We start from the raw sequence: 111631 nt of genomic DNA on the forward strand, positions 1-111631 counted from the left end.
TCACAAGCCAAAAAACTAAAAATCGTCCGCTGCCAGATAACTGTATTTTATATTACAGGACCTGAGCAGATCCTTTACTGTACATTGGGTCTTTTATCCCGTGCAGAGGGTGATACCCATTGACCGATTCCAGCAGCAGTGAACGAATTGCCTCATAGTCGAAGCTGTCTAAAGCAAGCTGCATCTGAGCTATAACCGGCACTAAATCACCCCATTCAATCATCAGCTCTTCCGCCTGCATAATCATAGGATGAGCAGTCTGTTTGACATTATCCCCAATCAGAAGCTCCTCATAAAGCTTCTCACCATCACGTAAACCTGTGTAAATTATCTCAATATCACCATCAGGATGATTTTCATCTTTAACGGACAATCCTGTCAGATTTATCATCTGCTTAGCCAGGCTTTTTATCTTTACCGCTTTTCCCATATCGAGCACAAAAACATCACCAGAGGCCCCCATTGATCCTGCCTGAATGACCAGTGAGGACGCCTCAGGTATGGTCATAAAATACCGTGTTATATCAGGATGCGTAACCGTAACCGGCCCTCCATGACTTATCTGTTGCCTGAACAACGGAATAACAGACCCCGATGAACCGAGCACGTTTCCAAAGCGAACCATAGCAAAGCGAACTCCACTCCCTTGCTCTCGCTTACTCAACGCCTGCAGTACCAGCTCAGCAAAACGCTTACTGGCCCCCATAACATTAGTCGGACGCACCGCCTTATCCGTGGAAATCAGTACAAAGTTTTTGACACCATTATCAATGGCGACCTCAGCTGTATTCAGGGTGCCAAAAAGATTATTTCGCACACCTGCAACAACGTTAGACTCGACCAGTGGCACATGTTTATACGCTGCAGCATGATAGATAGTATCAACATGATATTGACGGATGACTCTTTGCAGAAGAACTCTGTCAAGGACAGAACCCAGAACCGGAACCACATCGACCAGACCATCAGTAAGCTTGCTCAACTCTTGCTCGATCGTATAAAGCGCGTACTCTGACTGCTCGTACAATATAACGGAGGAAGGCCGCTGATTGACTATCTGACGACATAGCTCAGAGCCTATAGAGCCCCCGGCACCGGTAACCATTACACTCTGATTAAGAATACAAGCGGCAAGCAAATCCTGATTGGGTAAAACCTCCTCACGACCAAGCAGATCAGCGATATCGACTTCACGCACATCGTTTATTGTAACTTTGCCACCGGCTATATCGGAAAGCGCAGGCAGGGTGAGAACTCTTAACTGAAAATCACTGAGAGAATCGACAATAGTTTTACGCCGATACCTAGAGACTGAGGGAATAGCCAGCAATACAGCATTGATATCATAACGCTCTACAAGACCTCCAATATCCGATGGGCTATAAACCCTGATACCATTGATATCCATACCCCTTAACGAGCTGTCATCATCTATATAGGCAACTGCAACGAACTCACTTGAATGATGCAAGGCAGTCGCCAGTTGCCGCCCTGCCGTTCCTGCCCCATAAATAAGAACTCTTTCTGAATCTTTTTGTGCACTATGATCACCGCCGGGAAACTGGTACAGAATAACCCATCGGGCCATCATCCGGCTGCCACCAATCACCAGCACTGCCACCAACCAGAATATGAAAATAACAGAACGGGGGGTATTCAGTTCAAGCGCCATCAGATAAACCGCGACCCACCAGACAAGCACGGCAAGCGATACCGCTTTGATCACTGTCCACTGAGCGCGGTAGCCAATATAACGGATGATTGCCCTGTACAGCCCGAGCTTGATGAATATAGGTATGGCGATGACTGGCGCGATCAGATAGGCGGGCCAGTGAACAAAACCCATTGCTGTCCAGTCCCCATATCGGAGAGCATAACTCAGCCAACAACATAGCGGCAGGACTAACAGATCAAAAACAACAAAGATTACTTTCTTCGACTGCCGGGATGAATTAAGAATGAAGTGAAGCAAGCAGTAGTCCTTCTAAAATTGCATTGGCTCTTCAGTGAATCCGGTCACCGGCGCCCTTTCCCAAGGCTGTAGCTACTATATAGTGAAAATAGGATTTTAACGACATTGTCTTGATCATTTTCTCATCCGTCTCTGCAAGCAGTTCCGGAGTCGACATATCTATCTCACTGATCTGGGCAAGCCCGGTAATACCTGGACGCACATTAAAAACATTTCGTTTAGAACGCGCATCTGTTAACTCAGTCTGATTGAAAAGACCTGGTCGTGGCCCTACCAGACTCATCTCACCCTTTAGTACATTCCATAACTGCGGAAGCTCATCAAGTTTTGTTTTGCGAAGAAAATGCCCGAACCGTGTGATCGAACTGGCACTTGCCAGATGAGTAGCAACAGAAGCGGTATCTAAGGACATTGTTCTGAATTTAAGAAGAGTAAAAGGCTTTTGATACCGCCCAACCCTCGTCTGACAAAAAATAGGGGAACCTGTGTCAAAAAGGCCTATTATAGTTAGCAAAAGCAGCACAGGGAAACCCAGTACCAAACCCGCGAACGCAAAACATAAATCTAAAAAACGAATCAACGGTTATTCTCCGCTTCAAAACAACGCTTCAATCCCTCTTCAACCGAAAGAGGAGGCTCCCACCCAAGAAGATCGCGGGCTTTAGAGATATCAACCTGAAGAGAATCCAACAAGCGATCAGCCAACGCCTTTTTTCCTATGAGCGTAGCACTCAGACGTAAAAAGCTTTCAGGAAAAGGGATTAGTCGGCTGGGTTTCCCCATCGCCCTGGCAATCCCTCTCAATAAATCAGAAGTGGACAGATCCTCTCCATCCCCTGCAAGAAAAACCTGATTGGCAGCAGCGGGATGATCTATGCATGTTACGACCAAATCAATCAGATTATCTATACTTATAAGGGTGCGTTTATTAAAAACAGCCCCCAAGGGCAATGGCACACCTTTTTTAACCAAATTAATCATGCTGGCAAAGTTACCTTTAACACCAGGTCCATAAACAAGTGGAGGCCGTATAATTATAACCTCCATGCCCGATGATACAGCTAAGTCCTGCAGCCCAAGCTCAGATTCCAATTTAGAGATCGCATAAGAATCTTCAGGTCGAGGAATATCATCAGCAGTAAAAGGGTGCCCTAAGAAGGTCTGCTCACCATTGACTTTTATCGTACTAATAAAGATGAAACGCTTTACTCCAGAATCTGCTGCTTGGCGAGCAAGATTAAGCGTTCCACTAACATTGACTGCACGAAACTCATTCAAAGACTCTGAAGGCTTATGAACCATACTATGAACTAGGGCAGCTGTATGAATTAACACATCACACTTTTCAAATACATTGCCATAATCAACGGTATCTTCCAGTTGAAAATTATAATGTTTATTGCCACTTTTTATTTTTGATCTCCCTATAGATATAACTTCATAGCCTGTAAACCCTTTCATCAAAGCAGCACCAATAAAACCTGTACCACCTGTTACCGCTATCTTCAAAGGAAACGCCCCATTGATACATCTTCTAATATTTTACCTACGGCAGTAGAAACGGCAAAAACATCAATCATCAACTGTCTAGACTTAATACCCATTTCCTCTCGCTTCTCCGAATCAGAAAGAATGGCTATAGCGTTTGAATAAAAACAATCATCATCTCCGTTAATACTAACTAATCCAGCACCAGAATCATTTATTAAATCAATAACGTCATTTCCCGGGTTTACGCTACCAATAATAGGTAACCCTTCAACCATATAACCTAGTAGCTTTCCTGGAAAGTTATGAGCCCGATGATTACAAGAAAGTGAAAACAAGCCCACATCTACTTGCGTTAAGATCGATATATATTGTTCTTGGGAAACCGAAGGGAGTAAAGTAACATTATCCAGCGTCCACGCTTGACAGCGATCTTGAACCAACTGATACTCATCACCCTGACCTACCAATAAAAAATGCGCTCTAGGAAAACTCCGCATTCTACGAGCTAAACGCATAATATTCTCCATATCCTGAGCATGACCTATATTTCCCCCGTAGAAAAAAATTATTTTCCCATCTAGGAGGAAGCTTTCTATCACCTGTTTTCCATATCCAAAATCTGTGACTCTCTCTGGATCAGTCCAATTATAAAGAACTGTCAGCTTTCTAGTTTCAATATTACAAATAGAAGAAAAAACCACCTCATTTGCTGGAGACTGAAGAGCAATTCGATCGGACACTAAATAATTTTTTCTCTCAAAAAACCGGAAGAACATAGCTGCCAATGACTTCTCTTTAATAATTCCCTCATCAATTATCCACTGAGGAAAAAAATCTCTTAATACTAAATATACAAAAGCTCCCTTAGACTTAAAATAACGAGCAAGTCCACAAAAAAATATTGTCGGGGAATAATTAATGCACAAATCAAAGCCCGTGTCTTTCCCGCCATTTCTAATTGCTCTTATCGCCCGAAACGATATTAACGTTTCATTAATTGCTCTTTTTAAGTAACCACAACCTCTTATTTTTCCAGCTCTAAAAAACCAAACTTCCACTCCTTCAATATGCTCAACGCATAGTAAGCAGGATTGATCAGGCATTCCCGGGGTCACAACGACAACCTGATGCCCCAGCTTATAGAATTCAACACCAAGTTCATGCAACATTTTTGCATGAACTCTTGTACTTTCAGGCAAATAATCGTCAGAAAGGATTACAATCCTCATATTTAAACTTTCTTCCAAACCAGACGATTCACATAATCAGTATAGCTTTGAATAACCCGGAGAACTTTATCGGAGACATTAGGTGAAGAATAATCAGAGACTAAACTTATAGATCGGCTATCTCCCCGTGTTTGATCTTCAAGAATTCTTATTGCCTGCAATATTCTATCCGTATTCATTCCAGTGAACATTACGGCTCCTTCTTCCATACCCTCCGGACGTTCATGGGCATCACGAAGATTTATTGCTGGGAAATTCATGATAGATGACTCTTCTGTAATTGTACCGCTATCGCTGAGCACAATTTTCGCACTCATTTGTAACTGAATATAATCACTAAACCCAAGAGGCTTTTGTAACTGTATAAGAGGATGAAAAATCAAATGCTCCTGTTCAATTTTTTTACGCATTCGAGGATGCGTAGATACTATAATTGGGAGCGCATAAGTCTCCGCCAACGTATCAAGCGTTTTTACGAATTTATTAATATTGCATTCTGAATCAATATTTTCTTCACGATGAACACTCACAACAAAATATTTCTCAGCCTCGAGATCCATTCTAAGCAACACATCAGAACTCATTATTTTATCGATATAATAATTGAGGACCTCCTCCATAGGACTTCCTGTTTTCACTATCATATCTGGAGGAACACCTTCTTTAAGAAGATATTCCCGTGCGATATTACTGTAAGGCATATTAATATCAGAAATGTGATCGACTATCTTTCTATTAATCTCTTCAGGTACACGAAGATCAAAGCAACGGTTACCTGCTTCCATATGAAAGATCGGAATTTTTCTTCGCTTAGCCGGGATTGCAGCCATGGAGCTATTTGTATCCCCCAAAATCAATACGGCTTCAGGTTTATAATAATCGTATACTGAATCAACCTTAGAAATCACTTCCGCAATTGTATTTGCAGCATTCTTTCCAGCACATTCCAGAAACATATCAGGTGCACGAATCCCCAAGTCTTCAAAAAATATCTGATTTAGTTCATAGTCATAATTTTGACCCGTATGAACCAAAATATGCTCACAATAACGGTCTAACTTCGAGACAACTCTCGATAGTCGAATTATTTCTGGCCGAGTTCCAACAATTGTCATTACCCGCAGCCGAGTCTCATCACTCAAAGTTTTCGATGTATTCATCATGCATCTTCTTAATTAAATATTCCCAGGAAGGAGAAATAAATCCTGTTTTAGATTTCAAGTTATCAGAATTGAGGCTTCGATCAATTTTAAAGTCCGCATATTCTTCGATTTTATTTATAACTGAATAACGATCTTTTATTAGAGATAAAAGAGTAAACTTATCTATCGGATCTGAACTGAGATGATATAGACCATATAATTGTTTATCAATGACGTGCTTTTCAATGAACTCTGCGATACAGACTGTAGGTAACCCAGAAAATATCGCATTTGCGTAACCTCTGACTGGTTTTTTTTGACTCAAAAACCAATCAACAAGACTTATATTACTCGCTATTTCATGTCCAATTATAGACGTTCTGAGAGTCAAATGTCCTCCATAATCGACTTCCCCCAATAACTTCGAGCGCCCATACAGATCGCACGCATCGGGCAAATCACCTTCCTTATAGTTACCCTTTTTACCGGAGAATACACAGTCAGTTGAAAAGTGTATAAGATGTCCCCTCACTTCATCACATATAGCTGCTAGTTTATGAGGAAGCAAACTATTAATTTCAATTGATGGGACTGGCGCTTTTGACTGGTCAAGTTGTTTAATCACCCCAATACAATTCAGCAAGTAGTTTGGTCTATAATCCAAAATTACTTCTCTAATCTTATTGAAGTTTGAAACATCTAACCCAGTAAGAACATTGGTGAACCCTTGCTCTTCTAGTTGATCTGAAGCTCTTTTGTCTCTGACACTACCTAAAACGTCGTAGTCTTTACATTTACTAAAATACCGCAACATGCTACCGCCCAGCATCCCATTAGCACCGAGCACTAAGATTTTATTAGTCATCAAGAGCTACCTTGTCCCCTGTCACAATACATCGGATATAATCAAGTTTTAGAAGTAACTCCTTCATTTCCTCAACATTTAACCGATATGTGTTATGAGAATTGTAATCGGCCACTGATGATAACTCTCTGGACCCCTCATCAAAGTACTTCTCATAATTCAGATCACGATTATCCGCGGGGATCCTGTAATAAGCCTCATGATCATCAGCTATGAGCATCTCCTCTTGACTACAAAGCGCCTCATATAATTTTTCACCATGCCGGGTGCCTATTATATTTATTGGATGACTCGACCTACCTATTAACTCTAGAAGAGCTAGGGTTAGAGTCTCAATAGTCGCCGCAGGTGCCTTCTGAACAAAAATATCGCCATTCTGGCCATTTTCAAATGCATAAAGAACCAAATCAACAGCATCATCCAAGGTCATCATAAACCGGGTCATATTGGGATCTGTTATGGATATCGCTTTACCATTGAGCACCTGGTCAATAAACAGAGGTATGACAGAACCTCGAGAGGCCATGACATTACCATATCTGGTGGCACAAATAGTTGTCCCTTTAGGTACATTTCGGGACTTAGCAACAATAACTTTCTCCATCATTGCCTTAGATATTCCCATAGCATTAATTGGATAAACTGCTTTATCAGTACTTAGACAAACAACTCTTTCAATACTACAATTAATAGCCGATTCTAAAACGTTTTCTGTACCAAGCACATTGGTTTTTACCGCTTCAAGGGGATAAAATTCACAGGATGGCACCTGTTTCAGAGCCGCTGCATGGAAAACATAATCAACGCCTCGCATTGCTGAAAGAATACTTTGATAGTCCCGAACATCACCGATATAAAATTTTAATTTGCTTGAATGGTAGCGTTTGCGCATATCATCTTGTTTTTTCTCGTCCCGAGAAAAAATTCTGATCTCACCAATATCAGTTTCAAGGAACCTGCGTAGGACTGCATTCCCGAATGACCCTGTACCGCCGGTTATCAACAACACCTTATTTTTAAACATTGCAGATCCCAATCCTCTCTAAATCTACATTTATCTCATTTAATGCAATGCCATCAAACCGTCTCTCCATAAATAAAGACAATACACTACATGAATTTTCTAAAGTCATTACCTAATTCCTTTTTTAGAATAGCCCGATATTCTAATTCTACATTTTTTTTCATAGCATAAAAATATTCTTTAGATGCACTAGGATCTGCACGCAAGACAGGCGTTTTACCATCGAAAGTTTCAAGACTTCCATATTCTAAATGCACACAAATATCAGCACTACACATCTCATCAACAAGTTCATTTTTAAACCATACAATCGGTTTAAATTCCAAGCCACTTAACTCGACAAGCGCATAACTGAAAGACTCAAACTGAGATGTAATAAAAGGCAAACGGTTAGGTAATGTTTTCAGGATCTTCGAAATCTGAGAATGATCTAAAGATTCATATAAATACACTTTTGGCCCACTAACCTGTTGCAAAAGATTGGCTAACTGTTTCACACGTTCCAGTTCTTTATGACATTCAGGAACAAAAAACAAATGAATAGACTTCACATTATCAAACCAAGATCGTCCATTTTTTTTTTGGAGCTGCTCAAATAAAGCATCAAGAAAATCACCCACTCCTTTATTTGGAACCATCCTCGCCACATTAATTATGTTCACACCCTCCCCAGGCACGTAAGCCGAATTATCTGCCAGCATCATATTAGGCCCAATAATATCATCAACTCTATAACCAACAATTTCTCCTAGAACTTTCTTTGCAAAAAAAAGTTCTTCTTCATTACTAGCCAACACAGATATTCTTTTCAACTTCGAATTTAAAAAACTGCATTTACTAATAATTTTTATAATTACTTTCTTCTTCCTTTCAGATATCTTTAACGCACCTTCTTTCAATTCACCATGAGGTAATAATACTAGATTAATACGGACAGGCAATAACATCAGCATTACCACATATGGAGAAAAAAATGAATGCACGATAAAGCATCGATATCGATAAAATATCACATCACGAATAGCGAAAACAAACTGTTTATTCCTCCCAATAGAGGACAAATCTAAAAAGTCACTATCACAGGAATTAATTATTCCAGAAGCCTTAAAAAGGCTAACCCCCCGAGCAACCCCTCCTCCTTGAACGGCATTATCACCAACGGCAGAAACCCATCGAACACGATCACAACTCATGCAAGTCTGCTCCTTGAGCTACTAAGCGCAAAATAAACTCATCATCATGAGAAATAACAACCACTACTTTTTCTTTAGCCAACTCTACGATCCGGTTCAGCATTCGTTGTTTTAGAAATGGATCCAATCCTACACTCGGCTCATCAAAAACAAAGTAACTTGATTTTTTATCACACACAGCAGTAAATTGTAAAAATTTAACCTGCCCTCCTGAAAGTTCTGACAAATTATTAGCAGGAATTCCTGCATCGATAACACTATCAATTACACTCTCTATTTCTGTAACACCCACGAGATTAAGATAATCATGTAAAGATGCACTCTCAACAAATCCTGACTGATCCAAATACGCTACTGACGAATTCTCTGAAATTTCCGGCAACCACTTTTTAACAGCACTTGTTTTTCCCACTCCTGAAGGGCCTTTAACTATATAAATCCCGGGAAGTTCGATGGCTTCCAAAATATTTAAAACCACTTCACTCTCAAATGATTTTCTCCTTGACACTTTCATTTCAAAAAGCTTTTCTGAAACATCACGCACACCCACACTATTTATACGAATTGTTTCTAAATATGCAGAAATACGTGAAATAGAGGGAATCACACGAAGCACCATTCCAGCAAGCACAGCAATTTCACTATCCTTTATATCAAAATCGATACTTATTACACTGATTGCAGCTACTAGTAATAAAATTCCATCCACAAGCGCTTTAGTATAAAAAGGCAGTACTACCTGCGTACCTAACGCAGATGAAAAACCTTTAGAAACCTCAGAGAAACGATTACAAAACCAAGCCCCCCCACTATTAATCGTTACTGAAAACCCACTATTTATAAGTAGTTCTACATATTCGAGACGTTTTTTCTCATTACAACTTCGCTCGCCCCCTACTGCCAACCCCTTTTTCCTTAAAGCCAACATTACAATAAACAACGAAACCAGCAAGAAGAAAGCTATAACAAGAGTAAAAAATCCAAATAAGTAGAATGCATAACAAAATACAATAAAAACCAACACACCCTCAGCTAGAGAAAATGATAGCGGAATCACAAGCCCAAAGAATAAATTATTCATCTCTGAATTTAATACTTTCCTAATCCTTGTCAAGTCAATAGCTCTATTCTCATGCTGTGATTTAAGCACCACCCTCACGAAATCATCACCTAGGCTAGTATATATTTCCGACAAAGAACGCGAGAATAAACACTGTGAAAAGCTAACTACCAGCATACGAAACACAACAATTAACGCCAATAAAAAAACAACAATAACTTTTTTATCCAACCCGATATCATATTGAAGAAAACTTAAACCTGGCATTTCTTTTTCTTCACCAAAAAAATATAAAAATATAAAAGAAACCGAAACATAGAAAAAAAGATCCACGAGCACAAGAAAAAAAGGAACAATAAAATACACCCCCTTAGATATTTTAACTATTTGCTTATACATCCACCCCTCCAAAAAGCATCATCCAATCACATTCACAAAACAGATAAAAAAACAAACAACTAAAAAAAACTCACTACATTCAAATAAAATAGATTGTAAATCATATTCAACACATACGATAAACAATAAATTCAGGAGAACATAACCATAAGAATCTTACCAGCTTACAAATAATATTATTCTTACTATTAAAACAACAAAGACTTTAAAATTCTAATCAAATCAAGAGTATTCCGTGGATCAAAAAAATCAGAAATACTAAGGTAATTTTTCAACAGCACTTTATACTCTCTTTTAGAAATAGCTGGTTGAGTTCTAGTATCTTGATTTCCATGTTGGCGCGATAGAACTGTCGGTACTGGAATAGCAACAAAGTCCTGTCTTTGAAGCAAACGAAGCCACAGATCATAGTCCTGGGTGTGCAGAAGCTCTTTCTCGAAGCCTCCATAATATTTTAATGAAGCGATTGGGGCCGATAGGCAATTACCATTCAGGAAACGACGACTGAGTAAACGAAATCTCTGTCGACTTGTAAGGTTCACTATTGAGTTGATGTAAGATAGAAAGCCGGTATCGTTATTCAACAGATAAAAATCTGACACAGTGACCACATCCGGAGAGTGTGCTCGCAAGGCTCTATCCGCTTCAAGACGATTTGGGAGGTATATATCATCATGACTTAGCCAGGTAAAAATTTCACGGGTTGCATTCTCTATTCCAAGATTAAGTGCAGTAGCGACCCCACCATTCTCTTTCGAAAGATACTTGATATCTATCTCACTCTTATGACGCTTAACAATATCCTCTACACCTCCATCAGTTGACCCATCTTCTACTACTATTATTTCATCGTACTGACCAGCAGCCCCGATAGCCGATAGCAAAGCTTCTTCAAAGTAATCTCTGCCGTTATAAACCGGCATAATAATGGAATAATGCATAAAACCTCTCTGCCTCATATAATACTCACAAAATTTATTAGGCTAATGTTACATTATCTAACAGGCAAAAAAAAATTAAAATCAAGCAAAGAAAAATAATAACTAATGTTTATTGCACATGCGACTACAATTTTACTATCTTAACATAATATTTTCCTTACTCTTATTCCCAGCAGTCTAACTACAGCCTCGGAAAATAGCTGTCTAATAAAGTGAAAAATCTGCGGTAAATAAATTTTTTTATATTTATTCTCTTACTTGATTATGCATAATGCTCAGCCAGCGTCAGGTGTTGGTATGGCAACTGTACGACCAAGCTGGGGCAGTATCACAGGAAGGTCAGAGTGATGATTAAAACGAAAACGGTACTCAGCCAGATGCCTCAGCAAGTGTCTTGTTCCTATTGAATGGTAACCAACTCGAAGTTAATTTTTAACGTTACCAGTCTTCGTGTTATCCCAGTTGAACGCTTTGTAATCCCGTAACTCCACAAAAAAGCCCAGATGTTCACCTTCAGCTTCTTTTACCGGCTTGAAACAAGCCGGTCCATCTGACAGGATTATGCGGTCATTTTTCAGATGTTGTTTCGCCCAGTCACCGAATGAGCGTGTTTTAAATACATCCAAAACACCCATCCTCATCCGAATGGGTAGCCCTTATTCGTTTAGAGCTAGGGCGGCAACGAAAAGAATCTTTCCGGCGTCCCCTCCCTCGCTTACCGCCATAACGGCGACCATCCTAATACACATCATCAAGTTGGATGAATCGGGTGCCGGTCATCGTCCCCTTTCATCGCTTGCAGTAACTTATGCTTCATCATCCAGGCTGTGACATAGTTAACATCCAGCTGACGTTTCAATGCCATTGCCGTGAGGCACGCTTTAGTCTGATTTTCAACATACAGGTTTTCAAGCCTATTCAGTCATCATCAGCCGTAATAAATAACATTCGCAAACATTAATATCAGTAAACTTTCTAGAGTTTAACCGATAAAACCAGCGCCCCCTGTAACCAATATCTTCATTCACTCATTCCTTTCATATTCATACAAAAGTCTCTGATTGAGCAGACTATTCATAAACTTAAGCGAGGGTTAGACAGATTCTATACAATTGTCCGCTTAGCGCGGTACTACTGTCTAATGTTATGACTTAAATACTTATGAAAAAACCATACACAACTGCCAATCTGGACTGGTCTTCTGAAGCACCTTTATCCACAAGGTTTGATGACATCTACTTCTCCACTGAAAACGGTCTCGCTGAAACCAACCACGTTTTCCTCGAGAACAACCAACTTCCCGAACGCTTCAGAGAGGCAGACTCATTCACCATCGCCGAAACGGGCTTTGGTACCGGGCTCAACTTTCTGGCGGCATGGCGGCTGTTCAATAAGACTGCTCCGCCATCCGCACGCTTGCATTTTGTCACTGTGGAAAAGTATCCACTGACGCTGGATGATCTGACCCAGGCCCTCGCGTTATGGCCTGAGCTTAACACACTCTCAGATAAACTCATTGCACAATACCCATCACTAGTCCCCGGTTTTCATCGTCTCTGTTTTGACAACGGCCGGGTCACTCTGACGCTGATGCTGGGCGAAGCCATCGAATGTTACCGCCAGTTAGAGGCAAACGTTGATGCCTGGTTCCTGGATGGTTTCGCGCCTGCCAAGAATCCCGATATGTGGTGTCCGGCGCTGTTTCAACAGGTCGCCCGACTCAGCTCTGCGGGTTCAACATTTTCGACGTTTACCTGTGCAGGTATTGTAAAGCGAGGTCTGAGAGATGTTGGGTTCCAGATCAGGAAAGTACCCGGTTTTGGCAGGAAAAGAGAGATGCTCACCGGGACTTTTACAGATGCAGATCAGCAAACACCGCCTTCTTTGAACCATTCTGGTGTCTCTCCCACCTGGTTCGGGTTACCAGATAAACACAGTGGCGATAAAACAGCACTCATTATCGGCGCCGGTGTAGCAGGCTGTTCGACTGCCTGGTCTCTGGCGCAGCGCGGCTGGAAAGTGACACTGGTGGACAGAAACAGTGCGATCGCGACGGAAGGCTCGGGTAATCGTCAGGGGGCGCTCTATGCCAAGTTACCGGTTGATCCGATACCCGCCAGCCGTTTTCACCTTTCCGGCTTTCTCTACAGCGGTCATCTGCTCCGACAACATCTCACTGATCGCTCAGATATCTGGTCACCCTGCGGTCTGTTGCAACTGGCAGCCAATGATAAAGAACTGACTAAACAGCATAAGCTGGCGGAGTCCGGTAACTATCCCGATGATGTGGTTCGCTTTGTCGGTCAGGCTGAGGCGTCAGCGATTGCTGGCACGACGGTGAATAATAGCGGCTTGTTTTTCCCTGCGGCTGGATGGGTTACGCCCCCACGACTCTGTCAGTGGTTAACTGAACACCCCGCTATCACAGTCATCACTGATACAAAGATTACCCGGCTGGAACGTGAAGCCAGCCAGTGGCGCGCCCATACAGACGATAATCAGACACTTACCGCTGATGTGGTGGTCGTCGCCTCCGCAGCCGATAGCATGCAGTTTGAACAGCTGAACCACCTGCCACTGCAGAAGATCAGGGGGCAGGTCTCGCTTACCGACGCAAACATTAATGCGCCGCAACTGAAAACCGTTCTCTGTAGCGAGGGCTATATCTCCCCAGCCAAGCAGGGTGCTTTCTGCTTTGGTGCCACCTTTGATCTTAAGGATGATGCCACCGAGATCCGTGAGTCTGGCCACCAGCATAACCTTGATAAGGTGTGCGACATGGCACCTGAACTTGGCAAGCGCCTGTCTCAGTACCATACTGAAAACGGACTACAAGGCCGTGTTGGATTCCGTTGTGCATCGCCCGATAAGCTGCCTGTCATTGGTCCGGTGGCGGTGTATCAGTCTTTTCTCAATGATTATGCCCGACTGCGTCATGATGCCACTACGGTCATTGATACTCAGCCGCAGCACTATCCCGGCTTATTCGCAAACCTGGCGCATGGATCTAAAGGGCTGATCAGTGGTCCAATAAGTGGAGAGATTATCGCGTCTATGCTTGAAAACGAGCCCCTACCACTGGAAAAGGAGTTAATAGATAAGCTGAGCCCTGCTCGATTTATCATCAAGAATCTGATCAGGCGGGCGATATAATCTCTATCGTTCATTCAGAGTAGCGCGCAACAGTTATGGCATTGGTAATTTACGATCAGGGTTATCGTATCCAGACACCGGTTAAATCAATATTTACCCCCCGCGGGGTAGAGCAACTGGCCGCGTCTCCCCATACCGCAGAGGCGGGGGTCGAAAAAGATCATGAGAAGGATCATGTGGACCAGATTCAGCACCATGAATATGGGCCACCAGCCAAAGGCAACGCTCGTAAAGCCGCCACGCTTTATACTCAGACCGGCGGCAGCGCTCAGGAACAGCCCCGTTCCTATATTCCCGCATCGCTGATTATGTCGCACCCGGTTCAGGCAGTGTTACAGGGCAGCAAGATTCAGTCAGCCCTGTATAAGATGAAACAGTTTGATATCAGCCATCTGTTGGTTCTCTCAGGGGCCGGCAGACTCATGGGAACCGTGACAGAAAAGCTACTGCTGCAGTACCTGAGTTATCAGGGAGCCCAGTCACATACCATTGAAGACACCATTGAGCAGTGCTACACCCGACAGGTTATTACAGCAACGCCCGATACCAATATCCGCCAACTGGCGGTCAGCTGCGTGGAACACCAGCTAAGTTGCATACCCATCGTTCAGGAGAATGGTAATCTGGTGGGAATCATCACTCGCACGGATCTGCTGCAATCACTGATTAATAATGAATGGCTGGACAGCCGCTAAGCCAGCCTTAGTTTTTATATCTGCCATTCTGATGGGGCAGAGCGTTGCTGTTATCCTCCGGGAAGCGGATATCATCCTCCCGGGAACCAAACAGCCCGGCCAGAAAGGCAAATAGCTTTTTAACACCCCGCCAGATTTTTGGCAGCAACCAGACCACCAGTGCGATAAACAGCACCAGACCGATCAGAAATGCCACCGGATAGTTGAGTGCTGTCCACAACCCGCCAAATACTGCCAGATCTTCAGTGATCGATGCGGTCCAGTTCGTCACCGGTTCCGGTGATGTATTAATCATCACCCGCCCCCCAGCTTTCAGGGCGTGACTGGTGGCCGAGAGTGAACCACCGACAAGTGCGGCAGCCAGTATAACCGCTTCATTCATATCACCCACGGCGCCAGCCGCCAGTGCCGCACCCGCGGGGATTCGGATAAAGGTATGCAGAGTATCCCAACCGGTATCGACGCCGGGGACTTTATCGGCAAAAAACTCTACGCAATACATAAACCCGGCAGCCATCAACACCATGGGATCAGCAACAATCTCCAGCCCTGCAGGCAGTTGCAGATTGCCGGTATTGGCCATCAGCCCCAGCATCAGAATGGTCGCATAGAGATTAATACCGCTGGCCCAGCCAACCCCCATGGTCAGCGCAATCAGCGCTGTAATCTGTTCCAACTGATCCATAATGACACCCCGGCCTACTACAAACTATTACGGGCAACTATATTGCACTGTCCTGTACTCTGGCTGAACAGTACAACCGCTTCCCCCTGTCTCAGTTTAGCTCTAACCTGCTCTATGCGCGTCTCGGTGGTTGTTTCCTTAAAGCCATAGTCCGTACCGTCACGGGTGACAAACTCCTTTATAAGGTTTGTCAGTGTGTCTGGCTGAAGCTGTTCCCAGGGGATAATCATCGGTCACCAGGGCCAGCGAAAGAAGCTGTCTGCTCTTTCCCGGATGCGGGGACAACTTTTCAGGTCTTGCCGGTATTGTTCCGACCGCCGATCAACCGCTTCTGCCTGAGCCTGCAACACCGGATCGGGATGATATTCGATCCGGTATAACCCGCCATGGCCTATTCTCGACGCGATGTACAGTTTGCCGGCCTGATTCATATTCAGATCGTTACGCCGGCTGGCCATCTGAGCGTGCCAGCCAAGGAAATCCAGCGCAGTGGTGATATCAGCAACCGTACCAGACCAGTTTTCACTGGCCAGACGATACTCTTCCCAATCGGAAGAGACCGGCGCAATATACTCACTGGCCTCCGTGCCAACCGGCATATTCAGCTCCGCCAATGCGATATGCAGCGGTAAACCCCAGCGACTTTCAGTCGATACCGCTGCATCAAGCCAGTCATTATTCTCATACAACCCGAGACAAAATGGATTTTCCGGTTTTACAAAGCGTTCCGGTACCACCTGAGCCATCTGACTACAGCCCTGCAGCACAAAAGCGCTCAGCAAGTACAGCGGTATTGATCTGTAAAACGTCGAACTGTGCATCTGTCAGATATCCTTAGCCGTTATATTTCGCCAGCAAAGCCAATAGCTCTGATTCATCCATTACGGGAATATTCAACTCTTCCGCTTTCTGTAGTTTAGACCCTGCCCCCGGCCCTGCCACCACACAATCGGTATTCTTAGATACGCTGCCTGCCACTTTCGCGCCCAGTGCCAGCAACTGTTTTTTCGCCTCTGAACGGGGCATCTGTTCCAGCGTTCCGGTCAACACCCAGGTCTGCCCCGCTAAAGGCTGAGCTTTCTGGTCCACCTCGACATCCAGCCAGTGAACACCGGCATCACGAAGAGCCTGAATCACTTCACGGTTATGCACCTGATGGAAAAAGCTGACGATATATTGTGCCACCACAGGGCCAATATCCGGAGTGGCCTGCAACATCTCTTCGGTGGCCGCCATCACCGCCTCCAGAGAACCAAAGTGAATCGCCAGTGTTCTTGCCGTGGCTTCACCCACCTCGCGGATCCCCAGGGCGTAGATAAAGTTAGCCAGCTCGGTTGCCTTGCTTTTCTCAATACTTTGCAACAGCTTGGTGGCTGACTTATCGCCCATCCGCTCCATACTGGCCAGCTGCAGATGGTGGAGCCGATACAGATCCGCCGGACTATGCACCAGCTCTTTCTCTACCAGAGCGTCGATCAGCTTCTCACCCAGGCCATCGATATCCATCGCTTTACGGGATACATAGTGCTTCAGCGCCTCTTTACGCTGGGCAGCACAGCTCAGGCCACCGGAACAGCGTGCAACCGCTTCCGTTTCAACCCGGACAATCTCTGCATTGCACACCGGACAGCACTCTGGCAAGCTGACAGGCTGAGTCTGTTCTGGACGACGCTCCGTGACGACGGATACCACCTGGGGAATAACATCACCGGCACGGCGGATAATCACACTGTCCCCTGCCCGGACATCGAGCCGCTTCACCTCATCCATATTGTGCAGCGTGGCATTACTTACCGTTACGCCACCGACAAACACTGGCTCAAGTCGCGCTACCGGTGTTATCGCTCCGGTTCGCCCCACCTGAAACTCCACTGCTTTGACCCGGGTAATCTCTTCCTGCGCCGGAAACTTATGTGCAATGGCCCAGCGCGGCGCCCGGGACACAAAACCCAACTGTTGTTGCAACGCTATATCATTGACCTTAAAGACAATGCCGTCGATCTCATAGGCCAGTTGATTACGTTTCGCTGACAGCTTGTCAAAATACTCAAGGCACCCCTCTGCCCCTTCAACAACGGCCATCTCTGCATTAATTTTCAGTCCCCAGGTAGCCAGTTTGCGCAAAATTGCTGCATGGCTATCAGGCAGCTCTCCCCCGCTGACAACCCCCACAGAGTAGCAGCACATCTCCAGAGACCGCTGGGCGGTAATTTTAGGATCGAGCTGTCGCAGACTACCAGCCGCCGCATTACGGGGATTAACAAAAGGTTTATCACCCCGTTTAAGGGCCTGCTCGTTAACCTTTTCGAAGCCTTTACGGGGCATATAGATCTCACCGCGGACTTCCAGCCGCTGCGGATAATCATCCCTCATCAGCCGTAGCGGGATCGAATTGATGGTGCGCACATTCAGGGTGATATCCTCTCCGGTAGTGCCATCGCCCCGGGTGGCGCCTCTGACCAGAACGCCATTCTCATATAGCAGGCTAACCGCGATACCATCCAGTTTAGGCTCACAGGCAAACTCGATTTCAACCGCCTCACCCAGCCTGAGCCGGTCTCGCACCCGCTTTTCAAAACTGCGCATATCATCAGCAGAAAATGCATTATCCAGCGATAGCATCGGCATCTCATGGCGTACCTGGGTAAAGGCGGCCAGGGGTTCAGCACCGACGCGCTGGGTCGGAGATTCCGGGGTTACCAGCTCGGGATATTCCTGTTCCAGTTTTTTCAGCTGCTGAAACAAACGATCATATTCAGCATCCGGTACCTGAGGATCATCAAGCACATAGTACTGGTAGTTATAGTGACGCAGTTGATCGCGCAACTGCTCAAGCAGTTGCGTAATGGAGATATCAGGTTTCATTGGCAAGTATCTGGAAGGTTCAGGCGGATGTTGTTTTTTTCAATTTACGCATTTCAAACTTACGGATGCGCTCACGATAGTGCTCTTTGGTCTGATCCCGCATGGTGGAGCGATTCTCATCCAGCAAGACCCCATGCAGGTTTTTTGCCACGGCAATCGCGGTTGCCAGCATACACTCGTAAGCATTCATGACATCACGGGGTTCTTCCATCGACATAAAGAAGGTTACTCCCCGGGTTTCCATGCTATCCATGGTATCGATATCAAAATAGCCCGGTTCAAGCGCGTTGGTCATACTGAACTGGATGGCGCCCTTATCAAGGCCATCTTCATAACGGTGAAAGATCTTCATATCGCCATAGCGCATACCGCACGCAAGCAGAATTTGCAGTAGACTCCGACCGGAAAAACCATCCTGCCCCTCAGCAGCAACCACCGAGATCACCAACACTTTATCGGCTTCCGGAATCTTCTGCAGAGACTGACCCTTAATACCAATACTGCTGTCCGGATTATCTGCTGTATTTGCCGGTTTTGCTGCCGTTTTATCTGCTGCCATGGCTGATGGCTGATCGTCGGAGAAACCATCAGCGATCTCCTCAGGTTCATCATCAATAGCGGAGAAACGTTCAGGCTGGGGAGCTGGTTTTGGTTTCAGCGCAGCCTTGACCCTTGCCAGTCCAGACTTTTCAAACGGTGGCTCAGATTCAACCGCCGGCTCATCAATCAGAGAAAATATTGATTCCTGACGCTCCGGCAGATCCATTGCAGTCTGTTGCAGCTGACTATTTTCTTCACGCACCGGACGCATCAGCTCACTCACCGGGCGGGTATAATCAAACTCGTTTTCATCGTCATCATCATCGTTCTCAGCCACAGGGCCTGTTCGAAAGCCTTCAGGCAGGGAGTCGATCAGATCATCATCCTCAGCCGAATATGAGGCGCGGCGCTGAGAGGTCGCAGGGACGGCTTCCCTGTCTGACTCATCAGCGGGAAACAGTTCGACGTTTTCAGGTTGGGCAATTTCAGGTTCTGAGCTCTCTAATTCTGAACTTTCAAACTCCGGGCTTTCAAACTCTGAGCTTTCTATTTCAGCACGTTCTGACTCCCGATTTTCTGAGTCAATGCTGCCTTTTTCAAAGCGGGTTGCGTCAGGACTATCATCTTCAAAGTATTCGGATTCCTGATATGCAAGTTCCTCGGTCTCAGATTCATGGTTATCAGGTACTAAGTGTTCAGGTCTGAACGACTCTGGCTCTGCAGGGGAATAGGCTGTGGCCTCCCCGGACGCTGATCCTGTTTTCGCGTCAGCGTCTCGTTCTTGCTGAGTTACAATATGTTTAACAACCGGTATATCCTCATCCACAGCATCATCTTGTGGCGAAGTATAAGGGGGTTTATCTGCAGGGTGTTCGTTATCCTTCTCAGAAGGCTTCGGAGTGCGAACTACACGTACGGCGGAGATCCCTTCATCCATATCATCAAAGGAGGGACCATCGTGGTGTGGCGGAAAACTGTCGGAAGACGCGAACAAAGGATCATGCTCGTCCTCAGAGAAGGTTGGGCTGATATGCTCTGACCGCTCTTGCGCAGATTTTTTCATCCAGCCGGGTTTGGCGAAGCGCCCCGGAGTAGCCGACGGCTCGGTAGCAGGACTGGAACTAACCGGATTCTGTACAGGTTTATTATGAGAAAGCGGCTTGCGAGCCTCTGTTTTTTCTTGTTCCGCAGCCGAGCGGGCAGCTCTGGGAATCGACAACTCCAGCTCTTCATTTCCCAGCCCTTCATTTCCCAACTCTGCATTACCAAAGACGGGCTCACGGCGTGTATCGGCAGCGCTGTCGGACGCCCGACCAACCACCCTTGCACCACCGCCAGGCAGTTCAGGATTAAATGTCTCTTCAGGCACATCAGGGATATCATTGAACGACTTGTCGATCTTCATCTTCAGCCGGTTACCGCCGCCCCGCATGCGGCGCCAGCCATCCAACACAATCAGGAGAACAACTATCGCGCCACCGATAATCAGCCATTCGCGTAATCCTAATTCCATTGCCAGATATTACCCTTGTTTTAATTTAAATGCGGTCTGCCGATTCTCTATTGTCCTGAATTTGGTCAATCATTCAACTATATGATCAATAGACAGCTCTAATATATCAACTTGGTCATGAACAGCAACAGGAGAAATGGTTCCACTCAAGTCTCCAGGCTGCGGAGTCGGCTGTCCTGAAGCGGATACCCGCGCAGTCACTTCAACCGTTTCAGCGCCAGAAAGCTTAGCCTGTGGGCTCATCGCCATACTGTCATCCAGGACAATGTTGAGTGGCAGGTCAGCAACGGTCACCCGTTTTGCCGCCAGCGGCATTCTGCCTCCCACCGGACGGGCAAAGATAAACACTGTCATATCCGGCGTTACCCGGCTTTTCAGCTCAGGACTCAGACTAACCGCCAGCTGGATTTTCACCTCGGCGAGCTCCGGCAGATCGGGCACAGTCTCTCCTGCAGCAATCAGTTTATCCCGGGCAGAGATAATTCCTGATTTCAGCGAATCTGCCTGTTCAGTGCTGGCGTTAGTCAATGCTTTACGCCAGAACTCCATCGCAGCACGATAGTCTTCAGATTCGTAAGATTCGATTCCCAGCAACCCCAGCGCGGTCACATCAAACGGGTCCAGCGACAGGGTTTTATCAACCTCACTACGGATCTGCTGATTCATTTTGCCACTGTTTGCGAAGAACAGCGCCTGTGCATACTGGCCATTCACTCCAGCATACTGTGGGGCATCTTCCGGCAGGTATTTAAGCGCCTTGCCATAGCCATCAGCGGCGGCAGAAAAGTTCTGCATACTCATAAAAGTATTCGCCAACAGGTACCAGCCCTCTGGGTTTTCAGGTTCCTCTTTAAGGCGCTCCTGCAACGCAGTGATCGCTTCTTCAACGGTTGGCTTGCGGCCATTAAATGGATCTGCAGGCCGGTTCATTGCCACAGCGAGATCGCCGGAACGGCCATACTGGCTGTAAATCGCCAGCCCCATTGCTGGTATCAGTGCAGCCAGCAGAAAGGCGGTAATGATCGACTGACGGGTAATGCGTACTGGCTTACTGGAAGAGGCAACCGTATCGTCAACATCCTGTAGCAGGTTACGCTCCAGCTCCAGCTTCAGAAAATCATAGTTTTCCTGATCGAGACTACCTGCAGACCGTTCAGCATCCAGCTCTGCAAGACGTTCCTGATAAATATTGATATTCAGCTCACGACGATCAACATCGGGCTGGACAGCATCCTCAACCTGACGTCCCCGATAAACCGGCACTAAAACAAATGCCACTGCCAGAAGTGATAGCAGTGCGATTCCTAACCATAACGCCGTCATTTATTCTGTTCCTGTTTGAGTATCTGATCGAGTCGCTGTTTCTCGGCATCGCTTAAATTGCCGTCTGGTTTGCCCGGTTCAGTTTTCTTACGCTTGCCACTGATCAGTAAAACCACGATAACACCGATCAACAATAATGCTGCGGGTCCATACCAAAGCAGATAGGTTTGCTCTGACATCCGGGGACGGTAGAGCACAAACTCACCGTAACGGGTCACCATAAAATCGATTACCTGTTCATCATCCGCGCCGTTTTCCAGCATCCGGTAGAGTTCATCCCGCAGATCCTTGGCGATAGGTGAATTAGAATCGGCAATATTCTGGTTCTGGCATTTAGGACAACGTAGTTCAGTGGATAATGACTGAAACCGTTCCCGGGTCGCATCATCTTTAAACTGGTAGGTATCAATCGCGGCACTCGCCAAACTGCTGAAGCTGAGTAAAACCACTAACAAAACCTGACGAACCATCAGTTCACCTCCAGCTGCTTCATTTTCTGCCGCAGCTCACCCCAAACACGCTGATCAATCGCCCCAACATGTTTGTAACGAATGATCCCCTGGGCATCCAGCAGGAAGGTTTCCGGCGCGCCATAAACCCCCAGATTGAGTCCCAGATGACCGTCAGGGTCATAGATATTCAGGGCATAGGGGTTCATATACTTATCCAGCCAGATCTTAGCCTTAGCCCGGTCGTCCTTGTAATTAACCCCATAGATGGTGACTCCCTCATCCCGTGCCATGCGGTTTAGCTGGGCATGTTCCTGCTTACAGGTCGGGCACCAGGTGGCCCATACATTGAGTAACGCCGGACGCCCCTTCAGGTCAGCTGCCGTGATAGTTTTCTGCTCGTCCAGCAGTGCCGACAGACTGAACTCTGGCACCGGCTTACCGATCAGCGGTGAAGGGAGGGTTTTGGTGTCTTTTCCGATGCCATTCCAGAGAAACAACCCCAGAGCGACAAACAAAACCAGCGGCAAAATAACAATTAATCGACGCATCATTATACCTATCGAAACACTTAATCAGGCGGCTGCCCGGGCGGCATCCCGCCGGGCCTGTTTACGGTAACGGGGGTCTGTGGCAGCCAGCAGGCCACCGGCAGTCATCAGCAGACCACCCAGCCAGAGCCACCGGACAAAGGGTTTATGCTGTACCCGCACGGCCCATGCGCCGTTTTCCAGCGGCTCCCCCAGTGCAACATAAAGATCGCGGAACAGTCCGGGATCAATATCGGCCTCCGTCATCACATTACCCCGGGCCGGGTAGAAACGTTTTTCCGGTCGCAGCTCACCATACAGTTTGCCGTTAAAACTCACCCGGATAACGCCCATATCTGAGCTGTAGTTTGGCCCCTGCTTCTTCTGAGCACCTAAAAACTCAAACTGATAGTTACTGAAGCTCAGCACATCACCGGGCGCCATCCGCAGATCACGCTCCTCATTGTAGATGCTCACCATCAGCGCCCCTACGACCGCAACCGCAATACCGGTGTGCGCCAGAATCATACCAAAGTAACTTCGGGACATACCGGAAACCGCAGCTTTAACGCTGCTTCGACCGGCCACTTTTTTCCAGAAGTCCCTGATGCTGCTGAAGACTACCCAGAACACCAGCGCCATCACACCCGCAACGGTCAGGTTAAATTCCTTAGCGTAAAGATACTGCACCAGCAAACCGGCAATGACACTGATAACCGCAGGCAGCCACAGCTGTTTCAACAGAAACGCCACTGACGTTTCCCGCCAGCGCGCAGCGACACCCAGGCCCAGAGCCCCCAGAATCAGCAGCATCAGCGGAATAAACAGGGAGTTAAAGTAGGGAGGACCAACCGAGATCTTACCCCAGCCCATCGCATCTACGATAAGAGGGTATATTGTTCCCAGCAGTACCATCATCGCTGAAACCACCAGCAGAATATTGTTCAGCAGCAGCAATGATTCCCGCGATAGCAGCGCAAAACTGGATTCGCTTTTCACGTTCCCTGCTTTGACCGCATAGAGGATCAGAGAGCCGCCAATGGTGATCGCCAGCAGTGCCAGAATAAAGTAGCCGCGATCCGGATCAGAGGCGAACGCATGTACCGATGTCAGCACCCCGGAACGAACCAGGAAGGTCCCCAGCAGACTCAGGGAGAAGGCAAAAATCGCCAGTAACACGGTCCAGCTTTTAAACACGCCACGTTTTTCGGTGACAGCCAGTGAGTGAACCAGTGCAGTCCCCACCAGCCAGGGCATAAAGGAAGCGTTTTCAACCGGATCCCAGAACCACCAGCCACCCCAGCCAAGTTCATAGTATGCCCACCAACTACCTAACGAGATACCCAGCGTCAGAAACGCCCAGGCAATATTGGTCCATGGCCGCGACCAGCGCGCCCAGGCGGAATCCAGACGTCCGGTCAGCAGCGCAGCGATCGCAAAGGCAAAAGCAACCGAAAACCCTACGTAGCCCATATACAGCATTGGTGGGTGAATAATCAGGCCGATATCCTGCAGTAGTGGGTTAAGGTCGCCACCTTCGGAGGGAAACTGCGGCAGGTGACGATCAAACGGACTGGAGGTCAGCAGAGTAAACAGGATAAATCCCACAGCCACAATCCCCATCACCGCTAACACCCGGGAGACAATCTCCACTGGCAGGTTCTGGCTTTTAAAGGCAACCGCCACGGTCCAGCCACTGAGGATAACAACCCAGAGCAACAAGGACCCCTCATGACCACCCCAGATCGCACTTATCTTATAATACCAGGGCAATAGGGTGTTTGAGTTGGTGGCAACATAAGCCACCGAAAAGTCATCCACAACGAAGGAGTACCCCAGACAGGTAATACTGATCGCCAGAAAGAAAAACATCCCTATCGACAACGGCCGGGCATAGTTCATCAACAGGGTATTGCCGACAGATGCCCCTACCATCGGTACAACTGCCAGCAGTAAAGAGATACACAACGCCATAATCAGCGCATATTGACCCAACTCTGGAATCATAATTATTCAGCTCCTGCAGCGCGCATCTGTTCAGGCATTTTACCGGCCTTTTTAAGCGCCTCGGCAACTTCCGGAGGCATGTAGTTCTCGTCGTGCTTGGCCAGCACTTCAACCGCTTCAAACACCCCTTGGTTGTTCATCGCGCCCTGCGCAACAATTCCTTGCCCTTCGCGGAAAAGGTCAGGCAGGATACCGGTGAAGGTGACGGTTACCTTATTAGCAAAGTCGGTCATATCAAAGGTGACCTGCAGGCTCTCGGGGTCTCGTTTCACACTCCCCTCAACCACCATTCCTCCGGCCCGGATACGGGTGCCTTCCGGCGCTTTATGCTCAACAATATCGGTTGGCGAGTAAAACAGGTTAATATTCTGCTTCAGGGCATACATCACCAGTCCCACCGCAATCGCGGCACCAAAGACGATGAAAAGTACGATAATAAGTCGCTGTTTACGTTTCGGATTCATTAGCTCTGTTTCTCCCTGCGCAGGCGACGGGCCTGTTCTGTAAAGATGTGACGCTTGTACATCAGCGGGTTGACAATATTTATCACAATCACAACCAGAGCGATCGCATAACTGAGCCAGACATAGAGGCCGTGCCCCCCCATATCGATAAATTCGGCAAATGATTCAAAACTCAAAATAATACCCTCAACCAGCTATCAGGTCGCGCACCCAACTGCTGCGACGCTCACGCTGAATAATTTCGTTACGCAGCCGCAGCATCATCGCTACAGCAAAGAAACAGTAAAAACCGATCACCATCACCAGCAACGGCACCCACATCTCTGCAGGCATCGCCGGGCGTTCGGTCAGTTTAAAGGTGGCAGGCTGGTGGAGCGTATTCCACCAGTCCACGGAGTATTTGATAATCGGGATATTCACCAGTCCTACCAGCGCCAGTACCGCAGTTGACTGAGCCGCCGTGCGCTCACTCTCGATGGCGGAATTCAGGGCAATAATACCCAGATAGAGGAAGAACAGAATCAACATTGAGGTCAGCCGGGCATCCCAGACCCACCAGGAGCCCCAGGTAGGCTTACCCCAGATGGCACCAGTTGCCAGAGATAACACCGCAATCGATGCGCCAATCGGGGCACAACACTTAGCGACCATGTCTGCAACTTTCATTTTCCATATCAGACCGATCGCACCAGCAACCGCCATCAGCATATAGCATGACTGCGCCAGAATAGAGGACGGTACATGAATATAGATTATCCGGAAGCTATTGCCCTGCTGGTAGTCGGCTGGCGCAAACGCCAGTGCCCAGACAGTCCCCGTCACTAACAGCAGTATTGCTGCAATGACAAACAACGGTAGCAGTTTGCCGGTAATTTCGTAACACCAGCGGGGAGAAGCCAGTTGATAAAACCAACGTGGCATCCACTTCTTATCAGCCATATTTCAACCTTATCGGGGTATTACCCACTTACACTAATTCTTAATGCGGCACCAATTGCCAGCGGCGCCATCACCAACCCAAGCGAGAGCATCGCTCCCAGAATGGCCAAATACCCCCCCAAGGGTAACCCCGTCACTGCGCCCTGCACCGCAGCACTGCCGAAAATCAGCACCGGAATATAGAGCGGTAACACCAGCAGGGAGATTAATACACCTCCCTTGCGCAACCCAACGGTCAGAGCAGCACCGATGGCGCCAACCAGACTCAGGGTTGGTGTACCCAGCAGCAGACTCAGAACCAGCCCCCACATACCGTCTCCAGGTAAAAAAAGCATAACTCCCAATACCGGCGCCAGTAATGTTAACGGTAAACCAGTGAGCATCCAGTGCGCCAGTACTTTCGCCAGCACCACCAGATAGAGTGGCTGTGGACTGAGTAAAATCTGTTCCAGCGTTCCATCCTCAAAATCAGAACGGAACATACTGTCCATCGACAAAAGCGTCGCCAGTAATGCAGCAACCCACACCACACCAGGTGCCACATCAGCAAGGAAGGTTGGATCCGGGCTTACCCCCAGTGGAAACAGCGTTGCGACCATCAGGAAGAAAATCAGCGGATTGACCAGATCACTTTTACGTCGATAAGAAAGTAACAGATCTCTCTTCAACGCCCCCCAGAAAGGGCCATCAACCTTGTATACATGGACCATCGACTCTTCTGTCGATTGGTTAGGCACACTATCGTTCATAAAGTTCCCGCTAATTGATCAAGATTAAGCCTGCGGATCTTATCCCCCATTGCCAGCTCATGATGGGTCGTCAGAATAACGGTCCCTCCCTCCTGAGCATGGGTAGTAATCAGCGCTTCTTTCTCCGCAACCCCGCGTTTGTCAATCGCAGTAAAGGGCTCATCCAAAATCCATAACCGCGCCCGGCTAAGATAGAGCCGTGCCAGGCTGACACGGCGATTCTGACCGGCTGAAAGCGTATGACAAGGTACATCTTCATAACCCTTCAAGCCTACTTTAACGAGTGCATAATCCAGTTTAGTCAGATCCATCTCCGGGTGCAGAGACGCATACCACTGCAGATTTTCTCGCGGCGTGAGCACCGCTTTGACACCCGGCTGATGTCCAAAATAGAGCAACGACTCGCGATACGCCTGAGCGCAGTTATCCAGATGTTCGCCCTGCCAGTAGATGTCGCCTTCAAAATGACGCGACAAACCGCTGAGAATGCGTAACAGCGTGGTTTTACCACTGCCGTTCTGCCCCTCAATCTGGATCACCTCACCAGCGTTGACCTCGAAGCAGAGACCTTCAAACAGCACACGCTCATCCCGTTCGCAGAACAGATTGTCGATTTTCAGTCTTGGTGTAGACAACTGGACACCCTCAATAAAGCAAAACAGGCAAAGTCGCCTTTATAATTAGCAATACCCGCCGAAAGCAAGGCATTATATACAAAATAAACAGCCGAAGTGCATTACTCGGCCAAAAGAACTATATCCACTCTGAAACTGTGCAGGAAAACCGACAGTGCTGAATCCACTGAGCATACAAAATCTGCAGAACAGCGCCGGAAAACCGCTTTCGGCAGCAGAGCTTGTGCGCACCCTGCCCCTGAATACGCCAACTCCAATAACGATCCGTCAGGTCAGTGCGGATCCGACCCAGCCAAACCAGTTCAAATTACAGGTGCAACTTGGCACTCAGCTATACCAGCTAAGGGGAAATCAACCACTGCCCCCAGGCAGTTCGGCGACATTAACCCGCACCGCAGCGGGACAACTACTGCTGAGCAGTATTGCCAGCCAGCCCACGACTCAGACTCAGACACTTAATCAACCAGCCACCACTCAGTCCCAGCCGATACAACAGAGTGGTGCCACAACCCCGCCTGGTAACAACCAGACCATCGCCCCTGATCAGCCCCCGGTGGTGCAGATTAAAGGCCGCACGCAGCAGGGTCCACAGGAACCGCGTAGCCAACAACCGCAGCCTCCGGGGACGTCAACAGCTCAGTCACCACAACCGCCGACAGCGACTGTCCCTGCCCGTTCAATACCGGGACTGAACCGATTACTGCCACTAAATCAGCCGGTGCTGGCCAATATTTCTGTAGCGATCAGAACCGGAAGCGGCGAGGGGAATCTGATTGCCAGTATGAATGGCCGGACACTGCCCCTCACCCTGCAACAACCGCCCCCTTTTGATGGCAAGGTACTCCTGATCAGAACCGCCACTGATCAGGTGCAGATACATCCGTTAACATCGCCGCTACAAAATCAGAATCTGAACCGCAGTATCACCGATGCATTACGCTATGTCTTACCGGCGCAACAGCCTGTGGCTGATAGTCTGATAAAGCTGCAGCAGCTAAACAATAGCGCCGGCGGTGAGAAAAGCCCGATAAACAGTATTATCAGTTCATTGATCAACCTGTTTGGGGTCAAGACGGAATCTGCCGCTGCGGGGCAGTCCGGCATCCAGCAAAACCTGCTAAATGGAGGTCTGTTCACTGAGCGTAACCTCGCCGATCCCCGCAGTCAGATCCCTGCCGGAGAGATGAAGCATCAACTGAATCAGCTTTTACGCCAGGCAGACAGGTTACCGGAACAGGCGCGGCAGCAGTTGCATGAACTGGTGAAAGGACTGTTGAACCGGGTGACCGGTAACCAACTGGAAAGTATTCAGAATACCCGCATCAACAGCGATGGTGGTCTGGAACGTTATTTTGCCCTTGATCTGCCAGTCAGAAATGGGGAGCGACTGGATAATGTTGAACTGAAAATATCGGAACACCGCAAACAACTTTCTGAAGATGAATGGCAACGACTCTGGCGGGTCAGGCTCCACTTCGATCTTGAGGAGCAGGGCAGCGTTGATGCGGAACTGGTACTGGAACAGGAACATCAGATTACGGCGCATTTCTGGTGCAGCCTCGCAGCAACCGCCGAACAACTGAACGATAAATTACCGGACTTCAATCGCCAGTTACACCTGCAGGGGTATAGTATCAACTCAATCCATTGCAGCGAGGGCACCGCCCCCAAACCGGTCAATCAGGTGGAACAGCTCATCGATGTGGTCACTTGAAACGGAGTAGATGTGAACAAAAAAACAGATGAGTATCAGAAGGCGATCGCCCTGAATTATGATCATCAGGGTGCACCAAAGGTAACCGCCAAAGGACAGGGGGTTATCGCTGAACAGATTATCCGGCTGGCCCGGGAACATGACGTGCATATCCACGAAAGCCCGGAACTGGTGGAGGTTTTATTGCGTCTGGAGCTGGGTGATGAGATACCGGAAAGTCTCTATCGCGCCATTGCAGAGATCATCGCCTTCACATACAAGCTTAAAAACAGCTAGCCTTAAGAGAGATACCGCTGATCAGTTGCGACGATCCGGTGCAGCAATCTCTTTATGCAACAGAGCCATCAGCTCTGCTTCAGGGCGCCCGATACCACAATTCTTAACCAGGTCATCGACATCGGCCCCCATCTCCATTAACCGGGCGGCCTGATTGTAAGCCAGCACGCCCGGATCACGGTTAGCCAGTTCCTCTTGTTTTTCAGCGGTGATATTGAGCTTATTTTCCACATCCATCAGGCGGTGACCCATACCGATAGAGCTACTGGTGAGCGCCTGAATCTCATTGCGCAGCACATTGATCAGCGCTTCATACTGTCGCTGATGCTGTTGTAACTGACGACGGGCGTGGACTGAGTAGCCAATCGATACACATGAAACGATGGCAACCACCGCCAGAGCTAACCAGATCATCATATCTCCTTACGAGTCCAGGGCTGTATTCAGTCCATGCAGCAACGCCGGAATATTGACGACAGCACACTGATACTTCATACAGGTACCCAGCAGCCAGGGTCGGCTTTGAGGATTTTTATTCCAGGTGATGAGATCCGGGGCGATCTCCTGAGCACCAATCATGGTATCAATTGTCACCGCCCAGCAAACATCCCTGAACTTAACCAGCTCGGTATAGGCCGCTTTATCCGGTTCATACCGTTCGGGGATAATCCACATGCCGGTATCCACAACCCGAACCAACTTACCCGATTCTTCATAGTTACCCAGAATCCAGTCAGCGTCAGCACTCAACTCAAGATTCATAGCACTGAGATCATGCGCCCTCTGCAGATATTTAACCGGCAGAGCCAGTTTCACACCGTACATCTTAACCAATAAGCACTGCAGAGGCTCAGAATCCACTTCAACCACGGGTTCTGGCGCAGGCTCTGGTTCTGACGCAGGTTCTGGTTCTGACGCAAGTTCTGGTTCTGGCGCAGGTTCTGGTTCTGACGCAAGTTCTGGTTCTGGCGCAGGTTCTGGTTCTGACGCAAGTTCTGGTTCTGACGCAAGTTCTGGTTCTGACGCAGGTTCTGGTTCTGGCGCAGGTTCTGGTTCTGACGCAAGTTCTGGTTCTGACGCAAGTTCTGGTTCTGACGCAGGCTCCGGTTCTGGCGCAGATTCTGGTTCTGGCGCAGGCTCCGGTTCTGGAGCAAGTTCTGGTTCTGGCGCAGGTTCTGGTTCTGGCGCAGGCTCCGGTTCTGACGCAGGTTCTGGTTCTGACGCAGGTTCTGGTTCTGGTGCAGGCTCCGGTTCTGGCGCAGGTTCTGGCGCAGAAGGCTCTTCAATCGCTGCATATTCAGGCAGCACAGACTGATCCGACTCAACAACATCCTGAACAGTCTCTATCAGACTGTCTGCCACAGGATTAATTGCTGCCTCAGACAGGAGATCATCTGAATGCTCTGGGGCCTGTTTTACATTGGAGGTAGGATAGACAAGCTCGGGGGCCAGTTCCGCTGCAGTCTCTGTAGCAGGTTCAGTCTGTTGTTCAGTTGTCATTCCGGTATCAGTATCAGGTACCGAGGGATAAACAGCTCCGGGGGCCAATTCAATCGCAGTTTGCGATGCTGACTCTGAGTCAGGCTCCGACTTTTCAGCGGCGATATGATCCGACTGAATATCCAGCGATATTTCCAGATCATCCAGATCAACCTCTTCCAGCTCCGGGCCCGCTTTTGGCAGCTCTGATGCAACCAACGGCGTTTCAATCAGGTCGTCGGATTGTTCTTCCGACAGCGCCAGCTCGGCTTCAATACTGAATGGAGACTGGTCATCCTTCAATAACGCATCAAGGTACTCTTTTACCAACTGCTGTTGCCGGTTCAATTGCTCTTCACTCATCCTCTGCTCCGCTCCGCCAGACCGCGTAAAATGCGGATATATGCCTGCACACCCGGCATCGTCAGATCCATCTCTGATGGGGTTATGCCTTTAGCACTGGCAGTAATAAACTTACTGTCCACAGGCACCACCGATGCTGCAATATTTTCAGCAAAGCGCTGATGCAACTCCCGCAAACAGCTGACTGAGGCTGGAACTGTGCGATCATAGAACGTTGGAATCAGGGTATAGGTCAACTGACGTTTTCTTGCCCGGTTGATCATCGTAATGGTGCGCAACATTCGTTCCAGCCCTTTCAACGCCAGAAACTCTGTCTGTACCGGCACCAAAAGATGACCGCAAGCGGCCAGTGCGTTGATCATCAGCACCCCCAGCACCGGCGGACTATCGATCACCACATAGTCATAGCGATCTTTTACCAGCCGTAAAGCCTTTGCAACCTGCAGCCCCATCCCTTCCTGTCCTACCGACTTACGCTCCAGCGTGGCCAGTGCAGTGGTGGCCGGAATCAGATCGATACCTCTGTTTGAAGTCGGCATCAGTAACGGTTCCAGCAGTTTCATGTCCACTTCACTGCCGGGCTGAAACAGATCATAGACGCTGTTTTCCAGCTCATCCGGATCATACTTAAAATAGCTGGTCATCGAACCGTGGGGATCGAGATCCACCAGTAACACGCGCTGCCCCGCATCAGCCAACAAACCGGCCAGTGAGACTGCGGTTGTGGTTTTGCCCACTCCACCTTTCTGATTGGCTACCGCCCATACCTGCATTACTGCGGTGACTCCTGTGTCTGCGGAGAGAAGCTCTCCGGTGACGTTAATGTTTCTGTATCCAGAGGCTGAGTCGCCTCTTTACGGCGAAAGGTTACCCGCCCCTGTTCATCTTTAACCGGCTCAATCGCCGACTCGGGCAAACCACTTTCCGTCAGAATACCTCTGATGGCATCTTCACTGACCTGTTCACTACCAAACGCTGACACGACCCTTTGTGTCTTACGATCCCGGGTAACCACAATCACAATTCGGCGGTTAACCCGCCGACCACTCTCCGTGTCGTTATCGGCAAGCGGCTGATACTCGCCAAAACCAACGGCCGCCATACGCTGGGGTTTCACGCCATTCATCTCCAGAATACGTACAACACCCGCAGCCCGCGCCGCAGATAGTTCCCAGTTTGAGGGATACTGATCTGAAGAGATAAACTGATTATCGGTATATCCCTCTACATGGATCGGATTGTCGTACTGTTTGAGTATTTTAGCCACCCGCTCAAAGACCGGATCTGTTGTGATTGCCGGTAGTGCGCCGCCTTCAGGGTATACAAGGTTAGCCCCCAGTTCCAGTGCGACCCAGAGGTTATTACTCTGCACGGCGACATTGCCACTACTGATCAGTTTTTTAAACTGCATCTGCATCTGCTCGCCAATCGCTTTCAATGCCGCACTGTTTTCCGGTTTTGGCGGGATAATTTTTACTGTCGGGTTTTCCTTGCTGGACTCCCCACCCTGAAAAATACCGATTCCTGCAGGATCGCTGTCAGACTTACCACCAATCGGAGGATGTAAAGCCCCATCCTGACCGGAGAATATCCCGGCAAATGATTCGGTGACCTGCCGGTATTTCTCCTCATTGACCGAAGAGATCGCATACAGGACAACAAAAAAAGCGAATAACAGGGTAATGAAGTCGGCATAGGAGATGACCCAGCGCTGCGAATGCAGATCCTGTTCTTCTACTCTGCGTCTTGACACTCTACGCCCCCTGTTCCAGATATCCCTGCAACCGAAGCTGGATAATCCGGGGGTTCTGGCCTTCAGCGATTGACAGCAACCCCTCCAGCATCATCTCCTGAAAATAAAACCGCCTCAGTACCATCGAGCGAATCTTATTTGCCAGCGGCAGGAACAGCAGGTTGGCGATTGCCACGCCATAGATGGTCGCTACAAACGCCGTAGCGATGCCCGCCCCCAGGTTTGCCGGATCCGCCAGGTTTGACATCACATGAATCAGCCCTAGTACGGCGCCGATAATCCCCATTGTGGGCGCGTAGCCCCCCATACTCTCAAGCACCTTTGCCGCCTGAAGATCCCGGTTTTCACGGCTAACCAGTTCTGTTTCCAGAGTAGAACGGATGACATCCGGGGTGCGTCCATCAACCAGCATCTGTAAGCCGTTACGTACAAAGCTGTCTTGCTGCTTGCTTATCTCATCCTCGAGTGCCAGCAGACCTTTGCGACGGGCAATGACACACCAGCTTACAATACGGTTTATACCCTCACGATAATTCTGATCATGATGGCCAAACACCAACCCCGACAGGGTGATCGCGCGCGACAGCTCGGTTGGCGAGGACTGAACAAAGACAGCCGCAAACGTGCCCCCCACAACAATCAGCAGAGCGGGAATATTGAGCAGCTCATCGAAGGCGCCTCCGGCGAGATAATTCCCCCCAACGATTGCTATGATTGCCAGTAGTATCCCACTAATACTTACCAGATTCATCAATGTCCCCAATGCTTAAACAGCTGCCGGATACTTTCAAGATTCAATACTGCATCTGCCAGTTCCGCCTCAATCACGGCTTTTGGCATACCAAAGATAGTACAACTGTCTTTGTCCTGCGCCCAGACAGTTGCCCCTGCTTTTTTCAATAACCGGGCACCATCACAGCCATCCGCGCCCATTCCGGTGAGCACCAGAGCCACCGCTCTGCGACCATAACCTTTTGCTACCGATGCAAACGTCAGATCGACACTCGGTTTGTAGGTCATCCGCTCGTCACTTTCGCGAATAATAAGCTTGCCTGAATTGGACGGGTCAAGAATCATCTGCTGCCCACCCGGCGCAAGATAGACATGCCCGGCAAATAACTTGTCACCATTCTCAGCTTCCTTCACACTGACCGCGCACAGATCATCAAGTCGTTTAGCAAAAACTGAGGTGAATGCCTTAGGCATATGCTGAGTGATCAGTATCGGCACCGGAAAATCAGCAGGAATCTGAGTCAGGATAAATTGTAGCGCAGCGGGTCCGCCTGTCGATGAGCCAATAGTCACAATTCCACAGTCCGGGATTCTGACATTCACATCTGATCTGCCCGACCGCCCCCCTGCAGTATCAGTTGCAGGTGCAGCGGGTTTTGGTCGCGCAGCGGCAGAAGCCGGTGAGCGCAGGGCAGAACCCGATTGCGCAACCGCTTCAGAGCGGCTGTTCAGGCCTGGACGGGGTTTACGCCCACCCAGCGCCAGAATTTTTTCTGCCAGCACCTTTTCCACATCATCGCCACCGCTGCCCGCGAGCCATTGCCGGGCATCTTTTTCCATATAGTCAGCAGCCCCTAACGCTAAGGCTTCAAGGGTGACCGCAGCACTGCGGCGGGTTAATGAAGACAGCATGACCACCTGACAGGGAGATTCAGCCATAATCTGTTTCAGCGCAGTGATACCGTCCATCTCCGGCATCTCCACATCCATCGTCACCACATCGGGGTGCAGTCGTTTTACCTTAGCGACCGCTTCTGTACCATTTTTGGCGGTATCAACAACCTCAATATCAGGGTGATGGGTCAGTATCTGCTTAATCCGATTGCGAAAAAAAACCGAATCATCAACGACTAAAACTCGAACTGCCATACAGTTATCCAGTATAGGCCTGCTGTACAAACATTATGCTCAATTAGCATATGCCTTCAACAGACTAGGAATATCGACAATCAGAGCAATCCGACCATCCCCCGTAATAGTCGCTCCGGACAGTCCCGGCGTACCGTGCAAAATAGAACCCAGCGGTTTAATAACAACCTCCTCCTGTCCAACCAGTTGATCGACGACAAATGCAACCTGCATCGTACCAACATTGGTGATCACCACATGACCATTCTGTGGCAGAGGATCTTTCTCAAAGCCTTTCATCAGCCAGCGTTTCAGATGAAACAGCGGCATCGCTTTATCACGAACAATAATAACCTGCTGACCATCAACCATATTAATCTGCGTCAGATCGAGATTGAAAATCTCATTTACATTCACCAGCGGCAGCGCGAATGCCTGACCTTCCAGAAGCACCATCAGAGTCGGCATAATCGCCAGTGTCAGCGGTACCTGGATTTCGATTCGGGACCCCATACCCAGGGTTGAATCAACATCGAGCTTACCATTGAGCTGGGAAATTTTGGTTTTTACCACATCCATTCCCACGCCACGACCCGAGACATCAGAGATCTGTTCTTTGGTGGAGAACCCGGCAGCAAAAATCAGGTTATAACACTCATGATCACTCAGACGGGCGGCGGCCTCCTGATCAAGCATCCCTCTTTTAACAGCGAGGGCCCTGAGTTTATCCGGGTCCATACCGGCGCCGTCATCTTCAATAATCAGAAGGATGTGATCGCCTTCCTGTTCGGCAGAGAGCAGCACGTGCCCCTCCCGGGGTTTGTCATTTCGCTCACGAACCTCGGGCTCTTCTATACCATGATCAATCGCATTTCTGACCAGGTGAATCAGCGGATCAGCCAGCGCCTCAACGAGGTTCTTATCCAGATCGGTATCTTCCCCCCGCAGCTCAAGATTAACCTCTTTATGCAACTGACGGGAGAGATCCCGGACAAGACGCGGGAAACGGCCAAAAACCTTCTTAACCGGCTGCATGCGGGTTTTCATCACTGACATCTGCAGGTCGGCTGTCACCATATCGAGCGAACCCAGAGCTTTTGCCATATCCCCATCATCCAGTTCTGCTCCCAGACGAACCAGACGGTTACGCACCAGCACCAGCTCACCCACCATATTCATGATCTGATCCAGCAGACGGGTATCAACCCGGACATTACTTTCGGCAACGGGCTTATTTGCCTGAGGCTTAGCCGCCCCGGAAAGGTCGGGCTGGGGAGTCTCGGGGGGGTGAATAGCCGCGGGAGGCTGGGGAACCCCGGGGGGTGGAGTCGCCGCAAACGCGCCTTCACCTTTGGACTGCAGATCATCCAGAAGATTCTCAAACTCATCATCAGTGATCAGGTCAGCGGCAGGCGCGGCAGTGGGTGCCGAGTTTGTTGTCTCAGTAATGGCAGGGGAGCCCCCCCCCAGCAACTGATCAAACTCTTCATCGGCGCTGTTATCTGCAGAACCTGGCGAACTGAGGCCCGGTGCACCATTGGGGCCATGCAGCGAATCCAGCAAACTATCAAACTCATCCTCTGTAATCAGATCAGACACTGGTGCTGCTGGAGCGACACCCGGAGCACCGTGGGGGCCATGCAGCTGATCCAGCAGGTCGTCGAACTCATCCTCAGTAATCAGATCAGAGTCACCCGCTGTTTTCGCTCCAGCGGTCTCATCGAGGCCGGAAATCAGTGATTCAAATTCAGCGCTGACCTCTGCATCAGTGTGGAGCGGAGCATCTGCCTTCGGAACCACAGGAGGAGGTGTCGGCGCTGCGGTGGTCTGACCCGCCGCCATCGCATTCAAACCTGCCAACAGTTGCGGATCCGCTGGCTGAGGAAACTCTCCCTGCTGAACACACTGAAACATTGAGTTAATTGAATCCAATGCCTGCAGCACCAGGTCCATCAATTCTGAAGAAACTTTAAGCGCATCATTACGCAACTGATCAAACAGATTTTCAGCGCTATGACAGCAATCAACCATCGGGTCGAGCTGAAGAAAGCCAGCACCACCCTTAACTGTATGAAAGCCCCGGAAGATTGCATTCAACAGCTCCCGGTCTTCGGGGTGCTGTTCAAGGTCAACCAGCTGTTCGGACAGCAGTTCCAGAATTTCCCCGGCCTCAACTAAAAAATCTTCCAGTATTTCCTGATCAACATTCAAAGACATCTGTTATACCCTTCAAAAGCCGAGGCTGGACAGGAGATCATCAACATCATCCTGACTGGATGCGACCTCCCCTTGATTGCGGCCCTTCATTTGCGGCCCTTCCGCTGTAACCTCTGACGCACCCTTCGTCTGCTCAGTTTCAGTCTCCGAAGGGTCATGCTGTGCGGCCGGGAGCGCGCCAAGGTTATTCACCCGCGCAGCCACTTCCATCAATCCAACCAGTTTATCTTCGATATCGGCAACCAATTGGATAACACGTTTGATCAGTTGCCCGGTAATATCCTGATATTCCTGCGCCAGCAAAATACCTGTCAGGCGCTCTTTCAGCGAGGCCAGTGATGCAGAGTGATCATCAGCATAGCGGCAGGCTTTGTCATACAGTGCCTCTAGCGCTGGATGATCATCTTTTAACGCCGCCAGTTCTTCGATCAGCTCCTGACGACGCAGGAACCCTTTTTCGATAAGACTGACCTGCTGCAACGCTTCATCAACCTCATCAATAGTCTTATGTGCGTTACTCTCGGTCAGCTCAATAACATAGGATAAGCGGTCACTGGCATCCGTGATAGAGGCGATATGTTGTTTAGAATCCTGCAACAGCTCAGTGGAGCTAACATCTTCAGTAAAACCGACAATCGCATTATGAACCGCCCGGGTAAGCGTGCCCACCTCATGGTATAAAGCCTGATGGCGCATCTCATTCAGCTGCTGAACCAGTTCCATCGCCTGAGGCAGTTCCCCCCGACTCAGCAGCTCAACCAACTGTTCGGCGCGGGCCTGCAATTCGGCTTCAAAACAGTGCTGATCCCGGTATATATCAAAGTCAGACATAAACGCCTCCTAGCCCTGAAGGCGTTCAAATATCTTATCGATTTTCTCTTTCAGAACGGCTGCTGTGAAAGGTTTGATAATGTAACCGTTCACCCCCGCTTGCGCCGCAGCAATAATCTGCTCCCGCTTAGCTTCAGCAGTCACCATCAGAATGGGGATATGGCGCAGTTCAGGGTCGGCACGAACCGTTTTCAAAAGATCGATACCCGACATCTTTGGCATATTCCAGTCAGTCACCAGAAAATCAATACCGCCCGCTTTAAGCACAGGCAGCGCTGTCGCACCATCATCAGCCTCAACAATATTGCTAAACCCCAGATCCCGCAGCAGATTCTTAATAATCCGGCGCATTGTTGAGAAATCATCTACTACCAGAATTTTCATGTCTTTATTCAAGACAATCCCTCCTAACACTCACTTTAACGGCGACAATGGCTTCAGCTATTCTCTGCTGCATTCACCGCCACTCTTTTAAACGACTACGCAACCGTAATGCCGCCTGACTATGTATCTGACTCACCCGAGACTCACTGACACCAAGCACTTTACCAATCTCTTTGAGATTCAGCTCTTCATCGTAATACAGTGACAACACAAGCTTTTCACGTTCGGGAAGCCCCTGTATCTCACGGGCGATCGCCTTTATAAAATCTTTTTGCTCGTACTCTTCCGAGGGATCTGGTTCATTGCTGGCGATCCCCTCTCCCGGCCCTTCATCCTGAGGGCCGGTAAGCTTATCAAAGCTGAACAGGCGACTCTCAGCCGAGTCTTTCAATAATGCATGATATTCGGTCACACTGATATTAAGTTCCGCAGCAACCTCCCCATCTTGGGCATCTCTGCCGGTACGCGCCTCAATCGCCTGTATCGCTTCGGATACCCGACGGCCATTACGGTGCACCGAGCGGGGCGTCCAGTCCCCCCGCCGAACCTCATCAATAATCGAACCACGAATGCGGATACCCGCATAGGTTTCGAAACTGGCGCCCTTGCTGGCATCATACTTTTTTGCTGCCTCAAGCAAGCCCACCATTCCAGCCTGAATCAGATCCTCCAGCACGACATTACTTGGCAACCGCGCCAACAGGTGATGAGCGATACGCTTAACCAGCGTACTGTGCTGCTCAATAATCTCCTGACTCGACTGAAACTGACGCTGGTTATACATAGAGACTCTTCACTTCTCTGCTAATTCATTCATGCACCGGTAACCAGGCGCTCAACAAAAAACTCAAGATGTCCCCGGGGGCTGGAGGACACCGGCCAGCTATCAACTTTAGTCGCCAGCTGCTTATACGCCAGGGCAGCCTTACTCTGCGGAAACGCTTTTAAAACAGCACGTTGCTGCTTCACCCCTTTTCGAACTGCTTCATCATAAGGGATTGACCCCAGGTATTGAAGGGTTACATCAAGAAAGCGGTCGGTCACTGTCAGCAACTTGTTATACATATTGCGCCCCTCCTGCTCAGACCTGACCATATTTGCCAGTACCCGAAAGCGGGTCATTTTGTAATCCCGGTTCAATAACTTCATTAAAGCATAAGCATCCGTAATTGAGGTGGGCTCATCGCATACCACCACCACAACATCCTGAGCCGCTTTAACAAAACTGACCACCGCCTCAGAGATGCCTGCAGCAGTATCGATAACCAGAACATCAAGGTCATCAGCAATCTCACTGAATGCATGAATCAGCTCTGAGTGTTCGTGGACACTGAGCGAGGTCATCGCCTGCGTACCTGAAGCCGCCGGGACTATACGCACATTGGTATCCACTTCGATCAGCAGATCTTTCAGACCACACTCACCGGACAGCACATCAGTGATATTGCGCTTCGCCTTTACGCCCAGCAAGACATCAACATTCGCCAGCCCCAGATCCGCATCCATCAACACCACCCGATGCCCCATCTCCCCCAGAGCCAGACTCATATTGACCGAGACATTGGTTTTGCCTACGCCACCCTTGCCTCCGGTAACAGCGATCACTTTAACCGGCCGAGTGCTACCCATTGTGGCTTCCTGTATCTGCTAACAACTCAGCTCTCCCAATGTTCATCTTTGGCCAGCCGCTCCTGCTGGTGTTGGTGGAATACCCGACGACTACGGGTCGCCTTTTGCGCAGTGATCACCGCACGACTGACAAGATCCTTCTTATGGGCCACATCAATATCATCCGGCACCCTCTGTCCATCTGTTACATAACTGACTGACAACCCATTCTCCATCACCAGATCGAGCGCTTCCCCCAGATTGCCAGATTCATCCAGCTTACTCAGGACACAGCCACTCAGTCCCAGCGGTGCATAAGTCTCATAAGCACTTTCAATAACATGCCGCTGACTAGAACAGGAGAGCACCAACAGCTTTTTTAACCGCACAGAAACATCTTCCAGCATATTCAGCTGCGCCTGAGTGTGCGGCTCATGGGCATTCATACCTGCAGTGTCGATCAGCACCAGGCGTTTACTGCGAAGTGACAGCAGCACCTCGTCCAGACTATTATTCTCATCAACCACCCGCACCGGTACATCCAATATACGACCAAATGTCAGCAACTGCTCATGGGCCGCAATCCGGTATGAATCGGTGGTCACCAGAGCAACACTGGAGCTGCCATGTTTCAGCACATAACGCGCGGCCAGTTTGCCAATTGTCGTGGTTTTACCCACCCCGGTCGGGCCGACAAAAGCGATCATCCCGCCTCGTTCAACAAAATCTTCATCCATTACCGGGATATTATTGCTAAAACGGGTCAGCGCTGAGCGCCAGGCATCATCCAGTTCATCATCGTCGGCCACCGTAGCTGATAACTGGCGGCAAATCTGCGGCCCCAAACCGATCCGTTCCAGACGGCGCTCTACCTTGATCACCGCCGAGTCGGCATACTCATGCCGGGGGCGCTGTGCGCGCGGGGCAGCAGGTTCAGACAGATCAGACTCCGGCGGCACAGAGAAGGCCTGTAAATCATCCTCCTGCGGTTCGCGCTCACGGGGTTGGCTGAGGATACTTTTTAACGACTCGATCTCCTGTCGCAGAGAATCGATGGTCTCACGGGTCTCCCCCTCCCGCTGTGACGAATCCGCTGGTGATTGAAACGTCCGCTCCTGACGAGTAGGGTCCAGCCGGGGTTGAGCCATTTTTTCCGGAATACTGTGTGTTACCGGGGATCTATGTGTTTCCGGGGCACTGTTGACCCTGGGGGGCGGTTGAACCCGCCCACGCTGACGACGCTTGAGAGTATCCAGAATCTCACTCAACTCGTCATCATCACCATCCAGCTGACGATTTTTCTGTCGTGGTTCCGGCGCACCTTCCTGAGCGGTAGCGATCCGCGCCTGCACCTTGCGTAGCTCTTCTGCCAGATTGCTCTGCACACGCTGCTGCATCTGCGGGTTTTCACTGCGGGAGTTTTCCACCGCCCGTTTGCGCTTAAACGCTTGCTGTGCGGCTTCATACTCATGTTCGTGGGCGGCAACAACTTCAACGCCGCCTGCCACACGGTGATTCGAGACAATAACAGCATCAGGGCCGATCTCGTCCCTGACTCTCTGCATAGCCTGCCTCATATCCGGAGCAAAAAAGCGTTTAACTTTCATAACCGTCTCTATTCATTACCTGATCAGGCACCGGACTGGTTCTGACCGCCCACCGTTGCAATAATCGTAACCCGTTTATTTTCAGGAATCTCCTGATAGGAAAGCACACTGATCTGATGCTCACCATAACGCACAAATTTCGCCAGCAATGGCCTGATAGGCGCCGCCACCAGCAGTATTGACGCCCTGCCTGCAATCTCCTGCTGCTGGGCCACTTCAGCCAGTGAGCTCTGCAACCGCTCCGCCATCATCGGCTCAATCACCAGCCCATCGCCACCCTCGCCCCGCTGTACCGACCCCAGCAGCAACTGTTCCAGCTGCGGATCCAGCGTAATCACCGGCAGTTCAGCTTCATTACCAACAATATTCTGTACGATCATCCGTGACAACGAAATTCGTACAGCGGCAGTCAAACCCTGCGGGTCCTGTGTTCGGGCAACCGCCTCGGCCAGCGCCTCGGTTATGGTTCTGAAATCTTTGACCGGAACCTGCTCCATCAGCAAGTTTTGCAATACTTTCAACAGTGTACTCACAGAAAGCTTGCCAGGTACCAACTCTTCTACCAGTTTTGGGGACGTTTTTGCCAGAAGATCCAGCAACTTCTGTACCTCATCATGCCCCATCAATTCATGAGAGTGCGCCTGAAGAATCTGATTCAGGTGGGTTGCCACCACGGTGCCGGCATCCACCACGGTATATCCCAGAGTTTGCGCCTGCTCTTTCTGACTCGACTCAATCCATACCGCATCCAGGCCGAATGCGGGATCTTTTACATCGATCCCCTTCAGTGTACCAAACACCTGACCCGGATTGATCGCCAGCTCCCGGTCAGGGTAGACCTCTGACTCTCCCACCGAAACCCCCATCAGAGTGATTCTGTATGCGCCAGGCATCAGATCCAGGTTATCCCGGATATGGACCGAAGGCACCAGAAATCCGAGATCCTGCGAGAGCTTCTTGCGTACCCCTTTAATGCGGCTGAGAAGCTGACCGCCCTGCAGCTTATCCACCATCGGGATCAGACGATAACCCACCTCCAGACCGATCATATCCACCGGCATAACATCATCCCAATCCAGATCTTTAATATCCTGATCCGGCTCCGGTTGTTTCTCCTGTGTGGCACTCTCTTGCGCTATACTCGCCTCAGCGGCCAGGTTTCGCTGCTGAATAAAATACGCTCCCACACCCGCAGCAATCGCCAGAGACAGAAATGCCACATGCGGCATCCCCGGAATAGCCCCCATAATAAACAGGATTGCTGCCGCGACGGCCAGCGCTTTGGGCGAGCCAAACAGCTGACCAATAACCTGCTTACCCATATCCTGAGCGGAGTTAACCCGGGTCACCATAATTGCCGCCGCTGTCGACAGCAACAGCGATGGGATCTGCGCTACCAGACCATCACCTATCGTCAGCAACGAGTAGTAGCGGGCCGCCAGTTCGAATGACAACCCATGTTGCAGCATACCGATCCCAAGTCCACCGAGAATATTGATCACCAGAATCAGAATACCGGCAACGGCATCACCGCGAACAAACTTACTGGCACCATCCATCGAACCATAAAAGTCAGCTTCCTGCGTGACTTCCTGACGACGTTTTTTGGCATCCTCCTGACTGATCAGCCCGGCGTTCAGATCGGCATCGATCGCCATCTGTTTACCCGGCATCGCATCCAGCGTGAAGCGGGCACTCACTTCGGATATCCGCCCTGCCCCTTTCGTCACCACAACAAAGTTGATGATCACCAGAATCAGAAACACCACCAGACCAACAACATAGTTGCCGCCGATCACCACCTCACCAAAAGCTTCAATAACCTTACCCGCAGCATCCCCGCCTTCGTGACCGTAGAGCAGAACCACCCGGGTCGAGGCAACATTGAGCGCCAGACGCATCAGTGTGGTGATAAGCAGAATCGTGGGGAAAACAGCAAAATCCAGAGGCCGCATCGAATAGACACAGACCAGCAACACAACGATAGAGAGGGCAATATTAAAGGTAAAAAGCGTATCCAGCAGAAAAGGCGGCATCGGCAGGGTAACCATGCCAAGCACCAGCAACAGCAGAAATGGGATACCCAGGTTACCCTTTCCCACTCCACGAACATTATTGTAGATCGCTGCTCTGTCCACTTACGCCCCAAATGAGATCTCGCCGCCCGACAAAGCGTCAAAAAAACATCACATTAAAAATAATTATTTTCAGATTGAAAAATAACATTAAACAGAGGCTAAAAACACCAATTTTTTGACGCTTTACTCACCATAGAGTAAGAAGTGCAAGAATCCCGCCAGATTAAGAAGTCCTCTCTCGCACCCTCTCACTCATCGCGGCGAAGCTCCTCCGGTATATCCAGATCTTTGGAAACATCCTTAGGTGCAGGACCCTGCTGTTTTTTGTAGCGCTGTAACTGGAACACATAGGCCAGCACTTCTGCGACAGCCTTAAACAGGCCTGAGGGAATCTCTTCATCAATCTCAGTGGAGTGGTAGATCGCTCGCGCCAGCGGTGGCGCAGAGAGTATGGGGATATCGTGTTTTTCGGCGATTTCGCGAATTTTCAGCGCAACAAAATCGCCTCCCTTGGCTACCAGGTAGGGGGCCCCACCGCCTGACTGATCATATTTCAGCGCCACGGCATAGTGGGTCGGGTTGGTTATAACCACATCCGCTTCAGGTACCGCCGACATCATTTTCCGCTGCGAGATCTCCCGCTGCAACTGTCTGATCCGCCCTTTGACTTCAGGCTTACCCTCCGTGTTTTTCATCTCATCCTTGACCTCTTGCAGGGTCATTTTGAGCTTCTCAGTGTAATCATATATCTGAAATGGCACATCGATCAGCGAGATAATGATCATCGTTGAACTCATCACCAGAAACGCCCAAATGACCAGTTCAGTGGCATGGGACATCGCCGGAAACACATCCTGAGTTCCCAGGGAAAACAGCGCTTGCCGGGAGGAGTACAACACCAGAAAGGAGAGCGAACCGACCACCAGAAATTTTGCCAGTGCCTTAAACAGTTCAAGCAACGCTTTCAGCGAGAACATCCGCTTAATGCCCGCCAGAGGATCGATGCGGCTAAGCTTGGGAGCCATCGCCTTCATACTCAGGTTCCACCCACCCAGAGCGATAGGCCCGACAACGGCTGCAACGAGCAGAACCAGAAAGAACCCAATAAGTGCCTGCAGCGCTTCGGACAATGAGTAACCAAGATGGATAAACATCAAAGCGGGATCCATCACCGCTTCCCGATCGAGGGCGAAGTTAAACTTCATCATCCCGGCCATTTTATCGGCCACCAGTCCGCCAAACATCATCGCGGCAGCCGCAGCAGTGAGCAAAAGAATAGTGGTCGCCAGCTCTTTCGAGCGGGCAATATCACCTTTCTCTTTGGCATCCCGCAGCCGTTTTGATGTGGGCTGTTCGGTTTTTTCCTGACCGCTGTCCTCAGCCATCGCTACAGCACCCCCACACCGATAACCTGATCAAGATAGTTAAATGCAACAGAGACAAATCGCTGATATTGCCCCAAAAACCCTTCCAGACTGACCCAGGTGATCACCAGCCCAACCATCATCGTAAATGGAAAGCCAATGGCGAATATATTCAGCTGCGGAGCCGCTTTCGCCATGACCCCAAACGCAAAGTTGATCACCAGCAGCGCAGTCACCGCCGGCAAAGCCATCAACAGCGCACTCGCCAGCATCCAGCTGCCCGATTTCACCAGCGCCATATACCCGGATACGGGCATCGCCCCTTGCGATACCGGCAAAACAAAAAAGCTGCGCGCCAGCGCCTCAAACAGCACCAGATGACCATTAAAAGCCAGAAACAGCAACATCACCATCATCAGATACAACTGTGATAATACCACCACTGACACACCATTAGCCGGATCACTGACCGACGCAAAACCAAGACCCATCTGCGAGGAGATCAACTGCCCACCCAGGGCAAACACCTGAAATAATATCTGAATAACAAAGGCCATGGCGGTACCGATGATGATCTGCTCTGCAATCAGAATATAGGTTTGCAAAGTCATCCCGCTTAACAGCGGCATCTCAGGCAGGGTAGGCAGCAACACCACCGTCATCGCCAGCGCCAGACCAAGACGGATGCGCGCCGGAACCAGCTGAGTACCGATCATCGGCACCACCATAAAAAACGATGCAATACGAAAAAAGGGGAGCAAAAACTGAGCGACCCACTGTTCCAGCTGAAGCGAGGTTAGCTGCAGCACACCCTACCCCAGAAACAGCGGAATATTGGCAAAGATGTTATTGAAGTGGTCCATCAGTTGCCCAAGTATCCAGGGACCGGCCCACATAATCGTCAACAGGGTAACCAGCAGACGCGGTAAGAAGCTCAGCGTTTGCTCGTTAATCTGGGTGGCCGCCTGAAAGGTAGACACGAGCAACCCTACCATTAGTGAAGGCACGACAATAACAGCCACCAGCAAAACCACCAGATACAGCGCTTCACCAAACAGGTCCAGAACCATTTCCGGCGTCATAACAACTCCTCCAGACTCATCAAGTCAGCCTTAAGATTATCTGTCATACGACAAAACTGCCAGCCAGTGTACCAATCACCATAGCCCAGCCATCCACCAGCACAAACAACATGATCTTAAACGGCAGCGAAATAATGACCGGCGACAACATCATCATACCCATAGCCATCAACACGCTGGCGACTACCAGATCGATCACCAGAAATGGGATAAACAACATAAAACCGATCTGAAATGCGGTCTTCAGCTCGCTGGTCACAAATGAGGGTACCAGCACGGTAAAAGGGATATCTTCCGGCTTATCAACGGCAGGGGTTCTGGAGATCTCCATAAAAAGATTGAGATCGGTTTCCCGGGTCTGCGCCAGCATAAAGCCACGAAAAGGAACACTGGCGGCCTGCAACGCTTGAATTGAGGTAATCTCTTCATTCAGATAGGGCTGCACCGCCTGCTCATTCACCTTATCCAGCACAGGAGACATAATAAACAGAGTCAGAAACAGCGACAGCCCCACCAGTATTTGGTTGGACGGAGTCTGCTGTAATCCCAGCGCCTGCCGCAAAATGGCAAAAACGATAATAATCCTGGCGAATGAGGTCATCATCATCAGGATCGCTGGCAGGAAAGTCAGCAGCGTCATCAACCCCAGAATCTGGAGCGTCACACTGTAATCTGCACTACCGTCGGGATTAGGAGTCATGGTAACGGCGGGAATGCCGGAATCTGCCGCCAGGACCATCCCTGGCAGCAGCAGAAGGGGCAGCAATAGCACTAAGCCTCGTTTCACTCCGCCCCCTTACGACTCATTGCCTGCTGCAGGCGGGAGGCAAAATCAACCATTGCCGCACCCGGTTCAATCAGCGGCTGATCGTAACTCTTCAGCAGGCTCACCTGACCCGGCGTAACTCCCAGCAGTAACTGCTGCTCTCCAGCCTGAACCAGAACCAGTCGTTCGCGGGTTGATAATGGCAGTGTAGCCACCACACGCAGAGCCCGGTTTTGACCCGGAAGCCCCGAATACCGCTTCACCAGCCACCCCAGCAGCAGGATCAGAGCCACCACAAGAATCAGCCCCGCCAGCAACTGCATCACAGAGCCTGCATTAATCGGATCTGCGACTACCGGTCGGGACGGCATCACTGCAGCTCCGGTCGACACTGCAGCAGACGCCAGACCACTGAAACCCGTCGTCAGCAATATGACAGAGGCACGGTAATAATAAGAGGGAACGCGCAATCGGGTTACCTCAGTTTATCTATGCGTTCCTGCGGACTGATAACATCAGTCAGCCGGATACCGTAGCGATCATTCACCACCACTACTTCACCATGAGCCACCAGGGTACCGTTGACCAGGACATCGAGAGGCTCGCCCGCCACCCGGTCCAGTTCTACCACCGAGCCCTGATTAAGCTGCAACAGATTGCGGATCGAAATATCAGACCGGCCTACCTCCATCGATAACTTAACCGGAATATCGAGAATCACATCCAGACTGGGGTTACTCAGCGCAGCCCCTTCATCTTTCAGCTCATCAAGATCGATTGACTGCCCCTGGGAAGCCTCCGCCTGAGCCTGTTCAGCCATCGCAGCGCCCCAGTCATCCAGACCTTCATCCTGATCCTGGTTTTCAATATCATCATTACTCATGGGTAATATGCTCTGTTTAACGGTTTAATCATTTTTAATCCGGCTGACAATCTTGACCGCCAGATTCCCACGGGATGTCCCCAGTTTACAATTAAAAACCGGCACTCTGGCAGCCTTCAACTGAAGCGTATCAGAAATATCAATCGGGATAATATCCCCGGCCTCCAGTTGCATCACATCCCTCAGCTTCATCTTCCGCTCGGCAACTATCAGGTCCATATTTATCGGCGCTCCCAGCATGTCATGCTTGAGCGCAGTCAGCCACTGCTCATCCAGCTCCTCCTCAACCGGCTTGTAACCTGAGACAAGAATATCCCGGATCGGCTCAAGCATTGAGTAGGGCATGGTCACGTGGAACTCCCCGGTCCCCCCTTCCATATCAACCTGAAAGCTGCTGACAACGACCACTTCTGACGGATTAATGACATTCGCCATCGCCGGATTCACTTCATGGCCAAGCACTTCAAACTTGAGCCGCATAACCGGTTCCCAGGAGCCCTCCAGATCGATAAAAAACTGACTAATCACTTTATTGATCAGACGGATCTCTGTGGGTGTGAATTCACGACCTTCGATTTTGGCATGCCGGCCATCACCGCCAAAAAAACCATCTACCAGCCTGAACACCAGTTTAGCGTCCATCACCAGCAGCGCAGTCCCCCGCAAAGGAGTAACACGCAGTAGATTGATACTGGTGGGCACATACAGGGTATGAATATAATCGGAATACTTCATAATCTGTACGCCACCAACGGAGACATCCGCGTTATTGCGTAACAGATTAAACAGGGAGATCCGGGTATGACGGGCAAAGCGCTCGTTAATCATCTCAAGCGTTGGCATCCGGCCACGAACAATCCGTTCATGGCTGGCCAGATCATAGGCCTTTACAGCGCCATCTTCCTCGACAACGCCCTCTTCAGTCTCAATATCGCCATCATCCACGCCATGCAGCAGCGCGTCGATTTCATCCTGAGAGAGCAGGTCTTTGACTGTCATATATGCGTTTCCATCACTGCATTATAAATCCGGTAAACAGTATTTTTTCGACCCCGGGCTTGCCGATTTTCTCCTGCATAACCCCCTGAATTCCAGCCAGGGCCGCTTGCTGAAGCATCACTTTACCCTCAGGAGTTCGCAGTTTGTCAAAAGACTGCTGAGAAAATAGCTGATTAAGTACAGATACGATCTTCGGCATATGTTTGGTCAGCGCCGTGGCGACCTCATCATCGCGACTCTTCGCTTCAACATAGAGTTGCATATAGTGAGTGCGCCCATCGGCACTGGGAACAACAACGGTAAAGTAAGGGCTTCCCTCAAGCGTTCGAATCTTGGTATAGATCGCCTGCGCTGGTTTTGCAGGCTTAGCCTCCTCTGCAACAGGCTCAGTATCAGAGCCGCTCATCAAAAACATCGTGGCTCCGCCACCGATCAGAGCTGCCAGAATCACTCCGGCAACAATAATGAGAATCAGCTTAAGCTTCCCAGGCTTCTTCGTTACGCCTTCTTCATCAACCGCTTCAGTCGTTTCTTCAGCCATTACCTGCCCCACTATCAACCAGCCGGAATACCGGCCGGTGCATTAAATCACAACCCAGAGCGTAATATAACATACTGATTCAGCGGCGGAAGCAGACGCCCGCACATTCCTGCCAAGATTACCAGTCAGGCGTAATAATCGACCAGAGAAAGACTCTCACTGACAACCGATTCAACCCGGCCATCATCGACAAAATCATTCTGATAACCCGTGAAAGATGAGCCTGAACCGGAGCCAGAATCATCCCGCTGACCGCCATTGCTATGATCTTCCACTGAAGATTCTGACAGATTTAATCCCTGATCGGCGAACATCTCTCTCAGCCTTGGCATATTTTGTTCCAGAGCCTCCCGAACACTACCGTGGGGCGTATTAAACACCACAGTAACCTGTTCATTTTTAACATGCAGCCGCACATGCAACGACCCAAGCTCCGGCGGATCAAGCTGAATATCCGCAAACTGACCATTTTTTGACGCCATAACCATCACCCGATCATTCACCGCCTGGCTCCATGCAGCTTCACCGGGGCGCACTCCATGAGGCATCACCAGCTGAACGGATTCCTGAGAAGGACGAACACCTCTGGATGCTGCTGCCAGAGAGTCGGCAAAACTGGTAAGCTGACTCTCCTGACGCCCCTCCACACGGCTGGCAGACTCAATACCGCCTGACGATCTATCGGCATCAGCTGCGATCGCTTTTAATTGTTCCCTGACACTATCTGCACTCAACTGCCCACCAGACAGAGAGGCCGCAGTCGCCTGCATTTGAGACTGAGCCTGAGAAGGAGATGAATCATGACGCGCAGCGGTCTGATTGCTTTGATCCTGACTCTGAGCCAGATTCTGCGACTGCAAAACCAAACCTTCCGCTGTACGACTCCCCCCCTTATCGGTTTGATTTCGCGTAACGGCTTCACGGTTCCGGTCTACGCTACTGACTGGCGCCTGAGCGATTGCAGCAGACTCCACTGCAGGCTGACCGGCCATTGCTACCGCCCCCTGCGGACTCTTCTGTTCTGTGCTACCTGTTAATAGTGAACCGGCAGAGTCACCTGCCTGCTTATCTGCTGGTGACATTCCAACTGCCTCACGCTCTGGCAAGACCTGCGATGAAATGGAGGCCGGTGTTATTGGTCGAGCCTGCCTATCTTCTGGTGGCGTTCCAACTGCCTCACGCTCTGGCAAGACCTGCGATGAAATGGAGGCCAGTGTCGCTGGTCGAGCCGGCGTATCTACCGGCTCAGACGCCATACCCTGCTCAGTTGACTGCCTGGCAACCGGAGTATTAGCTGTTTGCTCAACAATCGGAGCCACCGATGCAGGAGCGGTAACCGACTGCTCGATAGCTGGCGCTATCCCCGCAGCAGGACGCTGTTCGGTCTGTATGTCAGCCGCCACTGCCTGACCGGCCACAACAGTCTCTCCGGACCTTACAACTTCGGGCGTCACTGTTAATAACGTCGCATCATTTCTGCCAGCCTCACCAGATTGTTTGTCGCCCGTTTCTGCAGCAGCTCCCGCTGCCCGGCCGGCTATAACTTCACTAATGACGGTCGCTACAGGACTATCCTGGTAAGCACTCTGATACTGATTGGCTGACACATAGTCAGCCCGCGACATGACAGGGGACACCGGGTCAGACGCAGAACTATCAGCTTTAGCAACCGGATTCTGCGCTGTCATGTCGACCTGAAGTTGCTGATTTGGCAACGAGCCCTGACCATTGGTAACTGGCGCTACCTGAACACTTTCAGCCACCGAATTCTCTTCAGCCAAAGGCCGTGTCTGCGAGATGCCTGATACACCACCAGCCGCCTGAGCAGGAATTGCATCCATCTGCTGAGACATCCCAGGTTGCTCGACTACACCTCGCTCAGTACGACTATCCGCTGTAGCCAGCTGCTTCAATGCAGAGTCCACCGCCACAGCCAGATCCGCACGCCGATACTGATCAATCTGCTGCAGCGCATACTCACCTGCTTGCGGAACTACCTGAAGAGCGTCGCTGCTGTCTGCCGACTCAGAACGCTTCTGTGAAACTTGCTTAAAGCGCTGATCTAACTGCTGCTCTAACTGTTTTTCCAGCTGCTGGCGCTGCTCCCGCTGCCCAACTGCCCCAGTAGTTTCTACAGCCGCCTCAGTGACGGTACTACTATCATCCTGCCCCAAACTCGCGACCACATCAGCTGTAGCGGCGCTCCCTGCAGGCAACAACTGGCCACTCTCCGGCAACTTTTGTCCGCCGCTACCTTGTTGACCACCCAATTGCCCATCACCACCTGGGATCCGTTGCGCCTGTCGCAACGATTCTCCAAAGGACGGTAAATTGCTTGTCGCTGCGCCATCACCCGGCGCAATACCGGTTAATACGCCACTGCCTGGTACTGAACCGACATTCAATAGTGATCCGACCCCATTAGGAGCGGAAAGTGTTTGATCCATACTGCGTTCTCCGGCAGAGTTCTATCCACTGAGTTATTAGCATAATCAGTGCCAGATACTCCGGGAGAAGCAGAAACATCAGATAAAAGGCGGGCGGATTAACTGCGAACGTTCATCCAGTTCTTTTTGAAGTTGCTTTTCAGCTTGTAGAGATTCTTCGCGCCTGAGCTTATCAACCAGCATCTCAACCGCTTTAAAATGCTGATAAGCACTCTGCCAATACTCCTTTACCTTCTCTAGCTGAGCACGATCCGTCTGCAGGGCTTTTTCCTGCTGCTGTACAGCACCACTTAACTTTTGCATGAAGGCCTGATGAGTCTCAATCTGCCCGGGTGAAATACCCGAAGCCCCCACCTGATAGAAACTATTGGCATAGTCAGCGTGATAGCTTCGAAGCTGCTCCAGCGTCGCCTCCCCCTGTTGAACTCGGGACTGGGACTGACTTAACCACTGATCCGCCTGTTTACGCTTACGCTCGGCAAGATCGAGCACTACCTGCAACCGCTTTGACCGTTTTTTCACTGCGTCTGATTACCCATAGCAATATTCTGCCGCCCCTGCTGATCAGTGGTATTCGTATTGCCGGGATTAGGCGTCAACACCATCGCCAGGTCGGTAAGACTCTTTTGAAACGCATAGGCTTCATCCAGCCCCTGCTGCAGAAAAGCATTCATCAGCGGCATCCGCTCAACTGCAAAATCAGTCTCGGCATCGCTGCCCCTGACATAAGCACCGATAGAGATCAGATCGCTGTTTTGCTGAAATTTAGAGTAGAGCTGCTTAAACCCCATGGCTGCTTTAAGGTGGTCTGAACTGACGATCTGCGGCATCGCACGACTGATTGATTGTTCAATATCAATAGCGGGATAGTGCCCCCGTTCCGCCAGTGTCCGGGACAACACTATATGACCATCCAGAATAGCCCGGGCGGAGTCAGCGATGGGATCCTGCTGATCATCCCCCTCGGTCAGTACGGTATAGAATGCGGTGATTGAGCCACCACCCTTATCACCATTACCCGCGCGTTCCACCAGCTTAGGCAGTTTGGCAAACACCGAAGGCGGATACCCTTTGGTTGCCGGAGGCTCGCCGACAGCCAGGGCGATCTCCCGCTGCGCCTGAGCATAACGGGTCAGCGAATCCATCAGCAGAAGAACATTTTTCCCATGTTCCCGGTAATATTCTGCCAACCGGGTGGCCAACTGAGCAGCCCTGAGACGCATCAGCGGCGACTCGTCCGCAGGAGACGCCACCACGACAGCACGACGCATCCCCTCCTCACCAAGGCTGTGATCGATAAACTCCTTTACCTCCCGACCACGCTCCCCGATCAGCCCCACAACGACAATATCCGCCTCAGTAAAACGGGTCATCATCCCCAGCAGCACACTTTTACCCACACCACTGCCCGCAAACAGCCCCAGCCGCTGCCCCCGGCCAACACTCAACAACGAGTTAATTGCGCGAATACCCACATCCAGCGTCTGTCTGATAGGCTGTCGACTAAGAGGATTAATATTGCGCCCCTGAAGCGGCACTGTGGTCTTACACCCCAACGGACCGAGACTATCCAGCGGTTTGCCAACCCCATTTATGACCCGACCAAGCAGTTCAAAGCCGACCTCAACATCGCCCCCGCCCTGCATTGGACTGACCCGCGCTCCCGGCGCCAACCCCTCCAGCAGATCAACAGGCATCAGATAGATCCGGTCACCGGAAAAACCGACAACCTCTGCCTCTACCGGTTCTCCATGCGGAGGATAGATAAGGCAGTACTCCCCCATAGAAGCCTTGATTCCCACCGCTTCAAGAGTTAAACCGATCAAACGTGTTATCTGCCCGTGAGCCACAGGCGCAGGTATCTGATAGTCCAGTCCCCGCAAGCGGGACAGACGTTTCAGCAGTTGATCATTCATGAGATTCCGGTGACTGAACGGAAGGGTCGGCCGCTTCATCCAACTGACTCAGCGCGCTACGTAAACGGGATGCTGCAGCACCAAAGCGTCGCTCAACTGTATTATCGAGCAAGCCATAACCATTGACGACTTTGCAGCCTCCCCGGGTGACCGAGGGTTCTTCTACCAGCGTCCAGTTTTCATTCAGCGCGAGCAAAGGCTCCAGCACCGGCACATCACCCGGGTTAAGAATGATTTTGATCTCAGCTCCGGTCTGGGGTAACTGCGCGATCGCATCCTCAACCGCCTTAATCACCGCTTCACCGTCCTGCTCTATCTGCGCCCCGATCACCGCTTCGCTTAACTCAGTAATCAGCTCGACCACCAGTTGCTCCATCTGAGCATTCACCTGCTGTAACGGCTTATCCAACTGCTGCTGCAATGCTCTTAGCAGTTGTAGCTGAGTGTCGATCTCAGCCTGCGATGCTGCCAGCCCTTCCTGGTGACCTGCTGCACGCCCCTCTTCAAGCCCCTGCTGTACGCCCTCTTCACGCCCCTGTTGCAGGCCTTCCTGATAAGCATCCTCACGAATCTTTTCAAGCTCAGAGAGCTTCAGGCGGCCATCGACCACCTCTTCAACCGCTTCCTCTTCAACCGGCTCAGGTTTGCGTTGCAGCCCCACCACGTGATGGCTCTGCACCACCGGCAGCGTCCACAATGCCGCCGCCCGGGCATCCTCTGCACGAATTCTGATAACCGATTTATCGATCGCCTTCATTCGCATTACATCATCTCTTCGCCGCCACTACCCAGCACGATTTCACCCTCATCAGCCAGTCGGCGAGCAACATTAAGAATCTCTTTCTGAGCATCTTCCACTTCACTGACACGCACCGGACCTTTTGCTTCAAGATCATCTCGCAGCAGCTCGGCAGCACGTTTCGACATATTTTTGAAAATTTTGTCCTGCAACCCGGTTTCCGCACCTTTCAGTGCAACCACCAGAGTATCGGTGTTGATCTCGCGCAGGATCACCTGAATACCGCGATCCTCAACATCGATCAGATTATCGAAGACAAACATCATCTCAGAGATCTGATCACCCAGCGCTTCATCCACTTCACGGATTTTCTCCATCAGTTCCTGCTCAATATTACTATCGAAGTAGTTCATAATATTGGCAGTGGTTTTCAGACCACCCAGACTGGCACTCTGACTGCTGGCGCCGGAGAACTGCGATTCGAGTATGTCATTCAGCTCCTGCAATGCCGATGGCTGAATCTGATCAAGCGAGGTAATCCTCATCATAATTTCCAGACGCACATTCTCATCAAACCGCTGCAATACATGCGCTGCCTGGTCGGGGTCCAGATAGGCGATAACCACCGCCTGAATCTGCGGATGTTCATAACGGATAATCTCGGCAACCTGCCGCGAGTCCATCCACTTCAGACTTTCAAGACCTGAAGTATTGGTGGTCATCAGAATACGATCAACCAGCGTCTGAGCCCGATCACTCCCCAGCGCCTGGCTCAGCATCTCTTTGATATAGTGGTCATTATTAATACCGATACTGGTCTGATCGCTGATCGCTTCCATAAAGTCAGCCATCACCGCTTCGACCGTGGACTGAGGGATATTATCCAGATTACTCATGGTGAGCCCCAGCTGCTGCACCTCTTTCTGCCCCAGATAGCGCAGCACCTCTGCCGCATCAGCCTCCCCCAGCGAAATAAGCAACACCGCCGCTTTCTGAACGTTCGTCAGCTCAACACCGGATTCAGTTACCTGATCATTCATTCTCAATCACCCACTGACGTATTGCCTGTGCCACTTTGGCTGGATCTTCTGCAATCATACTGCGTATTGCATTCATCTGATATTCATAGGTTTCATTCGGAGTCGGTGCTAGCGCGTTATCAATACCACTGAACGTCACCTGATCAGCCGATATGCCACTCATATCCAGAGATTCAAGCTCTGACGCCATATCAGCTTCAGTCTTAACCGCTGCTCCCTCCGCTGCCGCTTTATGGGCCGCACTGACCGCCAGATTTTTCATTATCGGGCGCAACACACCAAACACCAACAGCAGGACAAACAGACCACCCAGTATCTGCTTAGCAAGATCGAGCACCCACTCCTGCTTCCAGATAGGGATCTCCTCTTCCTGATACACCTCAGGCACGGCGAAAGGCGAGTTGATTACGCTCACACTGTCCCCCCGGACAGCGGAATAACCAACGGCATCCTTAACCAGTATAGTCAATCGATCCAGTTCATTCTGATCCCAGGCACTTCGGGTTGTCTCACCGCCATCAGGACTGGTCGTAGGAATATCATCAACCACCACCGCCACGGACAGCCGGTTAATCTGACCCATCTGGTGCTTGGTGTAGCTGATGGACCGATCAAGCTCATAGTTGCGGGTCGCCTGTGAGCGGGCATTTTTCGGTCCACTCGGCCGCGCAACAACGCCTTCATTCTGAATAGGCAGACCGTTAGCCCCTACCTCCGGCACTGAACTCGCTCCGGGAGGCTGATTTGACAATGCCCCGGGTACGCCACCTGCAGCGGCCTGTCCGGTTGTGCTTTCATCCAGCACCTGCTCACTGCGCAGCGCAGGAAGATCCGGGTTATAGATCTCATCGGTCTGCTCAACGGCGGTAAAGTCAATATCAGCAGAGACCTCGGCCCGGTAACGCCCCAACCCCACTACCGGCTGTAAAATACTGTTCACCCGATTAACCAGGGTTTCCTCTATTCTACGGGTATATTCCAGCTGTTTAGCCGCCAGAACCACATCGGTATCCATATCCCGGGTATTCAGCAGGCGCCCTTTCTGATCAACAACGGTTACATCTTCACTGGAAAGCTCTGGAATACTGGAGGCAACCAGATTGGTAATCGCTTCCACCTGGATTGGCTCCAGCCGCTTACCAGCGACCAGGTCGAGAAACACCGATGCCGTAGGCTTACGCTGATCGCGCACAAACACTGACTGCTTCGGCAGCGCCAAATGTACCCGGGCGCTTCGCACCGCCAGCATACTGGTCACCGTACGAGCCAGCTCACCCTCGAGTCCACGCCGGTAACGGGCATTTTCCATAAACTGACTGGTGCCCAACCCCTGCTCTTTATCCAGCAGCTCAAAGCCCACCGTGTTATCGTTGGTAAACCCTTCAGCAGCGAGGCGTAATCGCGCTTTGTGCAGATACTCATCCGCTACCAGAATGTTGTGTCCGGTTGAATCAAACTTATAGGGAATACCATTCAACTGCAGCTGTTCAACGATCTGATTGGCATCTGCATAGGAGACATTATTGTAGAGCACCCGATAATCCGGCTCCTGAGACCAGAGCACAACTGCAAAGCCGATCGCAATAGTGGCCGCAAGCCCCACCATCAGACCTAACTGACGCACCAGTCCCAAGCGGTTAAAGCCAAAGGCTACCGACCCACCTGTTCCTGCCTGCACTGTTGCGCTCTCCATCTAACCCGACACCCTGATGCTACTGCTGCATATTGTTGTGTTTATCAAACTAATCAGATCGGCATTTTCATAACGTCTTCATAGGCGCTGACCATCTTATTACGCACCTGAGTCAGTGCCTGAAAAGAGACCGATGCTTTTTCCATACTGATCATCACCTGATGCAGGTCGACACCCGCAACACCCTGTTCATAAGCGGTCGCCAGTTTTTTGGCGTGTGCCTGAGAGTTGTTTACCCCGTCTATCGCTCCCTTGAACAGATCAGCAAAACTCTCTCCGCTCTGCTCTCCGGCAACAGGACGAATGGAATTTGGCTGCGGAATATTAGACGAAACACCCTGCTGAACCTGCATCTTCACTTCTCGCATCTGCTGCAAAACGGCGTTGATGTCTGCACGCTCAACCATAGACCCCTCCAGAATGGCAATATATTGACATTATAAGATTGAATAGCTACTTAGCAAGCAACAAAACAACCTATTCGCCAAAAATATGACACAAATCTGTGTCAATTTTTAATCTCATCTGAGTATAAAGCAAAAAACGAGCCATAGGCCCGTTTGTTTTTTGACGTATTCCTGTTTTTTTATCCTGCCGCTGGCGGCTCACCATATTTTAACCGCACATACATCAACGCCACAGTAATCGCATCCCCCAGCGCCGTATGCCGCTCCAGCATCGGAATATCGAGACGCTTGGAAATGGTATCAAAGCGCAGATCGATATCGCCGCCAACATAGCGCCACTTGATAATATCGTGGTAGACATGGGATAACTCAATCGCTTTTCCCGGCAGTCCAAAGCCATAACGGGGACGCAGGTATTTCTCCAGCATACGCACATCATAGTTAACGTAATACCCCAGAATCGGACGATTGCCGACAAACTCCAGCAGCCGCTCCAGTGCTTCATCCATATAGACACCGTCGGCCAGATCGGCAGCACGGATTTTATGAATCTTAATGGAGTCTCCGGTAAGACTCTTTGGCGGTTTAAGTTTTATATCCAGCCGGTCGCTGGTGATCACTTTCCGGCCCTTGATCTTTACCGCGCCAATCGACAGTATCTCACCCTCTTTCACATTCAGACTGGTGGTTTCACAATCCAGTGAAACCACCTCATCCCCGTCATAGGGCTGAAACAGGTGCGCATATGGACCATTTTTATGATCCATCCGGTCTTTCATTTTTCTTATAGTTCTGGGAATAATCATATTCCGTTTAGCCTCCCAGGTGATACCTGAGTGTCAGATGCTTTTTGAAACCCTTAACGATATGCATACCGTCCCGTAGCAGATCTCGTTCCATTTTATCCAATGAAGACAACTCAAGGATATTAGGCGTTTGGTCTACACCATCCTCAGATATATCGATACGCTTTACCTGCTGCTTCAGACGTGTCTGAATAAACAGTGCCAGCGCCTCAGCCAACTCGCGACCATGCTCCTCCTTCATCTGCCCCATCTCCACCAATGCTTCTATACGCTTAAAGGTATTGGTTTCCAGTATGCGAAACTGCAGCGCCATGGTACGAATACCATGCACGATCGGGAAAATGCCTGCCTTCTTAACATCCAGCTCCCCTTTATCTTTGAGATTACCAAAGAAGGTCAGCGGCGTATCAAACTCAATCGCTGCCCTGGCGAAATGTGAAAAAAACAGATCGTTGTTTTTCAGATGACGCAGGAACCAGTTACGGGAGGTTTTAAACAGCGCCGAATTACCCGCAACCGGATGGGCATCAACAGCTATCGCCAGATTCATCTGCGCCTCACCTTCACACAGATAGGACCAGTCACTCAACTGCTGTGTCCACTCACCAATCGACTTAACCCAGGCAGGATTCGATACCATAATATTACCTGGGCATTTGGGAAAACCGAATGAGATAAGGGTTTCACTAAAGCGCTGCATGGTCTCCTGCATCTCAGGCCAGATAAGCCCATCGCGATAGATCAGGGCATTATCCTGATCCGTCTTCATGATCTGCTCACCCCGTCCCTCGCTGCCCATCACTACCAGACAAACATGGGGCTGCATATCCCGGGGAATCATCAGACCAAACAACTTGGCAATAACCCTTTCATTCATTGCCGCAATCAGTTCCATCGCAAAACGCGCTTTAACCCCCTGTGAAACCAGCGCCTTTATCAGATCATTCAGACCATGGGCTGCTTCATAGAGATCCTCGACTGTCTGGGCGCGCTCAATACGCAGACCGATAACATGGGAGTGACTGGAGAAATAACTCAGCACATCGGTCAGCTCGACAACCCCGGTCAGACTGCCATCATCCACCACCACTACCCGCTCGATGCGCTGCTGCGTCATGGTGATCAGTGCATTAAAGAGATAATCGTCGGAAGTGGTGGAGATCAGTCTATAACTGGCTATATCAGCAACATCTGAATCAAGACCGAGCTTATTAATCACCACCGCATCAAGAATATCGGTTCCAGTGACCATACCGTAGCGATTGCCACGCTTTACCAGTACACAGTCAGCATGCTTCTCACGCATCATCACCGTAGCTTCAGTGATGGTTGTCCCCTCAAGGACCACCAGAGGCTCACGTATCAGGCCATCTTTAATCTGAGCCAGCATAAACTCCGCCATATCCTGATCACCACCCTCCTGGGCCTGAATCTCAGTTTTGGCAGACAGACTTTGCTGAAAATAGTCGGCAAACCGACTATTACCAGCACACAGATCAAGCAGCACCCGGGTGGGCAAAATATGGCAGATAGTTTCCTCAACCGCGATAAAGTTGTGAATCGCTTTACCCCTGATCGCCGACCAGCCGCCAAAATAGTCCTCATTGGTATAGTGAACATAGAGATGCTGCTGAGCACCACTCTCCTCGGGCACATCGCTTTCAGCCACGCGCCCCTTGAGAATGACATACACCCCCTCAGGCACACTGCCAGCGGCGATAATCGTCTCACCCGCCTGGTAATAGCCAATATCCAGACTGGAACACAGAACATCCTGCTCTTTTTCGCTGAGCAGACTGAACGGCATATTCTCGATTTTAAATGATGACGGCATAGACTAATCTCCCAACCCAAAACAACCTCAAAGTGCCTGATTAAAGAGTCACATAACCCTTTAGGCCGAAACTTTGACAGCACTTAAACAGAACCGATAAAAAAAGGCGCGCCAACCCTCGCTGGCGCGCCTTGCGTTTAGTTAGATCTGTTCAGATCTTAGTGCGCGTGAGCAACACCAGCACCACGAGGTACACGGATGTTCTCAACAATCTCCTGAATTTCAGCAGGAGGCGGCGGAGTCATCATAGATACAACGTAGGCGACGATAAAGTTCAGAATCATACCAACGAAGCCGAAGCCACCGGTGGAGATACCCAGGAACAGATCGTCTTTTGAACCACCCATGAAGGTGAAGTAGATCATGTAAGCCATGGTTGAACCCAGACCAACGATCATACCCGCAATCGCACCCTCTTTGTTCATACGGCTGTTGAAGATACCCATCACGATAACCGGGAATACAGAGGAGGAAGCCAGACCAAAGGCCAGTGCCACCACCTGCGCCACAAATCCCGGCGGATTGATACCAAAGTAACCTGCAATACAGATCGCCACAATAGCCGCAATACGTGCGTACATCAGCTCCTGCTTCTCTGTTATATCAGGATTAATACAGGTTTTCATCAGGTCGTGGGCAATCGCAGTAGAGATTACCAGCAGCAGACCCGCTGCAGTAGACAGCGCTGCGGCTACCGCACCTGCGGCTACCAGGGCAATTACCCAGTTAGGCAGCTGAGCGATCTCAGGGTTAGCCAACACCATGATGTCACGGTCAACATACACTTCGTTCGCGAATGGCGCACCAGGAGCCGGAGCAGGATTCACCTTAGCATTGGTTACAGCACGCTCACCGTACGCACCACGGGCATCGCCATCAAACGCAGGCTTACCACCTTCAAACGCCGCACCAGCAGAGTACTGAACCTTGCCGTCGCCGTTATAATCATGCCAACCCAGGAGACCAGCATTCTCCCAGTTCTTGAACCAGCCAGGCATCTTCGCATATTCAGTACCGACATTAGCCTCATCAGTACCGTTAATGGTCTGAATCAGGTTTACCCGACCGAAACCAGCAACACCCGGAACCGTAGTATAGAGAATAGCGATGAAGATCAGCGCCCAGCCAGCAGAAGTACGGGCATCTTTTACACGTGGTACGGTGAAGAAACGTACGATTACGTGAGGCAGACCCGCAGTACCCGCCATCAGCGCAGCGGTCAGACAGAAGATATCAATAGTTGATTTCTTACCGGCCGTGTATTCAGCGAAGCCGAGATCTACCGACAGTTTATCCAGCGTCGCCAGTACAGACATACCAGAATCCAGCGTCGCACCCAGACCCAGTTGAGGCAGGAAGTGACCGGTAATCTGCATAGACATAAAGATTGCAGGTACCATGAATGCCAGGATCAGTACGCAGTACTGAGCAACCTGAGTATAGGTTATACCCTTCATACCACCCAGAACGGCGTAGAAGAATACGATCGCCATACCGACGATAACACCAGTATTGATGTCAACGTGCAGGTAACGGGAGAATACGATACCTACACCACGCATCTGACCTGCCACATAGGTGAAGGAGATAACGATAGTACAGACAACCGCAACAACACGGGCGAAAGTAGAGTAGTAACGGTCACCGACGAAATCAGGCACGGTGAACTTACCAAACTTACGCAGATATGGAGCCAGCAGCATAGCCAGCAATACATAGCCGCCGGTCCAGCCCATCAGGTAAGCCGCACCATCACGACCGATGAAAGATACCAGACCTGCCAGAGAGATAAACGATGCTGCAGACATCCAGTCAGCCGCAGTCGCCATACCGTTTGCAATCGGAGGTACACCACCGCCTGCAACGTAGAATTCCTTTGTAGACCCGGCACGGGCCCAGATAGCGATACCGATATAGAGTGCGAAAGAGCCCCCTATAAAGAGATAAGTAAGTAGATCAAGACTCATAGTAGTCATCCTCAGCGCAACTGTTATTGTTCTTATTCGTGAACGTCGTATTTTTCATCCAGCTTATTCATGCTGTATGCGTACATCCAGATGAGAGCTACATATACGAAGATTGAACCCTGCTGATCGATCCAGAATCCCAACGGGAAGCCAAAGAAGGGAATAGCGTTCAACTGATCAACAAACAGAATCCCACCTACGAATGACACTACAAACCAGATTGACAGGTAAGTCATGATAATGCGCAGGTTTTCGGCCCAGTAGGCCGAAGCATTGTCTTGTGAAGAAGTAGACATTTGCACCATCCTTATTTTTGTTATTAAAGGTTAAGTAAAAGTTGTGGACTGATAGAATTTAACAAAGTGTTCTGGCAAACAAATCCCCTACTTTGGTCTGATCAAACGGATCAAAACCCTGGCAAACAGGCCGCAACCCAAGCACGGCGCGACCTGGAGGGGGTTTAAAAAAACCTTTATAACTCAACACATTAGACAAAGGTATAAGAGCAATAGGGTTATTCGCCAGAGTTCGGTTACACTACCCACTCCAACACAGTAACTACGGACAGACCTGACTATGCTATCCGGCGGCTCAATTATTCTGATCTCACTGGCCTATGTAGGTCTGCTCTTCGCTATCGCTTACTTTGGCGACCGCAGTGCTCAGGGACGCTCCTACGCCAGCAATCCGGTTATCTATTCCCTGTCTCTGGCGATCTACTGTTCCTCATGGACCTTTTACGGCGCAGTCGGGCGCGCTTCTGTCAGTGGCTGGCAGTTTCTTGCCACCTACCTGGGGCCGGCGATCGTATTTATTTTTGGCTGGCGAATTATTGAGAAGATCATCCTGGTCAGCAAGCAGCAGAACACCACATCCATCGCCGACTTCCTCTCGTCCCGCTACGGTAAAAGCCAGGCACTGGCAGTACTGGTTACCATTATCGCAGTGTGCGGCACCATCCCCTATATTGCGATGCAGCTTAAAGCGGTGGCCATCAGCTATGATGCAATCGCCCCCGGCGTGACCGAAGCCCTGAGTAAAGGCAACGATACCGCGCTGTTTGTGGCTCTGGTGATGGCGGTCTTCACCATTCTGTTTGGTACCCGGCATATCGACGCCACCGAGCATCATGAAGGGATGGTGCTGGCCGTGGCATTCGAATCAATCGTCAAACTGACCGCTTTTATCGCCGTCGGCCTGATGGTGACCTTTCAGATCTTTGATGGCGTGCCTGATCTGATTGCCAACATCCGTGACCAGCTGTATCACAACGATAATTTCAGCAGCCCGCTGGAGGGTAGTTTTCTCGGTAATAGCTTCCTCACCGAGATCCTGCTCGCCTGTGCCGCAATCCTCTGCCTGCCACGCCAGTTCCACGTCACCATTGTAGAAAACACCCGCCTCGACAACCTTAAAACCGCCCGCTGGCTGTTCCCGCTCTATATGGTGCTACTGGCGTTGTTTGTGCTGCCAATCGCCACCGCCGGAATGACTCTGTTTGAAGGGCTGGATATCAACGCAGATACCTTCGTGCTGATGCTCCCCCTGCATGAAGGCTATAAGGATCTGGCCACATTCGCCTTTATCGGTGGTCTGTCTGCATCTACCAGTATGGTTATCGTCGCGTCAATCACCCTGTCTACCATGGTGTGTAACGATATCGTCATGCCGTTACTGCTGAGGGTCTCATGGCTAAAGCTGTCAAAAAATAAAGACCTTGGCGCAATGCTCCTCAGAGTCAGGCGGATCACCATTATCTGCCTGATGATCATGGCTTATTTTTATTATCGCATCCTCGGCGATCAGGGCACACTGGCCTCGTTCGGCCTGCTGGCATTTGTCGCCGCCGCTCAGTTTCTGCCGGGACTGATTGGTGGCGTCTATTGGAAAACCGGTTCCCGACACGGCATTCTGACCGGCCTTTGCGCCGGCTTTCTGATCTGGCTCTACACACTGGTATTTCCCACCATGGCTAACGCCGGACTGATGCCAACTTCTTTTCTGCAGGAGGGCCTGTTTGGTTCTGACCTGCTCAGGCCCACCCAACTGTTTGGCCTGAGTGGCATGGACCCCCTTACCCATGGGGCTTTCTGGAGTATCTCAATCAATGCGTTGCTCTACGCAGTGATCTCCCATTACAGTCCGCAACGACTGGTTGACCGGATCCAGGCAAGCGCCTTTGTCGACGTTTACAGCAAAGACCTGTCTGAACCTTCCCGGGTGTTCAGTCACGCCACCGTCGGCGACCTGCAGATTCTGACCGAGCGTTTTCTCGGCATCAGCCGCACCCAGCATGCATTTACCGGTTTTGCCCTTAAAGCGGGTATCGAACCCCCCTTATCCGGGGACAAAGCCAGTCCGGAACTGATTCAGTTTACCGAACGACTGCTGGCGGGTGTTATTGGTGCCTCCTCAGCCCGCATCGTGCTGGCTTCAACACTGCGCGGCAAAGATATGCAGATTGGCGATGTGGTCACCATTGTCGATGAAGCCTCCCAGGCCTTACGCTTTAACCGTTCACTGCTACAGTCCACTATCGAAAATATCACCATGGGCATCAGCGTGGTTGATCAACAGATGCGCCTGGTCGCCTGGAATCGTCGCTATATTGAGATGTTTGACTACCCGGATGGGCTGATCTGCGTTGGCCGCCCGATTGAAGAGATATTCCGCTATAACGCTTCTAAAGGTGAATACGGAGCAGGAGAGATAGAGGAGCAGGTAAAAAGCCGCCTGAACATATTAAAAGAGGGCAAGGCACACTCCTATGAACGTCATAGGATGGATGGTTCAGTACTGGAAGTGCGCGGTAACCGGATGCCTAATGGCGGCTTTGTTAATACCTATATGGATATCACCGAACACAAACGGGTACAGGAGGCCCTGCGCGAAAGTGAGCAGAATGTCCGCACCTATACCGATAATGTGCCGGTACTGATCGCCTTTCTGGATACCGACCGCAACTTTCGCTTTGTCAATAAAGCCTATGCCCGCACTTTTGGCCTCGACCGGCATAATATTGCGGGAGTTAACAGCTCCTCAACACTCTCAAAGGAGGAACTTGAAGTACGTCTTCCTTATGTGAATAAAGTCCTGCAGGGGGAGCGGCAGCGTTTTGAGACAGAGCTGCCATCGACTGACGGCAAGTTCCGCTTCGCTGAGGTCACCTATATCCCACACACCAACGAAGCCGGTGATCTGCTCGGCTATTTCACCCTCTATCAGGATATCACTGAGCGCCGTAAGGCCGAACAGTTACTGCAGGAAACCAACGAGAATCTGGAACAGCGTGTCCGGGAAAGAACCCATACCCTGTCAGTGGTCAATAAAGAGCTGCGTAAAGAGAATACTGTGCGCGCCCTGATCGAGGATGAGCTTCGGCAGGCAAAGTTTGATGCCGATGCCGCCAATCTGGGCAAAACCCGTTTCCTTGCCGCTGCCAGCCATGACCTGCTTCAGCCGCTGAACGCTGCCCGGCTGTTTATCTCTGCCCTGGCACAGCAAAAACATACCGAGGAGACGCATCAACTGGTTGAGAATCTGGATGGTTCACTGAAAGCCGCTGAGAGCTTGATAACCACCATTCTGGATATATCAAAGCTGGATGCCGGCGCACTGGAACCCAACTTCAGCCACTTTTCCATCAACGGGATGTTTGACCATCTGAGTGCCGAATTTACCGTACTGGCCGAAGAGAAACAGCTGCAGTTTGATTTTGTTAAATGCTGTCAGGTGGTCCACTCCGACCAGCAACTGCTGCGCCGGATTCTGCAAAACTTCCTCTCCAATGCGATCCGCTACACCCAGCAGGGAAAAATTATGCTGGGTTGTCGCCGTCAGGGGAAAACTCTGCGTATCGAGGTCTGGGATACCGGAGTCGGCATCCCTGAAGATAAACTGAGCGAGGTATTTGAGGAGTTCCGCAGAATAGACAATCCAAAACACTCGCAGGTCAATGGTCTGGGACTGGGGCTGGCCATCACAGAACGTATCGCCCGTATGCTCAATCATCCTATACAGGTACGCTCATGGCCGGGGAAAGGTACAGTATTCAGTGTCAGGGTACCATTGGGAGACAAGGACAAGGCAGTGAAACCCCGACCAGAAAAACGGGGCTGGATTCGCAGCAAAGGGCTTGAGGGGATTAAAGTGCTGGTGATTGATAATGAGCCAAAAATCCTTGAAGGGATGAGCGCCCTGCTGCAGGGATGGTCCTGCTCAGTATTGACCGCCATCTCAGCGGCGGAGGCTAAATCGAAGGTTGTTGAGCAACAGTTTGTGCCTGACATTATCCTGGCAGATTACCATCTTGATGAAACCCGTACGGGTGTTATGGCGCTTCAGGAACTGGGGGAGCTCTGGCACCACCAGGTGCCAGCTGTTGTGATTACCGCCGACCGAACCGATGCTGTCAAAGAAGAGATCGATGAGACCCAGGCAGAGATACTTCATAAACCGATCAAACCTGCAGCACTCAGAGCGATCATCAGCAAGCTGATCACCTCCGCCAGGTCATAACAACCAGTTGACTGCGGCCTGAGTGCCGCAGGACATTACAATGATCAGACAAAAAAACGCGCCCGGAGTGAGCACGTTTTTTCCTCTGCTGTCGGCGGCTGACTCGCCACCGGACAGCTCAATTCATCTCAGTTTTAGGCGGATCAACACAGAGTCGCTGTGCCGCGATGACGGCCTGAGTACGGCTGTGCACACCCAGCTTGCGCAGAATCGCGGTCACATGGGCTTTAATCGTCGCCTCTGATACATTCAGATCATAAGCGATCTGCTTGTTCAGCAAACCTTCGGTCAGCATCGTCAACACACGGAACTGCTGAGGCGTGAGAGACGCAAGGTTATTGGCGAACTTCTGATCCTCTTCAGTCACATCGACAACCCCTTCAGCCACCTCTTCAGGCAACCACTCCTCGCCTTCAAGAACCGTAGTAATCGCCTCTGCGATCACCTCAAGAGGCGATGACTTGGGGATAAAACCGGAAGCGCCATAGTCCAGCGCCCGTTTCATCACTGAGGATTCTTCACTACCGGAAACAACCACAACAGGTATACCGGGATTTTTCCCTCGCAGAAAAACCAGTCCGGTAAAACCATTGGTACCCGGCATATGCAGGTCAAGCAGCACCAGATCCGCATCTGCATGCTCTTCTACGGCGGCCTGAACGGCCTCCAGGGAATCGGCTTCGACGATTTCAACGCCAGGAACAGCCTGAGTCACGGCTTGTTTCAGTGCCGCCCGGAACAGCGGATGGTCATCCGCAATGATTATCTTCTGCGCCAATTGCATTCAGCTAATCTCCCTCCTTACCCGCTTTCAGCCAGTGAAAACGTGTAAATATATCCGCTTATAGAGTGCATAACCCATTGGCCGCACCTGACTATATTAACATCACTTTTATAGCAAAACTCCCCCCCGACCTAAAAAACCGGGAGGGAGTAAGGGAATTGTAGACCGAAATTAGTTCGGCAGCACAATTACTTACGGTTCATGCGATGCTCGATCAGATCATCAACCACTGACGGGTCCGCCAGAGTGGAGGTATCACCCAGAGCACCAAAATCATCCTCAGCGATCTTGCGCAGAATTCGACGCATGATTTTACCTGAACGGGTCTTAGGCATCCCCGGAGCAAACTGAATCAGGTCTGGAGAAGCAATCGGACCGATCTCAGAGCGCACATGCATGCGCAACTCTTTGAGCAGCTCATCAGACTGTTCAAAGCCAGCCTGAAGGGTAACGTAAACATAGATACCCTGCCCCTTCACTTCGTGCGGATAGCCCACAACAGCTGCTTCAGCAACCGCCGGATGTGCTACCAGTGCAGATTCAACCTCAGCGGTACCCATACGGTGACCGGAGACATTGATAACATCGTCCACACGACCGGTAATCCAGTAATAATCATCTTCATCACGACGGGCACCGTCACCGGTGGTGTAGTAACCCTTATAAGTGGTGAAATAAGTCTGAATAAAGCGTTCATGATCACCCCAGATAGAGCGACTCTGACCCGGCCAGGAATCTTTGATAACCAGGTTGCCATCGGTGGCACCTTCCAGCTCATTGCCATCCGCATCCAGCAACGCAGGCTGAACGCCGAAGAACGGACGGGAAGCAGCACCCGGCTTCGCTGCAGTAGCGCCCGGCAGTGGCAGAATCATCATGCCACCGGTTTCAGTCTGCCACCAGGTATCGACGATAGGGCAACGGTTCTGACCGATAATACGGTAGTACCACTCCCATGCTTCAGGGTTGATCGGCTCACCAACAGAACCGAGGATACGCAGGCTGGACAGATCAGAATCGCCCAGAACATCTTCACCCTGCTGCATCAGCGCACGGATAGCGGTCGGCGCAGTGTAGAACTGGTTAACCTTATGTTTTTCAATAACACGACCGAAACGGCTGTTATCGGGATAGCTTGGCACACCCTCAAACATCAGCGAGGTAGCACCATTCGCCAGCGGACCATAGACAATGTAGCTGTGGCCGGTTACCCAGCCGACATCTGCTGTACACCAGTAGATATCGCCATCTTTATAGTCAAAGGCATACTCGTGAGTCATCGCGGCATACACCATATAGCCACCGGTGGTGTGCTTCAGGCCTTTCGGCGCACCGGTAGAACCTGAGGTGTACAGAATAAACATCGGCGCTTCCGCTTCCATCTCCTCTGCAGGACAGTCAGCAGAAGCATTTGCCACCAGATCCTCATACCAGACATCAACGCTGTCATTCCAGGCAACATCCTGCTCGACACGTTTAACAACAATCACGCTATCGACACAGGCTTTCGCGGCTTCATGCTCCAGCGCTTTATCAACGTTCAGCTTCAGTGGTACTGATTTACCGGCACGCAGCGAGTAGTTTGAGGTCACAACAACTTTAGAATTAGCCCCTTCAATACGGGCCGCCAGTGCCTCAGGGGAGAAACCGCCAAATACAATTGAGTGCACCGCACCGATACGGGTACAGGCCAGCATCGCTACCGCCGCTTCCGGTATCATCGGCATATAAAGGGTAACCACATCACCCTTCTCAACACCGCGCGATTTCAGCGCATTGGCAAATTTACATACACGCTCATGCAGATCACGGTAGGTGATATTCTCAGACTCACTCGGGTCATCCCCCTCCCAGATAATCGCAACCTGGTCACCCCGGGTTGCCAGATGACGATCCAGACAGTTATAGGAAGCGTTCAGCGTGCCATCCTCAAACCAGCGGATATCAACATTATGGGGATCAAAAGAGGTATTTTTGACTTTGGTGTATGGTTTAAACCAGTCCAGGCGCTTACCCTCTTCACCCCAGAAAGTATCTGGATCATTGATGGACTGTTCATACATCGCCAGATATTTTTCATTATTGATATGCGCAGTCGCAGCCAGCTCGTCGCTAACCGGATATATCTTTGAATCGCTCATGTGAGATGCCCTTAGCTTGTTATTTATTCTGTGCAGTAACAGTAGTTATCAATCACAAGTCATCAACTTCCGATAACTACGTCTCCCTATCCCTGCTCTACCCATATTTTTGTTATTGACGGTGAGATTTTCAGGTCATTAGTTTCCAAAGTATAAACAGAGACTCTGAAACTATTATTTTTGTGGTTAATGTTATACCGAAGTGACCGATTCTTCCTGAATTAGACATTGGTCTATCCGGGGCTGGCCATTAGTCGTAGGAAGCCCTTTTTCTACGACCTTAGACGTACAATTTAATCCAAATGGAACGATTCAGCTTTTCAGTTCAGCATCAAGATCAATACCAGCCTCACGCATCCGGGCCAGCTTATAGCGTAATGTGCGGGGGCTGATACCCAGCTTTTCTGCCGCCTCTTTACGACTCCCGCCTGTTTCCCGAAGCGTCTCAATAATCAGCTGAAACTCATGCTGTTTCATATCATTTCCCAACTGACTGCTGTCGTCAGGACTGACACTGCCAGAGCTAAAGCGACCCGCCATCTCAGAGGTCTGCATACTGCCCGGCTGAATATGCAGATCGGCAGGACCGATCAGTGCTCCCTGCTGCAGAATAAGCGCCCGCTGCACGATATTATCCAGCTCGCGTACATTCCCAGGCCAGTGATAGGCCTGTAGCGTACGCTGCGCCTCCTCGCTGAGAGAGACCGCGGTGCGATTCATTTTGCGGGAGTATTTTGCCAGCAAGCGCTGCGCCAGCGGCACGATATCACCGACCCGCTCTCGCAGCGGCAACCATTGAAGCGGAAAGACATTGAGCCGGTAATACAGGTCTTCGCGGAACTTATGCTCCGCAACATACTCTTCCAGCCTGCGGTTCGTGGTTGCCAGAATTCTGACATCCAGATTGATCACTTTGCGGCCACCCACTCTCTCTACCTGCTGTTCCTGCAACACCCGCAGCAGCTTGGCCTGCAACCCGAGATCCATTTCTGAGATCTCATCCAGCAAAATGGTGCCACCATTAGCCTGCTCGAACTTACCGGGGTTGCTGGTGTAAGCGCCGGTAAACGCGCCTTTCTCGTGTCCAAAAAGCGTTGCTTCCAGCATATTCTCAGGAATCGCTGCACAGTTAATCGCGACGAAGGGCTTGTCGGCCCGGGGGGAATGCATATGGATGTACTGCGCCAGCACCTCTTTACCGGTACCACTCTCCCCGGTAATCAGTACGGTTGAGTCGGTCTCGGCAACACGCCGGGCCACCTGTAGCAACTGCTTACTGCTGGTCTCCTCTGCGATCGGCTGAATACTATCCTGCTCACTTAACTGCGTGCCGGTATAGCGTTTCACGACCTCGATCAACGCCTCTGGAGCAAAAGGCTTCATCAGATAGTCCACCGCTCCGCTGCGGATCGCATCCACCGCTTTATTGACCTGACCATAGGCAGTAATCAGCATCACCGGCAGACAGGGCTGGCTCTGCTGAATTTTTTCCAGCAGCTGATGACCATCCATGCCCCCCATATTGACATCACTGACCACCATATCTACGGGATTTTCTGCAATCACCTCCAGCGCCTGCTCTCCCGAATCAGCTTCCAGATAATCAAAGCCTGCCAGTTCCAGCGTGTCGACCAGCGCTTCACGCAGATCCGCATCGTCTTCAACCACTAATACCTGAATGCTCATAAACTATCCGATCCCGCTTTCATTATTTTCACTGCTGTTATTACCCGCCAGGTGATTGGCCTGATTATCGGTCTGACCGCCCGTTTGATAAGGAATAAGAAAAGCCGCCTGAGTGCCAACCCCCAGCTGTGAGCGTAGCAGAAACTCGCCATGGTGCGCTTTGGCCACTACCTGTGCCACCGCCAACCCTAAACCGGTGCCATGGGATTTAGTTGAATAAAACGGCTCCAGCACCTTTTTACAAAGCTCCGCATCCATTCCCGGACCATTATCACGCACCTCGATACCCAGCTTATCTCCGACCAGTTGCGCTTCAATGACCAGTTCGGTGCCTTTACCGCCTGCCTGCAAGGCGTTGTTGACCAGGTTCATAATCGCCCCCAGCAACGAATCTTTATTGCACTGCAGCTGCAACTCCGGTACCCGGTTAAGACAGTCGCAGTCAGCGTCCCAGCTATGCAGAGGCATATCCAGCGCATCTTCCAGTTCACGGAACAACTCTGCAACACTGATGCGATCCTCCAGTCGGGTTTCACCCCGGGCAAAAATCAGCATATCGCGCACTTGCAGCTCTAGATTTTCCAGACGGGATTTTACTTTTCCGGCGAATTTAATCCGTTGCTCCGGCCGCAACTCCGGCTTCATCAGATGCCCGGCATAGAGTAGAGCCGCAGACAGCGGGGTACGCACCTGATGCGCCAGCGAGGCCATCATCCGCCCCATCTCAGACAATCGCTGATAATGGGCCAGACGCCCCTGTAATAACCGGGTGTCGGTCTGATCGGTCAACATCAGCAACTGGCCCGACTCATTTGCCAGAGTACTGGTTGACAGACTGACCCGGCGGCCGCTTTTTAATGAAACCTCATGACCATCATCGCTGCGGGGGGCGAAACTGCGCTGAATGACGGCAATCCAGGGTTCATTCTTCAACGGCTGCCCCAGCAACTGCTCAGCCGCACTGTTACACTCGGCGACCCGACCCCGGTTATCGATTACCACCACACCTGCCGGCAACAGATCCAGCAGATCCTCCAGCCGGCCTGACAAGCGTTCATGCTCAACCTGTTTTTCTACACTGGTCTGGCGGATCTGATCCAGCTGCGCCCGCAGTTGGCTATTTTCCGCTTCCAGTTGAGCGATTCTGTTAGTTGCGTCAGTCATCATCTATTTTCGCTGAATTCCATATTTACGCATCTTCTCCACCAGCGTGGTCCGGCGAATCTGCAACAGGTCCGCTGCTCTGGCAACCACACCTGAGGTTTGATCCAGCGCCTGAGTAATCAATGCCTGCTCAATATTTTCTATATGAAGTTTGAGATCCAGCCCCTGTTCCGGCAGTTCAGTCAGGCGGTTGGGCTGCACGCCTACATTGAGTGTTTCCTGCGTATCATCCCCGCGATAAAGATCGGGATCCGGTTCCTCAATATGCCGAAACTTTGGCGGCAGTTCACTCACGCCCACCACCGCATCGGGGTACAGGATCGCCAGCCGTTCAACCAGGTTCGCCAGCTCGCGGATATTGCCCGCCCAATCGTGCTGCTGCAGTGAACGAATCGCCGCAGGATGGAAGCGTATACGGCCAAACCCCTCTTTTGCCAGACGCCGGGAAAACTCATCCACCAGCGGAGGAATATCCTCAATCCGACCACGCAGAGGCGGCATATCGATAGGAAAAACATTGAGACGATAGTAAAGATCTTCGCGGAAACTCCCCTCAACAATCATCTGCTCCAGGTTTTTATGGGTGGCGGCAATAATTCGCACATCGCAGTCGATAGTGACACTACCGCCCACCCGTTCAAAACAACGCTCCTGCAAGACCCTAAGCAACTTCACCTGCATAGGCAGGGGCATATCGCCGATCTCATCAAGAAACAACGTGCCACCATTAGCCAGTTCAAACCGCCCTGCCCGGGAGTTAATCGCGCCGGTAAATGCCCCCTTCTCATGACCAAACAGCTCGCTTTCCAGCAGATCAGCCGGGATAGCGCCGCAGTTAACCGGCACAAATGGCCCGCTCGACCGTTTTGATGCCCGGTGCAGATTATTGGCAACAATCTCTTTACCGGTGCCACTTTCACCGGTGATCAGCACATTGACATCCCGCCCCGCCACCTGGCTGATCATCTTGCGCACCAGTGCCATCGCCTCACTCTGTCCCACCATCCCCTCAAACTGACTGGCGACCGATTTAGGGGAGAACAGGTCAGGCTGACCGGCATACTGCAGCTGCAACTGCCGATAAATCAGCGCCCGGTGCAGCATCACCGTCAGTTCATCCAGGGTGGCATCCGGATTCAACCGGCCAATTATCTTTTCCTGAAGTTGTTCCGGCAGCTGTTCAAGTTCGGGCCAGGGGGAGACGGCAATGACCGGCAGCTTGTCATCCAACTGGTCAAACTGCTGCATCAGTTTTTCCAGCGAGATTGGCAATGAACACTGCCCCAGCCAGACCACCGAACGATCACCCGGTTCAGCAGTATCTCCCTGCAGCCAGGACACATAATCGGTGGTGGTGTGACTGATTTCGGCGAAGCCCAGCCGTTCTGACAGATGGGTCCGACTCTCCACATCATCATCAATATATATAATTTGTAGCGGGCTACTCATAGGGTTCCCAGCACATCTCTCATCAGAGCTCTTTCCGGTGTGTTATCAGGGTTAGTATCACTACGTCAAATTTATGACATGGCAATTCAAAAGACAACCTATTGCATGATGTTTTTTTGACACTACATAAAAAATAGCAGTGATCGCGTCGATACGAATTTTTTATTACACACGTACTTCAGCATGACGGATCCCCTTTAATAAAAAATTACACAAAATGGGTAATGCTCCGTTTACCCTCCAGCCCCCGTAATACAAGGCCTTTAGTAAAAATGTCCATTTATTGCGACTTTTTCACACACTGCCCCCTAAAGTTTCAAAACAGTGCGCCGTTAACCCTTTCACGAAATGAATTTATACGTGAGGCAGCACCGCTGTCTCGAAAGCTCAAAGAACCAGCCGGGGGGACTCCATAACCGGTTCGGTTAAGGAGATGAGAAAATGGCAGTTATCAATACAAACATCGCTTCTATCAATGCTCAGAACAACCTGAGCAAATCCCAGAACAATCTGCAGACATCCCTGCAGCGTCTGTCTTCTGGTCTGCGTATCAACAGTGCAAAAGATGATGCGGCAGGTCTGGCGATCTCCGACCGCATGACCTCCCAGATTCGTGGTCTGAACCAGGCTGTACGTAACGCTAACGATGGTATCTCTCTGGCTCAAACCGCTGAAGGCGCAATGTCAGAGTCTACAAACATTCTACAGCGTATGCGTGAGCTGGCCATCCAGTCTGCCAACGATACTAACAGTGCATCTGACCGTGCCAATCTCCAAAAAGAGGTTGTTCAGCTACAATCCGAGTTGAACCGTATTGCCGACACAACATCTTTTAACGGCAAGAATATTCTCGATGGTACATTTACCTCAGGTAAATTCCATGTTGGTGCCGAGGCTGATCAGGTTATCAACGTATCCATTGGCAGCACTCGCGCTACCAGCATGGGTAACTACTCATTAACAACAGGCGGTACTGGGTCAACTGCAGTAGCAGCTGCGGCGACAGCAGGAGCAAGCACTACCGTAGCGGGTGAAGACCTGACAATCAGCGGTCCATTAGGCTCAACCACCACTGCGGTTGACGTTGCTGCGGGCGACAGTGCTAAAACTGTAGCTGCAAAAGTCAATGCCGTACAAAGCGATACTGGTGTAACCGCAAAAGCAGTCAGCCAGGCAAAAATCACTTCTGTGTCTGCAGGTAACGTAGCCTTTACTCTGACTGGAGATACTACTGGGGGAGCACAGGCCATCACTGCTAACGGTGTTACATCTACCGATGTATCAGCACTGTCAGAAGCAATCAATGCGAAAACCGGTACAACCGGTATTACCGCAGAGCTGTCCAGCGATAAAACCTCTATTACGCTGATTAGCGCTAATGGTGATGACATCATTATTGAAGGTGCGACAAACGGTGCCGACGGTACTAACGTTATGACCGTACAAGGCCTGAATGCTGATTCAACAAACTCAGGTGCAGCAGCGACTCTGGTGGATGCATCAACCACAGCGACCAATACTGACAGTACTCGTGTTGCGGGTGATGTAACTTTCTCCGCCAGCGGAACATTTACCGTTACTTCAGGTGCGGCAGGTGGATTATTTGCAGCGACTACCGCAAATACTTCAACTCTTTCTTCAGTTGCAGCAATTGATATCAGCTCACAAACCGGCTCAAACAATGCTTTGGATGTCATCGATCAGGCGCTGGCGTTTATGGCTGGACAACGTGCTGACCTGGGTGCGGTCCAGAACCGTCTTGAAAGTACTATTTCAAACCTGAGCAGTATCAGTGAGAACGTAACTGCTGCCCGTTCACGGATCCAGGATGCAGACTTTGCTGCAGAAACTGCCAACCTGACTAAGAACCAGATTCTTCAGCAGGCAGGTACTGCGATGCTGGCTCAGGCAAATACTTTGCCACAGGGCGTACTGTCTCTGCTACAGTAAGCATAGAGCATTAACGGAAAGGGCGGGCTTTGCCCGCCTTTTTTAGCTAACCACTTCAGATCTGAGCCAGGAGGTACGTCATGTCCAGTGAAATGCAGGTCTCTTCCACTCAGGCCACTGCAAAGCCCACTGTTGATCCGTCGGCTAACGCCACGCAAACACAGCAAGCCCAGCAACCACAGCAATCCACTGTTCAGAAGCCGGCAGGGCCTAGCCCGGCAGATTTTTCTCAACAGAGCGTTGAAGCCCTTCACGAAACCGTTGCTGCCATCAATGACTTTATGTCTCAGTTCCAGCGGACACTGAACTTTTCAGTTGACCAGGAAGGCGGACAAACGATAATAAAAGTTATTGATAAATCAAATGATGAGTTGATCCGACAGATCCCCTCTGAGGATTTTATCGAAATCAGCAAACATATTGAGCAGATGAACAATCTGCTGTTCAGCGAGAAGGCCTGAAACGCCTTCTCTGCTTCTCTTTCAGAGAATAGCGAAGCGAGGTAGTTATGGCCATTTCATCACCAGGTATTGGCTCTGGCATCGATATAAAATCTCTGGTTCCCGACCTTGTAGATGCCAGTCGGGCCCCTACACTTAATCGACTTGCCAGGAAAGAAGCCACACTTCAGGCCGAACTCTCTGCAGTCGGCCTGCTGAAAAGTGCTCTGTCCGAATTTCAGACCAAACTAGACGGCCTGAAAGATGCCACAACTTTCAGCAATAGAACCGCTGCCTCATCTGACAAAGCAATTGCCGCTTTCAGTGCCGACAATAATGCGGCAGCAGGAAGTTATTCTCTTGAAATAACCAGTCTGGCATCAGCACAAAAACTGGTAACCCAGCAGGATTATGTCATCAGTGAAGGAACACTTGAGTTTGCCGATGCCGGAGGCAGTTTCACCGTCACGTTGGATGGAACCAATAACGCGACTATTGAATCTGTCCGCGATGCGATCAATAGCGCTGAAGATAATATTGGCGTCACTGCCACAATACTCGTAGTTAATGGCAGCAAGCGTCTGGTATTTAACGCAGATGAAACCGGAGCTGAAAACCAACTCACAATTACCGGCACAACCACAACGGGTGATCTTGATATCTATGATTACAATTCGGGCACCGCTACTCCTGATGTCAATGGTGATGTTGCCACCTTCTACGACCAGGTAGTTGCAGCAGCCGATGCCGTATTCAGTGTTGATGGTCAACCGATGACCAGCGCCACTAATACCATCACCGATGTTATTCCAGACGCAACCATCACCTTAGCTGACACCAATGTTGGCGAGCCCATCACACTGTCAATCAGCGAAAATAGCAGTGCAATTAAAAATCAGATCTCGACACTGGTTGATGGTTATAACGAGTTAATCGCGCTGATTAATGAACAAACCAGTTACAATCCTGATTCTGACACAGCCGGCCCGCTATTTGGTGACTCCCTGATCGGTTCAATTGAGCGACAGATACGAAACACTCTGACCAGCCGGATCGATAACAACGACAGCAGCTACACTTCACTGGCATCAATCGGTATTACAACCACCAGTGATGGTTCACTTGAACTGGATTCGGGCAAACTGGATACCGCGCTGAAAGATGATTATACAGGCGTCACCACACTCTTTTCAGATGACACACAGGGAGTCGCTTTCAAAATTGACGCTATGCTGGAGAACTACCTTCAGATCAGCGGCACCATTGATGGTCGCACGGATTCGATTAACGCCAAGCTAGAAGGTATAAGCGACGAGAGAACCAAGCTCGATTATCGTAGTGCACAACTTGAAGCGCGACTTTATAAACAGTTCAATGCGATGGATCTGTTAGTTGCACAACTCAACTCGACCGGAGCATGGTTGAGCTCCGCACTGGACAATCTACCCGGTGTTGTTCGTCAGACTAACAAGTAATTTTTAGCCGTCCCAGTTGATGAGCTGGCGGCAAACCGTTTTTTTAAGGATCTATTATGAATCGTAACCTTGCTTCTCAACAGTATCAAAAAATAGGCCTGAACTCGGCCCTGGCGCATGCAACCCCCCACCAGCAGGTTTTGATGCTAATGAATGGTGCCCTGGGCAGTATCGCTACCGCAAAAGGCGCTATAGAGCGTAAAAATACTGAATTAAAAGGCACAAGCCTGAGCAAAGCGATCTCGATTATCGGCGGCTTGCAGGCCTCACTGGCGGATACAGAAAGCAATGAGATCGCCCAGAATCTGGATAACCTATACACCTATATGTCCAGTACGCTGATGAAAGCCAATATCGAGTCATCTGTTGAGAAGCTGGATGAAGTGACTCAACTACTGCTGGAGATCAAGTCTGCCTGGGAAAAGATCCCTGCAGAACACCACAAGACCCAGAGCCCGGTAGAAAAATAGTCATGCCTCAGCTTAGCCCTGCAGCCCGGAAGTGGCTGCAGGGGTTCACAGAGATAGAGCGCCTGCAGCAAGAGATCTTTACTGCGCTCGGTCACATGACCAATAAAGCAGATGAAGATGAGACAACACTCACTAATCTGGTGAAGCAGCAAGACCTCGCGATTCGTCAGTTACCCTTTGCCCAACTCAATGCTGAAGACGTAGCTCAGCTAAACGATAAAATAGCCTTGCTACAACAGAATCATCAGTCGCTGATTAACGCAATCAGCCATCAAAGGCAGGCTCTGCTTGACCAGTCCAGTCAACACAAGAAAGCCGGCCGCAGCATTAAAGCTTATCAGCGTGCGCAGGATCTGTAATCTTACCTTTTATCCAGCCCCCATTAAAAAGCCCGGATCACCGGGCTTTTTAATGAGAAACATACTACCGACAGGGTAACTGAATCAGTTTATATAATTAAACAGACTCAGATTCTGTATCTTGGCAAAACTGGCATATGCAGCATTCAGTGTTGTTTGCTGCAGCGTAAACCGACTGATCGCGTCATTATAATCCAGGTCCTGAAGTGATGACTGAGCTTCATTGGTATACAGCTTATACTCCTCATTGACCGACTCCTGAGCATCCAGCGTATTCATTCGCGCACCGATACTTCCACGAACCTGAATGTTTTTGCTCTCGATACTGTCAATCTGCAATAAAGCCCGGTTGACTGCTTCATTTAAACGCTCAGTTCCCTGCGGATCACCAACCGTATTAATACTGGTCAGTGCGGCATTCAGCTGGTGTACCATATTCAGAACGTTGGTGCGTTGTGTTTCGGTCTCGATCACCACAGCACCATCCGCCGGACTATCGATCACCAGGCTCAGGCCTTCAAACTCAATGGTATCTCCCTGCTGATAACTGATATCTGTAAGCTCGGCAGCTGGATTACCACCAAAAACAGGGTCACCCTGGGCATCGGTAACACTATAGGTTCCAGCCACGGTGTCGAAGGTAACGGTTGCCGGCCCTCTGCTATCAGTAAATTCACCGAAAGTGCCAAAGTCGGTAATGATTCGTCCGGAAAACTCGTTACCCGTTGCAGGCACCAGCGCTAACTGGCTCGGTACATTCTCGAATATATTAAAACCGGAATCGGTAGAGACAATATTGGCATTAGGACCCACCTGAATAGACCGACTCCCCTCATCACCATTAAAGACATAGCTATCGGTAGCGCCATCATAACGGTAGGCTGCATCAAACCCCTTATAGCCTGAAAACAGATATTCGCCCTGAGTATCCTGAGTATTAAGCAGACCAAACAGTTGCGACTCCAACTCTTTCAGCTCACTGGCAATCAGGGTACGGTCATTATCATTAACGGCCCCACTGTTCGCCTGAATCGCCAGCTCCTTTATTCTCTGGGTAGCATTATTGACTGCATCCAGCGTTGTCTCTTCGAGATTGAGACGCCGGCGGGAAACCACAATATTATCCTGAAACTTATCGGTCTTTGAGATCTCTTTATCCAGCTTAATAAGCTGAGCGGTAGCAACCGGATCATCCGACGGTTGCAAGATACGCTTACCGGTAGATAGCTGCTGCTGAGTTTTAAACAAGCTGCTATTAGCATTATTGATATTATCGGTATTGCGACTAAATATCTGAGCAGTTGAAATACGCATAATTTACCCTCTCCTGCTACTTAAAGGCTTTGAAGCAGACTATCAAAAATGGTTTGTGATACCCGGATCAGTTGAGCAGAGGCCTGATACGCCTGTTGAAACTGCACCAGCTTAGCGGCTTCTTCATCAAGGTTGACACCGGAAACACTGTCCTTAGCACTGGTGGTCGTATCCAGTACAGCCTTACCAGCCTGTTCAGAGATAACGGCGGTTGCCGTCCGGGTTCCAACCTTTTCTACCAGACTGCCATAGAGTTCCTGATAGGAGCCATGATCAAACAGGGCGGTTTGCTGCAGATTACTCAAAGCGAAAGCATTACGGTTATCCGATACACCATCAAGGTTATAATCAAAACCAAAACGATCGCCCGGTTGCGGCTGGTTAGCGATTGTCACCGTGTACCCATCCAGCTGAATCTCATCACCGGAAGTAAACGGCTGATCAGAAAGCGGGCCGACAGCGGGATCTAACTCCAGTACCACAGGGTTGTTCGGGTCACTCATATCATAGATGGTATAGGTCATCTCTCCGGAGGGGGATGAAGCCGGATCATTAAACACGATCTCTATCGGTGGCGACAGCTCACCCGCAGTGGCAAAGGCATCAGCCTTGGCATCTGTCATTGTCACCGTTGCCAGTCCGGTGCCCTGATTATCAATATTACTGCTTACTTTTATCGGCGATGCTAACGCCAGAAGCCGGCCATCATGCAGCGATAAAGTCAGATCTTCCGCGCCACTGGTTACCGGCTGAATAAGAAACCGGTCACCCTTAATCAGTTTGGTACTGGTATCGATGGTTACCTTCATACCATCTACAGCAAATGATAAAACCTGCCCTGCGGGGTCACGATAAAACTCTCCCTGGCCGACGGCATCAACCCCCTGACCAGTGGTCAGCGGCGATAGCGGATCATCGACACTGGTCAACTGATCGATACGCACCTGCTTGCCGTCACTGCTGCGATACAGCGTTAGTCTGTTACCATCACCCACAACCAGCTCATACTCACTTGCCTGCAACAGATCTGTTTGTTGAATTTCGACCCGGGCAATGTTCACTTCGGACTGGTTATTACTGTTGGTAGTGATCCGTTTCTGCTGCAAAAAATCATCGTTCATGTTGGTAAACAGGTCTGCACCAAACTCATTATTCAGGTTCAGACCCAGATGGTGTTGTTCATTCATGCTTTCAGCAAAACCAACAGCAATCAGCCCCAACTGACTACGTGCATCATTCAACGCCTCAGACCGGTATTTGATCAGGCCACCAACTTTGCCACCAACAATTTCGTCATTGATGTTAACCGTCTCGTTCTTATTGATCAGCGCCAGCTCTTTTTGCTCACTATCAGGCCCCAATACTGACACGACTTTCTCCGCAGTCGCACCAATTACCAGTGGCTGGCCGTTGCCAATAAAAATACTGTACTGATCGGAGCTCTGATCAACCACAGTAACCCCGACAATTTCAGCAAGCTGATTGGTCAGCAGGTCCCGCTGATCGCGCATATCATTAGTGGAGCGATTGGTCGCAGCCGCAGTGCTTATTTTAGCATTCAGATCGGCAATACTGGTTGCCAGGCTGGTGATCTGGCTGGCATAGCCATCCATCTGCGCATTGATCGTTTCGGCCTGACTCTTAAGGTTTGCATCCAGATTATTAAAACGCTTTACCAGAGCATCCGCCTGAGCAACAAAGAGTTCCCTGTTAGCCGTAGAGGTAGGGTCATCAACAACGCTTTGCAACGCACCAAAGTAGTCATCCAGTGCCGTTGACACACTATGGGTATCCGCAGCCAGCAGATCATCCAGCCGGCTGGACATCGCCGCATAAGCGGATGCCTGATTGTATGAAGAGGTATCGGTCCACACCTGCTGAGTCAGGAATTTGTCGGTAATCCGCTCAATATCCTTAACAAACACCCCCGACAACTCGGGCCGGGTCACCAGGTTAACCCGCTGACGGGTATAGCCTTCAGTGTTCACATTACTGATATTCTGACCAATGGTACTCAACGCCGTCTGATTGGCCTGAGTCGCCTGAATACCTATATTTAATAAACTGGAACTGGACATACAATAACTCCCGGGAACACTCTATCGGCAAAGCAGGGAGCAGACAGGTTTCACCTAGATACTGCTCTCTGTAGCGGCCAGATACTAACTTTCTTTAGTGCCTGAACCGTCTCTCAGATCTGAACTGAGTCCGGCCAGAACATCCCCATCAAAAATTCTGCCGATCTTTTCAGCATACTCTGGATCGGTGGCATAGCCCGCCTGCTGCAAGCCTCTCAGATACTGATAAGGATCGCCTGCCTGCTCCAGCGCCTGCTGGTAACGGGAACTGTTTTTCAGAAACGTTGCGTAATCGCGAAAGCTCTCTTCGTAAGAATCGTAAACCCTGAATGCCGAGCGCTCTTTCTGCGCAACGCCATCACGAAACTCAACCGTACCGACAAGGGCTTTTTCACCCGACCAGCGGCTGTCAGCCTTGATATTAAACAGGTTATGACTACTGCCCCCCTCCGGGCGCTGAATCAGATAGCGACCCCAGCCGGTCTCCAGAGCGGACTGAGCCAACAACACTTTAGGGTCGACCCCCAGCTCAGCCGCGACACTCTCTGCCAGCGGCAGCAGGGTTGCGACAAACTGTTCCGGTGTTTCAAAACGTTGCGGTTGAGTCTTTTCAGCAGCAGGTCCGGCGGTTTCGACAGCAGATTCCGAGGCTGCAACCACCCCAGTTTCAGACACGCCCCCAGGAGCCTGTTGAGCCTCTTGCCGGGCTTTTTCCAGAACCCGGCTACTGGCTTGCGCCTGCCCAAGAATAGCCGATGCAGCCATACTGGCCGCACTATCCACCGTCCGGTTTAGGATCCGCTCAGACTCCGACAGCGGTTTTATCCGATTCTCCTCTTTGTCTTTATCTTCCCCCAACCGCGGATCGATATTGCCACCCAACTGCCGCACCAATATCTCAGCCAGACCAAAACCTTTGTTTTCGGCAATCTCCTTGGTCAGCTGGGTATCGCCCATCTGCTGATAAAATTCAACCTGCGAGCTGTTGAAATAGCTATCTTCGGAAAAGCTGGCGTTTGCTTCACGCATGCTTTTTACCAGCATATTCAGAAACAGTTGTTCAAACTGTTCGGCAACGGCTTTTAATGCAGCAGGGTCTTTATCTTTAGCTTGCTGACGAAGCTTATCCATCTCCCCCAGTTCGGTGTACAGCTGCGCATGTTGAGTCGGGTCAGTTATCATCATCCACCTCAGATCACGATCAGTTCGGCTTTTAGAGCACCGGCTTGTCGCAGGGCTTCCAGAATTGCCATCAGATCACCCGGCGCAGCCCCCACCTGGTTCACCGCTTCCACAATATCCTGCAACGAGGCACCGGGGGAGAACTCAAACATATGACCGCTGCCCGCATCCACTTCGATACCGGTCCGCGGGGTCACAACGGTGTCCCCCCCCGCCAGTGCATTGGGCTGATCAACATTCAGATTTTCAGTGATCGCCACGGTCATCCCCCCGTGGGTTATCGCCACCGGAGAAACCCTGACGTTCTGACCAATAATGATAGTACCGGTACGGGAATTGATAATCACTTTCGCCACTTCCTGAGCAGGCTGAACCTCAAGGTTTTCCAGCACAGAGAGGAAGGACACTCGCTGATCAGCGTCGCGGGGAGCAGATACCCGAATCGATGTTGCATCCATCGCCTTCGCCATACCCGGCCCCAGCAGACTATTGATCTGTTCGGCGACCCGCCGGGCGGTGGTAAAATCCGCATAGTTCAGATTCAACACCAGGCTATCACCCTGGGCAAAAGCATTAGGCACGGTACGCTCCACTGATGCACCGCCTGGAATACGACCAACACTGGGAACATTCAGCGATAACCGGGAACCATCCGATCCTTGCACACCAAAACCGGAAACCACCAGGTTGCCCTGTGCGATGGCATACACCTGCCCGTCGGCACCTTTCAGCGGGGCCATAATCAGGCTGCCGCCCCGCAAACTTTTAGCATCGCCAATCGTGGAAACGGTTACGTCAATCGTCTGGCCGGGTTTGGCAAAGGGCGGCAGATCGGCATGTACTGCCACCGCAGCAATATTTTTCGACTTTGGATCGATATTTGGCGGAATCGCCACACCAAAGTTATTCAGCATATTGCGGAATGTCGCAGAGGTGAATGAGGTTTTATCGCCAGTGCCATCCAGGCCCACCACCAGACCATAGCCCACCAGTTGGTTGCTACGCACCCCGGCAACCGAGGTCAGATCTTTGATCCTTTCGGCAAACACTGCGTTACTGAACAGCACTGCTGATAAAGCTAGTAACCAGAAACGTTTCATCATTTTTCTCCGCTTCATCTGCTCAGAATGGCCACAACGGACCAATAAAGAACTTCGACAACCACCCCATAGAGTTAGAGTCATTCAGGGCACCAGAACCACTGTAGGTGATCCGGGCATCGGCGAGCTGAGTTGAGTAAACCGTATTGCTGGTAGAGATATCCTGAGGCCGAATCATACCGCTAACACGGATATACTCGTCGCCCTGATTCAGAGTCAGCCACTTCTCACCTTTAACCACCATCAACCCATTGGGCATCACTTCATGTACAGTCACCGTGATATTGCCGTCCAGGCTGTTACTCATATCGGATTTACCCTCGCCATCGAACGCTGTGGTGGTATCACCGCTACTCACACTCAGAGGCTTACCGAACACCGTCGGTTGTATTCCCAAAACCGTCGGAGATCCCAGCGTCTGTGAATTCGATTTATCCACCGTGGTTTTATTGCTTTTCGACGAAGAGGTACTCTCCTGCAATACGATGGTAATAATATCGCCAACCCGATGCGCCCGGCCATCGCTATAAAGGCTGTTACTCGTTGCTGCATTGAAGATTGAACCGGTCACCTCTCTCGGGGCCTGCATTGCGGGGGGACGGACCGGTGCAAAATGCGGACTGTCCGGCTTTGGTGGAGCGCTGACACACCCTCCCAACATCAGAGTTGCGGCACATATCAATAGCAGCTGTTTCATTAGTTACCTCCTCAACTCAGATCTACAGGTTCTGTGTCACATAGGACAACATCTGGTCTGCGGTTGAGATCACTTTCGAATTCATCTCATAAGCACGCTGAGTGGTAATCATATTCACCAGCTCTTCCACGGCGTTAACATTAGAGCCTTCCAACATCCCCTGTCGCAGCTGTCCGGTGCCCCCCTCTCCGGGGTTAGACAACACTGCGTTGCCACTGGCGGCGGTCTCCAGATAAAGGTTCTGGCCATAGGCTTGCAGCCCCTGAGGGTTAGCAAAATCGGCCAACTGAAGCTGGCCAATCTGCTGTGGGTTAACATTACCCTGAACAACTACACTAACAATGCCATCGACGCTCACCGTCATCGATTGCACCCCAGAGGGTAGCGTTAAACCCGGATCAAGCAGATAGCCTTCTGAATTGACAATCTCATTGTCAGCATTCAACTGAAACTGCCCGTGACGGGTATAACCTGTATCACCATTCGGCAGGGTAACCTGCCAGAAGCCCCGTCCCTCTATGGAGATATCAAACGACTCGCCAGTGGTCTGCAGCTCTCCCTCCTGAAACAGTTTCTGCGTTCCGGCAACCCTTACCCCAGAGCCCAGTTGCAAGCCCGAAGGCAGTTGCGATGCTTCCGCGGTCTGCGCCCCTGGCTGACGCTGAATCTGATACATCAGATCTTCAAAAACAGCCCGATCCTTTTTAAATCCAACCGTACTGACGTTTGCCAGATTGTTGGAAATAACCTTCAGGGAGGTGTCCTGCGCACTCAGACCCGTTTTAGCAACAAATAGGGCGCCATGCATACTTATTCTCCACCTGTGTTATTTATCAAAATTCTATTATTGCAGTGACAAGATACGAGCCGCTGCAGAGGAGTTCTCTTCTGCGGTCTTCATCATTTTGACATGCATCTCAAACTGACGGGCCAGATCGATCACTGATGTCAGCTCAGAGATAGAGTTCACATTACTCGATTCAAGAAATCCGGCACGCACTTTGACATCATTGGCCGGCAACAGCGGCTGATTATTGCCGCTGTGCATCATGCCATCGACCCCCTTAAACAGCTGCCCCGGCTCCGCTTTAACCAGTTTAATACGATCCAGAATAGCCAACTCGGTCGCCGCTTCTCCAGCGGGCTTTATGGTAATGGTGCCATCGCCACCAATATCGAGCTTCTCAAACGGCGGCAGGGTGATGGGAATTCCACCATTACCCATTACCCGGTCACCTGAGCGGGTCACCAGTTGATTAAACTGATTGACCTGCAGCTCGCCCTGCCGGGTATACGCTTCATTACCATTGGCATCGATAACCGCCATCCAGCCTTCACCATCAATGGCCACATCCATCGAGCGGCCCGTCTGCATCATGGTGCCACTGGACATATCGGTTCCGGGGCGTTCGGCCATGGCATACACCCGCGAGGCAAAACCATCCCCCTCAACCTGCATCGCCCGGGCCTGGGCAAAGTCAGCTTTAAAACCGGTTGTAGTCGCATTCGCAAGGTTGTTCGCATGGGCCTGCTGTGAACGCATATTCTCCCGCGCCCCACTCATGGCCAGATACAACACTTTATCCATTGGATTCCCCGTTTGCCGTTTGCACCCTAAACCGGTCAGACATTGCCGCTTTAGGGTTAAAAATTCACTACCCTGTAAAATGCAACGGCTGTGCCAATCTTTATAAAAGACATAAAAAAGGCGACCGAAGTCGCCTTTTGAAAATAATGCATCAAACCATAATCAGATCTGCAGAATAGCCTGAGTCACCGTATTCAGGGTTTCCAGTGTTTTCGAGTTAGCCTGGAAGTTACGTTGAGCCTCAATCAGTCGTACCAGCTCAGTGGACAGGTCAACGTTTGATTGTTCCAGCGCGGCAGAACGCAGGCTACCGTTCAAACCAGTTCCCGGAGGGTTAAGCACCGCATTACCTGAAGTCAGTGTTGCACCCCATTCGGTATCACCCGCTGGCTGCAGGCCTGACTGGTTTTCAAAGGTTGCGAACGCTACTACACCGAGGTTCTGCTTCTGACCATTGGAGAAGGCAGCAACCATCTCACCCGTTTCAGCAAAGCTCACCCCGATCAGGTCCCCCTTGGTGTAACCATCCTGAGAAGACGCTTTAACAATTGATGCGGACGCAAACTGTGTACTATTGGACAGATCCAGATTGATCAGAGTCTCCGTATTCGCCGGATCAGCACCCTTAATGGTTAACTGAGGCGCGGTGGCGCCGCGGGAAAAGGTCGTTCCGTTGACACTGTTCAGGAAACCCGTCGTGGGATCGAAGCCCAGCATCACAGAACCCACTTCACTCAGGGTATCCTGCGGTTTAATTGCAAAACCTGACTCACCCGGATCCACACTTTTACCGATATCCAGCAGTTCAGTACCGTTAAGGTAGGCGAACATCTGATACTGCCCACGATAACTGTTATCGCCTTCATAGGTACGCTCTGGAATCGCTGTCAAAACAGTTCCACCGGTCTCTGAGACACTGAATTCTGAGCCGATGTTGCCGTAGTCCGCTTTAAAACGGATATCCAGCCTGAACGATCCCGCTTCATCCACAACCGTCACTGACTCAACATTGGGGTTTCGGTCTTTAATATCGGTCTCTCTTGCACGGATCTGATCAGCTATATCATTTAGTGTTGGCACCGTCGGACTGGTAGCAATTTCAATCGGAACACCGCCAATCGTCAGGGTTGTATCAGCCGCAGGCACCGCTAAGGTATAGGAGTAGTTCTCGTTTGCGTCACGCTCAGTCGGCTCAGGTGTAATATCAGCACCGCCGGCGTCATTGATCAGCATATCACCATAGCTGCTGTATTTAGCATAGGTCTCAAAACTGATAGTTCCCTCTGCAGCATTATAAGCAAGGGTCGTTGTATCAATACGCTTATCAGTGCTTTTCAGGGTATCCAGAGCAACCGGATCAGGAGTACCGGCAGCATCAAAACTAACGTTGACACCACTGATCGTTAAGTTAGTAGGCACAGCTGCAGAAACCGTATAAACATCACGAACCGGACGCTGCTCAACGATATTGTATTTAACCGTGTTTTCATTACCCAGGCTGTCAAAGGTTCGCACTGTCGTACTGTAAGTGAACGAAGAAGGTACATCCTTATCATAAGGCGTACTCAACAGCGTTGGGTCCGCTGCATCATTGATGTTAAACGACAAACCAATATTGTTAGTTGCCTGGGGAGGACTTTCCTTCTGGTCAACTGCCAGATTTCCGATAGGCAGACGGTTACCCTGTGAATCCAGACCGTAGCCCTGCAGATATTTACCCGACTTAGAGACCACAAAACCATCTTTATTCAGCTCAAATGCGCCAGCACGGGTGTAGGTCACTCCGCCCTGCCCATCATCCAGCTGGAAGAAACCGGAGCCATTAATCGCCAGATCCAGGTTATTATTGGTAAATTCAGTAGTACCCGCCTGAAAATTCTGTGCAATATCCGTTACGGTCACACCGGAACCGGCGACATTACTGGAACCGGCGCCAACAACCGCGGTTGCATAAATATCACCAAACTCTGTACGCGAGGCCTTAAAACCAATGGTACTGGAGTTCGCGATGTTATTACCGGTTACATCCAGATTAGTTGTTGCCGCCTTAAGCCCTGTTATCGCAGTATTAAAACCCGCCATGATTCTTCTCCGATTTACCCAATTCGTTTGACATCACTGAAGTCGACCGAGCCAGCATCGGTATTTACCTTCATACCGATACCATTTTGCCCCAGCGTGACGCTATTGACGTTATAAGCAATAAAGCTGCTAGCCGTTTTATAATTACCATCAACCTGCGCTTCAGCGACAACCCGATACTCCCCTGGAGGACGATCACCGGCATTCCACACAAAATAGTGGTCTCCACTACTCTGACTACCCATCTCAACCTCATCAATAAGATTGTTGGCGCTGTCATAGATAGAAACCCGCAGGTTCTCGGTGCTCACAGGCAGTTCAACTACCCCTCTGATTTCACCTGATTCACCTACCTGAGCCACATCAGTCTTGGCATAAACATCCTGACCAATCATGGACGACGCCTGCAACGCAGCCTGACTGGACAGTAGTGAAGCCGACATGTTTTCCATCGTCGTATTCAGTTTGGCGATATTTTCCACCGTACTCATACTGGCGATCTGCTGCATAAACTCGCTGGTTTCTGCTGGACTCGTGGGATCCTGATTCTGCAACTGTGCAATCATCAGTTTCATAAACATCTCACTGTCAGCGTTGCCACTGCCCTGTGTCGATGTGGAATTACTCTGATTCTGCGCATTGATCTTGTCGTAGATCGATTGCGTTCCCGAAACGTCGTTAACACTCATAACATATACCTCACATCAGGCTTTCATCGCATCACTAAGGCTTACTGGCCCAGCGTCAGAGCCTTCTGCATCATCTGTTTTGCCGTATTCATGATCTCAGCATTTATCTGAAAAGAGCGTGACGCCGAGATCATATCCGCCATCTCTTCTACAACATTCACATTCGGGTAGTAGACATAACCATTCTCATCCGCCATCGGGTGATCCGGGTTATACTCCTGACGCAGCGGGGCATCACTTTCAACGATCCCTGAGATTGAAACCCCCTGACCCGCCTGCGTCCCCATGGGTATTCCGCCAGGCTGCAGATTATCGGTTTGTTTCAGCTCAAACACTGGCTTACGGGCGCGATAGGTTTCACCGGCACTGCTGCTGACACTCTCAGCATTGGCCATATTACTGGCAGTGGTATTGAGCCGCACCGTCTGTGCACTCATCGCTGAGCCTGCAATATCAAAAACATTACCCAGAGACATGGTTATTCACCCCTAATCGCATTACTAAGACCTTTGAACTTTTTATTCAGAAACTGAAATGAAGCCTGATAATCAACAGCATTTTTGCTATAACGAGCCATCTCTTCCTGAACATCCACCGTATTACCATCGATACTCGGCTGACTGGGAATCCGGTACATCAACTCCGCAGCAAAGTCAGAGTCGATTAATCCCTGGTTGTGTCCGGCATGGGTGCGGGCCATTTGCAATGGCTGTTGCCCCTCCTGAACACCCTGCAGAATACTTTTAAAATCGATATCCCGGGCTTTGTAATTTGGCGTATCAGCGTTAGCGATATTATTTGCCAGAATTTCAGCACGCTGAATTCGCAGGCCCACCGCCTGTTCATGAATTCCCAGTGCTTTGTCAAAGCTGATTGCCATCGATTTGCCTCAAAGTGTCCGGTTTCAGATCTTCTTACTCCAACAATGCAAGAGCGATACCAATACAAATAATTACTTTTAAAACAAAGGCTTAATATTTTTCCTATGGCGATGCGGCAACACTTATCCGGGAGATAGCGGCAAAGCGGCAATGCAAAACGGAGAGCGGCAATAGAGGGGGCGAGGCCAAAAATGAAATTTTCCGTCCAGGCCTGATAGACACAGATATGACAGCGTGCTTACAAAGTGCTGTCTGTTTTAATGATCTATCGAACAGTTGCAAAGAAGGTTTTTGCGAGCGATGAGTAAGGCACACGCTTTGTGACGTTCTAACGACGAGAGCCACATAACTAAAAAACGCACTCAGGGCGCGTTATTTAGCTTTATAGATGATGCCCGGGCGGCAATGAACCATTTCAAACAGATTATTCAGCTCACCAATAGACTCGGATGCACCAAGAAGCAGATAACCACCTGGTTTGAGTGTTTTATGGATTTTCGTCAGAATTTCACGCTTACGCTCAGACGAAAAATAGATCAGTACATTACGGCAAAAAACAATATCGCAGGGACCAATACCTGTATAGGCGCCAAGCAAGTTCATCTCTCTGAAGGTCACCCGTTTTTTAATCTTCGGCAACAGGGACCAGCCATCATGTTTCCCCGGTACGAAGAACTTCTTCAGTCGATCCTGCGACAGCCCTCTCCCCAGCGCCAGCATCTCATACTCAGCCAGGCGTGCCTGCTCCAATACCCGGGTGCTGATATCAGTAGCAATAATCTCCTCACCCAGTCTGAACGCTGCAGGGTTCTGCTCCTTAAACTCATCAATAATCATACTGATAGAGTAGGGTTCCTGTCCGGTAGAACAGGCGGCTGACCAGACCTTAAGCCGCTGAGTGCCCGCCTGCTTTTCGGCCAGCTCAGGTAGCAGCTTATCTTTTAATATTTCATAGGGATGTATATCGCGAAACCAGAGAGTCTCATTGGTCGTCATCGCATTGATGACCTCCTCTTTCAGAAGACTGTTGCCTGGACGTTCCAGAGTTACCACAAGCTGACCCAATGAATCAAACTGCCCATCAATAAGAATTTTACTTAAGCGACTCTCCACCAGGTATTGCTTGTGTTTTGCCAGTAGTATGCCGCATGCCTGTTCAAGAAACTGGCAAAACTGATCAAACTCCTGTTGAGTAATCCTTATTTTCTGGCCGTTCAGAACACCATCCTCTTGCGTATTGTATTAATCACCCCTCTACTGACTCTATTCGCTGAATCACCGCTTCAGCCAACTCGTCCGGATTAAACTTGCCAATAAAGGCATCAGCACCAACACGCTTCACCATCGCCAGATTGAAGCGACCACTCAGTGAACTGTGTAACATCACGTATAAAGGCTTGAGACGAATATCCTCACGAATCTTCTTCACCAGAGTATAGCCATCCATCTGCGGCATTTCGATATCGGAAATCACCATCAGAAACGTATCGGTCATCCGCTGATCTTTGTCAGCCATCTCTGTCAGCATATCAAGGGCCGCCTTACCATCGTTCGCCGTGGTCACCTTTATATTCAGGTTTTCCAGTGCTTTCTTTACCTGTGTCCGGGCCACACTGGAATCATCGACAACCAGAATATGGTATTGCGCAGCATTCTTCTTGAAGCTCTCAGTAACTTTGGTTGTCTTTACATCAGTACTCACAGGAATAAGATCAGCCAGCACCTGCTCAACATCAAGAATCTCAATCAGGCCTCCTTCATGCTGAACAACGGCGGTCAGATAGTTCTTCTCATTGGTTTCAATAGGTGGAGGACTGACCTGATCCCATTTGGCAGGCAGAATACGATCAACATTGCGCACCAAAAACGCCAGAACCCGGCGGTTATACTCTGATACGATCAGAAAACAGTTCAACCGATCCTCTGCGGGGATGGGCTCTGCGCCAATTGCCTGAGAAAGATCAATCACCGGAATCGTTTCCCCACGGATATGGGCCAGGCCTTTAAGAGCAGTGGTCTGCTTTGGAATACCTGTCAATTCAGGACAGGTCAGAACTTCCCGGACTTTGAAGACATTGATACCATATTCCTGGTCATCATTAAGCCCAAACAAAAGCAGTTCCAGGCGGTTCTGTCCCGCCATATTGGTACGTTGGTTTACAGTACTGTTTATACCTGACATGATGCTCTCTGTACTATGCGTTACCTGAACATTGCCAACATTATTGATGAGTAGCAATGCGAACTTCCGGATCAAGCGTGAAAAAAAACATATTCTCCACAATAATCACACTTATAGCTATGTTAGTCGTGCCAGTAAAGAGCACTCTGGCCGCTGAAACAGACTCGATTAGCCAAAAAGCACAGCGATTCCTGGAGCAACAGTACCAGAAAACAGCCCCCATGGCGCGCACTGTCGTCAGAGTATCCCCCCTGGCACCCACCCTGGATAAACGCCGCTGCAATGGCCCGATATCCTTTATTCATGCACCCGGCAGGGCAACCCGAATAACGGCCAAAGCGATCTGTAATCAACCTGTATGGACTATTTTTATCACTGCTACCATTGAGCAGTGGCAACCTGTTGTGGTCTCCAGCCGGGCACTGAGTAAAGGCACCATTTTGGGTGATTCTGATATCTATCTGAAAGAGTATGACACCAAAAGTCTGTCTTCAGCCTACTTTACCAACCCCGGAGAGCTGATCGGCAGAGAGGTCAAGCGGTCGCTTGCCTCTAACCAGATCATCTCTCCGACGCTGGTTGAAAAAAGATTACTGATCCGAAAAGGAGACCTTGTCTATATCGAAGCCAGAAAAGGGACTATGACCGTCCGCATGACCGGTACCGCCGAACAGGACGGTTCTCTGGGAGAGCAGATCAGTGTAATCAACAGCCGTTCAGGCAAACAGGTTCACGGATATGTAAAGAGCCAGGGGGTGGTTTCAGTCAATGGTCAATAGCAGCCCTCGCAGGCCGATATTTGAGCTGCTATACTGGGCTCATTAATTTACAAATAGCATTAAAGTTTTCCACCAGCGCGCCGATAGCTGTATTCAGAACAGCATGAGGACCAGAAAATGGTTATTGATATCACGGGTTTAACGTCTTCTTCACAGGCGGCTAACTCTCGTGCCAAGGTAAATGATCAGCCTGCAGCCGGGAGTAAATCTCAGCAGACTACTGCGCCAGAGACACCCGTCTCAGCGGGAGTCAGCCTGAGCGATGCTGCACAGGCAGTACAGAAAAGTGTCGGACAGGTCGTTGAAGAGGGCATCTCTGTCAATGAGCAGAAAGTTGCCGAGCTGAAAGCTGCAATAGATGACGGCAGTTATCAGATCAACTATGAAAGTACCGCTCGCGGTCTGTTCCAGATCGAAAGCATGCTGGATTGATACCGTTGAGCGCACAGCCACCACTCGATCAAATTAATGCCCTGACCACTCAGGGCATTACTTTTCTTACAGCACTGAGTGAATTGCTTGATGCAGAGTACCAGGCGCTTCAGCAGCGCAACATCGAGCATCTACAGGAACTGGTAGAAAAGAAAACCGATATTCTTCAACAACTGGAAGAAAACAACCAGACCCGCAATCAACTCTTTATCGCTGCCGGTATAACCCCCGACAAAGAGGGTCTGCAAAGCTATCAGGTACAGCTAAACAATACTGAATCAACGTCATTCCGCTCATGCTGGATAGAACTGGAGCAGGCACTGCATCAGGTCAATGATAAGAATAAGCGCAATGAGATTATCATCAGCCGCAACAGCCGCAACCTGGAACAACTGATGAGCATCATCAGAGGCCAGAACCAGAAAAATACCCTTTACAATCAAAGCGGCGGAAAAGGTAACTACGCTGCCCAGAACAGCCTGGGAAAAGCCTGATTTTTTTCGATTTACCCGTGACCTCAGGCGCCAGAACAAGTAGAATCCCTGCCACTGCCTCCCCGTAGTTCAACCGGATAGAATAGGGCCCTCCTAAGGCTTAGATAGGGGTTCGAGTCCCTTCGGGGAGGCCATTCCTGATTCTGTCGTTTCAGCTATCAACTAATAAAACGATCCCAGAAAGAGTACTTCCTGCTAATAACAGGTCCGATTACGGCCACCGCCTTTGGCCCGATAGAGTGCCTTATCCGCTCTGGCAACCAGAGACTCTTTGTTATCACTCGCTTGCGCCTGTACCAGCCCGGCGCTCAGGCTGACATTAATAACCTGCCCTGAGCCGGTTCTGAAATCCACTTCTGATAGTTCTAATCGAAGCCGTTCCACCGCGGTGAATGCATCATTGATCTCCACTTGCGGCATGATGATAACGAACTCCTCACCACCATAGCGATAAGCGCTATCGACACAACGCAGATGTGACTTTATTAAAAAACCTAATTTTCGCAGTACCTGATCGCCAAACGGGTGCCCAAAGCGATCATTAACATCCTTAAAAAAATCCAGATCAAGCATGCACAGCGTCAGGGGTTGCTTATAGCGGCGAGATCTTTCAAGCTCATGTTCCAGCTCGTTATAGAAATGTCTGGCGTTGTACAGCTGAGTTAAGTCATCAACCTGGCTCAGTTCTCGATAGCGTTGCTCGCGTTCGGTTAACTCAAACTCAGCTTTCTTACGATCAGAGATAACCACCAGTGTTTCGATAGCGCCTATAATCTCACTGTTTTCATCTTTGATAGGCGAGGCTGTAAAGGATAACCACTCCCCTCCTATACCGATATCAGGAAAAAAATCCTCTGCCATAAAGGCGCCCGGAAGAACGTCTGATGGATGATACTTAGCTGCATAGAACTGATCCAGCTCGGGTATATTCACCCCGGCGACAATCAGGTCTGCCATGGTCGGCCTTTTATTCTTGTAAAAGGGTCGCCACTGATCCTGAGTACCAACCACATCACGACTACTCAGTCCTGAAGCAATTTCCAGTGAGACATTCCAGTGGGTAATCACATGTTGAGTATTGATAATGAAGGCAGGAATCGGAATGTTATCCAGCAGATTTCCAATACCGATTCCATCTAGCTTCTTTTTTGACACAGATAGATCGCTCTCATTCAAATTACCACGTTGAATACAGCATCGAGCATTCAAGAACAGGGGTTGTTAGCCCGCCTTTGATTTAATATCCAATTGTAACCAAGGAATGAAAAACGGCCTATAGCACCTTAGATTAAGCTCTTATTGAGCTTTTAAATAAGGCAGGAGGATCTTAAAAAAAATGCCCCGCTGATAGACAGCAGAGTATAAAGTGGGAGTGAGTTGAGAGAATCCCCCGAACAGGGGACCTGAAGGTCGATACGCTAAACTGAATAATAACCGGCTGACGTTGATAACCACATGCCGCCATCGCAAACGATGAGCCGTTGCTACTCATTACTCATCAGTAACTCATGCCCTACTACTTCATCGATGACTGCATAGGGGATGCGGTACTCCTTCTCCTCATATTTAACCAGGGCGTAGTCATAACACATTTTCAGAATAATACAGTTGGCCACCTGACCATCCTTCACCACACGAATAATATTGCGATTATGAAGCAGCATCTCTAAACCCTTTAACATCTTAATAAGTAGAATCATTCTACCACTATAGATATTGCAGACATATCCGCTACAGACGAAAGAGTGGCGTAGCCGCTATTGGCAGATGCACTGAAGAAGAATCGGCAGACCCGGTTAGAAAAAGACCATCCCTGGCCAAAAGAGTGCTAAACCACAACAGCATGGAGGGGTCATGCTGATGATAGGCGGGATATCTCCGATACCCCGCTGATGCGACACGACGTTGTCGTGACGATTACCTACCGGAGGCCCGCAGATTTTGTACCGTCATCTTACTCTCCGGTGTCAGTTCAGGATCGATAATTCCTTTGAACTGACCCGTAGTACAGTGCTGCGCCTGCATGTCGATCATGGTAAAGGAGTCATCAATTGAAACACCACTGCCCTTGTTCTGCGGCAGGTGATGATCAGGATGCGCCTGACCAATACTGAAGCTCTTCCAGATTGCACCATTTCTGTCGTACGTTACTGTACGGGGAATAGTGAATGTCTGTGCATCAATGAAATGCTGACGTTTACTGATCGGATGGTTTGGATCAAGCGGCTCACCTTCAAGTTGATACACCTTACGCAGCTGATAGGTAACGTTCGGGAAACAGTTACCCTTGCCACCGTATGAGATCATCTGATAACCGTCTTCATCCTTAGGAATCTCGGTATCCAATGGCATATCATTGTGGTTATACATCGGCAGCAACATGTTGCGGGTGCCTTTGTAGGTCCATTTCATATCGGAAATACGTCCGTTATACCCTTCAAAGTCTTCGATCATAATATCCGAGCCCAGAAATGCATCGGTAACCTGACCAGAAGACAAACGACGTACGCGACGCTGGAAACCCAGATACAGATAGGCGTTGTCCCGCTTAAGATCATCCTCAAACCGCTGAATCAGCAACTGAGTGTTCTTCACATCAAAGGGTTCCAGTACCTCCAGATAGGTGGCGCGGAACAGATTTGAAGGGTTTGGCGTAATGGCCGGAACCGGGGCCTGCTGAGTACGATGAGTAAAGTTCAGAAAGTTAAAATTGAACTTCAGTGTTCGCTCAGCCTTGCCGCTGTTCATATCTTTGAAGGTCCAGTAAAACGGCCAGATCGCAGCAGAATCACCCCAGTTGTAACCATATTTGAAGTTCCACGCCAGCTTTTCACCCGCACGCGGATCATCCATGGAGGGTTCCTGAGGGAAGGGACGGCCCGCTACCGAGCCGCTGATCTCACCGACCTTATCGCCCAGTTTGACATCGTTCATATACTTACGGGTCGCGTCAACATAGCTCTTATTGAGATCGAAAGAGGTGGTTTCACCCACTTTTATCTCGGTATCACCGGCTTTAATAAAATCATACATCGCCGGATCGATAATCTCTTTAAACTGATCAACATTTGCCTGGTTGATGGTCATCCCGGCACTTAAGCCCTGATAGGTTGGGACACCATTTTTATACGGATAAAATGCATTCTGTACATCCTGCTCAGTGGCAGCCATTGCTGACGCAGATACAATCGTCGTCAACGCCAGAGAGATAAAGGTTTTCTTAAACATAATGGTTTACCTTCTTATCGTTATATTTATTTAGAAGCTGTAACGCACGGACAGCTGGAATTCGTCTTCCTGATTGGCTACACCGATCGGGCCGTTCAGGAATCGCGCCAAAGGCTCGGTCTGACCGCCTGCAGGTGCACCGCCGGCCACAGACCATGGGAAGGTTTTCTTGCCGCCCTCTTTAATATTGAAAGCCGCATTAACCTTCCAGTGGTCATTGATCAGATAGTCAATGCTGGGAGCGACTGCGGTGGCTTCTGCTGCAAAATCATGGGCAATAATAATTTGCGGGCTGAGACGGTTATTCATATAAAAGCCTTTGAATAACAGTGTTGCGATCCAGTTATCCTTCTTGTTGGGCATATCTCTTTCGTGATCAAGAATATGTTCACCAAACAGCTGAGTGGATAACAGGAAGGCACTATTGGTGCCAAGCTCAGGAATAATGATGTTTTTGTCAAAGCCGATTACATAACGAAGCATATCGGTCTTCTTATAACCATCGGTATCACGGGCTAACTCTTCACCCTCGGTATAGGCCGTCTCCAGACGCCAGACAGCATCCTGATCCATCGAGTAGTAATCGATTGAGCCGCCCAGAAGATTGACCTCTGGGAAATGGATATCGAACAACCCGAAATTACTACCCGGTCCGCCCAACGCATGGATAGAAGGCAGCTGTTGACGATAGTGCAGTGCATTCAGTGAGAAGGTGGTATCACCATAAACGCCTTCCCACTTGGCACCAAACTGGGTATTTCTCAGTGACCACTCATAATCAACCACATCATTAATGACGTAGGGGCCACCACCGTTAATGCGTGACGCAAAGAAACAGCCGCCATCAAGAATTGCATAGGGCTGACCACAGGTACCCAGATTACTGGGACGGAACTTATCAATATTCCACACCAGGGAGAAGTTGGAATCATCAAATACCTTATTTGGACCCATGCGCCACTCTGCGGTGAGCATCCACTGAGGTATACGAATATCTTCCAGCTCGTCGTAGATATTATGCCGGGAGTAATCCACCGGGTTGATCACATCCAGCACGCGGAACAGGTCGGTTTTACCCCAGACGACCTGTTGCTTACCAAAACTGAGATTCAGAACAGTACCGCTGTCCAGCTGTTTATCGGCGCTGATATAGAGTTCGCGGATAAAGTCCAGCTGATCATTAAAATCGGGATAACGGACATCATTTTCAGACTGATCCATATAACCATCAAGGTTGTTACACAGCTGAGGATCATTCTCACATGGCAGTGGTGTTCCGGGTGCCAGAATCGCTGTCGAGATGTCCTGACCATGCCAGTTTTCACCCAGATAGTTTGCCTGTGCATCTTTGCCGTACTCGTCACTGTTAAGATCGTAAACACCATCATAGGTGGCCCGCAACGTACCGTTAATTGAGACGTTATCCCAACCATCGGTTTCCAGCTGTTTGGAAAACTCTGCCTGGGCTGTATTACGGAACTTAGATAAACCAACACCATCACGCACGTAGGTGGCATTTTCGACGAAACCTGCCCACTCAGTATCGGCCGCAACCGCAGCGGTGCTTAGTCCCAGTGACATGGCAGTGACTCCCATAGCCACACCGGCAGCCACCTTATTCATCGTCATTATTATTGTTTTCGACATGTTTAACCCCTTTCAGGTTTTTGGTTTTTAACAAACGGGTGTCGTAGCGCTTTTGGGTGAACGATCATCACCCAGCGCATCCGCGTGGATCACACCATCCTCATCTTCATAGGCGGCACAAATAAATTTAGGTTTGAACACCAGCACCCAGGCAGGTACCAGCAACATTGCCGCAGCACCGTTGAGAATAACCATCACGCTCAGCAGTAGTGCAGCATCGGACTGGAAGCGCAGATCAGATAGCACCACCCACATGACAATGCCAGCGATCAGAGTGATAGCGGTGAAACTCACCGCCAGGCCCGTAGTCCGGATCGCGGTACGTACCGCAGCACTCAGGTTATGCTGCAACACCATCTCAGAGCGGATGCGGTCCATCATGTAGATGGAATAGTCAATCCCAACCCCGACGCCGACCGCGATGATCGGCACGGTGTTGATATTGATCCCCATCCCGGTGATGCCCATATAGGCGTAGGTCAGCGTGGTGGCGAACATCATCGCCATGAACATCATCATGCCAGCCTGCAGCGAGGTGTAGAAAAACATCACCATGGCGAAGATCAGCAGGAACACCAGCGGCAGCACCCAGAGATTGGTCTCATAGGCGGCTTCATTCATCGCCGCAGTGACCCCAATAGTGCCCCCCGCCAGACGGATCTTCAGTCCCTCGACCTTGCCTTCATTGGCATCGATCCACTGCTTGGCGGTGTAGATTGCCCGGCGAATAGTCTCGCCCTGATGGTCTTTGTAATAGAACACCAGATTGGCGACCCGCTCATCGGTATCGACAAACTCATTCAGTGCCCCGGGGATCGGGCTGGACATCATGTAGGTAAACATCAGCCCCCCCACATACTGAGCATCATCGGGGATCTGCATCCAGCGCGGATCATCGTTGTGCAGTAGACGATTCACCTGTTTAACAAGATCGGGAATCCCTTTGGCACCACCGACGCCGGGGTCCATCAGCATATGACGTTCAAGGTCTGCCAGCGCTTTCAATACTTCCGGCCGTTTGATGCCGCCTTTCTCACTGGTTTCAGCGACGATATAGAGCTCTTCCGAGCCTGGGAAACTGTCATTAATAGCACCGGAAGAGACGTTATAGTCGTGATCCTGATAGAGAATCGGTGAGCCTGGCTCCGATTCACCAATCACCACTTTCGATGAGGCATACCAGCCTCCCACCAATAGCAGCGCACCGATCAGCAATGCATTCTTAGCCGCCTTACGGGTACTGATCAGGTCCGCGCAGACATAACCCACATTACGAAATACATTGTGTTTTACGGCATAGTTTTTTGGTTTCGGCAACACCGACAGCAACATCGGCACCGCCAGCAATACGGTAATGATGATCGACAGAGCCCACAGCGAGGCATAATGCGCCAGCTTTGTGTTCAGCGGGATGGAACCGATGGCGATCAACAACAAACCGATCGCATCAGACACCACCCCAAGACTGCCAGGACGGAACAGACTTTCGAAGGTCTGCTTAGCGGCTTTGTGATGGTCCGCATGGTCATTCAGTTCCAGATAGTAACGTTCAACAATCTGGATACCGTGAGACATCGCCCGGGCAGAAATAAGGAAAGGGATCACCAGCCCCAATGGATCGAGGTTGTAGCCAAACAGGGAGATAATCCCCAGCCCCCAGATAGTTGATACCACCACTGCGGCCAGCGGGATCAACACGCCATAGGCTTTACGGAAATAGAACACCAGCAGCGCAATCATAATCAGCGCGGTAAACATAAAGATCTGGATAATCTGTCCCAGATACTGATAGGCCCAGCCCACCAGCATTGGCTGCCCGGTCACATGAATGCTGAAACCCTCTGCGCCCTCATCGGCACGCATCTGCTGAATCGCATCAAAGGTTTTAACGTAATCCAGCTGACCCTCGTTAAGCTGCGCTTTCACCAGCGCCATCTTCATATCCGGACTGACCAGAGGGCCATAGACACGGGGGTTGGCGACAATGTCCTGACGCAACGTTTCCAGCTCAGCCGCACTCAATTCGCCACCCTGCGGATCATAATAGGATTCAGAATTCACGTTGCCCTCAGGCGTCATCCATACTTTGCGGGAGTTGCGATGGGTGATACTGGCCACCAGGTTGTGGTTAACCCCCGGCAGGTTATCCACCGCCTGAGTGATACGGTGAATCCGCGCCAGCGCTTCATTACTGAAGATATCGCCGTTTTCAACCTCAACCCCGACGATCACCACATTGGCACCGCCAAAGGACTCCTTAATCTCGTTATGCAACACGATATAGGGGTGTTCCTGAGGCAACAGATCGGCAAAATCAGAATACATTTTTACGCCGGGAATCTGGCTGGCAAAGAACAGAGTAACTACCAGAATCAGCCCCAGCACAATTTTAGGGCTATTGAAAATCCGCTCATCCAGATTGTGTAGCAGATGAGTAATCTTATGGGATTGTGCAGATGCTTTATCAGACATATCCGTAGTTCCAGAAATTATTATTATTTAAATCCGCCTGCAGAAAGGCTCAGATATCGACCGTAAAGAGGGCTCCCCAGCCGCCGGATACCAGCAGGCGTTTGTCATCCAGTAACTTGCCGTCCCGCAGGTAGACCGGAATATTGGGGCTATCCAGTTTGCGCCAGCGGTCGTCCTGCCGTTCCAATACCGTGCCGTGGTCTCCAAAGGCGAACAACCGGCCATCCCGGGCGTAAAAGTTATAGATCGGTGAATCAGTCGGGGTATCCTCAGTCTGCCAGCTCTGGCCAGCATCATCGGTGTATAGAATGGTGCCTCCCAGCCCTGCGACCCAGCCGGTTGAGGGATCACTGAAATAGCTGGTCATGGGGAAAAACTCGTTGGGGATCGGATCGAGCATCGTCCAGTTTTCACCACCATCCTCAGAGCGGGCCAGCAGTCCAAACTCCCCGGTGGCAATCAGATTCTGACTATCAAAAAACTGCACCGTAGAGATGGCGGCATCTTCGTTGAGGCTCTGTTCAGTCCAGCTGGCACCTTTATCATGACTACTGACCAGGGTGCTGAAACTACCGGCAGCCCAGTAACTGTTATCAGGCCCACAGGCCACTGAGGTCAGGCTTTCCTGAGTGGGGATGTCACTGCTGTGCCAATGCTGTCCCTGGTCTTCACTGATCCACAGCTGATGCTCCATACTCAGGGCGATAAGTGACTGATCGGGACAGAGTTTTATATCGACAAAGTTGGGATTGTTACTCAATTGCTGCCGCTGCCAGTTAAGCTCGCTAGCAGGACTGGTCAGCACCACGCCATCGGAACCGACAACAACCACCTGATTCTGGCTGACTGCCACACCCAGCAACTGATCGGTGCGATGCACCGCTTTACTCATCTCTGTTTCAACCCCCTCAAGATTCAGGGGAGCCTCGCATCCTGCGAGAAAAGTTGTCAGAGCAAAAACTAACGTTGATCTGAGCTGCCTGTTATTTGTTATTTTTATAAACATGACTTACGCCTGCACTGTTTACTAATGTTGGGAGAATTCTCACTCCTGACAGACAAAATAACGCAGGCAACTCATTACCATCCAATACTATTGATATTCCATCTTAATACTTTTAAGGTATCAATGAATTCAAACCGAAACAGGTGAACGAATAATGGATCTGCGTAAACTCAGATATTTCAAGGTGGTGGCGGATGAGAAACATATCGGCAGAGCGGCCAAAGTACTGCATATTTCACAGCCGCCGCTGACCCGACAGATTCAGCAACTCGAGGAAGAATTAGGCGTCACTCTTTTCAGTCGCAACCCTAAAGGGATGGAGCTGACCGATGCAGGGGCACTACTGAGGGAGGAGGTGAGAAATATTTTCAGCCTCATAGAGCAGGCGACTGAGCGCACCCAGAAAGCGGGACAGGGACGCCTTGGCCGTATGGATATCGCTATATTTGGTTCCGGTATCATGGGGGATATCCCCAAGATGCTGCTGTTCTTCAAAGAGCGTTACCCGGAAGTCAATATCGTCCTTCATACCATGGGTAAGGGTGAGCAAATTAAGGCACTGAGACAGAAGCGTATCAGCGTAGGTTTTAACCGCTTACTGGCCCCCCTGGCGGATATCAGCTCAGAGCTGGTATCAATGGAAAAGCTCAGACTGGCGATCAGCACCAAACACCCGATGGCGTCACTGGAACATATACCCTTTGAAAAAATCAGAGAGTTTCCTCTGGTGATGTACCCAACAGCGGGGCGCCCTAACTTTATCGACAAGACTATCAGGCTCTGCCAACTGGCCGGATTCACCCCCGATATATCCCAGGAGGTCGGTGATGCGGTTACCGGAGTCGCCCTGGTTGCCAGTGGCTTTGGCGCCTGTTTGGTGCCCGAATCAGCCACCGTGCTAAGCATTCCCGGCGTAGTCTATAAGCCGCTGTCTGATACACCGGATGAAGCAGAGGTCGATCTGAGCTGCATCTACAGAAACGATGATGAGTCACCGTTGCTAAAGGCGTTTCTCGAAACCCTGAAGGAGTTTCGTACCATCAAGGATAACCGCAGCCTGGATGAACTGTGCTAAGCGTAGCAGAACAGTGCCCCGAAGCACTCTCCAGAGCTCTGATAGAAAAAAATAAAGAGGGCTAGCGCAATGCTATTCGGATGGTTCCCGTTTGGCGAGAATATTTTTTGACATTTTACCGATCACCGCAATCTCAAGATCACTTTCAGGAAAGGTGCGACAGGCAAGCACACAGCCCGCTTCCAGTTCAGCTTCACTCACATGACAGCGACTCATCACCTGACGGCTATACTCGCCGGACAGCACCCTGACTTTACATACCCCACAACCACCACCCCGGCAGCCCAGAGGAATCCCTTTTTTGCCCAGCCGCGCCATGCCATGGAGAACTGATTCATTTTCCCGGCAATCATAGGCTTCATCCTGTTCTGCCAGGGTTACCCGAAAACTAGCCATTGCCCTGCCCCTGTTTGCGGGCATCCACTTCCGCTTTTCTCACAGCACTGGCGGGGTTTCCGGCAATATACCAGTCCTCCGGCCTGACTAAGCTGCAATAGCCTCTGATCAGTGAGCGATCAATGTTGAGGGTATGACATAGCAGTTGAGTAAACTGTTCGCCGATTGCCGTTCGCTGCTCCAGAGAACGTCCCTCCAGCACAATGAACTCAAAGAACGCCATTATCTTTTCAGAATCGCTACAAACCTCACCGCCAACCGCGACATAATCCGGGTTATAGCTGCTTATAAACACCCGCGTCCGTTCAATCGGGCTGTCCAGCACCTCAGCATAGATGGCACTGGCCTGTTGTAATATCTGCCGGGCGGATTCCTGGGTAATCAGTGCTTCGGACAGATGGAATTTTGCGACTGGCATCGTTTAGCATCCTGTTATTGTTATCACTGCTTATGCGCCTGTTGTTTTAATAATAGAAGAACTCCGTGAATCCAGAGTTCTTCGCTATATTTTCTATGGCAATCCCCGACGACGCCCAGAGTCCAGCATCAGTGTTGATCCGGTCATAGCGGTCGCTTCCGGATCGATCAGCATATCCACTGCCCAGGCCACCTGCTCTGGCGTGGTGAAGGCACTGATAGAGGACTCCGCTTTCATCTCATCCAGCACATCATCAACCGTACAGCCGCGCATCTCTGCCCGGGCCACAGCAACATTTCTCAACCGTTCGGTATCAGCAGGGCCTGGCGCTATGACATGCGCTGTGATACCCCGGTCACCGTAAGCCAGACTCAGCTGCCGCGAAACGTTGAACAACGCAGCATTAGCAACACCAGCAGAGGCGGCGTAGGCGGTGGGTTCAAGACCGTAGTGGCCACCAATAGAGATCAGTCGGCTGCCCTCAGTCAGAAAACTGTCGGCAGCCCGACTCAGGCGCAACAAGCCACCGACTTTGATATTCACAGCATCAACCATTGTCGCCGTTGGCGCTTCGAGAATTCCGCCAGCCACGCCAACACCCGGGCCGTGCACCACCGCCCTGACAGCGCTATTCAAAACAGCGCCATCCAGCACTGTACGAATCGCCTCAATGGCGCTGTCATCACTGATATCAGCCACACAGGGAGTGACACCCGCATGGGTTTCTGACAAGGCCTGCAAACTGGTTGCTGAACGCGCTACAGCAACCACCTTCAGCCCTCGATTCAATAATCGCCCGACAATCGCCTGACCAAAAGCGCCGGTTGCTCCGACCACAATCGCCGTTTCACCCTTAAAATCTGTTTTCATCTCAACCGCCTTTCAGTCGACCCGTTAAAAATTCTGTTTCAATAAACCACGCTGTTTCGCCATGGTCATCGCGGTGTCCTGAATCATATCCTCCTGACCACCGATCATCTTTTTGCGTCCCAGTTCCACCAGGATATCCCGGGCCGGAACACCAAACCTTTCTGCAGCACGTTTGGCATGCAAAAGGAAAGTCGAATAAACCCCGGCATAGCCGAGGGTCAGAGAGTCCTTATCCACCCGGACAATGTGATCCATCATCGGGAAGATAATCTCATCGGCAATATCCATAGTTTTAAACAGATCGACACCGGTTTCGATGCCCATCCGTTCGCAGACCGCGATAAAGACTTCCAGTGGCGTATTACCCGCCCCAGCTCCCAGACCGGCCACTGAGCCATCAATACGTGATGCACCCGCCGCAATAGCCGCGATGGAGTTGGAGATTCCCAGCCCCATATTGTGGTGGCCATGGAAACCGATCTCCGTTTCCGGTTTCAGGACATCCCGAAGAGCAGTGACACGTTGAGTAACATCTTCCGGCAACATGAAGCCAGCAGAATCAGTGATATAGACAGTATTGGCACCGTAGGACTCCATTTTTTTCGCTTCCTGAGCCAGCGAACTGGCATCAGACAGGTGAGACATCATCAGAAAACCGGTGGTATCCATCCCCAACTCACGGGCACAGGCAATATGCTGCGGCGAGGTGTCCGCTTCGGTACAGTGGGTTGCCACATGTACGCTGCGGGCGCCTGAATCATAGGCGGACTTCAGCTCTTTCATGGTGCCCAGCCCCGGCAGCAGCAGGACAGATACCACCGCCTGCTTCATCCGCGACGCAACCGCTTCAATATATTCTTCATTACTGGCCAGGGCGAAACCATGCTGCAGCGAGTTGCCGCCCAGACCCGCCCCGTGGGTCACCTGAATATAGGGCATCCCGGCATCATCGAGAGCGGTCGCAACTTTGACCATCTGCTCGACCGAGATCTGTTCCCGCTTGGCATGCATACCATCGCGCAGACACATATCATGCAGAATGACTTTACGTCCGTTCAGATCGCTCATGACGCCACCTCCACAGGGTTTAGTTGAATTGTTCCGGCGAGTATCTCCTCGGCAAACATCTCCGCTGTACGGGTTGCCGCAGCCGTCATAATATCGAGGTTACCGGCATACTTAGGCAGATAATCCCCCAGCCCCTCAACCTCCATAAACACAGCGACCTTATTGCCCTCAAAGCTCGGGCCATTCACCAGTTTGTAACCCGGTACATACTTCTGCACCTCTTTGATCATCGCCAGCACCGACGCGGTGATTTTTTCCTCGTCCGGCTCGCCTTCGGTGAGACAGTAGATGGTGTTACGCATAATCATCGGTGGTTCTGCCGGGTTGATAATCGCCAGCGCCTTACCCTTTTTCGCACCGCCTACCACTTCAATCGCGTTGGAAGTGGTATAGGTAAATTCGTCAAGATTAGCCCGGGTGCCGGGACCGATCGATTTAGAGGAGAGGCTGGCGATAATTTCAGCGTATTCGACGCCCTGTATCTGCGACACAGCACTGACAATCGGAATCGTCGCCTGACCCGCACAGGAGATCATATTGACGTTCATCTCCACTTTTTCAGCATGCTGCTTCAGGTTTACCGGCGGTACACACAAAGGGCCTATCGCTGCGGGCGTCAGATCGATCATCATCACCCCAAGTTCATTCAGCTTGCGGCTGTTCTCGGCATGCACATAAGCACTGGTGGCATCAAACGCGATCTGAATCTCATCTTCCAACACATGAGGGAGTAAGCCGTCAATGCCTTCATAGGTGGTTTTCAATCCCATCGCAGCGGCCCGTGTCAGACCTTCTGATTCAGGATCGATACCGACCATCCACACCGGCTCCAGCAGTTCGCTGCGCTGTATTTTATAGATCAGATCGGTGCCAATGTTGCCTGATCCGATCAATGCACATCTGATCTTTTTCATGACTTATCCTCTTCCATAAGGGAGGCTAACCTGGCCTGATCGGATGCCCGCCCTGCTCGTCCTCCCACATAGAACTCATCTTTTTTATGTTCGGTTACCAGAATACGTACGGTATCGATGCTGACACCAAAACCTTCTGCCGCAGCCTTAGAGATGGCTGCCGCTGCGCGGGCCTTAATCTCTGAGCTACGTCCTTCCAAAATATGAACTTCAATAATCGGCATAATTATCCCTCACTCCCCAAACCGGACAGAGATCGAACCCAGCTCCTGGAACCGGGCAATAACGTGGTCTCCAGGCGACACGGCAACTGCAGCAGTGATCCCTCCACTCATGACAAAACTACCTGCAGGCAGCTCCTCTCCCATATCGGCGAGGATATTCACCAGCATGGCAACCGCGGCCGCCGGATGGTCCATCACCGCCGCAGCGGCACCCATCTCAACAATCTCACCATTTTTTTCCAGTACTGCACCGATGGTGGGCAGATCCAGCTCGTCCACATAACGGGGACGACCACCGCCGACAAAACGCGCTGACGAGCCGTTGTCTGCGACCACGCTTTCCAGATCAAATTTAAAACCGGAAAAGCGTGAATCGATCACCTCAATCGCGGGCAGTACATAATCGGTTGCCTGCAGCACATCCTCTGCGGTGCAGCCCGGCCCCACCAGTTTTTCCCGGGTGACAAATGCGATTTCACACTCGACCCGTGGATGCACCAGATCAGCGGTTGATATCACCGAGTTTTCCGGGCGGGCCATCTTGTCGGTCAAAAAGCCAATTGAGGGCTGATCGACCCCCATCTGCTTCATCTTCGCCCGGGAAGTCAGTCCCGCTTTCCAGCCAATCAGCTTATGGCCCTGTTCTATAAAGCGCTTGCGTAACTCAGTCTGAATCGCATAGCCATCGGCCATGGTCATCGACGGGTATTCATCAGTCAGTTTAGGGATTGCATAGGCCCGGGTTTGTGCGCCTTCAACACGTTCACATAAGCGGACTACCGCCTCTCGGCTCAGGGTCGTTTTCATACCGCGCTTCTCCCGGAAAATTTAACCTTACAGCGGCCAAGACCACCGACATTGCACTCGAGTTCGTCACCGTGCTGCACCGCCACCAGCTCCGACTGGGAGCCTGACAGAATCACCTCACCGGCCTTAAAGGGGATACCCAGCTCACCCAGAGTGTTTGCCAGCCAGGCAACCGCATTCGCCGGCGATCCCTGCACCGCAGCCCCCACACTGGTTGAGTAGAGTTCACCATTTTTATGCAGCACCATCCCCGCCAGGGTCAGATCCAGTTTGCGCGGATCGCCTTGCACATCACCCAGCACGTAAACACCACAGGAAGCGTTGTCGGCAACGGTGTCCTGAATTTTGATTTTCCAGTCGGTTATGCGGGAATCGACAATTTCGAAACAGGGCACCACATAGTCGGTCGCCCGGATCACATCCATCGCGGTAATACCGGGGCCGTTGAGATCCTCTTTAAGAACGAACGCCAGCTCTGCCTCAGCTTTCGGCTGAATCAAGCCGTCCAGATCGATAACATTGTCTCCAGCGATCAGCATATCCGAGGTAAGAATGCCAAAATCAGGCTGATACACCCCCAGAAACTGCTGTACCGGTTTACTGGTGACACCGATCTTTTTGCCGACCACGGTCTCCCCCGCTTCCAGTCGACGGGCGATAAAACGTTGTTGTATCTGGTAGGCCTGTTCCAGCGTGATATCCAGATCCCGCTCGGTAAAAGGGGTAATCGTGCTGCGTGTCAGAAATGCGCTATACAGCTCATCACCCAACGAGTTAATTAAATCCTTATCCATAACCACCTCACAGTTTGACGCAGACATTGCGCATCTCGGTATAAAACTCGAGAGAGTGCACACCGCCTTCACGACCGATTCCGGACTGTTTCGCCCCCCCGAATGCGGTTCTCAGATCCCTCAGGAACCAGCTGTTAATCCAGGTAATGCCAACATCAATCGCTGCCGCCATGCGGTGAGCACGGGCCAGATCATTGGTCCAGATAGTAGTGGAAAGTCCATACTCATTGGCATTGGCGTTGCCAACAACCTCCTGCTCATTATCAAAGGGACAGATATGGCAGCAGGGGCCAAAGATCTCTTCGCGGACAACGCTGGCCGTTTCCGGCAGGCCAGTCCAGATCGTAGGTTGAACCCAGTTACCTTCAGCCAGTTCAGCGGGCATCTCAGGGATTCCCCCGCCAGTAACCACCGTGGCCCCCTCTTCCACCGCTTTGCGATAGTAAGAGAGCACTTTATCCTGATGTTCCCGACTGATCAGCGGACCATAGTTGGACCCGTGGTTTTCAGGACGGCCATACTTCACCCCTTCCGCTTTCTGCTTTAATGCATTGACGAATCGTTCAAAGAGAGGCCGTTCGACATAAACCTTCTCTGTGCCCAGACAGACCTGACCGGTATTCAGAAAAGCTGAACGAAAAATGCCATCCACGGCGGCATCAAAATCGGCATCAGCGAACACAATGCCGGCGTTTTTCCCACCCATCTCAAAAGACACATCGCGACACCCTTCGGCGGCCGCTTTCATAATGGCAGTGCCGGTTCGGGTTTCACCGGTAAAGGTAATGGCATCCACCGACCGGTTCTGCGTCAGAAACTCACCGGCCGAATCGGGGCCAAAACCGTGTACCACATTAAACACACCCTTAGGAAGGCCAACGCTGTTCATCACTTCACCCAGCAGGGTGGTGGTCAGCGGCGTTTCTTCGGAGGGTTTGACCACCACGGTGTTGCCGCACGCCAGTGCCGGCCCCACTTTCCAGGTCATCAGCAGGAAGGGAGCGTTCCAGGGGGAGATAACGCCAATAACACCTTTCGGCACCCGTAGCCCATAGTTGAGGGCACCACGACCATCGGGAGTGGCCATCTGATAGCTTTCGGTGGGTACATTCTTAATAATGTCGGCAAACACTTTGAAGTTAGCTGCCCCCCGGGGGATAAAAGCATGGGTCATCACATGGTGCGGCTGACCGGTATCCGCCATCTCTGCGTCGACAAAATCATCAAAGCGACGGGTAATCTCATCGGCAACGCCGTACAGAAGATCAACCCGCTGATCGACAGTTAACTGACCCCACTCTCCGGTCAAAGCCGCTTTTGCTGCTGCCACGGCACGATCAACATCGACACGGCCGGCTTCAGCGACAGTGGCAATGACGCGGTTATCCACAGGTGAGCGCTTGTCAAACCGGCGCCCCGATTCAGCCCCAACAAACTCACCATTTATAAAGTTATTAACTTGATGCATTGCTGCTCACCTTTGTTTGATTACTGCTGGCATCTTTCTATTCCATCCAGTTTATGCAGCCATTCAGATACCGTCTAATACTGTTTATAGACACAACTAATACTTATTAGGTATCAAAACTAAGCTTAGAATCCTTCAGGAAGGTGCAATCAGTAACCTGTACAAATTTAAAAAGGTTAAGAAGGTTAAAAACTGCATAGCGATCATTCGCTATGCAGTTGAGTTAATTATCAAGTGACGATTGTCAGGAATGACTCATGCAGTTTGCGTTGCGGATAATCCAACCCCTGAGGGAAATGATCCCAGTCCCAGGTGATGGTTTCGTAATCAGGATAGGGCTGATAACCACCCATGAAGGTTTCAAAGCGGTTACCGGAAGGGTCCCAGGCATAGATAGTACAGCCGCGGGTAATGCCGTGACGGGTCGGGCCAATATCCACGGAAACCTCATTCATCGACATAATATCACCGGCACGCAGCACCTTCTCCCAGCTCTCCATCAGAAACGAACAGTGGTGCAACTTGCCAGGCTCCGGGTGTTCAACAAAAGCGATATCGTGGACTTTGTGGGAACAGGACAGCCACAGCGCGGCTTCAAACTCACCATCCTCAGCCAATACCCGCTCTACCAGGAAGAAACCCAGAATCTCTTCGAAGATCTTTTTGTTAGCGGCCACATTCGGTCCGTACAACAACATGTGGTCCAGTCGAACCGGCGCAATACCATGTTCACTGGCCTCATTCCAGGGCCCCGGATTGGCATTGGTCAGGCCATTACCGACGGCGCTCTTCT

General features: G+C 50.3%; 104 protein-coding genes, 1 tRNA gene and 1 pseudogene. 15 read left to right on the forward strand and 91 right to left on the reverse strand.

Translation table 11 applies throughout. From position 1 onward, the window contains the following. Window positions 1-52: 52 nt before the first annotated feature. The 11 genes and pseudogenes from BMY09_RS18770 to BMY09_RS22375 all read right to left on the reverse strand — a co-directional run. On the reverse strand, window positions 53-1846 hold the full coding sequence (locus BMY09_RS18770; RefSeq protein ID WP_175483595.1) for a polysaccharide biosynthesis protein: 1794 nt from the start codon (window positions 1844-1846) through the stop codon (window positions 53-55). Window positions 1847-2003: 157 nt separating this feature from the next. Then, entirely contained in the window at window positions 2004-2552 is a 549-nt protein-coding gene (locus BMY09_RS18775) for a sugar transferase (protein ID WP_091361314.1), read from the reverse strand. Next, window positions 2549-3481, reverse strand: coding sequence for a UDP-glucose 4-epimerase family protein (locus BMY09_RS18780; protein WP_091361317.1), 933 nt, complete (start codon window positions 3479-3481; stop codon window positions 2549-2551). The genes BMY09_RS18775 and BMY09_RS18780 overlap by 4 nt, the downstream gene beginning before the upstream one ends. Continuing rightward, window positions 3478-4692 (reverse strand): glycosyltransferase family 4 protein, encoded by a 1215-nt coding sequence (locus tag BMY09_RS18785; protein WP_091361320.1) that lies wholly within the window; start codon window positions 4690-4692, stop codon window positions 3478-3480. Before BMY09_RS18785 ends, BMY09_RS18780 begins: the two co-directional genes overlap by 4 nt. 2 nt (window positions 4693-4694) lie before the next feature. After that, the gene (gene wecB, locus BMY09_RS18790; RefSeq protein ID WP_175483596.1) at window positions 4695-5852 is read right to left on the reverse strand and encodes a non-hydrolyzing UDP-N-acetylglucosamine 2-epimerase; all 1158 of its coding nucleotides are present in this window, start codon (window positions 5850-5852) and stop codon (window positions 4695-4697) included. After that, window positions 5827-6699: a dTDP-4-dehydrorhamnose reductase family protein gene (locus BMY09_RS18795; protein WP_091361324.1), complete on the reverse strand. Its 873-nt coding sequence runs from the start codon at window positions 6697-6699 to the stop codon at window positions 5827-5829. The genes wecB and BMY09_RS18795 overlap by 26 nt, the downstream gene beginning before the upstream one ends. After that, window positions 6692-7723 carry a polysaccharide biosynthesis protein gene (locus tag BMY09_RS18800; protein ID WP_091361326.1) on the reverse strand — a complete coding sequence of 344 codons (1032 nt, stop codon included), beginning with the start codon at window positions 7721-7723 and terminating at the stop codon, window positions 6692-6694. The genes BMY09_RS18795 and BMY09_RS18800 overlap by 8 nt, the downstream gene beginning before the upstream one ends. A gap of 86 nt (window positions 7724-7809) precedes the next feature. Then, on the reverse strand, window positions 7810-8916 hold the full coding sequence (locus BMY09_RS18805; protein WP_091361330.1) for a glycosyltransferase family protein: 1107 nt from the start codon (window positions 8914-8916) through the stop codon (window positions 7810-7812). After that, window positions 8906-10375: a hypothetical protein gene (locus BMY09_RS18810; RefSeq protein WP_091361332.1), complete on the reverse strand. Its 1470-nt coding sequence runs from the start codon at window positions 10373-10375 to the stop codon at window positions 8906-8908. The genes BMY09_RS18805 and BMY09_RS18810 overlap by 11 nt, the downstream gene beginning before the upstream one ends. Window positions 10376-10563: 188 nt before the next feature. After that, window positions 10564-11316 carry a glycosyltransferase gene (locus BMY09_RS18815; protein ID WP_175483597.1) on the reverse strand — a complete coding sequence of 251 codons (753 nt, stop codon included), beginning with the start codon at window positions 11314-11316 and terminating at the stop codon, window positions 10564-10566. A gap of 275 nt (window positions 11317-11591) precedes the next feature. Next, window positions 11592-12220: pseudogene (locus BMY09_RS22375) on the reverse strand (IS1595 family transposase); the annotation flags it as partial. Window positions 12221-12477: 257 nt separating this feature from the next. Between BMY09_RS22375 and mnmC the strand changes: the two are divergent. Next, window positions 12478-14469, forward strand: a complete 1992-nt coding sequence (gene mnmC, locus BMY09_RS18825) for a bifunctional tRNA (5-methylaminomethyl-2-thiouridine)(34)-methyltransferase MnmC2/FAD-dependent 5-carboxymethylaminomethyl-2-thiouridine(34) oxidoreductase MnmC1 (protein WP_091361338.1) — start codon at window positions 12478-12480, stop codon at window positions 14467-14469. A gap of 35 nt (window positions 14470-14504) precedes the next feature. Further along, on the forward strand, window positions 14505-15164 hold the full coding sequence (locus tag BMY09_RS18830; protein ID WP_091361341.1) for a CBS domain-containing protein: 660 nt from the start codon (window positions 14505-14507) through the stop codon (window positions 15162-15164). Window positions 15165-15171: 7 nt separating this feature from the next. On the opposite strand, the gene BMY09_RS18835 is transcribed toward BMY09_RS18830, so the two are convergent. From BMY09_RS18835 to ccmA, 14 genes are all read right to left on the reverse strand, one after another. Further along, complete coding sequence (locus BMY09_RS18835; protein WP_091361343.1) at window positions 15172-15849, reverse strand: DUF4126 domain-containing protein; 678 nt, start codon at window positions 15847-15849, stop codon at window positions 15172-15174. Window positions 15850-15866: 17 nt separating this feature from the next. Further along, window positions 15867-16079, reverse strand: a complete 213-nt coding sequence (locus BMY09_RS18840; RefSeq protein ID WP_091361346.1) for a YheU family protein — start codon at window positions 16077-16079, stop codon at window positions 15867-15869. A 3-nt stretch (window positions 16080-16082) separates the two neighbouring features. After that, window positions 16083-16670, reverse strand: a complete 588-nt coding sequence (locus BMY09_RS18845) for a transglycosylase SLT domain-containing protein (RefSeq protein WP_091361349.1) — start codon at window positions 16668-16670, stop codon at window positions 16083-16085. Window positions 16671-16683: 13 nt separating this feature from the next. Continuing rightward, on the reverse strand, window positions 16684-18714 hold the full coding sequence (gene ligA / locus BMY09_RS18850; RefSeq protein ID WP_091361351.1) for an NAD-dependent DNA ligase LigA: 2031 nt from the start codon (window positions 18712-18714) through the stop codon (window positions 16684-16686). Window positions 18715-18733: 19 nt separating this feature from the next. After that, window positions 18734-20767 (reverse strand): cell division protein ZipA C-terminal FtsZ-binding domain-containing protein, encoded by a 2034-nt coding sequence (locus tag BMY09_RS18855; protein ID WP_091361355.1) that lies wholly within the window; start codon window positions 20765-20767, stop codon window positions 18734-18736. Between the two features lie 69 nt (window positions 20768-20836). Next, window positions 20837-22090: a c-type cytochrome biogenesis protein CcmI gene (ccmI, locus tag BMY09_RS18860; protein WP_091361358.1), complete on the reverse strand. Its 1254-nt coding sequence runs from the start codon at window positions 22088-22090 to the stop codon at window positions 20837-20839. After that, window positions 22087-22560, reverse strand: coding sequence for a cytochrome c-type biogenesis protein (locus tag BMY09_RS18865; RefSeq protein ID WP_091361361.1), 474 nt, complete (start codon window positions 22558-22560; stop codon window positions 22087-22089). Before BMY09_RS18865 ends, ccmI begins: the two co-directional genes overlap by 4 nt. Next, window positions 22560-23090 (reverse strand): DsbE family thiol:disulfide interchange protein, encoded by a 531-nt coding sequence (locus tag BMY09_RS18870; RefSeq protein ID WP_091361363.1) that lies wholly within the window; start codon window positions 23088-23090, stop codon window positions 22560-22562. Before BMY09_RS18870 ends, BMY09_RS18865 begins: the two co-directional genes overlap by 1 nt. A 24-nt stretch (window positions 23091-23114) precedes the next feature. Continuing rightward, window positions 23115-25076, reverse strand: a complete 1962-nt coding sequence (locus BMY09_RS18875; protein WP_091361365.1) for a heme lyase CcmF/NrfE family subunit — start codon at window positions 25074-25076, stop codon at window positions 23115-23117. A 2-nt stretch (window positions 25077-25078) separates the two neighbouring features. Further along, window positions 25079-25540 carry a cytochrome c maturation protein CcmE gene (gene ccmE, locus BMY09_RS18880; RefSeq protein ID WP_091361367.1) on the reverse strand — a complete coding sequence of 154 codons (462 nt, stop codon included), beginning with the start codon at window positions 25538-25540 and terminating at the stop codon, window positions 25079-25081. Next, complete coding sequence (gene ccmD, locus BMY09_RS18885) at window positions 25540-25716, reverse strand: heme exporter protein CcmD (RefSeq protein WP_091361369.1); 177 nt, start codon at window positions 25714-25716, stop codon at window positions 25540-25542. The genes ccmE and ccmD overlap by 1 nt, the downstream gene beginning before the upstream one ends. A gap of 10 nt (window positions 25717-25726) precedes the next feature. After that, the gene (locus BMY09_RS18890; protein WP_091361372.1) at window positions 25727-26479 is read right to left on the reverse strand and encodes a heme ABC transporter permease; all 753 of its coding nucleotides are present in this window, start codon (window positions 26477-26479) and stop codon (window positions 25727-25729) included. 20 nt (window positions 26480-26499) lie between these two features. Then, on the reverse strand, window positions 26500-27189 hold the full coding sequence (gene ccmB / locus BMY09_RS18895) for a heme exporter protein CcmB (protein WP_091361373.1): 690 nt from the start codon (window positions 27187-27189) through the stop codon (window positions 26500-26502). A 35-nt stretch (window positions 27190-27224) separates the two neighbouring features. Continuing rightward, window positions 27225-27863 carry a cytochrome c biogenesis heme-transporting ATPase CcmA gene (gene ccmA / locus BMY09_RS18900; RefSeq protein ID WP_091361375.1) on the reverse strand — a complete coding sequence of 213 codons (639 nt, stop codon included), beginning with the start codon at window positions 27861-27863 and terminating at the stop codon, window positions 27225-27227. 154 nt (window positions 27864-28017) lie between these two features. Here ccmA and fliK point away from each other — a divergent pair, with 154 nt between their 5' ends. After that, on the forward strand, window positions 28018-29577 hold the full coding sequence (fliK, locus tag BMY09_RS18905) for a flagellar hook-length control protein FliK (protein ID WP_091361377.1): 1560 nt from the start codon (window positions 28018-28020) through the stop codon (window positions 29575-29577). Window positions 29578-29589: 12 nt separating this feature from the next. Beyond that, a complete protein-coding gene (locus BMY09_RS18910) occupies window positions 29590-29853 on the forward strand; it encodes an EscU/YscU/HrcU family type III secretion system export apparatus switch protein (protein ID WP_091361379.1) in 264 nt (87 codons plus the stop codon). A gap of 21 nt (window positions 29854-29874) precedes the next feature. On the opposite strand, the gene BMY09_RS18915 is transcribed toward BMY09_RS18910, so the two are convergent. The 32 genes from BMY09_RS18915 to BMY09_RS19070 form a co-directional block, all read right to left on the reverse strand. Beyond that, window positions 29875-30267 carry a DUF2802 domain-containing protein gene (locus BMY09_RS18915; protein ID WP_091361381.1) on the reverse strand — a complete coding sequence of 131 codons (393 nt, stop codon included), beginning with the start codon at window positions 30265-30267 and terminating at the stop codon, window positions 29875-29877. Window positions 30268-30276: 9 nt separating this feature from the next. Further along, complete coding sequence (locus BMY09_RS18920; protein WP_091361383.1) at window positions 30277-31695, reverse strand: chemotaxis protein CheW; 1419 nt, start codon at window positions 31693-31695, stop codon at window positions 30277-30279. Continuing rightward, on the reverse strand, window positions 31692-32468 hold the full coding sequence (locus BMY09_RS18925; protein WP_091361385.1) for a ParA family protein: 777 nt from the start codon (window positions 32466-32468) through the stop codon (window positions 31692-31694). Before BMY09_RS18925 ends, BMY09_RS18920 begins: the two co-directional genes overlap by 4 nt. Then, on the reverse strand, window positions 32468-33448 hold the full coding sequence (locus BMY09_RS18930; protein ID WP_091361387.1) for a flagellar motor protein MotB: 981 nt from the start codon (window positions 33446-33448) through the stop codon (window positions 32468-32470). Before BMY09_RS18930 ends, BMY09_RS18925 begins: the two co-directional genes overlap by 1 nt. A 1-nt stretch (window position 33449) precedes the next feature. Then, window positions 33450-34199, reverse strand: coding sequence for a flagellar motor protein (locus BMY09_RS18935; RefSeq protein WP_091361389.1), 750 nt, complete (start codon window positions 34197-34199; stop codon window positions 33450-33452). Next, entirely contained in the window at window positions 34199-35329 is a 1131-nt protein-coding gene (locus BMY09_RS18940; RefSeq protein ID WP_091361391.1) for a protein-glutamate methylesterase/protein-glutamine glutaminase, read from the reverse strand. Before BMY09_RS18940 ends, BMY09_RS18935 begins: the two co-directional genes overlap by 1 nt. 39 nt (window positions 35330-35368) lie before the next feature. Then, a complete protein-coding gene (locus tag BMY09_RS18945) occupies window positions 35369-37525 on the reverse strand; it encodes a chemotaxis protein CheA (protein WP_091361393.1) in 2157 nt (718 codons plus the stop codon). Between the two features lie 12 nt (window positions 37526-37537). Next, window positions 37538-38356: a protein phosphatase CheZ gene (locus BMY09_RS18950; protein ID WP_091361395.1), complete on the reverse strand. Its 819-nt coding sequence runs from the start codon at window positions 38354-38356 to the stop codon at window positions 37538-37540. Between the two features lie 9 nt (window positions 38357-38365). Continuing rightward, the gene (gene cheY / locus BMY09_RS18955) at window positions 38366-38740 is read right to left on the reverse strand and encodes a chemotaxis response regulator CheY (RefSeq protein ID WP_091361397.1); all 375 of its coding nucleotides are present in this window, start codon (window positions 38738-38740) and stop codon (window positions 38366-38368) included. A 73-nt stretch (window positions 38741-38813) separates the two neighbouring features. After that, on the reverse strand, window positions 38814-39524 hold the full coding sequence (locus BMY09_RS18960; protein ID WP_091361399.1) for an RNA polymerase sigma factor FliA: 711 nt from the start codon (window positions 39522-39524) through the stop codon (window positions 38814-38816). Between the two features lie 29 nt (window positions 39525-39553). After that, window positions 39554-40369, reverse strand: coding sequence for a MinD/ParA family protein (locus BMY09_RS18965; RefSeq protein WP_091361401.1), 816 nt, complete (start codon window positions 40367-40369; stop codon window positions 39554-39556). A gap of 26 nt (window positions 40370-40395) precedes the next feature. Continuing rightward, window positions 40396-41955: a flagellar biosynthesis GTPase FlhF gene (gene flhF / locus BMY09_RS18970; protein WP_091361402.1), complete on the reverse strand. Its 1560-nt coding sequence runs from the start codon at window positions 41953-41955 to the stop codon at window positions 40396-40398. 23 nt (window positions 41956-41978) lie between these two features. Then, entirely contained in the window at window positions 41979-44093 is a 2115-nt protein-coding gene (flhA, locus tag BMY09_RS18975; RefSeq protein ID WP_091361404.1) for a flagellar biosynthesis protein FlhA, read from the reverse strand. Between the two features lie 188 nt (window positions 44094-44281). Beyond that, window positions 44282-45418, reverse strand: coding sequence for a flagellar biosynthesis protein FlhB (flhB, locus tag BMY09_RS18980; protein WP_091361406.1), 1137 nt, complete (start codon window positions 45416-45418; stop codon window positions 44282-44284). 2 nt (window positions 45419-45420) lie between these two features. After that, the gene (gene fliR / locus BMY09_RS18985; RefSeq protein WP_091361409.1) at window positions 45421-46206 is read right to left on the reverse strand and encodes a flagellar biosynthetic protein FliR; all 786 of its coding nucleotides are present in this window, start codon (window positions 46204-46206) and stop codon (window positions 45421-45423) included. Window positions 46207-46209: 3 nt separating this feature from the next. After that, window positions 46210-46479 carry a flagellar biosynthesis protein FliQ gene (gene fliQ, locus BMY09_RS18990; RefSeq protein WP_091361412.1) on the reverse strand — a complete coding sequence of 90 codons (270 nt, stop codon included), beginning with the start codon at window positions 46477-46479 and terminating at the stop codon, window positions 46210-46212. A gap of 43 nt (window positions 46480-46522) precedes the next feature. Next, window positions 46523-47218 carry a flagellar type III secretion system pore protein FliP gene (gene fliP, locus BMY09_RS18995; protein ID WP_091361513.1) on the reverse strand — a complete coding sequence of 232 codons (696 nt, stop codon included), beginning with the start codon at window positions 47216-47218 and terminating at the stop codon, window positions 46523-46525. Window positions 47219-47262: 44 nt separating this feature from the next. Next, window positions 47263-47715, reverse strand: a complete 453-nt coding sequence (fliO, locus tag BMY09_RS19000; protein WP_139203222.1) for a flagellar biosynthetic protein FliO — start codon at window positions 47713-47715, stop codon at window positions 47263-47265. Between the two features lie 5 nt (window positions 47716-47720). Then, complete coding sequence (gene fliN / locus BMY09_RS19005; RefSeq protein ID WP_091361417.1) at window positions 47721-48128, reverse strand: flagellar motor switch protein FliN; 408 nt, start codon at window positions 48126-48128, stop codon at window positions 47721-47723. A gap of 24 nt (window positions 48129-48152) precedes the next feature. Then, window positions 48153-49127 carry a flagellar motor switch protein FliM gene (fliM, locus tag BMY09_RS19010; RefSeq protein ID WP_091361419.1) on the reverse strand — a complete coding sequence of 325 codons (975 nt, stop codon included), beginning with the start codon at window positions 49125-49127 and terminating at the stop codon, window positions 48153-48155. 13 nt (window positions 49128-49140) lie between these two features. Further along, window positions 49141-49668, reverse strand: coding sequence for a flagellar basal body-associated FliL family protein (locus BMY09_RS19015; protein WP_091361421.1), 528 nt, complete (start codon window positions 49666-49668; stop codon window positions 49141-49143). Window positions 49669-49793: 125 nt separating this feature from the next. Beyond that, window positions 49794-52115 carry a flagellar hook-length control protein FliK gene (locus BMY09_RS19020; protein WP_091361422.1) on the reverse strand — a complete coding sequence of 774 codons (2322 nt, stop codon included), beginning with the start codon at window positions 52113-52115 and terminating at the stop codon, window positions 49794-49796. A 78-nt stretch (window positions 52116-52193) separates the two neighbouring features. Next, window positions 52194-52637, reverse strand: a complete 444-nt coding sequence (fliJ, locus tag BMY09_RS19025) for a flagellar export protein FliJ (protein ID WP_091361424.1) — start codon at window positions 52635-52637, stop codon at window positions 52194-52196. Continuing rightward, the gene (fliI, locus tag BMY09_RS19030; protein WP_091361425.1) at window positions 52634-54031 is read right to left on the reverse strand and encodes a flagellar protein export ATPase FliI; all 1398 of its coding nucleotides are present in this window, start codon (window positions 54029-54031) and stop codon (window positions 52634-52636) included. The genes fliJ and fliI overlap by 4 nt, the downstream gene beginning before the upstream one ends. Continuing rightward, a complete protein-coding gene (locus BMY09_RS19035) occupies window positions 54024-54794 on the reverse strand; it encodes a FliH/SctL family protein (RefSeq protein WP_091361427.1) in 771 nt (256 codons plus the stop codon). Before BMY09_RS19035 ends, fliI begins: the two co-directional genes overlap by 8 nt. Then, window positions 54794-55810 (reverse strand): flagellar motor switch protein FliG, encoded by a 1017-nt coding sequence (gene fliG, locus BMY09_RS19040; protein WP_091361428.1) that lies wholly within the window; start codon window positions 55808-55810, stop codon window positions 54794-54796. Before fliG ends, BMY09_RS19035 begins: the two co-directional genes overlap by 1 nt. Continuing rightward, a complete protein-coding gene (gene fliF / locus BMY09_RS19045; protein WP_091361430.1) occupies window positions 55803-57503 on the reverse strand; it encodes a flagellar basal-body MS-ring/collar protein FliF in 1701 nt (566 codons plus the stop codon). The genes fliG and fliF overlap by 8 nt, the downstream gene beginning before the upstream one ends. Window positions 57504-57556: 53 nt before the next feature. Further along, window positions 57557-57910: a flagellar hook-basal body complex protein FliE gene (gene fliE / locus BMY09_RS19050; RefSeq protein WP_091361431.1), complete on the reverse strand. Its 354-nt coding sequence runs from the start codon at window positions 57908-57910 to the stop codon at window positions 57557-57559. Window positions 57911-58089: 179 nt separating this feature from the next. After that, window positions 58090-58716, reverse strand: a complete 627-nt coding sequence (locus BMY09_RS19055; protein WP_091361433.1) for a 3'-5' exonuclease — start codon at window positions 58714-58716, stop codon at window positions 58090-58092. 7 nt (window positions 58717-58723) lie between these two features. Then, window positions 58724-60550, reverse strand: coding sequence for a DUF294 nucleotidyltransferase-like domain-containing protein (locus BMY09_RS19060; protein WP_091361435.1), 1827 nt, complete (start codon window positions 60548-60550; stop codon window positions 58724-58726). 158 nt (window positions 60551-60708) lie between these two features. Beyond that, a complete protein-coding gene (locus BMY09_RS19065) occupies window positions 60709-62517 on the reverse strand; it encodes a sodium:solute symporter family protein (protein ID WP_091361436.1) in 1809 nt (602 codons plus the stop codon). A gap of 32 nt (window positions 62518-62549) precedes the next feature. Further along, window positions 62550-62813: a DUF4212 domain-containing protein gene (locus BMY09_RS19070; protein ID WP_091361438.1), complete on the reverse strand. Its 264-nt coding sequence runs from the start codon at window positions 62811-62813 to the stop codon at window positions 62550-62552. Window positions 62814-63093: 280 nt separating this feature from the next. Here BMY09_RS19070 and BMY09_RS19075 point away from each other — a divergent pair, with 280 nt between their 5' ends. Then, window positions 63094-67035 carry a hybrid sensor histidine kinase/response regulator gene (locus BMY09_RS19075; RefSeq protein WP_091361440.1) on the forward strand — a complete coding sequence of 1314 codons (3942 nt, stop codon included), beginning with the start codon at window positions 63094-63096 and terminating at the stop codon, window positions 67033-67035. Window positions 67036-67153: 118 nt separating this feature from the next. On the opposite strand, the gene BMY09_RS19080 is transcribed toward BMY09_RS19075, so the two are convergent. From BMY09_RS19080 to BMY09_RS19100, 5 genes are all read right to left on the reverse strand, one after another. Further along, on the reverse strand, window positions 67154-67819 hold the full coding sequence (locus tag BMY09_RS19080; RefSeq protein ID WP_091361441.1) for a response regulator transcription factor: 666 nt from the start codon (window positions 67817-67819) through the stop codon (window positions 67154-67156). A 188-nt stretch (window positions 67820-68007) separates the two neighbouring features. Next, window positions 68008-69960, reverse strand: coding sequence for an acetate--CoA ligase (gene acs, locus BMY09_RS19085; RefSeq protein ID WP_091361443.1), 1953 nt, complete (start codon window positions 69958-69960; stop codon window positions 68008-68010). A gap of 312 nt (window positions 69961-70272) precedes the next feature. Then, entirely contained in the window at window positions 70273-71646 is a 1374-nt protein-coding gene (locus BMY09_RS19090) for a sigma-54-dependent transcriptional regulator (protein ID WP_091361444.1), read from the reverse strand. A 3-nt stretch (window positions 71647-71649) separates the two neighbouring features. Next, window positions 71650-72810, reverse strand: coding sequence for a sensor histidine kinase (locus BMY09_RS19095; RefSeq protein ID WP_091361515.1), 1161 nt, complete (start codon window positions 72808-72810; stop codon window positions 71650-71652). A gap of 3 nt (window positions 72811-72813) precedes the next feature. Then, window positions 72814-74259, reverse strand: a complete 1446-nt coding sequence (locus BMY09_RS19100; protein ID WP_091361446.1) for a sigma-54 interaction domain-containing protein — start codon at window positions 74257-74259, stop codon at window positions 72814-72816. Between the two features lie 441 nt (window positions 74260-74700). Between BMY09_RS19100 and BMY09_RS22470 the strand changes: the two genes are divergently transcribed. From BMY09_RS22470 to BMY09_RS19125, 5 genes are all read left to right on the forward strand, one after another. Then, entirely contained in the window at window positions 74701-76209 is a 1509-nt protein-coding gene (locus tag BMY09_RS22470) for a flagellin (RefSeq protein ID WP_091361448.1), read from the forward strand. Between the two features lie 80 nt (window positions 76210-76289). Beyond that, on the forward strand, window positions 76290-76670 hold the full coding sequence (locus BMY09_RS19110) for a flagellar protein FlaG (protein WP_091361449.1): 381 nt from the start codon (window positions 76290-76292) through the stop codon (window positions 76668-76670). A gap of 47 nt (window positions 76671-76717) precedes the next feature. Next, a complete protein-coding gene (gene fliD, locus BMY09_RS19115; protein ID WP_091361451.1) occupies window positions 76718-78124 on the forward strand; it encodes a flagellar filament capping protein FliD in 1407 nt (468 codons plus the stop codon). A 56-nt stretch (window positions 78125-78180) separates the two neighbouring features. Beyond that, window positions 78181-78594 (forward strand): flagellar export chaperone FliS, encoded by a 414-nt coding sequence (gene fliS, locus BMY09_RS19120; RefSeq protein WP_091361453.1) that lies wholly within the window; start codon window positions 78181-78183, stop codon window positions 78592-78594. Between the two features lie 2 nt (window positions 78595-78596). Then, the gene (locus tag BMY09_RS19125; RefSeq protein ID WP_091361454.1) at window positions 78597-78953 is read left to right on the forward strand and encodes a hypothetical protein; all 357 of its coding nucleotides are present in this window, start codon (window positions 78597-78599) and stop codon (window positions 78951-78953) included. An 84-nt stretch (window positions 78954-79037) separates the two neighbouring features. Here the strand turns inward: BMY09_RS19125 and flgL are convergent, their stop codons facing one another. The 13 genes from flgL to BMY09_RS19190 all read right to left on the reverse strand — a co-directional run bounded on the left by flgL (window position 79038) and on the right by BMY09_RS19190 (window position 92746). After that, window positions 79038-80267 (reverse strand): flagellar hook-associated protein FlgL, encoded by a 1230-nt coding sequence (flgL, locus tag BMY09_RS19130; RefSeq protein ID WP_091361456.1) that lies wholly within the window; start codon window positions 80265-80267, stop codon window positions 79038-79040. Between the two features lie 20 nt (window positions 80268-80287). After that, window positions 80288-82345: a flagellar hook-associated protein FlgK gene (gene flgK, locus BMY09_RS19135; protein ID WP_091361457.1), complete on the reverse strand. Its 2058-nt coding sequence runs from the start codon at window positions 82343-82345 to the stop codon at window positions 80288-80290. An 84-nt stretch (window positions 82346-82429) separates the two neighbouring features. Further along, window positions 82430-83527, reverse strand: a complete 1098-nt coding sequence (gene flgJ / locus BMY09_RS19140; RefSeq protein WP_091361459.1) for a flagellar assembly peptidoglycan hydrolase FlgJ — start codon at window positions 83525-83527, stop codon at window positions 82430-82432. A gap of 8 nt (window positions 83528-83535) precedes the next feature. Further along, on the reverse strand, window positions 83536-84627 hold the full coding sequence (locus BMY09_RS19145) for a flagellar basal body P-ring protein FlgI (RefSeq protein WP_091361517.1): 1092 nt from the start codon (window positions 84625-84627) through the stop codon (window positions 83536-83538). A 22-nt stretch (window positions 84628-84649) separates the two neighbouring features. After that, window positions 84650-85324, reverse strand: coding sequence for a flagellar basal body L-ring protein FlgH (gene flgH / locus BMY09_RS19150; RefSeq protein ID WP_091361461.1), 675 nt, complete (start codon window positions 85322-85324; stop codon window positions 84650-84652). Window positions 85325-85346: 22 nt separating this feature from the next. Beyond that, window positions 85347-86132 (reverse strand): flagellar basal-body rod protein FlgG, encoded by a 786-nt coding sequence (gene flgG, locus BMY09_RS19155; protein WP_091361464.1) that lies wholly within the window; start codon window positions 86130-86132, stop codon window positions 85347-85349. Window positions 86133-86168: 36 nt separating this feature from the next. Beyond that, on the reverse strand, window positions 86169-86912 hold the full coding sequence (gene flgF / locus BMY09_RS19160) for a flagellar basal-body rod protein FlgF (RefSeq protein ID WP_091361466.1): 744 nt from the start codon (window positions 86910-86912) through the stop codon (window positions 86169-86171). A 162-nt stretch (window positions 86913-87074) separates the two neighbouring features. After that, the gene (locus BMY09_RS19165) at window positions 87075-88994 is read right to left on the reverse strand and encodes a flagellar hook protein FlgE (RefSeq protein ID WP_091361469.1); all 1920 of its coding nucleotides are present in this window, start codon (window positions 88992-88994) and stop codon (window positions 87075-87077) included. 14 nt (window positions 88995-89008) lie between these two features. Beyond that, complete coding sequence (locus BMY09_RS19170) at window positions 89009-89683, reverse strand: flagellar hook assembly protein FlgD (protein WP_091361470.1); 675 nt, start codon at window positions 89681-89683, stop codon at window positions 89009-89011. A gap of 41 nt (window positions 89684-89724) precedes the next feature. After that, window positions 89725-90159: a flagellar basal body rod protein FlgC gene (gene flgC / locus BMY09_RS19175; RefSeq protein ID WP_091361473.1), complete on the reverse strand. Its 435-nt coding sequence runs from the start codon at window positions 90157-90159 to the stop codon at window positions 89725-89727. Between the two features lie 2 nt (window positions 90160-90161). After that, window positions 90162-90563 carry a flagellar basal body rod protein FlgB gene (gene flgB / locus BMY09_RS19180; RefSeq protein ID WP_091361475.1) on the reverse strand — a complete coding sequence of 134 codons (402 nt, stop codon included), beginning with the start codon at window positions 90561-90563 and terminating at the stop codon, window positions 90162-90164. Window positions 90564-90936: 373 nt separating this feature from the next. After that, window positions 90937-91782, reverse strand: a complete 846-nt coding sequence (locus BMY09_RS19185) for a CheR family methyltransferase (RefSeq protein ID WP_342721915.1) — start codon at window positions 91780-91782, stop codon at window positions 90937-90939. Window positions 91783-91810: 28 nt separating this feature from the next. Next, entirely contained in the window at window positions 91811-92746 is a 936-nt protein-coding gene (locus BMY09_RS19190; RefSeq protein WP_091361478.1) for a chemotaxis protein CheV, read from the reverse strand. A gap of 221 nt (window positions 92747-92967) precedes the next feature. Here BMY09_RS19190 and flgA point away from each other — a divergent pair, with 221 nt between their 5' ends. From flgA to BMY09_RS19210, 4 genes are all read left to right on the forward strand, one after another. Continuing rightward, a complete protein-coding gene (gene flgA / locus BMY09_RS19195) occupies window positions 92968-93525 on the forward strand; it encodes a flagellar basal body P-ring formation chaperone FlgA (RefSeq protein ID WP_261832972.1) in 558 nt (185 codons plus the stop codon). 117 nt (window positions 93526-93642) lie between these two features. After that, a complete protein-coding gene (gene flgM / locus BMY09_RS19200) occupies window positions 93643-93957 on the forward strand; it encodes a flagellar biosynthesis anti-sigma factor FlgM (protein ID WP_091361481.1) in 315 nt (104 codons plus the stop codon). Between the two features lie 5 nt (window positions 93958-93962). Then, a complete protein-coding gene (locus tag BMY09_RS19205; RefSeq protein WP_175483599.1) occupies window positions 93963-94451 on the forward strand; it encodes a flagella synthesis protein FlgN in 489 nt (162 codons plus the stop codon). A gap of 58 nt (window positions 94452-94509) precedes the next feature. After that, window positions 94510-94585 (forward strand) — tRNA-Arg (locus BMY09_RS19210). Between the two features lie 61 nt (window positions 94586-94646). Here the strand turns inward: BMY09_RS19210 and BMY09_RS19215 are convergent. From BMY09_RS19215 to BMY09_RS19240, 6 genes are all read right to left on the reverse strand, one after another. Further along, window positions 94647-95606: a sensor domain-containing diguanylate cyclase gene (locus tag BMY09_RS19215; RefSeq protein WP_217647477.1), complete on the reverse strand. Its 960-nt coding sequence runs from the start codon at window positions 95604-95606 to the stop codon at window positions 94647-94649. 329 nt (window positions 95607-95935) lie between these two features. Then, window positions 95936-96115 (reverse strand): hypothetical protein, encoded by a 180-nt coding sequence (locus BMY09_RS19220; RefSeq protein ID WP_091361487.1) that lies wholly within the window; start codon window positions 96113-96115, stop codon window positions 95936-95938. A gap of 253 nt (window positions 96116-96368) precedes the next feature. After that, the gene (locus BMY09_RS19225; protein ID WP_091361488.1) at window positions 96369-97679 is read right to left on the reverse strand and encodes a DUF1329 domain-containing protein; all 1311 of its coding nucleotides are present in this window, start codon (window positions 97677-97679) and stop codon (window positions 96369-96371) included. Window positions 97680-97709: 30 nt separating this feature from the next. After that, on the reverse strand, window positions 97710-99326 hold the full coding sequence (locus BMY09_RS19230) for a DUF1302 family protein (protein WP_245756630.1): 1617 nt from the start codon (window positions 99324-99326) through the stop codon (window positions 97710-97712). Between the two features lie 27 nt (window positions 99327-99353). Beyond that, on the reverse strand, window positions 99354-101798 hold the full coding sequence (locus BMY09_RS19235; RefSeq protein WP_091361492.1) for an efflux RND transporter permease subunit: 2445 nt from the start codon (window positions 101796-101798) through the stop codon (window positions 99354-99356). Window positions 101799-101847: 49 nt separating this feature from the next. After that, a complete protein-coding gene (locus BMY09_RS19240; RefSeq protein WP_245756631.1) occupies window positions 101848-102690 on the reverse strand; it encodes a WD40/YVTN/BNR-like repeat-containing protein in 843 nt (280 codons plus the stop codon). Between the two features lie 268 nt (window positions 102691-102958). Here BMY09_RS19240 and BMY09_RS19245 point away from each other — a divergent pair, with 268 nt between their 5' ends. Further along, window positions 102959-103879 carry a LysR family transcriptional regulator gene (locus tag BMY09_RS19245; RefSeq protein ID WP_091361495.1) on the forward strand — a complete coding sequence of 307 codons (921 nt, stop codon included), beginning with the start codon at window positions 102959-102961 and terminating at the stop codon, window positions 103877-103879. A 72-nt stretch (window positions 103880-103951) separates the two neighbouring features. Here the strand turns inward: BMY09_RS19245 and BMY09_RS19250 are convergent, their stop codons facing one another. From BMY09_RS19250 to BMY09_RS19295, 10 genes are all read right to left on the reverse strand, one after another. Further along, on the reverse strand, window positions 103952-104275 hold the full coding sequence (locus tag BMY09_RS19250; protein ID WP_091361497.1) for a 2Fe-2S iron-sulfur cluster binding domain-containing protein: 324 nt from the start codon (window positions 104273-104275) through the stop codon (window positions 103952-103954). Beyond that, complete coding sequence (locus BMY09_RS19255) at window positions 104268-104693, reverse strand: tautomerase family protein (protein WP_091361499.1); 426 nt, start codon at window positions 104691-104693, stop codon at window positions 104268-104270. The genes BMY09_RS19250 and BMY09_RS19255 overlap by 8 nt, the downstream gene beginning before the upstream one ends. 93 nt (window positions 104694-104786) lie before the next feature. Further along, window positions 104787-105563 (reverse strand): SDR family NAD(P)-dependent oxidoreductase, encoded by a 777-nt coding sequence (locus BMY09_RS19260; RefSeq protein WP_091361501.1) that lies wholly within the window; start codon window positions 105561-105563, stop codon window positions 104787-104789. A gap of 24 nt (window positions 105564-105587) precedes the next feature. Continuing rightward, a complete protein-coding gene (gene dmpG / locus BMY09_RS19265) occupies window positions 105588-106631 on the reverse strand; it encodes a 4-hydroxy-2-oxovalerate aldolase (RefSeq protein WP_091361502.1) in 1044 nt (347 codons plus the stop codon). Continuing rightward, the gene (locus tag BMY09_RS19270; protein WP_091361504.1) at window positions 106628-107545 is read right to left on the reverse strand and encodes an acetaldehyde dehydrogenase (acetylating); all 918 of its coding nucleotides are present in this window, start codon (window positions 107543-107545) and stop codon (window positions 106628-106630) included. Before BMY09_RS19270 ends, dmpG begins: the two co-directional genes overlap by 4 nt. Beyond that, window positions 107542-107769: a tautomerase family protein gene (locus BMY09_RS19275; RefSeq protein ID WP_091361506.1), complete on the reverse strand. Its 228-nt coding sequence runs from the start codon at window positions 107767-107769 to the stop codon at window positions 107542-107544. The genes BMY09_RS19270 and BMY09_RS19275 overlap by 4 nt, the downstream gene beginning before the upstream one ends. 9 nt (window positions 107770-107778) lie before the next feature. Then, on the reverse strand, window positions 107779-108576 hold the full coding sequence (gene dmpH / locus BMY09_RS19280) for a 2-oxo-3-hexenedioate decarboxylase (RefSeq protein WP_091361507.1): 798 nt from the start codon (window positions 108574-108576) through the stop codon (window positions 107779-107781). Then, entirely contained in the window at window positions 108573-109370 is a 798-nt protein-coding gene (gene dmpE / locus BMY09_RS19285) for a 2-oxopent-4-enoate hydratase (protein WP_091361518.1), read from the reverse strand. Before dmpE ends, dmpH begins: the two co-directional genes overlap by 4 nt. A gap of 7 nt (window positions 109371-109377) precedes the next feature. Beyond that, complete coding sequence (locus tag BMY09_RS19290; RefSeq protein WP_091361509.1) at window positions 109378-110838, reverse strand: 2-hydroxymuconic semialdehyde dehydrogenase; 1461 nt, start codon at window positions 110836-110838, stop codon at window positions 109378-109380. Between the two features lie 230 nt (window positions 110839-111068). After that, window positions 111069-111631: VOC family protein (locus tag BMY09_RS19295; RefSeq protein WP_175483600.1), on the reverse strand; the 563-nt coding region annotated here is incomplete at its 5' end.

Origin of the sequence: Amphritea atlantica, from assembly GCF_900111095.1 — a bacterium.
Classification (GTDB): domain Bacteria; phylum Pseudomonadota; class Gammaproteobacteria; order Pseudomonadales; family Balneatricaceae; genus Amphritea; species Amphritea atlantica.

What these genes read in the sequence shown, in the direction of transcription:
- BMY09_RS18770 (WP_175483595.1), bottom strand. Translation starts at nt 1,846, where the DNA reads ATGGGTTTTGTTCACTGGCCCGCCTATCTGATCGCGCCAGTCATCGCC.
- BMY09_RS18785 (WP_091361320.1), bottom strand. Translation starts at nt 4,692, where the DNA reads ATGAGGATTGTAATCCTTTCTGACGATTATTTGCCTGAAAGTACAAGA.
- wecB (WP_175483596.1), bottom strand. Translation starts at nt 5,852, where the DNA reads ATGAATACATCGAAAACTTTGAGTGATGAGACTCGGCTGCGGGTAATG.
- BMY09_RS18795 (WP_091361324.1), bottom strand. Translation starts at nt 6,699, where the DNA reads ATGACTAATAAAATCTTAGTGCTCGGTGCTAATGGGATGCTGGGCGGT.
- BMY09_RS18800 (WP_091361326.1), bottom strand. Translation starts at nt 7,723, where the DNA reads ATGTTTAAAAATAAGGTGTTGTTGATAACCGGCGGTACAGGGTCATTC.
- BMY09_RS18805 (WP_091361330.1), bottom strand. Translation starts at nt 8,916, where the DNA reads ATGAGTTGTGATCGTGTTCGATGGGTTTCTGCCGTTGGTGATAATGCC.
- BMY09_RS18810 (WP_091361332.1), bottom strand. Translation starts at nt 10,375, where the DNA reads ATGTATAAGCAAATAGTTAAAATATCTAAGGGGGTGTATTTTATTGTT.
- BMY09_RS18815 (WP_175483597.1), bottom strand. Translation starts at nt 11,316, where the DNA reads ATGCATTATTCCATTATTATGCCGGTTTATAACGGCAGAGATTACTTT.
- mnmC (WP_091361338.1), top strand. Translation starts at nt 12,478, where the DNA reads ATGAAAAAACCATACACAACTGCCAATCTGGACTGGTCTTCTGAAGCA.
- BMY09_RS18830 (WP_091361341.1), top strand. Translation starts at nt 14,505, where the DNA reads ATGGCATTGGTAATTTACGATCAGGGTTATCGTATCCAGACACCGGTT.
- BMY09_RS18835 (WP_091361343.1), bottom strand. Translation starts at nt 15,849, where the DNA reads ATGGATCAGTTGGAACAGATTACAGCGCTGATTGCGCTGACCATGGGG.
- BMY09_RS18840 (WP_091361346.1), bottom strand. Translation starts at nt 16,079, where the DNA reads ATGATTATCCCCTGGGAACAGCTTCAGCCAGACACACTGACAAACCTT.
- BMY09_RS18845 (WP_091361349.1), bottom strand. Translation starts at nt 16,670, where the DNA reads ATGCACAGTTCGACGTTTTACAGATCAATACCGCTGTACTTGCTGAGC.
- ligA (WP_091361351.1), bottom strand. Translation starts at nt 18,714, where the DNA reads ATGAAACCTGATATCTCCATTACGCAACTGCTTGAGCAGTTGCGCGAT.
- BMY09_RS18855 (WP_091361355.1), bottom strand. Translation starts at nt 20,767, where the DNA reads ATGGAATTAGGATTACGCGAATGGCTGATTATCGGTGGCGCGATAGTT.
- ccmI (WP_091361358.1), bottom strand. Translation starts at nt 22,090, where the DNA reads ATGACGGCGTTATGGTTAGGAATCGCACTGCTATCACTTCTGGCAGTG.
- BMY09_RS18865 (WP_091361361.1), bottom strand. Translation starts at nt 22,560, where the DNA reads ATGGTTCGTCAGGTTTTGTTAGTGGTTTTACTCAGCTTCAGCAGTTTG.
- BMY09_RS18870 (WP_091361363.1), bottom strand. Translation starts at nt 23,090, where the DNA reads ATGCGTCGATTAATTGTTATTTTGCCGCTGGTTTTGTTTGTCGCTCTG.
- BMY09_RS18875 (WP_091361365.1), bottom strand. Translation starts at nt 25,076, where the DNA reads ATGATTCCAGAGTTGGGTCAATATGCGCTGATTATGGCGTTGTGTATC.
- ccmE (WP_091361367.1), bottom strand. Translation starts at nt 25,540, where the DNA reads ATGAATCCGAAACGTAAACAGCGACTTATTATCGTACTTTTCATCGTC.
- BMY09_RS18890 (WP_091361372.1), bottom strand. Translation starts at nt 26,479, where the DNA reads ATGGCTGATAAGAAGTGGATGCCACGTTGGTTTTATCAACTGGCTTCT.
- ccmB (WP_091361373.1), bottom strand. Translation starts at nt 27,189, where the DNA reads ATGGTCCATGTATACAAGGTTGATGGCCCTTTCTGGGGGGCGTTGAAG.
- BMY09_RS18915 (WP_091361381.1), bottom strand. Translation starts at nt 30,267, where the DNA reads ATGATCTGGTTAGCTCTGGCGGTGGTTGCCATCGTTTCATGTGTATCG.
- BMY09_RS18920 (WP_091361383.1), bottom strand. Translation starts at nt 31,695, where the DNA reads ATGAGTGAAGAGCAATTGAACCGGCAACAGCAGTTGGTAAAAGAGTAC.
- BMY09_RS18925 (WP_091361385.1), bottom strand. Translation starts at nt 32,468, where the DNA reads ATGCAGGTATGGGCGGTAGCCAATCAGAAAGGTGGAGTGGGCAAAACC.
- BMY09_RS18935 (WP_091361389.1), bottom strand. Translation starts at nt 34,199, where the DNA reads ATGAATCTGGTAAGTATTAGTGGGATACTACTGGCAATCATAGCAATC.
- BMY09_RS18940 (WP_091361391.1), bottom strand. Translation starts at nt 35,329, where the DNA reads ATGGCAGTTCGAGTTTTAGTCGTTGATGATTCGGTTTTTTTTCGCAAT.
- BMY09_RS18945 (WP_091361393.1), bottom strand. Translation starts at nt 37,525, where the DNA reads ATGTCTTTGAATGTTGATCAGGAAATACTGGAAGATTTTTTAGTTGAG.
- BMY09_RS18950 (WP_091361395.1), bottom strand. Translation starts at nt 38,356, where the DNA reads ATGTCTGACTTTGATATATACCGGGATCAGCACTGTTTTGAAGCCGAA.
- cheY (WP_091361397.1), bottom strand. Translation starts at nt 38,740, where the DNA reads ATGAAAATTCTGGTAGTAGATGATTTCTCAACAATGCGCCGGATTATT.
- BMY09_RS18960 (WP_091361399.1), bottom strand. Translation starts at nt 39,524, where the DNA reads ATGTATAACCAGCGTCAGTTTCAGTCGAGTCAGGAGATTATTGAGCAG.
- BMY09_RS18965 (WP_091361401.1), bottom strand. Translation starts at nt 40,369, where the DNA reads ATGGGTAGCACTCGGCCGGTTAAAGTGATCGCTGTTACCGGAGGCAAG.
- flhF (WP_091361402.1), bottom strand. Translation starts at nt 41,955, where the DNA reads ATGAAAGTTAAACGCTTTTTTGCTCCGGATATGAGGCAGGCTATGCAG.
- flhB (WP_091361406.1), bottom strand. Translation starts at nt 45,418, where the DNA reads ATGGCTGAGGACAGCGGTCAGGAAAAAACCGAACAGCCCACATCAAAA.
- fliQ (WP_091361412.1), bottom strand. Translation starts at nt 46,479, where the DNA reads ATGACGCCGGAAATGGTTCTGGACCTGTTTGGTGAAGCGCTGTATCTG.
- fliP (WP_091361513.1), bottom strand. Translation starts at nt 47,218, where the DNA reads ATGGTCCTGGCGGCAGATTCCGGCATTCCCGCCGTTACCATGACTCCT.
- fliN (WP_091361417.1), bottom strand. Translation starts at nt 48,128, where the DNA reads ATGAGTAATGATGATATTGAAAACCAGGATCAGGATGAAGGTCTGGAT.
- fliM (WP_091361419.1), bottom strand. Translation starts at nt 49,127, where the DNA reads ATGACAGTCAAAGACCTGCTCTCTCAGGATGAAATCGACGCGCTGCTG.
- BMY09_RS19015 (WP_091361421.1), bottom strand. Translation starts at nt 49,668, where the DNA reads ATGGCTGAAGAAACGACTGAAGCGGTTGATGAAGAAGGCGTAACGAAG.
- BMY09_RS19020 (WP_091361422.1), bottom strand. Translation starts at nt 52,115, where the DNA reads ATGGATCAAACACTTTCCGCTCCTAATGGGGTCGGATCACTATTGAAT.
- fliI (WP_091361425.1), bottom strand. Translation starts at nt 54,031, where the DNA reads ATGAATGATCAACTGCTGAAACGTCTGTCCCGCTTGCGGGGACTGGAC.
- BMY09_RS19035 (WP_091361427.1), bottom strand. Translation starts at nt 54,794, where the DNA reads ATGCGAATGAAGGCGATCGATAAATCGGTTATCAGAATTCGTGCAGAG.
- fliG (WP_091361428.1), bottom strand. Translation starts at nt 55,810, where the DNA reads ATGAATGATCAGGTAACTGAATCCGGTGTTGAGCTGACGAACGTTCAG.
- fliF (WP_091361430.1), bottom strand. Translation starts at nt 57,503, where the DNA reads ATGGAGAGCGCAACAGTGCAGGCAGGAACAGGTGGGTCGGTAGCCTTT.
- fliE (WP_091361431.1), bottom strand. Translation starts at nt 57,910, where the DNA reads ATGGTTGAGCGTGCAGACATCAACGCCGTTTTGCAGCAGATGCGAGAA.
- BMY09_RS19055 (WP_091361433.1), bottom strand. Translation starts at nt 58,716, where the DNA reads ATGATTATTCCCAGAACTATAAGAAAAATGAAAGACCGGATGGATCAT.
- BMY09_RS19060 (WP_091361435.1), bottom strand. Translation starts at nt 60,550, where the DNA reads ATGCCGTCATCATTTAAAATCGAGAATATGCCGTTCAGTCTGCTCAGC.
- BMY09_RS19065 (WP_091361436.1), bottom strand. Translation starts at nt 62,517, where the DNA reads ATGAGTCTTGATCTACTTACTTATCTCTTTATAGGGGGCTCTTTCGCA.
- BMY09_RS19070 (WP_091361438.1), bottom strand. Translation starts at nt 62,813, where the DNA reads ATGTCTACTTCTTCACAAGACAATGCTTCGGCCTACTGGGCCGAAAAC.
- BMY09_RS19075 (WP_091361440.1), top strand. Translation starts at nt 63,094, where the DNA reads ATGCTATCCGGCGGCTCAATTATTCTGATCTCACTGGCCTATGTAGGT.
- BMY09_RS19080 (WP_091361441.1), bottom strand. Translation starts at nt 67,819, where the DNA reads ATGCAATTGGCGCAGAAGATAATCATTGCGGATGACCATCCGCTGTTC.
- acs (WP_091361443.1), bottom strand. Translation starts at nt 69,960, where the DNA reads ATGAGCGATTCAAAGATATATCCGGTTAGCGACGAGCTGGCTGCGACT.
- BMY09_RS19090 (WP_091361444.1), bottom strand. Translation starts at nt 71,646, where the DNA reads ATGAGCATTCAGGTATTAGTGGTTGAAGACGATGCGGATCTGCGTGAA.
- BMY09_RS19095 (WP_091361515.1), bottom strand. Translation starts at nt 72,810, where the DNA reads ATGACTGACGCAACTAACAGAATCGCTCAACTGGAAGCGGAAAATAGC.
- BMY09_RS19100 (WP_091361446.1), bottom strand. Translation starts at nt 74,259, where the DNA reads ATGAGTAGCCCGCTACAAATTATATATATTGATGATGATGTGGAGAGT.
- BMY09_RS22470 (WP_091361448.1), top strand. Translation starts at nt 74,701, where the DNA reads ATGGCAGTTATCAATACAAACATCGCTTCTATCAATGCTCAGAACAAC.
- BMY09_RS19110 (WP_091361449.1), top strand. Translation starts at nt 76,290, where the DNA reads ATGTCCAGTGAAATGCAGGTCTCTTCCACTCAGGCCACTGCAAAGCCC.
- fliD (WP_091361451.1), top strand. Translation starts at nt 76,718, where the DNA reads ATGGCCATTTCATCACCAGGTATTGGCTCTGGCATCGATATAAAATCT.
- fliS (WP_091361453.1), top strand. Translation starts at nt 78,181, where the DNA reads ATGAATCGTAACCTTGCTTCTCAACAGTATCAAAAAATAGGCCTGAAC.
- BMY09_RS19125 (WP_091361454.1), top strand. Translation starts at nt 78,597, where the DNA reads ATGCCTCAGCTTAGCCCTGCAGCCCGGAAGTGGCTGCAGGGGTTCACA.
- flgL (WP_091361456.1), bottom strand. Translation starts at nt 80,267, where the DNA reads ATGCGTATTTCAACTGCTCAGATATTTAGTCGCAATACCGATAATATC.
- flgK (WP_091361457.1), bottom strand. Translation starts at nt 82,345, where the DNA reads ATGTCCAGTTCCAGTTTATTAAATATAGGTATTCAGGCGACTCAGGCC.
- flgJ (WP_091361459.1), bottom strand. Translation starts at nt 83,527, where the DNA reads ATGATAACTGACCCGACTCAACATGCGCAGCTGTACACCGAACTGGGG.
- BMY09_RS19145 (WP_091361517.1), bottom strand. Translation starts at nt 84,627, where the DNA reads ATGAAACGTTTCTGGTTACTAGCTTTATCAGCAGTGCTGTTCAGTAAC.
- flgH (WP_091361461.1), bottom strand. Translation starts at nt 85,324, where the DNA reads ATGAAACAGCTGCTATTGATATGTGCCGCAACTCTGATGTTGGGAGGG.
- flgG (WP_091361464.1), bottom strand. Translation starts at nt 86,132, where the DNA reads ATGCATGGCGCCCTATTTGTTGCTAAAACGGGTCTGAGTGCGCAGGAC.
- flgF (WP_091361466.1), bottom strand. Translation starts at nt 86,912, where the DNA reads ATGGATAAAGTGTTGTATCTGGCCATGAGTGGGGCGCGGGAGAATATG.
- BMY09_RS19165 (WP_091361469.1), bottom strand. Translation starts at nt 88,994, where the DNA reads ATGGCGGGTTTTAATACTGCGATAACAGGGCTTAAGGCGGCAACAACT.
- BMY09_RS19170 (WP_091361470.1), bottom strand. Translation starts at nt 89,683, where the DNA reads ATGAGTGTTAACGACGTTTCGGGAACGCAATCGATCTACGACAAGATC.
- flgC (WP_091361473.1), bottom strand. Translation starts at nt 90,159, where the DNA reads ATGTCTCTGGGTAATGTTTTTGATATTGCAGGCTCAGCGATGAGTGCA.
- flgB (WP_091361475.1), bottom strand. Translation starts at nt 90,563, where the DNA reads ATGGCAATCAGCTTTGACAAAGCACTGGGAATTCATGAACAGGCGGTG.
- BMY09_RS19190 (WP_091361478.1), bottom strand. Translation starts at nt 92,746, where the DNA reads ATGTCAGGTATAAACAGTACTGTAAACCAACGTACCAATATGGCGGGA.
- flgA (WP_261832972.1), top strand. Translation starts at nt 92,968, where the DNA reads ATGGCGCGCACTGTCGTCAGAGTATCCCCCCTGGCACCCACCCTGGAT.
- flgM (WP_091361481.1), top strand. Translation starts at nt 93,643, where the DNA reads ATGGTTATTGATATCACGGGTTTAACGTCTTCTTCACAGGCGGCTAAC.
- BMY09_RS19220 (WP_091361487.1), bottom strand. Translation starts at nt 96,115, where the DNA reads ATGCTGCTTCATAATCGCAATATTATTCGTGTGGTGAAGGATGGTCAG.
- BMY09_RS19225 (WP_091361488.1), bottom strand. Translation starts at nt 97,679, where the DNA reads ATGTTTAAGAAAACCTTTATCTCTCTGGCGTTGACGACGATTGTATCT.
- BMY09_RS19230 (WP_245756630.1), bottom strand. Translation starts at nt 99,326, where the DNA reads ATGTCGAAAACAATAATAATGACGATGAATAAGGTGGCTGCCGGTGTG.
- BMY09_RS19235 (WP_091361492.1), bottom strand. Translation starts at nt 101,798, where the DNA reads ATGTCTGATAAAGCATCTGCACAATCCCATAAGATTACTCATCTGCTA.
- BMY09_RS19240 (WP_245756631.1), bottom strand. Translation starts at nt 102,690, where the DNA reads ATGAGTAAAGCGGTGCATCGCACCGATCAGTTGCTGGGTGTGGCAGTC.
- BMY09_RS19245 (WP_091361495.1), top strand. Translation starts at nt 102,959, where the DNA reads ATGGATCTGCGTAAACTCAGATATTTCAAGGTGGTGGCGGATGAGAAA.
- BMY09_RS19250 (WP_091361497.1), bottom strand. Translation starts at nt 104,275, where the DNA reads ATGGCTAGTTTTCGGGTAACCCTGGCAGAACAGGATGAAGCCTATGAT.
- BMY09_RS19255 (WP_091361499.1), bottom strand. Translation starts at nt 104,693, where the DNA reads ATGCCAGTCGCAAAATTCCATCTGTCCGAAGCACTGATTACCCAGGAA.
- BMY09_RS19260 (WP_091361501.1), bottom strand. Translation starts at nt 105,563, where the DNA reads ATGAAAACAGATTTTAAGGGTGAAACGGCGATTGTGGTCGGAGCAACC.
- dmpG (WP_091361502.1), bottom strand. Translation starts at nt 106,631, where the DNA reads ATGAGCGATCTGAACGGACGTAAAGTCATTCTGCATGATATGTGTCTG.
- BMY09_RS19270 (WP_091361504.1), bottom strand. Translation starts at nt 107,545, where the DNA reads ATGAAAAAGATCAGATGTGCATTGATCGGATCAGGCAACATTGGCACC.
- BMY09_RS19275 (WP_091361506.1), bottom strand. Translation starts at nt 107,769, where the DNA reads ATGCCGATTATTGAAGTTCATATTTTGGAAGGACGTAGCTCAGAGATT.
- dmpH (WP_091361507.1), bottom strand. Translation starts at nt 108,576, where the DNA reads ATGAAAACGACCCTGAGCCGAGAGGCGGTAGTCCGCTTATGTGAACGT.
- dmpE (WP_091361518.1), bottom strand. Translation starts at nt 109,370, where the DNA reads ATGGATAAGGATTTAATTAACTCGTTGGGTGATGAGCTGTATAGCGCA.
- BMY09_RS19290 (WP_091361509.1), bottom strand. Translation starts at nt 110,838, where the DNA reads ATGCATCAAGTTAATAACTTTATAAATGGTGAGTTTGTTGGGGCTGAA.